Origin of the sequence: Oleomonas cavernae, from assembly GCF_003590945.1 — a bacterium.
Lineage (GTDB): Bacteria > Pseudomonadota > Alphaproteobacteria > Zavarziniales > Zavarziniaceae > Zavarzinia > Zavarzinia cavernae.
In genome coordinates this window covers 3,680,586-3,795,928 of the sequence record NZ_QYUK01000011.1, presented here as the reverse complement: position 1 = coordinate 3,795,928, position 115,343 = coordinate 3,680,586, and the positions used below count along the sequence as shown (strand labels likewise).

The 115,343-nt window shown below is 60.4% G+C and carries 97 protein-coding genes, 1 tRNA gene and 6 pseudogenes (1 of these 104 only partly in view); 54 read left to right on the top strand and 50 right to left on the bottom strand.

Annotated elements, in window-relative coordinates:
• Positions 1-537, bottom strand: partial view of a 3-hydroxyacyl-CoA dehydrogenase gene (locus tag D3874_RS22225; protein ID WP_119781067.1) — the 5' end (the start) only. The gene continues 933 nt to the left of window position 1, outside the view; the window shows 537 of its 1,470 coding nt (coding positions 1-537); the start codon lies at positions 535-537; its stop codon lies beyond the left edge, outside the window.
• A gap of 88 nt (positions 538-625) precedes the next feature.
• Here D3874_RS22225 and D3874_RS22220 point away from each other — a divergent pair, with 88 nt between their 5' ends.
• The 11 genes from D3874_RS22220 (at position 626) to D3874_RS22170 (ending at position 11,729) form a co-directional block, all read left to right on the top strand.
• A complete protein-coding gene (locus D3874_RS22220; protein WP_119781064.1) occupies positions 626-1,402 on the top strand; it encodes an enoyl-CoA hydratase-related protein in 777 nt (258 codons plus the stop codon).
• A 74-nt stretch (positions 1,403-1,476) separates the two neighbouring features.
• Positions 1,477-3,513: a phenylacetic acid degradation bifunctional protein PaaZ gene (paaZ, locus tag D3874_RS22215; RefSeq protein ID WP_119781061.1), complete on the top strand. Its 2,037-nt coding sequence runs from the start codon at positions 1,477-1,479 to the stop codon at positions 3,511-3,513.
• Position 3,514: 1 nt separating this feature from the next.
• Positions 3,515-4,495 (top strand): 1,2-phenylacetyl-CoA epoxidase subunit PaaA, encoded by a 981-nt coding sequence (gene paaA, locus D3874_RS22210; protein ID WP_119781059.1) that lies wholly within the window; start codon positions 3,515-3,517, stop codon positions 4,493-4,495.
• Complete coding sequence (gene paaB, locus D3874_RS22205) at positions 4,495-4,776, top strand: 1,2-phenylacetyl-CoA epoxidase subunit PaaB (protein ID WP_199699208.1); 282 nt, start codon at positions 4,495-4,497, stop codon at positions 4,774-4,776. The genes paaA and paaB overlap by 1 nt, the downstream gene beginning before the upstream one ends.
• A gap of 9 nt (positions 4,777-4,785) precedes the next feature.
• Entirely contained in the window at positions 4,786-5,532 is a 747-nt protein-coding gene (gene paaC, locus D3874_RS22200) for a 1,2-phenylacetyl-CoA epoxidase subunit PaaC (protein ID WP_119781053.1), read from the top strand.
• Positions 5,529-6,002 carry a 1,2-phenylacetyl-CoA epoxidase subunit PaaD gene (gene paaD, locus D3874_RS22195; RefSeq protein WP_119781051.1) on the top strand — a complete coding sequence of 158 codons (474 nt, stop codon included), beginning with the start codon at positions 5,529-5,531 and terminating at the stop codon, positions 6,000-6,002. Before paaC ends, paaD begins: the two co-directional genes overlap by 4 nt.
• A gap of 7 nt (positions 6,003-6,009) precedes the next feature.
• On the top strand, positions 6,010-7,074 hold the full coding sequence (gene paaE, locus D3874_RS22190; protein ID WP_119781048.1) for a 1,2-phenylacetyl-CoA epoxidase subunit PaaE: 1,065 nt from the start codon (positions 6,010-6,012) through the stop codon (positions 7,072-7,074).
• A gap of 22 nt (positions 7,075-7,096) precedes the next feature.
• Entirely contained in the window at positions 7,097-7,891 is a 795-nt protein-coding gene (gene paaG, locus D3874_RS22185; protein ID WP_119781045.1) for a 2-(1,2-epoxy-1,2-dihydrophenyl)acetyl-CoA isomerase PaaG, read from the top strand.
• A 2-nt stretch (positions 7,892-7,893) separates the two neighbouring features.
• On the top strand, positions 7,894-8,322 hold the full coding sequence (gene paaI, locus D3874_RS22180; RefSeq protein ID WP_233560099.1) for a hydroxyphenylacetyl-CoA thioesterase PaaI: 429 nt from the start codon (positions 7,894-7,896) through the stop codon (positions 8,320-8,322).
• Between the two features lie 8 nt (positions 8,323-8,330).
• Positions 8,331-9,536 carry a 3-oxoadipyl-CoA thiolase gene (pcaF, locus tag D3874_RS22175; RefSeq protein ID WP_119782433.1) on the top strand — a complete coding sequence of 402 codons (1,206 nt, stop codon included), beginning with the start codon at positions 8,331-8,333 and terminating at the stop codon, positions 9,534-9,536.
• A 327-nt stretch (positions 9,537-9,863) separates the two neighbouring features.
• Entirely contained in the window at positions 9,864-11,729 is a 1,866-nt protein-coding gene (locus D3874_RS22170) for a DUF1302 family protein (protein WP_119781042.1), read from the top strand.
• A gap of 575 nt (positions 11,730-12,304) precedes the next feature.
• Here the strand turns inward: D3874_RS22170 and hxsA are convergent.
• From hxsA to hxsD, 4 genes are all read right to left on the bottom strand, one after another.
• Positions 12,305-12,913 (bottom strand): His-Xaa-Ser repeat protein HxsA, encoded by a 609-nt coding sequence (gene hxsA / locus D3874_RS32190; protein ID WP_119781039.1) that lies wholly within the window; start codon positions 12,911-12,913, stop codon positions 12,305-12,307.
• Positions 12,910-14,091 carry a His-Xaa-Ser system radical SAM maturase HxsC gene (hxsC, locus tag D3874_RS22160; protein ID WP_119781037.1) on the bottom strand — a complete coding sequence of 394 codons (1,182 nt, stop codon included), beginning with the start codon at positions 14,089-14,091 and terminating at the stop codon, positions 12,910-12,912. Before hxsC ends, hxsA begins: the two co-directional genes overlap by 4 nt.
• Positions 14,088-15,524, bottom strand: coding sequence for a His-Xaa-Ser system radical SAM maturase HxsB (gene hxsB, locus D3874_RS22155; protein WP_158596164.1), 1,437 nt, complete (start codon positions 15,522-15,524; stop codon positions 14,088-14,090). Before hxsB ends, hxsC begins: the two co-directional genes overlap by 4 nt.
• 68 nt (positions 15,525-15,592) lie before the next feature.
• On the bottom strand, positions 15,593-15,967 hold the full coding sequence (gene hxsD / locus D3874_RS22150) for a His-Xaa-Ser system protein HxsD (RefSeq protein ID WP_119781031.1): 375 nt from the start codon (positions 15,965-15,967) through the stop codon (positions 15,593-15,595).
• A gap of 196 nt (positions 15,968-16,163) precedes the next feature.
• On the opposite strand from hxsD, the gene D3874_RS22145 reads away from it, so the two are divergent.
• From D3874_RS22145 to D3874_RS22135, 3 genes are read left to right on the top strand one after another with little or no spacing between them, the layout of a single operon-like run.
• Complete coding sequence (locus D3874_RS22145) at positions 16,164-16,778, top strand: hypothetical protein (protein ID WP_119781028.1); 615 nt, start codon at positions 16,164-16,166, stop codon at positions 16,776-16,778.
• Positions 16,775-17,011: a hypothetical protein gene (locus D3874_RS22140; protein WP_119781026.1), complete on the top strand. Its 237-nt coding sequence runs from the start codon at positions 16,775-16,777 to the stop codon at positions 17,009-17,011. Before D3874_RS22145 ends, D3874_RS22140 begins: the two co-directional genes overlap by 4 nt.
• Positions 17,012-17,054: 43 nt before the next feature.
• Positions 17,055-17,294 (top strand): hypothetical protein, encoded by a 240-nt coding sequence (locus tag D3874_RS22135; protein ID WP_119781023.1) that lies wholly within the window; start codon positions 17,055-17,057, stop codon positions 17,292-17,294.
• Positions 17,295-17,322: 28 nt separating this feature from the next.
• On the opposite strand, the gene D3874_RS22130 is transcribed toward D3874_RS22135, so the two are convergent.
• The gene (locus tag D3874_RS22130; RefSeq protein ID WP_199699207.1) at positions 17,323-17,934 is read right to left on the bottom strand and encodes a thermonuclease family protein; all 612 of its coding nucleotides are present in this window, start codon (positions 17,932-17,934) and stop codon (positions 17,323-17,325) included.
• Between the two features lie 811 nt (positions 17,935-18,745).
• Here D3874_RS22130 and D3874_RS22125 point away from each other — a divergent pair.
• Complete coding sequence (locus tag D3874_RS22125) at positions 18,746-20,185, top strand: hypothetical protein (RefSeq protein WP_119781017.1); 1,440 nt, start codon at positions 18,746-18,748, stop codon at positions 20,183-20,185.
• A gap of 283 nt (positions 20,186-20,468) precedes the next feature.
• On the opposite strand, the gene D3874_RS29620 is transcribed toward D3874_RS22125, so the two are convergent.
• From D3874_RS29620 to D3874_RS29605, 5 genes and pseudogenes are all read right to left on the bottom strand, one after another.
• The gene (locus D3874_RS29620) at positions 20,469-20,762 is read right to left on the bottom strand and encodes a lamin tail domain-containing protein (protein ID WP_199699206.1); all 294 of its coding nucleotides are present in this window, start codon (positions 20,760-20,762) and stop codon (positions 20,469-20,471) included.
• A gap of 180 nt (positions 20,763-20,942) precedes the next feature.
• Positions 20,943-21,516 (bottom strand): annotated as a pseudogene (locus tag D3874_RS30775) (DUF2278 family protein); the annotation flags it as partial.
• A gap of 75 nt (positions 21,517-21,591) precedes the next feature.
• Positions 21,592-22,656, bottom strand: a complete 1,065-nt coding sequence (locus D3874_RS22115) for a DUF2252 family protein (RefSeq protein WP_119781014.1) — start codon at positions 22,654-22,656, stop codon at positions 21,592-21,594.
• 488 nt (positions 22,657-23,144) lie between these two features.
• Positions 23,145-24,383, bottom strand: coding sequence for a phospholipase D-like domain-containing protein (locus D3874_RS22110; protein ID WP_199699203.1), 1,239 nt, complete (start codon positions 24,381-24,383; stop codon positions 23,145-23,147).
• On the bottom strand, positions 24,320-24,820 hold the full coding sequence (locus D3874_RS29605) for a hypothetical protein (RefSeq protein ID WP_199699202.1): 501 nt from the start codon (positions 24,818-24,820) through the stop codon (positions 24,320-24,322). The genes D3874_RS22110 and D3874_RS29605 overlap by 64 nt, the downstream gene beginning before the upstream one ends.
• 732 nt (positions 24,821-25,552) lie before the next feature.
• On the opposite strand from D3874_RS29605, the pseudogene D3874_RS32185 reads away from it, so the two are divergent.
• Positions 25,553-25,723 (top strand): annotated as a pseudogene (locus D3874_RS32185) (helix-turn-helix domain-containing protein); the annotation flags it as partial.
• Positions 25,724-25,763: 40 nt separating this feature from the next.
• Here the strand turns inward: D3874_RS32185 and D3874_RS30770 are convergent.
• Positions 25,764-26,285, bottom strand: a complete 522-nt coding sequence (locus D3874_RS30770) for a hypothetical protein (protein WP_233560098.1) — start codon at positions 26,283-26,285, stop codon at positions 25,764-25,766.
• 209 nt (positions 26,286-26,494) lie between these two features.
• On the opposite strand from D3874_RS30770, the gene D3874_RS22100 reads away from it, so the two are divergent.
• The 4 genes from D3874_RS22100 to D3874_RS22085 all read left to right on the top strand — a co-directional run bounded on the left by D3874_RS22100 (position 26,495) and on the right by D3874_RS22085 (position 30,975).
• The gene (locus D3874_RS22100) at positions 26,495-26,728 is read left to right on the top strand and encodes a hypothetical protein (RefSeq protein ID WP_147385800.1); all 234 of its coding nucleotides are present in this window, start codon (positions 26,495-26,497) and stop codon (positions 26,726-26,728) included.
• A gap of 95 nt (positions 26,729-26,823) precedes the next feature.
• Positions 26,824-28,254 (top strand): patatin-like phospholipase family protein, encoded by a 1,431-nt coding sequence (locus tag D3874_RS22095; RefSeq protein WP_147385799.1) that lies wholly within the window; start codon positions 26,824-26,826, stop codon positions 28,252-28,254.
• Positions 28,255-28,346: 92 nt separating this feature from the next.
• Complete coding sequence (locus tag D3874_RS32180) at positions 28,347-28,610, top strand: helix-turn-helix domain-containing protein (RefSeq protein WP_119781003.1); 264 nt, start codon at positions 28,347-28,349, stop codon at positions 28,608-28,610.
• Positions 28,611-28,740: 130 nt separating this feature from the next.
• On the top strand, positions 28,741-30,975 hold the full coding sequence (locus D3874_RS22085) for a hypothetical protein (protein WP_147385797.1): 2,235 nt from the start codon (positions 28,741-28,743) through the stop codon (positions 30,973-30,975).
• Between the two features lie 623 nt (positions 30,976-31,598).
• On the opposite strand, the gene D3874_RS31685 is transcribed toward D3874_RS22085, so the two are convergent.
• Both D3874_RS31685 and D3874_RS22070 read right to left on the bottom strand, forming a co-directional pair.
• On the bottom strand, positions 31,599-32,246 hold the full coding sequence (locus D3874_RS31685) for a MucR family transcriptional regulator (protein WP_119780996.1): 648 nt from the start codon (positions 32,244-32,246) through the stop codon (positions 31,599-31,601).
• Between the two features lie 121 nt (positions 32,247-32,367).
• Positions 32,368-32,676: a transposase gene (locus tag D3874_RS22070; RefSeq protein WP_158596161.1), complete on the bottom strand. Its 309-nt coding sequence runs from the start codon at positions 32,674-32,676 to the stop codon at positions 32,368-32,370.
• 361 nt (positions 32,677-33,037) lie between these two features.
• Here D3874_RS22070 and D3874_RS22065 point away from each other — a divergent pair, with 361 nt between their 5' ends.
• From D3874_RS22065 to D3874_RS22040, 6 genes and pseudogenes are all read left to right on the top strand, one after another.
• Positions 33,038-34,207: a WD40 repeat domain-containing protein gene (locus tag D3874_RS22065; RefSeq protein ID WP_147385796.1), complete on the top strand. Its 1,170-nt coding sequence runs from the start codon at positions 33,038-33,040 to the stop codon at positions 34,205-34,207.
• A gap of 18 nt (positions 34,208-34,225) precedes the next feature.
• Entirely contained in the window at positions 34,226-35,512 is a 1,287-nt protein-coding gene (locus D3874_RS28160) for an alpha/beta hydrolase family protein (RefSeq protein ID WP_147385793.1), read from the top strand.
• On the top strand, positions 35,509-36,069 hold the full coding sequence (locus D3874_RS22055) for a hypothetical protein (protein WP_147385791.1): 561 nt from the start codon (positions 35,509-35,511) through the stop codon (positions 36,067-36,069). Before D3874_RS28160 ends, D3874_RS22055 begins: the two co-directional genes overlap by 4 nt.
• Entirely contained in the window at positions 36,057-44,459 is an 8,403-nt protein-coding gene (locus D3874_RS30760) for a calcium-binding protein (protein ID WP_147385789.1), read from the top strand. The genes D3874_RS22055 and D3874_RS30760 overlap by 13 nt, the downstream gene beginning before the upstream one ends.
• Positions 44,366-44,710 (top strand): annotated as a pseudogene (locus D3874_RS32175) (calcium-binding protein); the annotation flags it as partial. The gene D3874_RS30760 and the pseudogene D3874_RS32175, both read left to right, overlap by 94 nt.
• A 254-nt stretch (positions 44,711-44,964) precedes the next feature.
• Entirely contained in the window at positions 44,965-45,225 is a 261-nt protein-coding gene (locus tag D3874_RS22040; RefSeq protein WP_119780976.1) for a hypothetical protein, read from the top strand.
• Positions 45,226-45,359: 134 nt separating this feature from the next.
• On the opposite strand, the pseudogene D3874_RS22035 reads toward D3874_RS22040, so the two are convergent.
• Both D3874_RS22035 and D3874_RS22030 read right to left on the bottom strand, forming a co-directional pair.
• Positions 45,360-45,677 (bottom strand): annotated as a pseudogene (locus D3874_RS22035) (transposase); the annotation flags it as partial.
• A gap of 73 nt (positions 45,678-45,750) precedes the next feature.
• Positions 45,751-47,016, bottom strand: coding sequence for a site-specific integrase (locus D3874_RS22030; protein ID WP_199699201.1), 1,266 nt, complete (start codon positions 47,014-47,016; stop codon positions 45,751-45,753).
• A gap of 168 nt (positions 47,017-47,184) precedes the next feature.
• On the opposite strand from D3874_RS22030, the gene D3874_RS28730 reads away from it, so the two are divergent.
• From D3874_RS28730 to D3874_RS21970, 14 genes and pseudogenes are all read left to right on the top strand, one after another.
• Positions 47,185-47,260 (top strand) — tRNA-Met (locus tag D3874_RS28730).
• 556 nt (positions 47,261-47,816) lie between these two features.
• A complete protein-coding gene (locus tag D3874_RS22025) occupies positions 47,817-48,842 on the top strand; it encodes a helix-turn-helix transcriptional regulator (RefSeq protein ID WP_119780970.1) in 1,026 nt (341 codons plus the stop codon).
• A 236-nt stretch (positions 48,843-49,078) separates the two neighbouring features.
• Complete coding sequence (locus D3874_RS22020) at positions 49,079-49,954, top strand: metal-dependent hydrolase (RefSeq protein ID WP_119780967.1); 876 nt, start codon at positions 49,079-49,081, stop codon at positions 49,952-49,954.
• Between the two features lie 11 nt (positions 49,955-49,965).
• A pseudogene (locus D3874_RS32170) lies at positions 49,966-50,837 on the top strand (SDR family NAD(P)-dependent oxidoreductase).
• Positions 50,837-51,778, top strand: coding sequence for a flavin-containing monooxygenase (locus tag D3874_RS30750; protein WP_233560096.1), 942 nt, complete (start codon positions 50,837-50,839; stop codon positions 51,776-51,778). The pseudogene D3874_RS32170 and the gene D3874_RS30750 overlap by 1 nt, the downstream one beginning before the upstream one ends.
• On the top strand, positions 51,775-52,362 hold the full coding sequence (locus D3874_RS30745; RefSeq protein ID WP_233560094.1) for an NAD(P)/FAD-dependent oxidoreductase: 588 nt from the start codon (positions 51,775-51,777) through the stop codon (positions 52,360-52,362). The genes D3874_RS30750 and D3874_RS30745 overlap by 4 nt, the downstream gene beginning before the upstream one ends.
• A 500-nt stretch (positions 52,363-52,862) precedes the next feature.
• Entirely contained in the window at positions 52,863-54,032 is a 1,170-nt protein-coding gene (locus D3874_RS22005) for a DUF1329 domain-containing protein (RefSeq protein WP_119780964.1), read from the top strand.
• Between the two features lie 27 nt (positions 54,033-54,059).
• Positions 54,060-56,294 carry a DUF1302 domain-containing protein gene (locus D3874_RS22000; protein WP_158596159.1) on the top strand — a complete coding sequence of 745 codons (2,235 nt, stop codon included), beginning with the start codon at positions 54,060-54,062 and terminating at the stop codon, positions 56,292-56,294.
• 125 nt (positions 56,295-56,419) lie between these two features.
• Complete coding sequence (locus D3874_RS21995) at positions 56,420-57,412, top strand: alpha/beta fold hydrolase (RefSeq protein WP_119780960.1); 993 nt, start codon at positions 56,420-56,422, stop codon at positions 57,410-57,412.
• A complete protein-coding gene (locus D3874_RS32165) occupies positions 57,402-57,617 on the top strand; it encodes an NAD(P)-binding protein (protein WP_119780958.1) in 216 nt (71 codons plus the stop codon). Before D3874_RS21995 ends, D3874_RS32165 begins: the two co-directional genes overlap by 11 nt.
• Positions 57,583-58,464, top strand: a complete 882-nt coding sequence (locus tag D3874_RS21985) for a metal-dependent hydrolase (protein ID WP_119780955.1) — start codon at positions 57,583-57,585, stop codon at positions 58,462-58,464. The genes D3874_RS32165 and D3874_RS21985 overlap by 35 nt, the downstream gene beginning before the upstream one ends.
• An 82-nt stretch (positions 58,465-58,546) precedes the next feature.
• Positions 58,547-60,151, top strand: a complete 1,605-nt coding sequence (locus D3874_RS21980) for an MFS transporter (RefSeq protein WP_119780952.1) — start codon at positions 58,547-58,549, stop codon at positions 60,149-60,151.
• A 274-nt stretch (positions 60,152-60,425) separates the two neighbouring features.
• Positions 60,426-61,565: an NAD(P)/FAD-dependent oxidoreductase gene (locus D3874_RS21975; protein WP_119780949.1), complete on the top strand. Its 1,140-nt coding sequence runs from the start codon at positions 60,426-60,428 to the stop codon at positions 61,563-61,565.
• A gap of 32 nt (positions 61,566-61,597) precedes the next feature.
• Positions 61,598-62,119, top strand: coding sequence for a nuclear transport factor 2 family protein (locus D3874_RS21970; RefSeq protein WP_119780946.1), 522 nt, complete (start codon positions 61,598-61,600; stop codon positions 62,117-62,119).
• Between the two features lie 350 nt (positions 62,120-62,469).
• Here the strand turns inward: D3874_RS21970 and D3874_RS21960 are convergent, their stop codons facing one another.
• Both D3874_RS21960 and D3874_RS21955 read right to left on the bottom strand, forming a co-directional pair.
• A complete protein-coding gene (locus D3874_RS21960) occupies positions 62,470-63,606 on the bottom strand; it encodes a helix-turn-helix transcriptional regulator (protein WP_119780941.1) in 1,137 nt (378 codons plus the stop codon).
• A 292-nt stretch (positions 63,607-63,898) separates the two neighbouring features.
• Positions 63,899-65,905 carry a DUF1302 domain-containing protein gene (locus D3874_RS21955; RefSeq protein ID WP_119780938.1) on the bottom strand — a complete coding sequence of 669 codons (2,007 nt, stop codon included), beginning with the start codon at positions 65,903-65,905 and terminating at the stop codon, positions 63,899-63,901.
• 837 nt (positions 65,906-66,742) lie between these two features.
• Here D3874_RS21955 and D3874_RS21950 point away from each other — a divergent pair.
• Positions 66,743-67,294 (top strand): cytochrome b, encoded by a 552-nt coding sequence (locus tag D3874_RS21950; RefSeq protein WP_119780935.1) that lies wholly within the window; start codon positions 66,743-66,745, stop codon positions 67,292-67,294.
• 253 nt (positions 67,295-67,547) lie between these two features.
• Positions 67,548-68,327, top strand: coding sequence for a hypothetical protein (locus D3874_RS21945; RefSeq protein ID WP_147385788.1), 780 nt, complete (start codon positions 67,548-67,550; stop codon positions 68,325-68,327).
• A 182-nt stretch (positions 68,328-68,509) separates the two neighbouring features.
• Here D3874_RS21945 and D3874_RS21940 read toward each other — a convergent pair whose 3' ends face one another.
• Entirely contained in the window at positions 68,510-69,151 is a 642-nt protein-coding gene (locus tag D3874_RS21940; RefSeq protein ID WP_147385786.1) for a TetR/AcrR family transcriptional regulator, read from the bottom strand.
• Between the two features lie 349 nt (positions 69,152-69,500).
• Here D3874_RS21940 and D3874_RS21935 point away from each other — a divergent pair, with 349 nt between their 5' ends.
• From D3874_RS21935 to D3874_RS21910, 7 genes are all read left to right on the top strand, one after another.
• Positions 69,501-70,595, top strand: coding sequence for a VOC family protein (locus D3874_RS21935; protein WP_119780926.1), 1,095 nt, complete (start codon positions 69,501-69,503; stop codon positions 70,593-70,595).
• A gap of 100 nt (positions 70,596-70,695) precedes the next feature.
• Complete coding sequence (locus D3874_RS21930; RefSeq protein WP_119780923.1) at positions 70,696-72,339, top strand: FAD-dependent monooxygenase; 1,644 nt, start codon at positions 70,696-70,698, stop codon at positions 72,337-72,339.
• Positions 72,332-72,778: a hypothetical protein gene (locus tag D3874_RS28155; protein ID WP_147385784.1), complete on the top strand. Its 447-nt coding sequence runs from the start codon at positions 72,332-72,334 to the stop codon at positions 72,776-72,778. Before D3874_RS21930 ends, D3874_RS28155 begins: the two co-directional genes overlap by 8 nt.
• Positions 72,779-72,860: 82 nt before the next feature.
• A complete protein-coding gene (locus D3874_RS21925; protein WP_119780920.1) occupies positions 72,861-73,814 on the top strand; it encodes a fumarylacetoacetate hydrolase family protein in 954 nt (317 codons plus the stop codon).
• A complete protein-coding gene (locus D3874_RS21920; RefSeq protein WP_119780917.1) occupies positions 73,815-75,818 on the top strand; it encodes an acyl-CoA synthetase in 2,004 nt (667 codons plus the stop codon).
• Positions 75,819-75,844: 26 nt separating this feature from the next.
• Positions 75,845-76,645: an SDR family NAD(P)-dependent oxidoreductase gene (locus D3874_RS21915; protein WP_158596157.1), complete on the top strand. Its 801-nt coding sequence runs from the start codon at positions 75,845-75,847 to the stop codon at positions 76,643-76,645.
• A 176-nt stretch (positions 76,646-76,821) separates the two neighbouring features.
• A complete protein-coding gene (locus D3874_RS21910) occupies positions 76,822-77,730 on the top strand; it encodes a LysR family transcriptional regulator (RefSeq protein ID WP_119780911.1) in 909 nt (302 codons plus the stop codon).
• Here D3874_RS21910 and D3874_RS21905 read toward each other — a convergent pair.
• The 9 genes from D3874_RS21905 to D3874_RS28725 are packed head-to-tail and all read right to left on the bottom strand — an operon-like array spanning position 77,693 to position 84,328.
• Positions 77,693-77,959, bottom strand: a complete 267-nt coding sequence (locus D3874_RS21905) for a DUF2274 domain-containing protein (protein ID WP_119780908.1) — start codon at positions 77,957-77,959, stop codon at positions 77,693-77,695. The genes D3874_RS21910 and D3874_RS21905 overlap by 38 nt on opposite strands.
• A complete protein-coding gene (locus D3874_RS31680) occupies positions 77,956-78,255 on the bottom strand; it encodes a hypothetical protein (protein ID WP_119780905.1) in 300 nt (99 codons plus the stop codon). Before D3874_RS31680 ends, D3874_RS21905 begins: the two co-directional genes overlap by 4 nt.
• Entirely contained in the window at positions 78,242-79,027 is a 786-nt protein-coding gene (locus D3874_RS21895) for a 2-keto-4-pentenoate hydratase (protein ID WP_119780902.1), read from the bottom strand. The genes D3874_RS31680 and D3874_RS21895 overlap by 14 nt, the downstream gene beginning before the upstream one ends.
• A 19-nt stretch (positions 79,028-79,046) precedes the next feature.
• Positions 79,047-79,820 carry an SDR family NAD(P)-dependent oxidoreductase gene (locus tag D3874_RS21890; RefSeq protein WP_119780899.1) on the bottom strand — a complete coding sequence of 258 codons (774 nt, stop codon included), beginning with the start codon at positions 79,818-79,820 and terminating at the stop codon, positions 79,047-79,049.
• Positions 79,821-79,838: 18 nt separating this feature from the next.
• The gene (gene mhpA / locus D3874_RS21885) at positions 79,839-81,569 is read right to left on the bottom strand and encodes a bifunctional 3-(3-hydroxy-phenyl)propionate/3-hydroxycinnamic acid hydroxylase MhpA (protein WP_119780897.1); all 1,731 of its coding nucleotides are present in this window, start codon (positions 81,567-81,569) and stop codon (positions 79,839-79,841) included.
• 11 nt (positions 81,570-81,580) lie between these two features.
• Positions 81,581-82,570, bottom strand: coding sequence for a VOC family protein (locus tag D3874_RS21880; protein ID WP_119780895.1), 990 nt, complete (start codon positions 82,568-82,570; stop codon positions 81,581-81,583).
• A complete protein-coding gene (locus D3874_RS29585; protein ID WP_199699198.1) occupies positions 82,567-82,998 on the bottom strand; it encodes an alpha/beta fold hydrolase in 432 nt (143 codons plus the stop codon). Before D3874_RS29585 ends, D3874_RS21880 begins: the two co-directional genes overlap by 4 nt.
• Positions 82,999-83,006: 8 nt before the next feature.
• Positions 83,007-84,146 carry an alpha/beta fold hydrolase gene (locus D3874_RS29580; RefSeq protein ID WP_233560280.1) on the bottom strand — a complete coding sequence of 380 codons (1,140 nt, stop codon included), beginning with the start codon at positions 84,144-84,146 and terminating at the stop codon, positions 83,007-83,009.
• Complete coding sequence (locus D3874_RS28725; protein WP_158596156.1) at positions 84,143-84,328, bottom strand: hypothetical protein; 186 nt, start codon at positions 84,326-84,328, stop codon at positions 84,143-84,145. Before D3874_RS28725 ends, D3874_RS29580 begins: the two co-directional genes overlap by 4 nt.
• Positions 84,329-84,473: 145 nt before the next feature.
• Between D3874_RS28725 and D3874_RS21865 the strand changes: the two genes are divergently transcribed.
• Positions 84,474-85,085 (top strand): TetR/AcrR family transcriptional regulator, encoded by a 612-nt coding sequence (locus D3874_RS21865; protein WP_119780892.1) that lies wholly within the window; start codon positions 84,474-84,476, stop codon positions 85,083-85,085.
• A gap of 228 nt (positions 85,086-85,313) precedes the next feature.
• Here D3874_RS21865 and D3874_RS21860 read toward each other — a convergent pair whose 3' ends face one another.
• The 4 genes from D3874_RS21860 to D3874_RS21845 all read right to left on the bottom strand — a co-directional run bounded on the left by D3874_RS21860 (position 85,314) and on the right by D3874_RS21845 (position 91,334).
• Positions 85,314-86,918 (bottom strand): MFS transporter, encoded by a 1,605-nt coding sequence (locus D3874_RS21860; RefSeq protein ID WP_119780890.1) that lies wholly within the window; start codon positions 86,916-86,918, stop codon positions 85,314-85,316.
• Positions 86,919-87,020: 102 nt separating this feature from the next.
• On the bottom strand, positions 87,021-88,778 hold the full coding sequence (locus D3874_RS21855; RefSeq protein ID WP_119780887.1) for a metal-dependent hydrolase: 1,758 nt from the start codon (positions 88,776-88,778) through the stop codon (positions 87,021-87,023).
• A 53-nt stretch (positions 88,779-88,831) separates the two neighbouring features.
• Positions 88,832-90,331, bottom strand: coding sequence for a flavin-containing monooxygenase (locus D3874_RS21850; protein WP_119780884.1), 1,500 nt, complete (start codon positions 90,329-90,331; stop codon positions 88,832-88,834).
• Entirely contained in the window at positions 90,321-91,334 is a 1,014-nt protein-coding gene (locus D3874_RS21845) for an alpha/beta fold hydrolase (protein WP_199699196.1), read from the bottom strand. Before D3874_RS21845 ends, D3874_RS21850 begins: the two co-directional genes overlap by 11 nt.
• A 234-nt stretch (positions 91,335-91,568) precedes the next feature.
• On the opposite strand from D3874_RS21845, the gene D3874_RS21840 reads away from it, so the two are divergent.
• On the top strand, positions 91,569-92,159 hold the full coding sequence (locus D3874_RS21840) for a TetR/AcrR family transcriptional regulator (protein WP_147385782.1): 591 nt from the start codon (positions 91,569-91,571) through the stop codon (positions 92,157-92,159).
• 113 nt (positions 92,160-92,272) lie between these two features.
• Here the strand turns inward: D3874_RS21840 and D3874_RS21835 are convergent, their stop codons facing one another.
• The 9 genes and pseudogenes from D3874_RS21835 to D3874_RS21795 form a co-directional block, all read right to left on the bottom strand.
• Positions 92,273-94,447, bottom strand: a complete 2,175-nt coding sequence (locus D3874_RS21835; RefSeq protein WP_158596155.1) for a DUF1302 domain-containing protein — start codon at positions 94,445-94,447, stop codon at positions 92,273-92,275.
• A gap of 87 nt (positions 94,448-94,534) precedes the next feature.
• Positions 94,535-95,914 carry a DUF1329 domain-containing protein gene (locus D3874_RS21830; RefSeq protein ID WP_147385780.1) on the bottom strand — a complete coding sequence of 460 codons (1,380 nt, stop codon included), beginning with the start codon at positions 95,912-95,914 and terminating at the stop codon, positions 94,535-94,537.
• Between the two features lie 157 nt (positions 95,915-96,071).
• Positions 96,072-96,800, bottom strand: coding sequence for a TetR/AcrR family transcriptional regulator (locus D3874_RS21825; protein WP_119780870.1), 729 nt, complete (start codon positions 96,798-96,800; stop codon positions 96,072-96,074).
• A gap of 207 nt (positions 96,801-97,007) precedes the next feature.
• Positions 97,008-97,834 (bottom strand): annotated as a pseudogene (locus tag D3874_RS30735) (SDR family NAD(P)-dependent oxidoreductase).
• A gap of 137 nt (positions 97,835-97,971) precedes the next feature.
• Complete coding sequence (locus D3874_RS21815; RefSeq protein ID WP_158596154.1) at positions 97,972-98,925, bottom strand: ketopantoate reductase family protein; 954 nt, start codon at positions 98,923-98,925, stop codon at positions 97,972-97,974.
• Between the two features lie 67 nt (positions 98,926-98,992).
• Positions 98,993-99,949: a ketopantoate reductase family protein gene (locus D3874_RS21810; protein WP_119780866.1), complete on the bottom strand. Its 957-nt coding sequence runs from the start codon at positions 99,947-99,949 to the stop codon at positions 98,993-98,995.
• A gap of 49 nt (positions 99,950-99,998) precedes the next feature.
• Positions 99,999-100,928: a DUF1302 family protein gene (locus D3874_RS21805; RefSeq protein WP_158596153.1), complete on the bottom strand. Its 930-nt coding sequence runs from the start codon at positions 100,926-100,928 to the stop codon at positions 99,999-100,001.
• 17 nt (positions 100,929-100,945) lie between these two features.
• Entirely contained in the window at positions 100,946-102,241 is a 1,296-nt protein-coding gene (locus tag D3874_RS21800) for a DUF1302 domain-containing protein (protein WP_158596152.1), read from the bottom strand.
• 112 nt (positions 102,242-102,353) lie between these two features.
• On the bottom strand, positions 102,354-103,265 hold the full coding sequence (locus D3874_RS21795; RefSeq protein ID WP_119780858.1) for an acetoacetate decarboxylase family protein: 912 nt from the start codon (positions 103,263-103,265) through the stop codon (positions 102,354-102,356).
• Positions 103,266-103,335: 70 nt separating this feature from the next.
• On the opposite strand from D3874_RS21795, the gene D3874_RS21790 reads away from it, so the two are divergent.
• Positions 103,336-104,424 carry an AraC family transcriptional regulator gene (locus D3874_RS21790; RefSeq protein WP_119780855.1) on the top strand — a complete coding sequence of 363 codons (1,089 nt, stop codon included), beginning with the start codon at positions 103,336-103,338 and terminating at the stop codon, positions 104,422-104,424.
• A gap of 48 nt (positions 104,425-104,472) precedes the next feature.
• Here the strand turns inward: D3874_RS21790 and D3874_RS21785 are convergent, their stop codons facing one another.
• Positions 104,473-105,429, bottom strand: coding sequence for a ketopantoate reductase family protein (locus tag D3874_RS21785; protein ID WP_158596151.1), 957 nt, complete (start codon positions 105,427-105,429; stop codon positions 104,473-104,475).
• A 452-nt stretch (positions 105,430-105,881) separates the two neighbouring features.
• Between D3874_RS21785 and D3874_RS21780 the strand changes: the two genes are divergently transcribed.
• Positions 105,882-106,763: an acyl-CoA thioesterase gene (locus D3874_RS21780; protein WP_119780848.1), complete on the top strand. Its 882-nt coding sequence runs from the start codon at positions 105,882-105,884 to the stop codon at positions 106,761-106,763.
• A 253-nt stretch (positions 106,764-107,016) separates the two neighbouring features.
• Positions 107,017-107,172 (top strand): hypothetical protein, encoded by a 156-nt coding sequence (locus D3874_RS28720; RefSeq protein WP_158596150.1) that lies wholly within the window; start codon positions 107,017-107,019, stop codon positions 107,170-107,172.
• A gap of 578 nt (positions 107,173-107,750) precedes the next feature.
• Here D3874_RS28720 and D3874_RS21770 read toward each other — a convergent pair.
• From D3874_RS21770 to D3874_RS21735, 8 genes are all read right to left on the bottom strand, one after another.
• A complete protein-coding gene (locus D3874_RS21770; protein ID WP_147385778.1) occupies positions 107,751-108,947 on the bottom strand; it encodes a tyrosine-type recombinase/integrase in 1,197 nt (398 codons plus the stop codon).
• A gap of 270 nt (positions 108,948-109,217) precedes the next feature.
• A complete protein-coding gene (locus D3874_RS21765; RefSeq protein WP_147385777.1) occupies positions 109,218-109,643 on the bottom strand; it encodes a hypothetical protein in 426 nt (141 codons plus the stop codon).
• Positions 109,644-109,901: 258 nt separating this feature from the next.
• Complete coding sequence (locus tag D3874_RS21760) at positions 109,902-110,339, bottom strand: hypothetical protein (RefSeq protein WP_119780836.1); 438 nt, start codon at positions 110,337-110,339, stop codon at positions 109,902-109,904.
• Positions 110,340-110,425: 86 nt separating this feature from the next.
• Complete coding sequence (locus D3874_RS21755) at positions 110,426-111,241, bottom strand: metallophosphoesterase (protein ID WP_119780833.1); 816 nt, start codon at positions 111,239-111,241, stop codon at positions 110,426-110,428.
• A 148-nt stretch (positions 111,242-111,389) separates the two neighbouring features.
• Positions 111,390-111,734, bottom strand: coding sequence for a hypothetical protein (locus D3874_RS21750; RefSeq protein WP_147385776.1), 345 nt, complete (start codon positions 111,732-111,734; stop codon positions 111,390-111,392).
• An 83-nt stretch (positions 111,735-111,817) separates the two neighbouring features.
• Positions 111,818-113,485 (bottom strand): ATP-dependent DNA helicase, encoded by a 1,668-nt coding sequence (locus D3874_RS21745; RefSeq protein ID WP_147385775.1) that lies wholly within the window; start codon positions 113,483-113,485, stop codon positions 111,818-111,820.
• A 23-nt stretch (positions 113,486-113,508) separates the two neighbouring features.
• Complete coding sequence (gene mobF / locus D3874_RS21740; RefSeq protein ID WP_147385774.1) at positions 113,509-114,138, bottom strand: MobF family relaxase; 630 nt, start codon at positions 114,136-114,138, stop codon at positions 113,509-113,511.
• 5 nt (positions 114,139-114,143) lie between these two features.
• A complete protein-coding gene (locus D3874_RS21735) occupies positions 114,144-114,545 on the bottom strand; it encodes a hypothetical protein (RefSeq protein WP_147385773.1) in 402 nt (133 codons plus the stop codon).
• Positions 114,546-115,343 lie beyond the last annotated feature (798 nt).

The following is a 115,343-nucleotide window of genomic DNA, read 5'->3' as shown; positions in this document are numbered from 1 at the left end:
CGTCACCGCGACCTTACCCCAGTCGCGGACCAGATTGGAAAGCTGATCGATGACCGCAGGATCGGTGCTGGTCCCGGCGATCACCTCGACGAGGCGCATCGCGGGGACTGGATTGAAGAAGTGCAAGCCCGCAAACCTGGCGGGCAACCGCAGGTCCTGCGCCAGCTTGGAGACCGAGAGCGAGGAGGTGTTCGTCGCGACAATGCAATGATCGGTGACGGTCATCTCGATCGCGGCGAACAGGCTTCGCTTTACCCGCGGGTCCTCAATGACTGCCTCGATGACGATGTCGGCAGAGCGCAGGGCATTGACCTCGGTCGACCACCCGATCCTGCCCTCGACTTCAGCGGATTGTTCCGCCGACAGGTGCCCCTTGGCCACCAGGCTGGCGAGGCTTTTCGCCACCATGGCGCGGCCCCGGCCGAGCGAGCCTTGGTCGATATCAAAAACGATGACCAGGTAGCCGGCTTGCGCGGCTGTTTGCGCGATGCCGGCGCCCATCGTTCCCGCACCGGCGACTCCGACCCGCTGCTTCATTTTTTCTGCCCCTTGAATTAATAGACCGGTCGTTCATATAATAAACGACAGTAGCCGGCAAGACAGGGCTTTGTGCCAGGGGTTTCCAATGTCCGAGGATTTCCTCATCCATAGCGATCCGGCACCCGGTGTGAGGCTGCTCCAATTGAACCGGCCCGATCGGCGCAATGCTCTGGCGACACCTCTCCTTGTGGCCTTGGCTGCTGCGTTGGAGGCGGCTGATGCGGCGGCGGATATCCATTGCTGTGTGATCACGGGCGGGCCAAAGGTCTTCGCGGCCGGGGCTGACATCGATGAGCTGGCAGCCAAGGATGCCGCGGGCGGTCTCGCCGACCCGCGAATTGCTGCCTGGGCCACCATTCGGTCGGTTCGAAAGCCGATCGTCGGGGCGGTCAACGGATGGTGCCTGGGGGCCGGCAACGAACTCCTCATGTGTTGCGACCTGGTCGTTGCGGCGACCGACGCTCAGTTCGGACAACCTGAAACGTCGCTGGGCATCATTCCCGGCGCTGGCGGAACCGCGACGCTTCCCCGTCTGATCGGCCGTGCCCGCGCAATGCGGATGGTCCTCCTGGGCGAGCCGATCGACGCGGCCGAGGCGCGGGCCGCAGGGCTTGTGAACGAAGTGGTCCCTGCATCGGAGGTCTTGGCTGCCGCACTTGCTTTTGCCGTGAAGATCAGCGGGCGGGCACCGCTGGCGTTGCTGCAGGCAAAGATGAGCGTCAAAGCGGCGTTGGAGTTGCCGCACGCCACGCATCACACCCTGGAGCGGCAGGCCTTTGCCCTGGTTCTGGGATCCAGCGACAAGGCTGAGGGCATCGCGGCCTTCAAGGAGAAGCGCTCGCCACGGTGGGCCGGTCGCTAGCAATCCCGCCGGCAAAAATAATAATTGACTGACCGATCGTTTGATTAATAATTGACGGCAATTGGGAGGACGAAATGAAGCTTGCTAGCTATGCCGCGGAGCACTGGATCGAGCCGCCGGGCGATGCCGCCGAAATTCGCAGCGCGATCGACGGGTCGACGGTAGCTCTTGCCAGCAGCCGCGACGTCGATTTCGCCGCCGTTTCCAAGCACGCACGCAAGGTCGGCGGCCCGACGCTGCGCAAGCTGACCTTCCATCAGCGCGCGGATCTGCTGAAACGCCTGGCCCAGTATCTGACCGAGCACAAGGCTTCGCTCTACGACCTGTCGTTCCATACGGGTGCGACGAAGCGTGACGCGCAGATCGATATCGATGGCGGTATCGCCACGCTCTTTGCCTATTCCAGTTTCGGCCGGCGCGAGCTGCCCAATGACCGCATCCTGATCGACGGGGCGCCGGTGTCCCTGTCCAAGGGGGGCAGCTTCATCGGGCGCCATGTCCTGACCAGCCTGAACGGCATCGCTGTCCATGTTAACGCCTATAATTTCCCCTGCTGGGGCATGCTGGAAAAACTCGCTCCCGCCCTGCTGGCGGGCGTGCCCTGTATCGTCAAGCCGGCCACCCAGACGGCCTATCTCACCCACGCCATGTTCCGCCTGATTGTCGCCGCTGGCATCCTGCCGGAAGGGGCGGTCCAACTGATCTGCGGCAACCTGGGCGATCTGCTGGATCATGTGACCGGCCAGGACGTGGTCTCGTTCACCGGTTCGATCGGGACCTCGCGGCTGCTGCGGGACCACCCCGCGGTGTCGGTCAATGCCACCCGCTTCGTGGCCGAGCGGGATTCGCTCAACGCCGCGGTGCTGGGCCCCGATGCCCAGCCTGGAACCCCTGAATTCGATCTCTTCGTGAAAGAGGTTGCGCGCGAGATGACCGTCAAGGCCGGCCAGAAGTGCACGGCCGTGCGGCGCATCCTGGTGCCCGATGCCCTGGTCGAGGCGACCGGCCAGGCCCTGTCGGAGAAACTGGCCCGGGTCGTCGTCGGCGATCCGCGCGCGGACGGGGTGACCATGGGGCCGCTGGTCAGCCTGCGCCAGCGCCTGGACGTGCTGGAACGGCTGGCGGAACTGGCGCCGGAGACCGAGCGTGTTTTCGGCAACCCCGAGGCGATCTCGCCGGTGGGGGCCGATGCTGCCAAGGGCGGTTACCTCGGCCCGGTGCTGTTGCGCGCCACCCGTCCTGACCAGGCGGCGGCGATCCACAGTGTGGAAGCCTTCGGGCCCGCCGCCACCATCATCGGCTATGGCGGCCTGGACCACGCGGTCGAATTGGCCCGGCGTGGCGAGGGCAGTCTGGTCGCCTCGATCTATACCTATGACGTCGAGGTCGCCGCCGAGCTGGCTTTCGGCCTCGCCCCCTACCACGGCCGCCTGCACCTGGTGGACCGGGACAGTGCGGGCGAGTCGACCGGGCATGGTTCGCCCATGCCAGGGCTGGTCCACGGCGGCCCCGGGCGTGCCGGTGGCGGCGAGGAACTGGGCGGGGTGCGCGGCCTGGGTGCCTATATGCAGCGGACCGCGCTGCAGGGATCGCCCAATCTGCTGGCCAGGCTGACCGGTGCCTGGAGCAAGGGCGCCGCGCAGGTAACCGCCAACGAGCATCCATTCCGCCGGGCCTTCGATGTCATCGACCTGGGCGAAACGCTGCAAACCGCTTCGCGCACGATCACGCTCGAGGATATCGAGCACTTCGCCGGCTTCACCGGCGACAATTTCTACGCTCACATGGACGAGGCGGCGGCCAAGGCCAATCCTTTCTTCCCCGGCCGGGTGGCCCACGGCTACCTGATCCTGTCCTTCGCTGCCGGCCTGTTCGTCGAACCGGCGCCGGGCCCGGTCCTGGCCAACTACGGCCTGGATTCGCTGCGCTTCCTCAAGCCGGTTTCGCCCGGCGACTCGATCAGCGTCCGCCTGACCGTGAAGCAGAAGGCGCCGCGCAATGCCCAGTATGGCGAGGTCCGCTGGGACGTCGAGGTGACCAACCAGAATGCCGAGACCGTGGCCACCTACGAGTTGCTGACCCTCAATGCCCTGACGGAAAAGGCGGCCTGACATGTACGCACAGATGGTCGATACCGGCGTCGAGCGGTTGCGCACCGCGCAGGAACTCGAGGGCGACGAGCGCGCCTTCCAGGAGCGGATCGATGCCGGCGTCCGGATCGAGCCCCAGGACTGGATGCCCGAGACCTATCGCAAGACCCTGGTGCGGCAGATTTCCCAGCACGCCCATTCGGAAATCGTCGGCATGCTGCCAGAAGGCAACTGGATCACGAGGGCGCCTTCCCTGCAACGCAAGGCGACCTTGTTGGCCAAGGTGCAGGATGAGGGCGGGCACGGTCTCTACCTCTATGCCGCGGCAGAAACGCTGGGCGTGTCGCGTGATGACCTGATCGAGGCGCTGCACAGCGGCAAGGCCAAGTATTCCAGCATCTTCAACTATCCCACCCTGACCTGGGCCGATATCGGCGCCATCGGCTGGCTGGTGGACGGGGCGGCGATCATTAACCAGATCCCGTTGTGCCGCTGCTCCTACGGTCCCTATGGCCGCGCCATGGTGCGCGTCTGCAAGGAGGAGAGTTTCCACCAGCGCCAGGGTTTCGACATCATGGCCAAGCTGGCCGCGGGGACGCAGGCCCAGAAGCGGATGGCGCAGGACGCGCTGAACCGCTGGTGGTGGCCGGCGGTGATGATGTTCGGGCCGCCCGACGGCGAGTCCGTCCACGGCGCGCAATCCGCCGCCTGGAAGATCAAGCTCCACGGCAATGACGACCTGCGCCAGAAATTCATCGACCAGACGGTGCCGCAGGCCGACCTGATCGGGCTGACCATTCCCGATCCGGCGCTGTCCCTGAATGCGGAAACCGGCCACCACGAGATCGGCCCGATCGACTGGGACGAGTTCTACCGGGTGGTCAAGGGTGACGGTCCCTGTAACCGTGAACGTCTGGCCACGCGGGTGGAGGCCTGGGAAAAGGGCGCCTGGGTGCGCGAGGCGGCCATGGCCCATGCCATGAAGCAGAGGAATGCAGCGTGATGACCGAGTGGCCCCTTTGGGAAGTGTTCATTCGCAGCAGCCATGGCCTGGCCCACAAGCATGTCGGCAGCCTGCGCGCCGTCGATGCCGAAATGGCGCTGGGCAATGCCCGCGACGTCTACACCCGGCGTAACGAGGGCATGAGCATCTGGGTGGTGAAGGCCGCCGACATCGTGGCCAGCCAGCCGGGCGACAAGGACGCCCTGTTCGATCCTGCCCGCTCCAAGGTCTATCGCCATCCGACCTTCTATAACCTGCCCAATGGCGTGAAGCATATGTAGGGGCAGATTATGGCACTTTTCGAATATCTGCTGCGGCTGGGCGACAATACCTTGGTTCTAGGGCAGCAGCTTGGCGCCCTGACCGGTCACGGCCCGGTGCTGGAAGAAGACATCGCCACCGCCAATATCGCGCTGGACCTGATCGGCCAGGCGCGGCTGTGGCTGTCGCTGGCGGCCGAGGTTGAAGGTGCCGGCCGTGACGAAGACACCCTGGCCTTCCTGCGCGACGAGCGGGCATTCCGCAATCTCCTGCTGGTCGAGCAGCCCAATGGCGACTTCGCCGATACCATGGCGCGCCAGTTTCTGTTTGACGCCTGGCACAACGAATTGCTGACCGCCCTGTGCGCCTCGACCGAGCCGCGGATCGCGGCGATCGCCGCCAAGTCGCTCAAGGAGGCGCGTTATCACCTCTCGCACAGTTCGGCCTGGATTGTTCGCTTAGGGGACGGCACGGCCTATAGCCGCGACCGGATACAGCGCGCCCTGGGCCGCCTTTGGTCCTTCACGGGCGAGATGTTCGAGGCCGATGCGGTCGATCTGGAACTGGCCGCAACCGGGGTCGCCTGCGATCCCCGTGGCCTGCGGGCCGCCTGGCAGGGCACGGTAGGCGCGGTTCTCGCCAAGGCGACCTTGCCCGTCCCGGCCGATGCCTGGATGCGCAGCGGCGGTCGGCGCGGCGAACACAGCGAGCACATGGGCTATCTCCTGGCCGAGATGCAGCACATCCCGCGTAGTTTCCCGGGAGCACGCTGGTGACCGCGGTGTCGACAGCGCAGGTCTGGCAATGGCTGGACGAGGTGATGGACCCGGAAATTCCGGTCGTGTCCGTCGTCGATCTTGGCATTGTCCGCGCCGTCGAAACCAGGGGCGAGACGATCAAAGTGACGATCACGCCGACCTATTCCGGCTGTCCGGCCACCGAGGTGATCGCCCGCGATGTGCGCGAGGCCCTGGTCAGCCATGGCGTCGACCAAGTGTCGGTCGAGACCAGCCTGGCCCCGGCCTGGACCACGGACTGGCTGACCCCACGCGGTCGCGAAGCCCTGCTGCACTACGGCATTGCACCGCCGAGCGCGGTGGGCTGCCCGTTGCCCCCGGCGATCGCCTGCCCGCGCTGCGGCTCGTCCAGGACAGCCTTGCTCAGCCGGTTCGGCTCGACGCCCTGCAAGGCGCTCTATCGTTGCGAGGCCTGCCTGGAACCCTTCGACCACTTCAAATGTCATTGAGAACAAGATGAGCCAGTTCCACCAACTGAAGGTCAAGGACATCCAGCGGGAAACGCGGGATGCGGTCGTTGTCACCTTCGACGTGCCGGAGGGGCTGGCCGCCGACTACCGGTTCATTCAGGGTCAGTATTTGACGCTGCGAACCACCATCGGCGGCGAGGGGGTTCGGCGCAGCTATTCGATCTGCTCCGGCGTGCAGGACAGCCAGCTGCGGGTCGCCATCAAGCGCGTGGCCGACGGCGTGTTTTCGAGCTGGGCGCAGGAAATGCTCAAGCCGGGTGCTTTTCTTGATGTGGCACCGCCCGAGGGCCGTTTCCACATGCCCCTGGAGCCGGCTGCCCGGCGGCACTATCTGGCTCTCGCGGCCGGCAGCGGCATCACGCCGATTCTGTCGATCATGAAGACCACGCTGGCTGCCGAGCCGGGCAGCCGCTTCACACTGGTCTATGGCAACCGTTCCTCTTCCAGCGTGCTGTTCGGCCAGGAACTCGGCGATCTCAAGGATCTCTACCTGGAGCGACTCAACCTGATCTACATCATGAGCCGGGAGCAGCAGGACATCGACCTGTTCAACGGCCGCATCGACGCCGACAAATGTGCCGAGCTGTTTGCCCGCTGGATCCCGGTGGGCGATGTGGACGGGGTCTTCGTCTGCGGTCCCGAGGCGATGACCCGCTCGGTATTGACCGTGTTGGAAGAACACGGCATCCCGCGCACCAGCATCAAGGCGGAACTGTTCGGGACGGACCAGCCGGTGCGCGCCCCGCGCCCCGTGCAAGCCGGCCCGGGCATTCACGCGACGGCGATCATTGACGGCCGCGCGCGGGAATTTGAAATCGACAGGGGAGGGGAGACCATCCTCGACGCGGCCCTGCGCCAGGGGGTCGAGCTGCCCTATTCGTGCAAGGGCGGGGTCTGTTCGACCTGCCGTGCCCATGTCGTCGAAGGCGAGGTCGACATGGATGTCCACTTCGGGCTGGAAGACTATGAAATCGCCAGGGGTTACATCCTGACCTGTCAGAGCTACCCGGCCGGTGACCGCGTCGTCGTCGACTTCGATCATCAACACTAAAATCCCTGGGGAGGGAACGATCATGGCGCAAGAGCAACCGGTCCTGTTGGACAGGGCAGATGGCGTGGCTACGCTGACCCTGAACCGCCCCGACAAGATCAATTCCTTCAATGTCGCGATGCACGAGGTCCTGGCCGCTCACCTCGATACGATCGAAGGCGACGCCACGATCCGCAGCGTGGTCCTGACCGGTGCGGGCCGCGGCTTTTGCGCGGGCCAGGATCTGTCCGACCGGGCGACCGCCCCGGGCGAGGCGCCGCCGGACCTGGGGGCGACCATCAGCACCTATTACAATCCCCTGCTGCGCCGGTTGCGCCGGCTGCCCCTGCCCATCATTGCCGCGGTCAATGGGATCGCGGCGGGGGCGGGGGCCAATATCGCGCTGGCGGCGGATATCGTGATCGCAGGGCGCTCGGCCAAGTTCTCGCAAGCCTTCTGCCGGGTCGGGCTGCTGCCCGATTGCGGCGGCACCTGGATCTTGCCGCGGCTGGTGGGCCAGGCCCGCGCTGCCGGCCTCGCCCTGCTGGGCGACGTGCTGCCGGCGGAAACCGCCCTGGCCTGGGGCCTGATCTGGAAAGTGGTCGACGACGACAAGTTGCTGGACGAAGCGGCAACCCTGGGCCGCCACCTGGCGAAGCAGCCCACCGCGGCCCTGGCGGCGATCAAGCAGGCCTTGCTGGTGTCCTCGACCAATACGCTCGACGAACAGTTGGATCTTGAACGCGACGAGCAGCAGCGCCTGGGCCGGACGGCGGACTATCGCGAAGGCGTCAATGCCTTCCTGAACAAGCGCCCGGCCCGGTTCCAGGGCCGCTAGCCGTGGAGCCGACGGCCCTGGCCTGGGCCTGCGCCCAGGCGATGCTGGCACAGGATGCGGCCTCGCAGTCCCTGGGCCTGGAGATCGAGGCCATGGGCCCGGGCCGGGCCGTGGTCGCGATGGTGGCGGGCGAGCGGATGGTCAACGGCCACGGCACCGTTCACGGCGGGATGATCTTCACCCTGGCCGACAGCGCCTTCGCCTTTGCCTGCAATGCCCGCAATGTCGCGACCGTAGGGCAAAGCTGCACGATTACCTACCTGACGCCGGCGCGCCTGGGCGAACGCCTCGTCGCGACGGCGACGGAAATCGCCTCGGCCGGGCGCAATGGCATTTACGACGTGTCCGTCACTGCCGGCGACGGCCGGACGGTGGCGAGTTTTCGCGGCCAGTCCGCTGCCCTGAAATCCAGTGTTCTGCCAGAAAGTTGATCGCCGCCATGACTGATGCCTTTCTCTGCGACGGTATTCGTACCCCGATCGGCCGCTATGCCGGTGCCCTGTCCGGGGTGCGGGCAGATGACCTGGCAGCCCTGCCGCTCAAGGCCCTGGTCGAACGCAATCCCCGCGTCGACTGGGACGCGGTCGACGATGTCATCCTGGGCTGCGCCAACCAGGCGGGCGAAGACAACCGCAATGTGGCGCGCATGGCCGTCCTGCTGGGCGGCCTGGGCGAGAAGGTCTCGGGCACCACGGTCAACCGATTGTGCGGTTCGGGCCTCGATGCGATTGCCATGGCCGCGCGGGCGGTGAAGGCCGGGGACGGCGAACTCTTCGTCGCCGGCGGGGTCGAGAGCATGAGCCGGGCACCCTTCGTGATGCCCAAGGCTGCCAGCGCGTTTTCCCGCGACAACGCGGTCTATGACACCACCATCGGCTGGCGCTTCGTCAACAAGCTGCTGCAACGCCAGTACGGCATCGATTCGATGCCCGAGACGGCCGAGAATGTCGCGGCCGATTACCAGGTCAACCGTGCCGATCAGGACGTCTTTGCCTTGCGGTCACAGCAGCGCGCCGTGGCCGCGATCGAATCCGGCCGTTTTGCTGCCGAGATTGTTCCCGTCACGCTGCCCGGCAAGAAGGGGGCCTCGATCGTCGTCAAGGATGACGAGCATCCCAGGCGTAATACGACCCTTGAAGGACTGGCCAAGCTGGGCACGCCGTTCCGCGACGGCGGCAGTGTAACGGCTGGTAATGCATCTGGCGTCAATGACGGGGCCGCGGCCGTGATCATCGCCTCGGCCGAGGCGATCGTAAAATATGGCCTCACCCCCCGGGCCCGGATCCTGGGCGCCGCCACGGCCGGCGTGCCGCCCCGCGTCATGGGGATCGGCCCGGCGCCCGCCTCGCAGAAATTGCTGCAGCGGCTCAAGCTTGGCATCGGCGAGATCGACGTGGTCGAGCTGAACGAGGCCTTCGCGGCCCAGGGCCTGGCCGTGCTGCGTGAACTGGGCCTGCCGGACGATGCCGACCACGTCAACCCCAATGGCGGTGCCATCGCGCTGGGCCATCCCCTGGGCATGAGCGGTGCCCGTCTCGCGCTGACCGCCGCGATCGAACTGGGCCTGCGCGATGCCCGGCGGGCCCTGTGCACCATGTGCATCGGCGTCGGTCAGGGTATCGCCATGGTGCTGGAACGGCCCTAGTCCGGCAAGCACGTATTCGCACCGGTTACTCCACTCTCCTCGACCGGTGTTCAACTGCCCGTGCAAGCGAAAATTATCTTCGCTTGCACGGGCATTTTTTTGCTTCGCCCAAAGGCACGCAAGAGTTCTCAGGACCGCTACAGGTTCTATCTATTCCCCAGCAGCATAAGACAAATTTCGGCAGCATTAACCATTCTGTTTCGTTGAAAATGCGTCCGATGTGGGCGTAACTGATCCCGAATGAAATGATGTCAGGCTGCTGATATCCAATCGATTACACTGGCATTCAGGTGTCGTGTTGTGATCGCGTTAAAATTGGGGGAAACGATGAAAAAGTTGTTCGTGGCCACGAGTGCCCTGGCGCTGATCGCGGGGCTATCACCTTGCGCGCGGGCCGAGGTCACCATCGGCGATGACTTTACCGTCGGGGGCCGCGTGAAGCAGGGGGTGGCCGTCGCCTATGACAAGAGCCAGGTTGGCGGCGGCGCCGAAATCGGACAGATGAATTATCTGGTCGAGCTCAGCACCAGCTGGCGGCCGCATGACAATGTCACGGTGACCGGGGATTTTTGGCTGCGCGGCGATTGGTATTCGGATCTGGGGGGTGATCTGACCGCACCTGGCCTTCAGGATTATGCCTCGCCCGGTTTTACCGACAGGTTTGCCTATCACCTCAACGAGCGGGGCGCTGGCCGGCCCGCCGGTCCGTTGCCCAGCCCTGCTCACGATCCATTCGGCAGCAGCGACAGCCAGAACCGATTCCTCTCCGACTTCAACGACGAGGTGATTCACGAGGCGGCCGTCAAGTTCACCGACCCGGAAAACCTGTACGCCCTGAAAGTCGGCAAGTTCGTCAGGGCATGGGGCCAGTCCGACGGTATCCGCCTGCTCGACGTGCTGCATGCACAGGATCTGCGACAGAAATTTATTCTCGGTGACCCTGATGAGAGCCGTATCGCGAGCTGGATGGTGGCAGGCGATATCGATCTCGCCAGGTTGGGCCTGGGCGACGCCTTTGAGGCGGTGGGCATCCGTGCGCCCAAGCTCGAGCTTATCTATATGCCGGAGTACCATCGCGACCGGTTCATCATCAACAACCCGACGCCCGACGATGCCACCTCGGGCGGCCTGTATGGTCTGCCGTTTCCCCTCCTGGCGGACAAGGCATCGGGTGCCGGGATCCCGTTCGTGGGGGCGCATCTGACGGATCGGGAGCCCGATCGGTTCGGCTTTGAAGAACCGACACTCGGTGCGCGCTTCAAGTTCGAGGTTTTAGGGGGCGAAGCGACGCTCAACGCACTCTATGCCTATCAGGAACTGCCAATTATCAAGTTGGCAGGGGCCACCGTCGTTGTCGGCAATGCCCTGAACGACGGCGGGAATGCAATGGTAACGGTTCCGCTCGGCAGCGAGATCACCGAGGCCGTCGTCCAGGGTGCCTACATTCCCTATCTTGGTTCCGGCAGTCCAACGGCCGAAGGAGCCCAGGCGATTTTGGGCTGCCCCGGCGGTGCCGGTCCTCTTTGCTCCGTCAATGTGCAATTCGATCTGGACTATCGCTATCGCCGCAAACTGGTCGGCGCCAGCTATACCCGCGACATGGCCGAGTTGCCGATGGGGCCGAAGGAGATCACGCCGGTGTTACGCGCCGAGTTCAGCTATGAATTCGACAAGCCCTTCAATCGATCGCGCACCGTCACGATGTTCGGCAACGAAGTGGAAGGGAGCGCTGCGCTGATCGTCGATCCGCCACGCAGCGTGACAAAGCGAGACCAGATCTCCTTCATGATCGGTGCCGACTATTTCCTGTGGCTGCCCTTCTGGGAGGGGCAGGACACGAGTGTCTTCACCAGTGTCCAGCTGTTCACCGTCATCACGCCGAACGGCGAGGATCTGCTGTTCCAGGCCCCCTATGCCGCCTATGGTGCCAAGCTTCACCCGGTCCAGAACTACGCGACCCTTCTCCTCAGCCACAATTTCGATGACGGCAAGCTCGCGGTCGAGACTTTGGGCCTGTATGACTTCCAGAATCAGGCATGGGGTGTGCGGCAGCGCGTGGACTTCAACTACTTCGGCGACAATTGGCGCCCGCGTATCGAGGTCACGCATTTCGAGGCGGACCCGGAGCAAGGCATCATCGGTCTCGGCCAGCAAATGGACAATGTCGAGTTTTCACTCGCCTTTCAATTTTGATCGCAACCCCGATGCCGAGAGGGTGACCGGCAGGTTTATCCGCCCACCCGGCCCGCCTAGCGCGGCATTTCGGAAGGGAAGCCACAAGTCATGCATTCAAGTCGCTCCGACTTTGTACCTGCAGGGACCGCTAAGAGTTGTGTGGTCCGACCATCGCGCCAAAAACACTGTGGACAAGCAAATTGATGTGGAAGATCAAAACTCAGGCGCTCCAACTGGTCACGCCTCTCAACCTGTGCCCGCTGATACCTCTCTATCGTCCGCTGTGCCGCAACAACCTCAGGTGGCGTCGGTAGGCGATTTTCGTCTTCCAGCCGGCTCAGCATTTTGAAGCGGTATCGATCGGATTCTGAATCAATGCCCATGGCGTATCTTCCGACTCCGCACGGTCGCAGGTTGCCACAAGAGAAAGCAGCGTGGTAGCCGCTAGAGTATTCTCGGGGAATTGCGCTGAGTGAAATTCTACCATACCCTGAACACCGAATTTTGGTGGTTTGTACCTCTTAGCGTATCAGCGACTTTTCTAGAAATGCCCTGAGGTAATCAGTTCATTCTCTTGTATTGCTCGTTTGCGCTCAATTGGACAGGCCGAGCCTACTCAACGTCGCGTTGTCGATGGCACCGCTGACAGCAAGTCCCTCATGCCGCTGAAAATTTCGAAGCGAAATCCGAAGCTCGGTGCCCACGATACCGTCAATCTTGCCAAAATAGTATCCCAGGCGTGTCAACTCAACCTGAACCCTCATCGTCATAATCGTAGCATCCACTTGTCCTGCCCGAGGAGTTGTATCCCGCGGTGTAGGCGTCAGCGGCGTGGGGGTACCTTTCGATGTTGGCGGTGAATAGGTTGGAGGTGGCGGTGGGGAATATGTGGGCGGAGGAAGGGGCGACGGCGTGTAGTATCCCCCTCCGCTCGATGAGTAATGCGAGCTGTGGCTGCTATGACTACTATGGCTTCGGTGGCTGCGATGGCTTGAGTGCCGGGCATAGAGCTCCGGCCCGTCTACACGGTGCGGGACCGTCAGTGACAGCGGATCCCGTCTATCTCTGTTGTCCTCCAGCGTCGGCACTGCGATGGTTCCCACAGCTGCGGCTGGGGTCCAAATGCTCGACGCCAGCGTCGCCGTCGGAACAGTCCAATTGATGATCCGCTTCAGATACTGCAACCAATCGCGTCGTTTCATCGAACGAACTCCTCGATCGACAACGGCTTGAGGCCACGGCTACGCCAAGCAGGTCCGGTTGAGGCAAAGAAACCGCAGCAATGCGCACGGGCGACGCAGTCGGAACAAGCAGCATCAAATACATTCTTCCAGTCGCTAATGCTTTGTCGCGCGAAGCGGCGTAAGCCGGCAGGGAGCAGGCAAAGTGGCAGGTTGTAGATCGAGGCACGGATCCCATGGATATCGAGGTGTTCGATCGCCTCGGTGAGTGCCGGCGCTAGGTCAATTGGGTCGATCCAGAGGAGTTCTCGGTTCATCTTTGCGTAGCCCATGGGCTCAAGCCCCATGAACGCGACATGGATCGCAAAGGGCAGGCAACGCTGGATGAAGCCAGCTATCTCGAAGAGGTGATCGGCGGTCAGCCGATGAAGTACGACCCTGATCTCGACGGCATGACCACGCTCTGCAAGATTGAGCAAGCCGCTGATGGTCTGATCGAATGCACCTCGGGCTTGGACGATGTGATCGTGGCGCCAAGGTACGGCCCCATAGAGTGGAATTCCCCAAGTTACCTGTTGCTGCGTGCCGTCGAAACTTTCACAGGCGCGCGGATCTGAGAAAGTCCGCCCGTTGGATAGTATATGAATGCCCGTGTTGGGGAGCCACTGCCTCGCAAGGGCAAGCAGTTCGGCCAACCGTTCACCGAGCAAGGTCGGCTCGCCGCCCGTTAGGCCAAGGGAGGGCAAATCCTGATCGATCAGGGGAATGATGTCGCGCAGCTCACCGATCAACCACCCGTCATCCTCCGGTCGCGGCGGCTGGCTGCACATGAGGCACGGACTGTTGCAGCGCTCGGTCACCAGCAGCGAGTTGGCATTGGCGCCGCGCCGATAGAGGACGCTGACGCGCCCATTGTCGGGCCGGACGCGAAATACATCGCCTGAATTCAGCAGGCCGTCTGCTGATAGGCGGGAAAGGGTCGGCAGGCCTGTTTCGACCTCCGGTTCACCCCTGACAACGGCCGCAGCGCCGATCGCACGAAGGGTAGTGTCGGCGACATTCTCGTGAGGCCCCACCAGGACTGCTACCCTTTGCAGCGGATACTCGAGGGCGAGGGCCTCGCGCAGGGACAAAGCCTTCAGCGGGAGGTTTGGCCAGCCGCCGGCAACCGCACCGAAACCATGCAAGGGCAAATTCATCGGGGCGCTGCCTGACCGGGCTCGATGCCCATGTATTGGGTTGCCCAACGGCGGAGAATGCCGAGCACCTCGTGGTCGCCGGAGGCGAGGTATCGGAAGAGCAGCCGGAATATGCCCATGTGGCGCCGGCAGTGATCGCTGAACGCCCGATGCCCGACTGGGTCTCCTTGCGTCGCCAATTCATGGATCGGGTCAGCACCGCAATAGGGAAGGTAGGCGCAGTCGCTGCAGCCGGGCAGGCTTTCTGCTACCCCAGAGAGGAGAAGCATCTGCATCGGCGCCGAAGCCATGAGCGCGGCGTAGGAGTCGGTGGCGCGGCAAAGGGCCAGGCTCCGGTCCCCCATCTCTGCAAGCATCCGCGCCTCGTCCGAGGGATAGACGAAGCCATCGTAGTTGTAGACCAGCGCTCCCAGGCCAGCGCCCGACGGCGAGCGCAAATCTACGTATCCTTGGGCGTAAGGCGTCATGATCTTAGCGAGGAGCATTGAAGCATAGGCCTCGCTGACCTCAATGCCGCGGCCGTTGAGTTTGATCATGTAGGCGATTGCTCGCCCATAAAATTCGAGAAACTGGTCCACCTGATAGCCGATTCGGCGCTTTGCCTTGATGGCGAAGCCGAATGGGCTCAGCGGCCGAAGGAAGATCGATCGGAAGCCGAGGGTAAGGTGGCTGTCGATGATCGCTTCGGGCGCCTTCAGGCTTTCCGTCGTCAGCGTGACCAGGGCCGATATCTTGTCGGGCCCTAAAACCGCTCTTGCTCGCTCGATGCCGTCGGTCGTTCTGGCATAGCTATCGCCTGATTTGAGGGGGCGGTTGAGATTGTGAAGCTCGGCTGGCCCATCGAGGGAGGTTGAGACCTCAAACTTGTGTTCCCGCATGAAAGCCAGCATGCCGTCGTCGGCATGATGCAGTGTTGTGGTGATCGCGAACGTAATCTCGCGCTTCTCAATGAGGTTGCGTGTGGCGATTTTCTCCGTGATCCAGCGGATCATGTCGAAATTGAGCAGCGGTTCTCCGCCCTGAAACTCGACAGTCAGATTTGGGCTGGGTGACGAGAACAACAGGTCGATCGCGCCAGCGGCCGTCTCCTGGGTCATGTCGAATCGACGATCGGCACCATCGGCTTGTCGAGAGACTTGGCAGTAAGGGCACGAGTGGTCACACCGCAATGTGACCACGAAAAGGTGCAGTGACGGTCCGCCCCGGATAAATGACTTACGGCTGCGATATCGTACCGCGGATACGGCCTGGGAGGCGGCATCGCCGACGAAGAGCATTTGCCGCGCCACCAGGGCCTCAGCAAGCTCGTTCTCCAAATCCAAGCGGCCATCAACCAGTTGACCGAGGGCATCTCGATCCGTGATCAGGAAATCGCCTGCTTCCGACGTCAGAATCACCCTGTCACTGGCGTCCGGCAGGACATCGAAGCGCAAAGGCGCCAACTGATACGGGCCCCGCGGGGAAAACGCGCTGAGGTCATCAAAGATTGGACGCCCAGATGTCACGGTGTTTGGTCCTCGTCCGACATCGCGCGCCGCGAACCCCGGGCCTCTGCCAACGCGGCCGAAATCAACACCGATCGTACCTCGGCGGAAGCATCCTCGATGCGTTGCCGGATGCCGAAGTCGATTAGGGCCTGACCCAACCGCCGCCTGACTAAAAGCAGGTCGCTGTCAGCTTGGCGCCGAGCGATCTCGACAACGACATGATTGTCATCGTCGTCCCGGATCCAGAACCAACAGTCGGCCGCTAGTGAATAGCAGGCTCGCCTTATGACGGAGAGGGAATGGACCTTGATATCAACGCGGACAAGGTCTTCCGCAGCGATGACAGAGACATCATCACCGTTGGTGTCGATGAATTCGCAACCCAACATTTGCTCGCCGCCCCTGTAGCGCCCTCACAACCACAGCATGTGCTCTAAAATCGGAGGCTGCAAGCCTCTGCTGGCGTTGGAGAGGAAGCCCGTGACAAGCCTTGTGGGCGGGCGGGACCGGTTTGTATCAACGGTCACGGCGGCAAGCTGAAAGCGTGGTATTTTGCTGTCGCTTCTTCCTCGGGGGAGGGAAACGGTGATCGACATCAAAGCGCCCCACATGGGCTTGAACGACGAGCGGGCGCCGGTCCGCGTGCAAATGTGGAATACCTGGGAGGTCTCGAAGGACGAGAACGTCGAGAAGATCGTCGGCTGGACCGCCCAGGTCGCCAAGGGCGCCCCCGGCGGCAAGCTGAAGGAACTCGTCATCTCCTGCCACGGGGCGCCGGCCTATCTGCAGTTAGGCAAAGGGGTGAGCACGAGCGACCTCGGGCTGTTCGCGAGCTGGAAGGGGTTGGTCGAGAAGATTTGGGTCAGGGCCTGCTTGGTCGGGCGCATCGTCGGCCCCGACACCGCGTCGCAGGGCGATGGCGCCTTCATCAAGGCCCTGGGCTTCACCGGCAACGGAGACACCTTCCTGCGCCGTCTGGCGAAGGAGACCGGCGCCTACGTGGTCGCGGGCACCGAGCTGCAATCGTCCAACGCCTACAGCCGGACCACGCCATGCCCCTTCGGCAAGCTCGACCAGTTCGAGGGCCTGGTGCTGTCATACCCGCCCGACGGCGGGGCGGCCAACTGGTCCAAGCGCTACCCGTCGGTTTACAATGCCGACCCCAAGGCGCTCACCGCCGTCAACCCGAACAGCGAATGATCTTCGGCTACCTCCGCCGCCGCCGGGCTTTCCGGTCCGCCGTCCAGGCAGAGGTGGCACAATTGGTCGAGGAGCATGGGCAGTTTGCCTATTCGGCGGCGCTGGCCGCGTTCCGCGAGGCGAGGGGGCGGGAAGCCTTTCGGTTCTGGGCCGCGGTGCGGGCCGCCGTCGCCAAGCGGGATGGCCGGCGGATCGGCTTGGACGCCAGCGACCGGTGGCCGTCGCGGCCATGAGCGGCAAATGCCTCAGGGCAACATCGCTGCAGGGGAATACCATATGACCTTCGTCACCTTCACCCTCTGGGACGTCAACGGCGAGGAGGAGGCCGGGCCGATCGCGGTCGAGGCTGGCGAGGTCGCCGGCTTCCATCAGCATGGGCACGACGAGCACGTTACGGTGATCCTGCTCAAGACCGCGGGGCGGGCATTCTATGTCCGGGCGCGTTTTGCCGAGGTTGCCGAGCAGCTGAGCGTTTCCGCGGCGACCCTCGCCGGCGATCGCGTCGGGAACGGGTGACGGCAGCCAGGCCGCGGCTCGATGCGCGCTACCTGTGGGCTTCGCGCCATTCCCAAGGCGGCGTGAAGCTGCCGGTCCAGATCCCGTTGCCGGCCGCCTTCGCGGCAGCCTCGGCGCCGACATAGCGTGATGAGTACCGCGTGAAGGCCATCGCCCAGCCGTCGCGGACCATCTTCTCGCTGAGGTCTTGCCCACGGGCCGTGCAAGTCGCGATCAACCGGCCGTATCGATCCCGCTCACTTCCCTCGCAAGAGACCGTAGACCAGCCGATCAGGCCATCTAGGTGGTTGGCGGCCTGCTGACTGCAACGGTAGTCGCTGCCCTTGGCGTCCTGGCAGAGCTGCCCGCTTTCGGGGGCATCGATGCCGAACATCCTGATCCGCTCGCCGTGGATCTCGATCGTGTCGCCATCGACGACGGACGCCCGCCCGACCACGGCACCAGGCGGTGTAGGCGGGCCGGGTTCGAAGACTGCCAACATGGGTGCGGGATCGACCAACACCAGGCCGGCAGCCACGCCTAAGGGGATGCCGAATGCGAATGCCGGCCACCAGCGACGAAACCACGTAGCCAGCCGCTGGCGCCGCCGGCGCCGCCGCACGCTGGCCAAAATCGAAAATGCCGATTCACGTTCCCGCATGCCGGCATGGTCGCTCGGCTTGGTTCAAAACTGGTTAACGAGCCGCGTTTCGCTCAGTGCGATTGAGTTGAAATACCCTGAACGTCAAGAACAGCACGCAACTTGGCAGCCTACTGGCTCAAGCGGTGGAACATGGCGTTCGCCGCGATGCCTTTGCCGCGTCGACAACGGCTCATCTGCCCGGGATCGAATCGAAGCGACACACAACGTCAAAGAGTTCAGGCTTGAGTATCTCGCAGTCACCTTGCTCGGGTTGGCGAACTTGATGATGTGTTGACGCCGCGTTTTTTCTCTGTCGCTGCGGGAAGGCACGAGTTACAAAAAAGAAGCTATGTTTCGAAAAGCTTGCCCTGATATCTGATCGGTTTCTGATGCTGCCAAAGCGATCTTCACCAAGGATTCGGGCGCGGGCTGTTGCGATGCTGAGCAAATCTATCGAGCTTCTGCCAAGTGTGTGAGCCGTTGTCCCCCGTCAGGTTCCCGCACGTCTTTGTGCCTTCCCGTAAGCCCCACGGGTTCAAACCAGCTTTGGAGGGCGAGAGTGCTGGTGCTCTCCAGTGCTCGAGATTTTGACCGATAGAGGGTTTCGGAGGCCTGATCTGAGCGGAAGGCAATCGGGGGCCACCTCCTTCTTTACTGTGCAGTAGTTGCATGCAAAGATAGGATGCACGGGAAGTGGGGGTGTTGCGGGGCTTTTTTCCGGAAACGCTGCGGTAGGTATGTGGTCCCCGTGTGCCCGCGAAACCAACCACCGTTGGATGAGCAGCTTGTCCGCTATTGGAATGAACCAAGGGGGCCGCTAGGCAGGACCATGAGCGACACCACCAAGATAACCGCGTGGGTCACACTGCTGGGTTTGATCATCACGACCGGTCAGGCGCTGACGACCTGGATCGATAAACGCCGCGCCGAAAGCCTGGCGCGGATCGAACAGCAGAGCAAGATTGCCACCGAATTCCTGAAGATGCTGATTGAGAAGGATACAACGCAGCCGACCCGCCTCATGCTCTGGGACGCGATCTCAGAGTTGCCGGAACACCCGCTTAGTGTGTGGGCAAAGAAAAAGCACGACGACGAAATGCTATTTTCCGCGCGGATGGCCGAGCACTGGAAGGTTTCGGAGAAGATCGCGCGCGAAAAAGGTTCGACGACTGACGAGATAGCAAAACTCCAGGCCGAACTGAGTGAGGCTGTGGAATTGAAGGACAAGGCTGTCCGGGAGGGCCGGACGGATGATGCTGGTGTGTTCCACACCAAGATTGTCGACCTTGAAACGAAGATTGCTGACCGGCGCGCTTTCCTGACTGGCCTCGCGGAGCAGGAAGCTGAGATCAACCGGGAAAAGCTTGCGGCGCTTGGTGGGTTGTCTCGGGAACTAACTCCGGCACAGGCAAGCGCGGTAGCTGCTGTCATCAATACAATCTCCGTGGAATTTGTTGCGCACCTGGAACCCTCTGCAGCGGAACGGATCAGGATGCATCTGCCCTATCTGCTTGCGGCATTCAGGGAATTCGGCGTGGACGATGTTGGGCTGGGACTCGCGATCGTCGCTGAATGTGCTCATTCGACGGTGTGGTTCAACTCGCTCACGGAGCGCGAAATCGCGGGCCGCAGCTATGAGGGCATCGCCGGAAACATCGAGCCGGGCGACGGCGTACGCTTCAGGGGCCGCGGGTATATTTTCATTACAGGGAAGGCCGCCTATCAGCGCATGGGTGAACTGCTGGGATTGGGGAACGCGTTGTTGGTTTCGCCGGACGATGCAGCAAGGCCTGAAACCGCGGCTCGAATTGCGGTAGCCCTGTTCATGGAACGGAAAGAAGAGATAGTCACTGCCCTTTCGGCTGGGAAATTCGAGGTCGTTCACCGGATCATCACCGGTGACCTTGCTCGGGTGGGGCCGGCAGGAGAAATTTACAATCGGATGGTGGCGTCTCTACCTGTCGATCCGGCGTCGTATCGAGTGTTTGTGCAGTTCGCGGGCCTGATCGAGCGAGAGAATGTGAAAGCAATGATGAAGAAGTGGGCGGACGCCGGGTGGGGCGTACAGGGCGCAGGAAGCGGCGGAGAGCGTACCGCGGCGGCTGCCGGCCTGGCGGAGGTCCGATACGGTCGAGCGACCGATGCAACTGCCGCAGCGGCCCTCGCACGACTTGTCGAAGCCCAAAAGCTATCCGAGCGACCAATGACAACCGTTTTCACGCCCATTATCAACCCTGGTGTGCTTGAGGTCTGGGTGAGTTCGAAGTAACCGGCCGGCGTGTTTTTCGGACTGTGGTCCAACGATAACGTTGTCCAATGTGGCGATACACACCGGGCGCTTACCCCTGAGCGCCAGCGTGAAATGTGCTGGATCCTACAGTGATGCGATCTAAGCGGACGCGATGATGTAATTGCTTGATTCCCCTCGGGCTACGCTTTCGCAACCAATTGAATAGGGCGAGCCAATTAGTGCCGCTATCTCGCGTAACCGCAACTCATCGCGGTTACGCGATTTTAGCCAGCATCATGATGGTCGCGACGGGAGCAGTTGATCAGTTCTGGAAGGGAATCGTCCGACCAGGCTGCCTTGCCTCCTCTTTGGTATAGGAAACACCATGTACCTTGACGCCCTGGGCGTTTAATAGCGTGATAATCCCGCCTTTGTTGGATAAAGTAACCGGTGTATCAATCTCGATTATCTTCGTTGTACCCGCGGCTATCGAACCACTGAGTGGCAAGCTATTCTTCTGCTTGTCCTTGATTGTCCAGCCGGCAAGGTCGATCGGGATATCAGCGGTATTAAGCAGAGTGACGGTTTCTCGCTCCGGCGTCTTCACGTCGTTCACATAAGCCGCAATGATGCGAATAAGTCCATCTGGCACGTCGAGCGGAGGGATGTGGTCGCGGTTGACAGGTGTGTGCGGCGCTGCGGGGAAGTCGCTATCGGCGCGGATAATGGTCGATCCGTCAGCATCACTCGAATGCCAAGCTTGCGTCTGGAACTTCAGAAATATCGCTACCCATTGCCCATCCTTAGGAAATTCCAGAATCAGCCCCCGTCCTGATAAGGGGCATTCTGGCCTGCGAAAGGTCCGGGCGGATTTCCTTGATTGAAGTGGATGTCATGAATGCCCCGACCGGGCTTGAACCCGAAATACCTGTCCGCTTTGTCGTGTTCGGGCCCCCAGGTTTCGCCGAAGGCGTAAATCATGGATTCTTCGTCTGACATCGCACGTTGCACATAGGCATCGATCTTCTCGTTGAGATCGTTGTCTGGGCCCGCCGCTGACAGCGGAAGCGGTTTCAACTCCCACGGTTGCATGAGGTTGCCGCGAATGAAGTCCAACGCTATTCCCCCGGGCGGCTGACGATCGGGTGTAACCCTTCAGGCAGCGCTGCGAGACTTTCCGTAATTGGGTGCTCGAACCGCGACCTAACGAGAAACTCGACCTCGCTGCCGTCCTGCGAGCGGACATTTACGGCAATGCGATGCAGTGTACCGTTTTCTGAAACAAGAACCTGATAGTGTGGGCTTGCACCCGATGCGAGGCGGTTGCTGATCGGGCGTCCTTTAAGCACCGCATAGCTTTTCAACGGCATGTTCGACTTCCTCCGAGCTGAGATCGAGGGCTAAGAATACAAGATCATCCTAACGTTACATTCCGCCCATGTGCGTCACGCAACGTACTCCGCCTGATCGTGCACTATTCTCTCCGCGGCGATCTTCGCGGGCGTGTGCAACCACCCATTTTTGCGGCCTGCTACGTCTTCCCTGAGCTGGCTAAGGCGGCTCGGATCATCCGCATGGCAGTTTGCGATTTCGCGTCCCATTAACTCTAGCATCTGGAGGGACAGCAATTCATCGGCGGCATCCTTCACTTCAATCTTGCGACTGTTAGGCGAGAGACGGCGGACAACGATACGGTCCGCCAAACGAAGGTGCGGGTCTGGCGCACGAAACCTGCCGGTAGCGATTTCACCGGCGCGTATGGTTTTGTCGGCGGGCGCATGACGAATTGACCATCCCGAGACTACCAGTGCCTTAGCTTCTCGTAACACGGGGCCGCCGCGCCAATCGCAACTGGCCAAAAAGCGAGGGCGCCCGAGGCTGCCTGTACCGGCGCTCCGCGGGAAGATCGTCAAAGGTCGATCCGGCTCGGGCATTGCTGCATGGAGTGCATGCTCGTAAGGCGCCGGAGCTGCCATGGGGACTAAGCGAGCAATCTTCTCCCAGAACTTGGTCCGCTCGCGTTCCGACAACAGGAGTATTCTGCGCAGCCAATCATAGTCGCGTTCCAACACCACAGGAGATGGGTTGGCGAGGCCTTCGGTGTAACCCTTGTGGATCGCATGGCAAATATCGTGTGTTGATGGGTTGCTATCTCGTCGGATAAGGAATGTGCTGCAGGCTAGACGAATGAGATCCAGAGGGTAAGGCATCACGGCAGCATCGTCGAAATCGTTGACGCCCCATATCAGCCGGCCGTCGATATCGCGCCAAGTTCCGAAATTTTCCAGATGGATGTCGCCGATCGCAAGGACCCTCGGTGCTCCCGTAAGATCTGGGCAAATTTCGAAAATAATTTCAGCCCAACGCCAATACGTGGCACGAAGAAATGAGAACGGGCTAGCCCGCATCTTTTTGTGTTTTACCTCTAGATCATCCGCAAAAAAATCATCACCGATTTCTCGCTGAAGCCAGTTTTCATAGATTTTAGTGGAAGCGTTAATGCCGTTCATCGTGTTTTCCTCGAATGCGCAAATGAAAATTTCCGCTGAACTTTGGTAGCTCTAAATCGCCGACACTAGACGGGCACGCCCACGCGAAGACCATTCCAGAAGCAATTCGATGTGGAGGATCGCCATCTTCTGCGCCATCCTCAGCAGAGAATTCAGGCGTAGTGGAATTGACGGTCACGAGGAGGCGGGTGATAAGCGGAAGGCGTTTAATTTGACTCATTATAATGCCTCACAAGCGCTGTTCGCTGTAGCGATACGCGCTTTCAAGTAATTAGCTGATGCCCCTGCTGCCCCGCCATAACCAATCTCACGGCCGTTCCCTTATAGGGTTTCATTTTGCCCATAGTCACTGGAAGGTGGGCGTTCTCTGAAGGGGTGGCAATCTTCTAACTGCAGCCCTCGCCGCTGTTCACCTTTCGCCTGGAGTCTTTGTGAAACGTGACGCGGCAAAACGCTGAGCTCAGGACTTACTTCTATCCAACGAAAGGTTAGGATCCAGAGAAGTATTTCCGGCGAGCGTATCGGCCGTTCCGGTCGTTTGGTGTAAAATAGTCGATTGTCCAGTCCCCATCCTCGGTGAGGAATCGTTGGGCGAAATCCTCCGGGGTCTTGTCTGGATTGTTGCTCAGGAAGATACTCACCGCCTGGCGGAAGGCATAGTGCGAATGCAGCCGGAAAAACTCACCCAAGTAGATGTCCGCGACGCGCTGACTGCCATTGATGACGAGCATGTTTTCGTCATTGGTCTTGGTGCTTGCATCGCTGAAGTTGGCTGAACCGGTGACGACGATCGGTTCGTCCGACAGTGGGTCAATCAGCATGAACTTGGTGTGAACCCAATGGATGTTGACGTGCTTTATGATACGTTCGATTTCGGCGAGCCATTGGTCGAAGCCGGTCAGCGGGATGTGATTGCCAATGGCGATCACGACATTCGGGCGGCGTTGCAGTTCGCGAATAGCCGCGATCTGCGCCTCCTTGTTCCTGCCGGTCCACTCCTTCTCCATCAGCGCCATTCGGAGCACGTCGTCATCCCGGGCAAAGACCGTTCGGAAGAGCGAGTTCATGCCGAAGGCGAAAGTCATGAACAAGCCTCGGCCGGCTTCGCCTGCCAGTTTTGCATACCACTCGAGAGCGCTCACATCGGTGCGCGGCGAGAACACCGGATTCATGCTGTTTGCGGCAAGGGGAAGCGGCGCCGGTGACAGGTCAACTGTCTTCAGCTTGTAGTCGGATTTGTCCGCGGCCGGTTCCGGGTCGCCTCGCAGCATCTCGAAATACTGAAGATACTTTTTTGCGACGTCGGCATCCTCGACGATGTGGACGCAATTGGCATGCCCGAAGATGCCGTTTTCCGTCAGGTTGGTGGAGCCGAAGAGCAAGGCCTTGGCCCGACCATCCTTGGTCAAGACCAGGAATTTGTTGTGCATCAACGTGCCGTTCCGGCGCGGAACACAGAGCCCCTTGATCTTTGCGGCCTTGATGGCAGCTTCATTTTTTGCCCTGGGTCCGCTGGCGTTCTCGATATCGTCGAACACGATTTCGACGTCCGCGCCGCGTCCCTTGGCGGCCCGCAGTGCCTCAAGAACCGCCGGCCACTGGAATTCGTAGAAAGCTCCCTTCAATCCCCACGAATCGTCTTCAGCGCGGGTAATGAAGGCGATTACGCCTTCGAGCAATCCGCGCGACAGCCATTCATAGGCCCCGGACCGGCGATCCCGGGCCACTTGTTCTGGAAACGGCGGGCATATTCCTGGGTGGCGACGGAGCCACGATTGAAGAAAACGCTGTGATCGACGGCCTCCACCGGTTCGGTGTGAACGGTCACGGTGACGGACTTGCCCTTGGTGAGCGTGCCTGGCTCGCCATACATCGGGACAATTTCATAGCTGTAGTCGCGGTCCGGCTTGGCAGAATAGTCCGCCCACTGAAACGATTGAAACGGGTGATGGAGGCTCGAAAATTGCTCGCCGGCGGCAGGGTGGGCCTCGACAGAGCGGAAGGTTTTCACTCCTTTCATCCAATAAACTTCTTGCTCTGTAGGGTCGGTTCGGCGAATTGCGAAACCACGCAGGCCGGCTCGTTTAGCCTGAGTAATATTGAATCCCAGCAGTACAACATGGCATCCAGCCACCGCATTTATTGTAATTCCCTCTTTGGTCACCCGCCTTCTCATTCTTGTCCCTCCTTCCAATCTGATCTGCCGTCTGTGCCGCAGCAGTTGAAATATGGAAACCATGCATCTATTTGGCAATATCATCAAGTTTGATTCGCTGAAAGATGGTGCTCGATAGAAGCCCTGAGGGCTTGGCGCGCGGATTGTAGTCGACCGAGCCTATATCCGGTTTCGGGCTTCCATCACGGCCATCGCCTAAGTGGATGATCGAAAAGGCCCAAATGGTGGCGACTCAAGAAGCGAGCATTCTGGATCTCCACCCGCTTGGTCGACTGACTTGATGAAGGGCTCGGCGCGAACGCACCGAATCCCACAATGGCGGGAACTGACGTGGTCGATATCAAAGTACCTCACATGGAGACCTTCGCGCGGGACGGTGATTTGGCGGCGTTGAGTGTTGGGGCGGGCTTGGGGGCCGGTTTTTTGTCGGCTTGGCTTGGCGTTTGAAGGCTGTCGCGGCCCCTGACAGGGGCCTGTCGGTGTGCTCAGGACACACTGAGGGCGTGGCAGCGCCTCAGGTTGTAGGCGAAGGCCGCCAGGACGAGAGCGACGCGGTTGCGCGCCATGCTGAAGTAGCGCATGCGGGCGAATGTCATTCGGCTCGGAAGTATGCCCCCATGCCGAGCATCCCATAAGCTATTGATGTGAAAACGCTTTCACGTCGTAGGCGGGGGTCCCGATCGGCGCTGACCGGGACCCCATCTCCGCAACAGTTTTCCCATAGGTATCAGTTACTTATACCGATATTGCCCCAGGGTCCCGTCATGGCGCCGATTTACACTGGCGCAGGCGCTCGACCTTTCCTTTCAGCAGATTCAGAAGTACGAGTCAGGAGCAAACCGACTGGCATACGCTCGCCTGTTGCGCATTGCTGGGATGCTGGGCGTTTCGCCCGTGGAGTTGACCCAAGACGAGGAGGGGATGAGGGGCCTCACTTTAGCTGGCGTCTATCGGCATGCCCAGGAGCTTGCCGTCGAGATTGCCAGTCTGCCACCAAAGCAGCGCAACGCCGTTCGCGCGTTCGTGCGTGCTCTGGCCAAGATCCGGTCAGAGGATGGTGGTAAATGATCAACTCCTGCCTGGCGACCCGGTTGATCGATTCCTTTAACGGTCCCCGCACGGCAATTGCCACGATGGGCTTGACGAACGAGTGACGAGTTGAGCCGCCTGTCGTTCCAGTCTTAGCCGTAGTGATGACCGGTCGGTACTGTAACATCGAGGCATGAGCGATACGGCTGTTCGGCAAAAGCGCAAACAAAACGACGACGTGCCCCACCTCGAGCACGGTTGCACGCCATGAGGCGAGCGCATCGCCGCCGAACTCCCGTATCAGGTAGGCCATCGACAGACCGTGCTGTTCCGCCTGCGCCGCGGACCTCGCCCTGCGGATGGCCTCGACGATGTCCGCCGCCGACCGGCCTTCGCTGGGTCTGGAAGGCTTTCCCCCGGGCATGGCCGGACCCTGGTAGCCGTTTATTGAAAGGTATCTGGGCGGTTTCCGTTTTTAGCACATTGAAAAGTTGTATTTGATTTGTCGTCACGTCATCATGCGAGATGGCACCCGGTGGAGGAGGGGCAGCGGATCGGGGCTCGGGCCGCCGTCGACCTGAACCGCTTCTCACGGGGCACCGACTTCTTTTCACAGACCATCAGGAAGGGCGGGTGGCTATGCCGATCGTGACGATACTATCGCCTGGAAACCGGCTCCTCTATATCGATGGCGTCTATAGCGAGAAGGCTGGGCGGATTCCCGTCGCGTTGATTCTGCCGGACGGTCCCCATGTGCTCGAAACAGTCAACAGCAAGCGACAGGTCGATTATCGCCTGGCAATCCTCGGAAACCAGGATATAGACGTCCGCCTCACCCGGGTCATCCCGCCGGAGCCCCTGCCGTGACGCGCCACCTTCTCCCTCGAGGACTACGCGTCGGCACGAGGCTAGCTTGTTGCGTCCTCCCCCTGCTGCTCGGGGTCGGTGGTTGCGCCTACCCGGTGCGCAACGAAGCTTTGCCCATTCAGGATTCTCGACCGACGTACGATTGGGCCGCGCGCGCCGCCGATAAAATGCCGGACACTCTGGTCATTGTCACGGCTTCGGGTGGAGGAACCCGCGCCACGGCTCTGGCATTGTCCGTGCTGCGGTCGATGGGAGAAATTCGCACCGCGACCGGCGACACATTCGCCGATCAGGTCGACATTGTCTCGTCTGTCTCCGGCGGCAGTGTCGCCGCCGCCTATTTCGCCATGCACGGCAGCGCCGGACTGGCGACGCTGGAGCGGGACTTCGTTCGCAAGGATGGAATGGGCGCCCTGGCCCTGAATGGCCTCAATCCCGTCTCGCTTCTTGCTCTCGCGTCGCCGGAACGGGAACGGATCGACGTATTGATCGACTATCTGAATCGGACGCTGTTCGATGGCGCGACATTCGACTATTTCCTGCAGAATCGCCAGCCGCCGTATCTGATCCTCAATGCTGCGGACATGGTCGAAGGGATCCCCTTTCCCTTCACGCAATATACGATGGATCTTCTGTGTAGTGACCTGCGGCCCATGGGAATTGCGACGGCAGTGGCGGCATCCGCCGCCTTTCCGGTCGCGCTGTCCCCCGTCACTCTGAAGAACTATTCTGTGCCGGATACGCCCCATTGCGCTGCCGTTCCCTATCCCCAATGGCTGGTCAAGGCCCAAGAAACGAAGTGGGATCAGAATCCCTCCCGCGTGGCACTGGGCAGGACGGCCGCCACCTATGCGGAGGGCGACAAGGGCTATATCCACCTGCTCGACGGCGGAATTGCTGACAACCTTGGTATCGCCGAGCCTTACAGGCTGCTGACGACGACTGATGTTTCCCCGGCCTTACTTACAAAGCTCCAGAACGGCGAATTGAAGAAGATCGTGTTCGTTGTGATCAACGCCCGTTCCTTCAAGCCGTCGGACCTGGACAATGCCCCAAATACGCCGGGCGTCATTTCCATGCTGCTGGCATCTATCAATTCGTCGATCGACCGGGCGAGCTTCGGCGCAGCGGAGCGGCTGCGCGCGTTGTTCAAGGAAAGCTGGGCCGCAGACGCCCGCAAGATGGAGGCCGCCTATCGAGAAGCGCTAGTGGCAAACAACTGGACAAAGGCGGCAATCCTGAAGAGCGCCACGGAAAATATGCAGAGGCTTGCGGAAAATGCGGAATTCCTTACGGTCGAACTGGATGCGATTCCCGATCCGTCCTGCCGCCGCAAGATGCAGAGCATCCCGACCAGTTGGACCCTAACCGCTGGGCAGATCGACGCGACACTCGCCATGGGACGCGCCTTGTTCCTGGACAACGCGAACTTGCCGAAGGTCGCCGCCATGCTGGGCGCAAACGTCACTTCCAGCGCAGCAAACCATACCGCGGACGCCTGTGCGAACTTGCCAGAACATTGGTAGATCCCACACCGTGCCAAATGCATCCCTGGGCGCGGAGCAATCGACAAAGGAAAGCGATATCTGGCTAGATCGTGACTAGCTTGGTTTGAACCATGGGATTCCCCAATCGGTCGGGAAGATTCAAGGCATGGGCTGGAGGTGGAGGCCAGCCCTGGACGCCGAAAACCTATTCGAAGCGGGTGGCCGCCGCAGTGTTCAAGGAAGGGCTGCCGTGCCATCACGCAGCGGCGCGGTTCGGGGTCGCGATCAGCACGGCGATCAACTGGGTTCGCCGCTTCCGGGAGACGGGGGATGTGGCGCCCGCGGGCAGATCGGGGGGCACCGGCCGCACACGACCCGGGGATTGCTGTGCGTGATCTGTCGTTGGAAGGGCCGCCCTTCGAGGCGAATCGAGAGGGGCGACAATCGAAGATCCTAGTGCCGTCGACGCAAAATTCATTCTCCACTGCTTGGTCATGAACAAAAAAGAGGAGGATGACGCTAAGCATGAACGCCCGATTTGAAACGGCACTTCGCCAATTGAGGGATAGCCTCTTGGGCTGCCTTAAGCTGTTGCATGAAGCCAGGGCACCGTTGCTGGTTTCTATTGTTTCCGCAGCGGCGTTGTCGCTTCCCGAGCAGGTTCATGAGATTTTTCGAATTATGGCCTTGGATGCGAAGGACCAACTCGGCCCACTGATCTTCGCAGTTGTGGCCCTCTTGAGTTTGACGTCCGGATTGGCGCTGTTGGGATTGGCCCTGATCCAATCTGACAGCCGCTTCAGATCCGCGATGGTAGCTGGGATCGCTTCGCTGCCCATTCTCGGTGCGGCCGTCGGGCTATTCCTGGCCGGTGCACGGACAATGGTCGCCGGCATGGGGCAATCCGTCGGCGCACTTGATGGGTCTTTTGGCGCATTGTTTAGTACGGCATCCGACCTTCCCTCAATCCTCAAGTCGGCCGGGCTGGCAATGGCACTACTTGGGGTAATGGTCGCGATCATTTTCCTTCAGGTCGGTCAATCGTTCCATCCCCGCTTTGGCCGGCTCGCAGCGCCAATATGCGTTCTCGGCGTTGCCTGCTGGGTTGCGTTTGCCCTCGTTCCGTATTGGCTTCCCACCCTACTGGGCACTGTGGCCGTGGTACTTTTCTTTTTGCTGCTTGCAGGTGGGTTCCTAAGCATCCTCATTCGATTGCGCGACCGTCGGAACATCCCGGCGCTTTCCGTCATCGTCATTGTTGCGGGGTGCTTCGCGTGGTGGAACGTCAGCGACAATCACATTCCGCCAAAAGTGCCACGGCCCCGGGATGCTATCGGTATCGTGCCCACCGCTGGGGCGCTCTTGGCTTGGCTTCCGGCTCGCGGAGACCTGGATCATTTTCTAAGCACAGGTCGGCCCTACCCGATATTTATCATCTCTGCTTCGGGCGGTGGCCACTACGCCGCCGATTTTACCGCCACGTTCCTTGCTCGAATGCAAGATCGCTGCCCAAGCTTCTCACAGCATATCTTCGCGATCAGTTCGGTTTCGGGTGGTTCGGTAGGAGCGGGCGTCTTTGCAGCGCTGGCGAAGTCATTCGCTACCAACGGGCGTTGGACGGAATGTGCCTTTGGCACGTTGGCGCCAGGCTCGTTCGAGCTGAAAACAAGACAGATCATCGATCGCGATTTCCTCGCACCGGTGATGGCGTCGATGCTTTTCGGTGATCTGCCGCGCGCATTTATTCCCATGTCGATTTGGCGGGGCGACAGGGCCGAGATCTTCGACACCGGACTCGAGCGAGCATGGAGCGAGGTTCTGCCGGATACCGACAATCCGCTGGCAAAGCCATACTTGGACTTTTGGCGGCCGGATGGTGTTGCGCCGGCTGTCTTGGCGAACACGACCCAGGTCGAGAATGGGATGCGCGTGGTCGTAACTCCCTTCATGTCTATCGACAGTCCGCTGCAGGCCGGCACTCTTCATCAAAGGACGCGCTACACACACTATGTGGACGGCGAATTCATCGACGACGGATGGGAGGCGTTGGGCGCAGACGAGGATATCCGATTCAGCACCGCGTTGGGCTTAAGCGCCCGCTTCCCTTGGATTATGCCGGCGGCCCGCTTCATCACCAGCAAGACGGAGTTCCGGTTGGTCGATGGCGGCTACATAGACAATTCTGGTGACGAAACAGCATTCGATCTTGTTATGGAACTTCAGCAAGTTCAGCAGTTGAGTGGGGAACTCCCGGGAGGGCGACTGCCTCCATTCGAAGTCCACTTGATCACGCTCACTTCGGAAGGTATTTTGCAGCCAGGTGCTGTCGAGGGATTTGGCGACCTGTTGTCGCCGGTGCGAGCCCTGCTGTCCTCGAGGGTCACAAGGGCTAACATGGCGACCCACCGTATCCGGATGCTTCTGAACCCGGCGCACGGAATAACCGTAGGTACGGAAGGTCATTTTTCCTCACCGTCTCCGATTGTCAGCTTAAATGCGGCGCTTCCCCTGCCGCTGACTTGGCAGTTGGCTAGAATTTCCCAGCAGATGATATCGGTGCAGATTGGTGATGCTGCGTCCTGCGTGCATGGGCCGGTGATCACGCTACCCGAATCGCCGGACGGAACGCCGCGAGCTCAAGCGGGGTTGATCCAAGGCATTAATGGCGTCGTCTTGGCTAACAGCTGCATCGCCTGTTCCATTAGCTATCGGCTTTCCGGAGACCCTGCGCCAATCGGACGGCCTTGTGCCAGCAGATAAGCCGAGACCGGTCACCTGCTGGTGATAGGATGCGCTGGGTCTCACTAGGTGTCGTGGATGGACAAAAGCTTAACGGACGGTTGGGCGGGGGCCAGGGCGTCACCGCCCGTACCGTGCGCAAACGTATCGTGCGCAAATGGCGCCATCGCTTCGCTGCCGAGGGCGAGCCGGGCGTGGCCGGTCGCTCGCCGCGGCCGCGCCACAGCCCACGGCGTCACGAGGTGGCGGACCGAGGCGACGATTGTCGCGTCTCGCCGCCAGCGCTCGTGCGCTACTAGCGTGAGCGATCGGGCGAATTGATCTACATCGACACCAAGAATCTTGTCCGTATCGATGACGTCAGCCACTACACTGGCATGGCGCGTAAATCGCGGCATTGGCTGGGACCATTTGCATGTTGCCGTCGATGACGACAGTCGTCTCGCTTGCACCGAACTGCGGTCCGACGACTGCAAGTAGAGAGCCCTCGGCTTTCTCCTAACGTGCTTCAGTGCGTTTGTCTGTAAACGCACTGAAGCGCGAGGGTAGCACATACCGAATTACACATGACCCCGATGCGGCTGCTTTCGCGACTCGCAATGAGCGGCACGAAGCGGATCCAGAACACGGGCATCTATAACTTCTTAGGTCGCCTTCTTTGCAAACCGATTTGCAGGGTAGCGGATCGGCGGCAGCGCTTTCGACTCGGCAGGGGACGAGGTCGGCTCCGCACTTCGTTTGGTCGGCGTAGGCGGCGCCTTGGCGCTTTGCCCGGCTGGCTTTTTCGATGCTTTCGACTGGGCTGGTCCAGGCTTGGCCTTCGCCGCGGGTGGGGGCGGTGCAACCTCTGCCTTGCGCCCAAGGCCGAGGGCGAGAGCCTGGTCGGAGCGGTACTTGGCGTAGGCCGGCGCGACCATCGGGTAGCTCTCTTCCAGGCCCCACTTCTGCCGATAGGCGGCTGGGGTCAAGTCATGACTGACGCGCAGGTGGCGCTTCAGCGACTTGAACTTCAAGCCATCCTCCAGGCAAACGAGGTGGTCGTCTGTGACCGACTTCCTCGGTGGCACGGCCGGTGCTCGCGCCTCGATCGTGGCCTGAGGCGCCGCACCAAGGCCGGCGAGCGTCTTGTGTACGGCAACGATCATGGCGGGCAGGTCTGCCGCCGCGATGCGATTGCCCTCGCAATAGGCCGCGGCCAGTCGCGCGGCGAGGACAGTCGACGCCGATTGGCTTTTGCCCGCCGACGCCACGTCGCTGTCGGCCGAGGGGAGAGCGATTTGGTCCGAATTCATGGTGTTCCTTGAAGCGGTTGAAGCACGTTCGTCAGGTCGTCAGATCAGCAAAGTACAATGTAAAGCCTGCCTACTCGACAGATCAAAATTGCGAACTCATTTTGATCAATAAGGCGATTTATTACAGCACAAAACTGCATTTGCGCTGTCGTCCGGGAAGCGCTGACAGGCCCAGTGTCCCGGTCAGTGCCGCCGTTTCCTGATTGCGTTGAGAGTGCCGGCCTTGAGGATTGTCCATCTCCTTGGGATCGGTTTGCAGCAATCCCTGCTCAGTGAGCAGACGAAGGGTATGGTCGGAGCGGATTGCCAGCACGTAGGGCTGACGACGATCTTCGAGCATATTCCGGAACCGATAGTCGCTGCCGTAGAGCGCTTCAGCGAGCACCCAGGCGCAGGGGATGCCGCTATCCAGACGCCTGGTCGCGAGCAAAAATTCGTCGATCTACGAAGTGTAATAATACCGTAACAATTCAACGATTGATCGTTCCTTGGACTTCTATACACTCAAAAAGTGGATTTCTTGGTACCGCCCATCAGGCAGCGCCATTCGATGGTGTTGTCTCTGACAATTTGGCAGCTATTTTTGCCAGGGACGGCGCCAAACCTCAGAGCATTGTGACATACCCGAATATAGGTTTGTAGGTCGAATGAGTTATCTCGGGAATACAAAGAAGCGGAGCCTCTCATCGCTCATAAGTACTTTAGTGGAGGCCGGTCCAAGGATCGGTTGAATTGGCCATCTGTGTGTGGGGCTTAGAGCTTTGGCGGTGGATTGCCTCGGGAGCATTGTCATGACAAGGCGTAAGTGGTGGGGCTTGGTGGCGGTATCGCTTATACTCGTGGCTGCATTGACAACGGCTCTCGTGCAATGGCAGGCCCCCACCGGACCGCAGGGTGCTGTAGGCCGCCCGCCCTTGCCAGCAGACCCGGCAGCGGCGATGCGGCTGTGGTCGCAGCCGCTGGAGAAGGTGGTCGAATCGAATAATTTCGACGCGGTGGTCGTCGGCCTCGCTTGGCGCCCCGATGGTCGGCGCATTGCCGTTGTTCATAATGGCTCCAACGCTACTGCTGTCATGGATACCGCCACCGGTACGATAGTCGCCGATATTTTCGCCAAAGGCCCCGTCAGTCATGTCATCGCCTATTCGGCGGGCGGAGACGCGGTTCTCCGCCCCCGCCAGTCCATCGACGAGTTACCTAGCCCCGACACCGATATGTTCTCCATCCGCGATGGTGACACCCTTGAGATTACCGGCGCGATCCCTGGTCCACTTCCTCCCGTCATCGAGAGCTATCGAAACAGCGCAGCGGAGCTCGCGTTAAGCGCAGATGGCCTCACTGGCCTGGCTCAACCATCTGGATATTCCCACTATTTCTCGTCGATCGACATGCAGACTTTGTCTGTCCGGTCGAAGTTTGAACTGTATGGAACGGGCGGTGAGACATCCCTTGCCCTGTCCCGAACCGGGAAAACATTGGCCATCGGTTCCTATTTCACAATCCAATTGTGCGATGTACAGGCCGCGACATGTAGCGGCAAAGTGCGGGCATTTCCGGCGACTGTTTCCGCGATCGCCCTGACCTCTGACGACCAGTATCTCGTTGCGGGCATACACAGCACAAGTAACGGCTCGGATCATACTCTTACCCGCGAGCAACTCGAAGCAGAAGAGTATCATAAGATCAAGATCTTCGATGTTCCCTCCCTGACTAAGCGGGGAGAAATAAACATCAAACTCCTCGCCGGGAATTACTTCGCGGTTCATCCAAAGTTGCCACTGCTCGCCGTCGCTGCAGTCGACCGCGTGCTCCTGATCGATATCCGCACGGCCACTGTCGTTCAAACCATCGTCGAAGGAAGCAGGTCAATGATGGCGGTCACCGTGGCGTTCTCCCTACGGGGCGATTGCCTTGCCGCAGGTTTCGCAAAGCGCATCGCCATCTATTGCATAAAAACTTGAGCGCAGGAGAGAAATCGCATGTCCGGTCTTGATACTGCCTCTCTTAGTTCCTGGGTATACTCTGAGCTCGACCCTCTTCCAGCTGGTCAAAGCTTTGTAAAGCTTTACTCCGAGACAAATATAGAAACGAACACTTTAGGTGTTCTTGTGGGCGTGAAGAATACGCAGGGAGAAATCGTAAAGACCATAATGGTATTTCGAGGATCTGAAATAACGGGCGAAAACTCGACGCTCGGCGATAAACTTACAGATGGTCACACAGACATACAGATAATGGATGGCCAAGAAGACGTGCCGGCATTTGACACGGCTACTGATATTACACGTAACGCAGATGAATGGTTACGGAATAATCAGTATTTGGTCGGAGGTTACAATAAAATTGACAAATTCACGGGACAGTCCCTTGGCGGTGGGCTGGCACAAGAAGCCGCCTTGAGGTACCGACAAGATCACCCTGGTGCTGATGTGTATGTCGAGACCTATGCTTCGATCAATGCCGATAAAACACTGAGCCAGCGCTTCCCGCCGAACGAAATAGCATGGCTGGATCAGCACTATGAGAATGTTTTCTTTTCCGCCGACCATATAACCGGTACAAATCCTATTGCCGGAGGATCCTCTATTGGAAGGCAAATCGAACTACCCTCCGTCGGAGGCGAACCAGATTACTTAGCGATTAGTCGAGAGAGTCCATCGTACTGGGAGTTATTAATTAATAATAACAATTACTGGTACATGATGGCCGATGGTAACGGATCGGGCGTAGCGGTAACCACAGCGATCGATTATGTCGGCAGCAAATATTGGCATAACCCCGAGCGTTTCGTCGAGTACTATTCTGGGCGGGAACCTGGCGAAACCCCCCATATAACATCATTAGGCTCGTTGATCGTGTATATGGCGGCATACTACCAGGATGCTAGCTTTGCTATTGGAGCCGATGGAACTCTGGTGATTTCTCGCCCCTTGCCGGCGACAACGGGGCAAATCGGCGTCACTGTAGAGGAAACCTACAACCCTGATGGAATGAACGTTATTAAGGTTTACAAGAATGGCCAACTTGTCCAACACGGCAGTATATCATGGGAATCTGGTGTCATTTTCGATCCCACGTCGCCGGTAACCATAAGTTTGGAGGGTGGCTTTGATTTCGTCTTTACTGGCAATGCCGCAACTTTAGGGGTTACTCCAGACGGAAAATTGCGTGCAACACTTGGAGCCGGGCCTGAAGGGCTGAGCCGCACCATCACCTTTAATGACGACGGTAGCTTCGGAGTGAGCCTTGGGGGGGGGATGTCTTGATCGCTCCAATTGGCAGCATGCTTTCGGTCGACAGCCAGTCAATCACAATTACGCGACCGACGGAGGCGGGCTGGAATCAGGCGTGGACCATAACAAATGGGCAAATCTCCTCGCGTGCCGAAAAGGCCGATGGTTCTTTATCGTTCGATACCGTACTCAATTCTGCCAACGGCGAGTACGACCTGACTGCCGTAAGATTTATGGGAGAAACCTTCAGCGGCTCGAACATTCCTCAATGGATGAAGGATTTCTATTCAGAAGCTGGAAGCAGCAGTGCATCGGATAGCAGCGCTGAAGTCTTGGCCGAACTTACGACCAAGTTTGAGAAGATCAATACATTTATGACCGATGGCTTGGGCGCCGATGTAGTGGCCCTGGTGGACTCAGCGGTGCGCCTGGAGGGAAACTCACTACTCTTAGGCTACTTGGTCCAGCGTCTATATCTTGGGAGCATTCCGACTAAATGGGCCGACATACAACTTTCTGGTCTCCTCCCTGAGCTCACCGCGGCGCTCTCGGTGTTGGGGCAGCGTATCACAGTAGTGTGGGCTATATAAGCAATGCCATACGGTTTGTTCATGATTTCCCAAGTATAATAACAGTAAATGTTATCGGTTATGGGGGGTTTAGTCCCCCTCTGATTCTGGACCTTAACGGACAGGGTATCAGCCTGATACCAACGCCGGAATCCACCGCATATTTTGACCTGAATGGCACAGGTAATAGGTCGCTTGTGAGTTGGGTCGGTGCTGATGACGGCATTCTGGTCCTTGATAGGGACGGTAGCGGTACGATTGACGACTCAACCGAATGGTTCGGACCTCACTTTTCGGTAACAGGCGGCCCACCAAACCAACAGCAGAACGGCTTCCAGGCATTGGCGACACTTGCGCGTGGTGGGGCGACGATCTTCAGCAGGTCTACCTCATTGACTGATCCCGATTCTGGTAATCGCTATTTTGACGAGGTAAAGGTTTGGATTGATCGCGACGGCAACGGCCAATCTGCGGCAGACGAACTCTTCAGTTTGGCTGAGCTCAATATCGAATCGATTGATCTGCGCGACGTGCGTGTTGATCAAATCATCAATGGCAACGCCGTTCTATCCACTGCCGGCTACACTCTCGTTGATGGGACGCGACACGACATTGTCGATATCGGATTGACGAGCAACAGCGGATCGTTGCAAACCTCGACGGGCATGCAGGTTGCTGCGCTCCTCTTCGCCGAGCTTGTTGCAGAGGGACTGCCGGCGGCGGCGGCGGGCAAGGCGGAAGCGGCGTCTATTCAACTGGGCACGTTGCCGACGGCCTTCACGACAGAAGTTGACGCGATTCATGAGCATATGGTCCAGCGTCGGCAGGTCATCTCCGGGTATTCCTCTGGGATTGGAGGGTACGCGCCCGACAGCAGTAAGATTACGGTATTTGGTACCGCTGGCAGTTACTCTGCTCCTGGCTTCACCAGCGCGGACAGCCGAGGCTATGTCTTTCAAAGTTCCGGTGCTCAAGATGTATTGCTTGCCCTCGAAAAAATCGCCTCAGCTGTTAGTTTGGCGCACGCGGCGGCGGCGGCAATTGCACAGGGCGCGAACGCGATCGCGGATGCACAGCATGACGCCGTTACCGCGAATTTGGTGCTAGGAGCGGAAGCGGCATCAGCGGCCTTGAGTGCGCAGCAGGCCACCACCGCCTGGGGCGACGCAATCGCTTCTTATGTGAGTAGTTACACCGCGGCGGCAGATGCCGGACGATCCATCTCCGTGGCAAATAGCTCCTTGTCATACCTTGTTCCGGTCAATCACGAGGCCACAAAGCATCTTGCCGGTGGACTCACCTACTGGTCTTCAGCCGACGCAGCCATCGCCGAAGCTTCATTCGCAGGGCTGGCGGATGGCGCGCTGGTATTTGCCAAACTTATGGAGAGTCTGAGGCCGATCTTGTCGGCCGTCGCCGAGGCTGGTAACTATGAGCGTGTCGCGATTGGGCTTCCCGGAGAAACCGTTGCTTCCACGGGCAAATTCGAGCTGCTGATCGCCGGACAGGGCAACCAAACCCTCGTGGGCGGAGCCGGTGAAGACGACTTCTATGTAGGATCCTGGTCTGACCACGTTACGATTTCGAGTTTTTCGGCTGGGGCACAGGAAGATCAGTTGGTTTTTCTCAATGGCGGTAATGAGATATCGATTGCAGAAAATAGTACAGGCGGCACGCGGATTGTCTTTGGTGATACCATCGTCGATATGGCGGCTCTGTCGCCCGATGACCTGGATCTCGTGAGCAATATAGTCGGAGTAGAAACTGCTTCGTTCGCCGATACAGCCTTCGCTGGTTTACGCAGCCTTCAGGGGGCGCCCCTCTTCTTCGACGGCCAGGTACATGTCCGCAACCTTGTGGCGTCTAACCACGGCGACACGCTGATCGGCGACAAGTACACGAATTCGCTGATTGGGGGCCTTGGCGGCGACATGATTTGGGGACATGGCGGCAGCGATCTGATTGATGGCAATGGTGGCATCGATACTGTGACCTACCAATGGAATGCCATAGGCGTCACGGTCGACCTCCTTCAGGGGACCGATAGTCTTGGTGGTGTGATCTACGATATCGAAAACCTTGTTGGCACAGTTGGAAATGACAGGCTGTACGGTGACGGCAGGAACAATATCCTGGATGGGCATGGCGGCCGGGATCAAATTGTCGGCGGTGGTGGTAACGATACATATGTGTTCCATATTGGCGATGGGCACCTGTCGATACTGAACGGGAATGTTGTCACCGCAGGTCCTAGCGGGACACTGTCACTCGGTGACGGTATCGTGCCGGATAAGCTTTGGCTCAGCCGGGACGGCGATTCACTTAAAATTCAAGTCATTGGTCAATTCGACTCGGTGACTATCGAAGGCTGGTTCGCGTCAAGTCACCATCGGCTGCAATCCGTAACGCTGGCCAATGGAATGAGACTGGATTCGCCCGCCATCGATCGGGTAATTGGCGCCCTCGACGCTTATCAAGATGCTAATCCGAATTTCGATCCAACTACCGCGACGACAATGCCATCCAGCATCTCGATTACCGGATTCTTTACCACTAGAGCCGGCGAATTGCCTTCGGCGGAGGAAGTGCCGAATATCGCTCTGAATACACAACAATACCTTGATGACGGGGCTTCATCGCGAATCTCAAATGAAATGGACTTGTCGCACACTCAAACTCTGACGGAAATTAGCGAGCTCGCCAAAGCGATAGATTTGGCTGAAAACCTAGCGCTACATGATAAACCGATCCCTTATCCTTATGGGTCAGATGGTTTTCGTGCTTATTTGTACACCGTAAATGCAGATCCGAGTCAAAAGGTTTGGCTCTCGATAAAAAAGGGATCGTTCTATGGTGTTTTGTCTGATCGCGATGCCACTACATTAATTGGTGAGATTACCACGCTCGTGCCAACAACTTTTTATCTATCGTATTCTCAGACGAATAGCGATGGGACTACCTACTATAGGTTCGTCGGCGATGAACATGCGATGGCAGACGCCATCGAGGCGCTCGGCGAGGTCGCCGATTTTGCAGACGCGTCCGCAAGCCTGGCAGGGCTGGTGGCGGATGCGGCCGACGCTCGCCAGGGTGCCCTCGAATCTGCCGTGGTAGCTAATGCCACTCACGCAATATTTGGTGGCCCGGGCGCTGATCGCGCGGCGGCCGACGCTCTTGCCTTCGGGTCAGCCCTTGCAAACACCATCGTAGGTTACAAGGCAGTTGCAGATTCTCGATCTGCCGCTGCCGCTGTGCTATCGGTCAATCAGGAGCGCCTGGACGGCATTATATTGGGGAGTCCAGCGACCAATACCTCAGAGGGTGCTAGGCTCGTTAATCCGTCTCCCCCGCCACCACCACCACCGCCCACATACGCTCTTCTCACAGAAACTGACAATCTGCAGTTCAATGCGTTGAAGGCAGCACAAGTGGCTGCCGTGCAGGTAGCCACTCGCATCGATGCGGAGTTTGTCGCAGCGCTGGACGCACTCGGCGCAATATTGGGATATAGCACAACAGGGTATGTGACAGCTTCTGACCTGGTGTCGACCGGGGAAGTTGGCGAACTGTTGATTGCTGCGGGTACTGTCAACCATCACTTGGCGAGTGGCACGGGAGACGATCTATTCGTCTTTGGCGATTGGAATAGTCCAAATAACACGCTGCTTCAGAATTTCGAAAGCGGGACAGTCGGCGATCGCTTGATCATCCTATCGACCGACCGGATTGTGAAGGTTTCTGTTGTCCAGAGCGATATCGATATCGCTTACGCGCTCTCCGGCGCTGCCGGTTCCGGCCACATTACTTTGGAAGGGCTTTCGCTTGAAAGGTTGTCGCTCTACGACAATCTTATTGGCGTAGAGACCGCCGATTTCTCCGGCAACAGCCAAGGGCTCGAGTTGAACCTTAGCTCGGTGACTCCGCGAGAGTTCGATGCCTACGTCCATGTGCGCAACCTAATCGGTACAGCCTTTGCCGATACATTGACCGGCGATCAGCAACACAATGCCCTTTCAGGAGGAAGCGGAAACGACCTGATTATAGTCAGTGCCGGCGATGATGTGCTTGATGGCGGCGCCGGGACAGATACGGTTTCATTTGCTAATAGCCCTGCCCAGGTGATGGCCAACTTGGTGACCGGTGAGGCCCGATCGGGAGGCGGTGGCATCAGCCATCTTCAAGGGATCGAGAATATTGAGGGGACCGCCTATTCGGACGATCTCACCGGTGACGGCCTCGGCAACGCTCTTGATGGCGACGCGGGTAGCGATCGGATTGCAGGCAATGACGGCAACGATTTGCTCAATGGCCAAGATGGCGATGACATTATTTCAGGGGAAGGCGGGGCGGACTCACTTTCAGGCGGTGACGGGGATGACCTATTGCTGGGCGGTGCTGGGGCTGACCTGATTTCCGGCGGCACGGGTATCGATACAGCAAGTTACAGCGACACTTCTGCAGGCATTTTGATTGACCTAATGGCAAGCAGCGGAATATTTGGTCAGGGCGGTGCGAGCGGCGATAACCTTACCGGGATCGAAAATCTTCAGGGGAGTTCGTTCAGCGACACCTTGGGCGGCGATAAGAAAAGCAATCGGCTGGAAGGCGCAGGAGGCGACGATATCCTGACAGGGGGCAGCGGAGACGATGTGTTGGAGGGAGGCGTCGGAAACGACGTCATGTATGGCGGATCCGGCGCCGACGTTCTCAACGGTGGCGCCGGGATCGACAAAGTGTCCTATGCACTGGCGATCGCCGGGGTCATAGCTGACCTGGGTACGAGCGGTGACGGTCACGGTCTGCGCGAAGCACTTGGCGACACTTTTATCGGCGTGGAGAATTTGGATGGTACCAACTACAGCGACACACTGAGCGGCGATAGCGGCGCTAACGTTCTCTTTGGTGGTGGCGGAAACGATAGCCTGTCGGGCGGCGAAGGCGACGATACTTTAGCCGGCGGTGCGGGAGTTGACTCATTCTTTGGCGGGATCGGAAGAGACACGGCATCGTACGCAGATTCTATGACGGGGGCCGTGGCTGATCTAGCACAGAATGCGGCCAATGCCGGCGAAGCACTAGGGGATAACTTCGACTCGATCGAACATCTAGTCGGCGGCGGTTTTGCTGACGACCTTCGGGGCAATGGCCTCAGTAATACTCTGTTCGGCGGCGGGGGCAATGATACTCTCCAGGGACGAGGCGGGTCGGACACCATGGATGGTGGTGACGGACACGACGTGCTGATCGGCGGGAGCGGTGCCGACTCGTTAAATGGCGGCCTTTCAGGCAGCGACACAGCGAGCTATGTGGATGCTACGAGTAGCGTTGTGGCTGATCTCCTTCAGGCGAGTCTCAATATTGGTGATGCACTTGGTGACACGTACGCCAGTGTGGAGAATCTCACCGGCAGCGGATATGCCGATGCATTGAATGGAGACGGCGCGGCGAATAAGCTATACGGCAACGATGGGAATGATGTCATTCAAGGACGCGGCGGAAACGATCGTCTCGATGGGGGCACTGGCGACGATGTTCTAATCGGTGGCCAAGGCGTAGACATTCTGATTGGCGGAACTGGAAGCGATACAGCATCCTATCTCGACACCTTGACAGTCGTACTCGCTGATCTGGGCCAGAGCAGCGCCAATCTTGGCGATGCAGTAGGGGACACCTACAACAGCGTGGAGAACCTCGCTGGTGGAATCTATGACGATACCCTCCGAGGAGATGGAAACGCCAACACACTTGACGGCGGTGCCGGTAACGATACGGTTGAGGGTGGCGACGGCAACGATGTCGTCAATGGTGGCATTGGCAGCGATATGCTGCGGGGCGGCTTCGGCGACGACACTTACATCGTGGACTCGATTAGTGACACGACGACCGAGTCCGGTGGCGGTGGCATCGACACAGTGCAGACATCGGTGACCTTTACGCTGGAAAACGGGTTTGAGAACCTGGGGATCACCAGCGCGTCCGCCGTCGACGGAACAGGCAACAGCGCGGCCAATACAATCATCGGCAGCATCGGCGTCAACCAGCTCTATGGCCTTGCGGGCGATGACAATCTCGAAGCAGGTGCCGGCAACGACACGGTCGAGGGCGGCGACGGTAACGACACTGTGAACGGCGGCGCCGGAGACGATACCCTCCGGGGTGGGTTGGGCGACGACATCTACATAGTGGACTCGGTGGGCGACACGCTGAACGAATCCGGCGGCGGCGGCATCGACACGGTTCGAACCTCGGTGACGCACACCCTGGGCAGCCCATTCGAGAACCTGGTGATTACCGGCAGCGCGGCGGTGGACGGAACCGGCAATACTCTGGTCAACAGTATCACCGGTGGAGATGGGGCAAACATCCTCAGTGGCATGAGCGGGAACGACACGCTGGTCGGGGGCGCCGGGAATGACACGCTCGATGGTGGCACAGGTGCCGATACCATGAGCGGTGGCACGGGCAATGATACCTATGTTGTCGACTCGACGGGAGACGTGGCAAACGATGCCAATGGCGAGGGGATCGACACTGTACAGAGCTCGGTTACCTTCAGTCTCGGCGGCCAGTACATCGAGAACTTGGTGCTTGCCAGCGGCGCAGCGGTCAACGGTACTGGAAATTCCTTGGCCAATATCATTACCGGCGGCGCCGGGGCTAATTTCCTAAGTGGTGGAAGCGGCGACGACACACTAGTTGGGGCCGCCGGGACCGACACGCTGGACGGTGGCGCAGGTGCCGACACCATGAGTGGCGGACTCGGTGACGATACCTTCATTGTCGACTCGACAGGTGATGTCGTGAACGAGGTCACTGGGGAGGGTCTGGATACCGTACGGACGTCAATTACCTTCAGTCTCGGCGGCCAGTACATCGAGAATCTAGTGATCATCAGCGCTGCCGTCGTCGACGCCACCGGCAATTCCCTGGACAACAGCATCACCGGCGACGCTGGCGCGAACATTCTCGATGGTGTTAGCGGCAACGACACGTTGGTGGGAGCGGGAGGCAACGACACGCTGATCGGCGGCGCTGGCGTGGACACGATGACGGGTGGTGCCGGGAACGACACCTATCATGTCGACAATGCTGCAGATACCATCGAGGAAACCAGCGGGAACGGAACGGATCTGGTTGAAACCTCGGTGACCTTTACCCTGCTGGCGGAGGTCGAGAACCTCCACATGACGGGTATCGGCAATCTGACTGCTTATGGCAACGACCTCGCGAACACGTTGACCGGCAACACGGGCAACAACCGGCTCTATGGGCAGGCTGGCGGGGACAGTCTGGACGGCGGCGATGGCATCGACACCGTCGAGGGCGACGACGGCAACGACACTTTGAACGGCGGCGCCGGTGACGACACGCTGCGAGGCGAGATCGGTGACGACGTCATGATTGGCGGGGTCGGTATCGATACGATGACGGGTGGTGCCGGGAATGACACATATGGTGTCGACAATGCGGCCGACATTGTCGAGGAGACCAGCGGGAACGGCACGGACCTAGCTGAGACGTCGGTGACCTATACCTTGGCGGATGAAGTAGAAAACCTCCGGATGACTGGGAGCAGCAACCTGCGGGGCGACGGCAACGCGCTTGCAAACGTGCTGACCGGTAACACCGGCAACAACCGGCTCTACGGTTTGGCGGGCAACGATACGCTGGATGGCGGTGCGGGGGACGACGCGCTGTATGGTGGGTTGGGCGATGACATCTACGTTGTGGATTCGGCGGGCGACACGACGAACGAAGCCAACGGTGGTGGCATCGACACGGTTCGAGCCTCGGTGACCTTCACCCTCGAACCCAGCGGCTTCGAGAACTTGGTGATAACCGGCAGTGCAGCCGTCAACGGCACCGGTAACTCGGTCGCGAATACCATCGCCGGTAATGCAGGCGACAACCAGCTCTACGGGATGTCAGGCGACGATTCTCTCGACGGTGGCGCCGGCGCGGATCTTCTCGATGGCGGTGACGGCAACGACCGGCTGATGGGCGGAACCGGATCGGATACATTGAAGGGCGGCGCTGGCAACGATGTCTATGTCGTCGACAATACGAGCGATCAGGTCGACGAGACTGGCGGTAGTGGTACTGACCAGGTCGAGACCTCGGTGACTTTCACGCTGGTGTCCGGCGTCGAGAACCTGTTGATCACAGGGACCGGTGGCCTGACCGCCAATGGTAACGAGCTTGCGAATACCATCGTCGGCAACAATGGAATCAACCGGCTTTATGGCCTGGCGGGCGATGATGTACTCGATGGCGGCCTGGGCGACGACACGGTCGAGGGGGCGACGGCAATGACACCGTGGACGGTGGTGCCGGTGACGACACCTTGCGAGGTGGCCTGGGAGATGATGTCTACATCGTCGACTCGGTCGGCGACACTGTCTATGACGTGAGTAGCGGTGGTGTTGATACTGTCCGGGCCTCGGTGACCTACACGATCACGAGCACGCTCTTCGAGAACCTGACGCTCACCGGTAGTGCAGCCATCAACGGCACTGGAAACTCCGCCGCCAACACCATCATCGGCAACAGCGGCGCAAATTTCCTTGCAGGTGGCGGCGGCGACGACACGCTGACGGGCGATGCGGGTGCCGATACAATCGATGGCGGCACGGGTGCAGATGCAATGATTGGTGGTGTCGGCAACGACATCTATGTTGTTGACAATGTCGGCGATACTCTTGATGAAACGTCAGGCGGTGGTTCCGACACCGTTCAAGTCTCGCTTGCTGCCTTTACCCTGACTTCCGGCTTTGAAAATCTCATTTTGGTGGGCACGGGGAACAGCAGTGGTACAGGCAGCAATTCTGCTAATAGCCTGATGGGTAATTCGGGGGCCAACCTCCTCAATGGCGGGGGGGGAACGATACCCTTGAAGGAGCTGCGGGCGACGACACTTTGACGGGCGGTTCTGGAGGCGACAATTTTGTATTCGCTGGAGCCTTCGGGCATGACGTTATCGAAGACTTCATCGCCGGCGCATCGGCGACCGACATTGTCATGTTCGACCACGCGGCTTTTGCCGCGGTGGCAGATGTGTTGGCTGCGGCGTCACAGGTGAATTCCGACGTTCTGATCACCCGTAGCACCTCGGAAACTGTCCTGTTGCGAAATGTTACGTTGGCGCAGCTCACGTCGGACGATTTCCTGATAGTGTGACTATTGACATATCACGCATGAGCGATGATAGCCGAAGCTTAACTGGCTACCCAACTAAACAGAGAACCGCGATATCGATCGCAGACGAGATGAGGCAATCATGACGACCGATAATGTCAGCACTTAGAGCATTTTCAGAATGAGTGTAAGTAACCTGCGGCGTTGAAGTTGTTTGCGCATTCGGTAGGTCTGAAGCGATCGAGCAGTTCGCCGATTTTGCGCCAGAGGGCTTCGACGGAGCGCGGCGGTGCCTGTCTGAGCAGGGCCTTGAGCTTGGCGAAGGCCATCTCGATCGGGTTGAGGTCGGGGGAGTACGGCGGCAGGTAGAAGCACTGGGCACCGGTGTCGGCGATGGCAGCGCGAACGTCCTGGGTCTTGTGCGCTGACAGGTTGTCTACTACGACAATGTCGCCGCGAGCGAGCGTCGGGCCGAGCACCTGGCTAACGTAAGATGTCATGCGTTGTTGCGGCTGTATTCGCTCGCGTGGACCGGAATGCATATTAGTGCATTTTTACCAGTTCACACTATGCGGCGTCGGAGCAATCGGGCGCGTCACCATCTGTAATGTCGCCGGTCTTGTTGAGCGCGTTCGCGATGATGGCGGAGATGGCATCCGATGCACGCCGCAGCGGGTCCGCATCCAGGTGGGCGTATCGCTGCGTGGTCGTCGTATTCGCATGCCCCAGCAGCTTGCCGATGATCGGCAGGCCCATCCCGGAGCCGGCCCCCACACTGGCGAAGGAGTGCCGTAGGTCGTGGAGCCTGACCCCCTCAAGGCCGGCGTGGCGCGAGATCAGCGCCCACGGCTTCTTCAGGTCGGCCTTGGGCTTCTCCGGATCGTCGCCCTCGATGACGTAAACGCCGTTGCTGCGGATGCCCTCAAGGACCGCGAGGGCCGCCGCCCCGAGCACGATGGTCTTCCGGCCGGTCTTCGAGTCCGGCAGGAACAGCAGCCCCCGCTGAAGGTCGACCTCGCTCCACTTGAGGCGCAGAATCTCTCGCAGCCGGGCACCCGTGAAAATCAGCAGGCGCAGTGCCGCTGCCGCGTGGCGGGAGATGATCGTGCGGCGCGTCTCGGGGCGCTGGCGTGCGTGTTTCGAGGCCGGCTTGGCGGGGTCAGGCGGCAGCCACTCGATCCCCACCGTCTCCGCCTCGCGAATGGCGGCGCCGAGGCGGGTGAACTCCTCGATCGTCAGGTATCGGTCCTTGCCCTGCTCGCGGTACTTCTCGATGCCGGCGGCCGGGTTGTGGCCCTCGGGGACCACTTTCATCTCCTGCAGCCAACCGAAGAAAGTAGCCAGGAGAGAGATCACCCTATTCGCCGTGACGGGGTGCTCGTCACCGATGGCCCGATGAAGCGCTGCCACGTCGGCCTTGGTCACGTCGATGGCCCGCTTCGAGCCAATGGCCGGTCGGATGTGCAGGCGCCAGTACCCCTCGTACAGCGTCACGGTGCCGGACTTGCGATTGTGGCCGGCCTCCTTCTCGTAGCGCCGGGACAACTGGTCGAGGGTCTCTGCCCGACGGGCCTCGGCCTTGTCGCCCGCTGGGTCCTGGCCCAGGCGCACGGCCGCCAGCACATCCCTGGCCGCCTTGCGAGCCTGATCCGGTGTGATCACTTCGGCCGAGCCGATGGCCATGCGCCGCTTTGCCGTGCCGCGGCCACCCGCGCCGGGGCGGTATTCGACGACCCAGGTCTTGCTGCCAGAGGGCATGACGCGTAGGCCGAACCCGCTTAGTTCGTCGTCATAGAAGATGGTCAGCTTGTCGACCTTGGGCACGCTGGTCACGGCGCGTCGTCCCAATCGCATTACTGGCATCCCATTGTCCCCCACCGGCCGTGTCGCCACCGTGTCGCCACCGCGACCGGGAAAGCGCGTGTTCGATGATGATATGCAGGGGCAGTGGTTCGGTCAAATAATCATTGTATAACAGATACTTAAGGAAATATCGGGACGGGCGGGGACGTGTCGGGCGGGTCCAGAAATCAGACTCATAACCTGAAGGTCGTCAGTTCAAATCTGGCCCCTGCCGTTGGCGATTGGTACTGCGAGCCGCATAGAAGAATGGGCTCAGTCAAGAACGCCGGATTCAACGCCACTAGCATACAGGCGATCGGAAGCCGACGCCGATGGAATCGGGCCGCCTGTGGTCATGTTTCTGCAGGTGGTCGAGAGCCGATTCGCACCGAAGCAGGGCAAAAACGACACGCCGTATAGGCGATATTGTATCCTGCAACCTTCTTCCTGATGCATGGATTCCGCTCAGAATCGGCAAGGAATCCGCTCTCTAGGCAACAAGGCCCCGAAGGTCGCTCTTAACATACTGAAATCGTTGGGAAAATTTGGAGCGGGCGAAGACATTCGAACCTTCGCCCTCAACCTTGGCAAACCTCGTTCGGGCATTGCTCCTTGGTAGGCCGAGTGGAATCAGAGAAATCTACAGTCGTTGAATTTTGTGCGGCGGCATGCTTAACTGATTGCTTGCTCGCTTCCTGGCTTGGCAGGCAAGTTCGTTGGCCGGAAATACTCACCTCGTACTGTGAAAATATTCAAGAAATTGTAGATCTCAGTTAGATGGTGGCAGCGCTATGGATTGGAAAACCTTGGCCGTGCCGGGTGTCATTCCACTGACGTGGCTATCCTATGCGCACGAGCGCGGCCTCGTTCATGACGATCTGACCAAGCGACTCGGTATAACAGAGAAGTTTGATCCAACGTCGTTTTCGACGGGGCTTGAGGCTAAGGACTTTATTCGCCTAGCTCTCGAAATCATCAACAGAACGGGCGACAACGGGGTCGGCTTTGAGATCGGATGGCGGCTTCCGCTGACGGCCTATGGTCCGTTGGGACAGGCGATGATGGCCAGCCCGACGGCGGGCGACGCTCTCGCAGTATGCCTTCGCTTTTGGCAACTGATCGCGCGCGGCTTACGGCCCGAAACGGCAGTGCAACAGGACACCTTTGTTTTTACGCTCGCTCCCTATTACCCGCTTGAGGGGCCGCTGGGCCACATCATGACCGAGTCTACGGCAGCGAGTGTCTTTCGGGCGATGGTGCTGCTTATCCCAGCGGCGGCGTCGGAAATCGAGGTCTGGGTAGACTCGCCGGAGCCGCCATATGCCGAGAATATTCGAAGACATATCCCCAAGATACGATTTGACATGCCGATCTTGGCATTTCGATTCCCTAAGTCGCTGCTCGATGTGCAGCTGCCAATGGCAAGCCCTCCAGCCTTGGCCGCCGCCATCGAGAACTGTGAGGCAGAGTTAAGTAGGATTGATACGCACGGAAAATTTACTTTAAAGGTTCAACAGAATCTGAAATTCAGGTCGAGCGGGTATTTTACACTCGAGGAAATGGCCGAGCACTTGGCACTCACGCCGAGAACATTGCGTCGGCATCTGGCCAGTGAAGGGGGCAGTTATTCGGCGCTTCTTCAGGCTGCACGCCGCCGTGATGCCTTGCAACTGCTCGACAATCCATCGCTTGAAGTAGCCGATGTTGCCGAGCGGCTTGGTTATTACGACTCTGCAAATTTCGTCCGGGCATTCCGAAAACTGACGGGTCTTTCTCCGACGGAGTATCGGCGCCGCGCAAATATCGAGGCAACCTGAAGGGCCGGTCCTCCAACACCTGCGAGCCTGCCCCAGCGTCGGTAAACTGGAACGAACAGCGCGATGCTGCTTCATGCGTTCTGGCCGTATTCGCAGGACAGCGAGAGCGCCGAATGGCCATAAAAAACCGCAGTGGCCACAAATGACAGTTACTTTGTCCCCCCCCTGCCTAACGGTGAGGCAGGTGTCCAATGTAAGGTCATTCGTATCTGCTCCCCGTTACCGGAGAAAATCGAATGTCCACCGCTGCGGCGACCCAGGTCCTGGATGATGCTTCCGTTCCTCAATTGCGCCCCCAAAGGTTACTGCCCAAGGACGTGGGAATTCCAATCCGCACGCTGGGCCAGACCTATGATGAGGCAATGCCGAAATGGTGGGTGGGAAACAATCCCTTCCTGACGGCCTTCTTCGCAACATTCTCAGCGACTCTTCCCGAGGGTGAACTGCAGTTCGTCTACAGCGTGCGCCTATTCCAGGATCGCATTACGGATCCGGTTCTGAAGGCACAGGTCCGTGCTTTTGTCGGCCAGGAAGGTCAGCACCGTAACGAACACGATGCCGCCAATGCGGAAATGAAACGCCGCGGCCTTCGACTGGACAGGATCGAAAAGAGTGTCCAGTCGATGAACAAGATGATGCGCGAGCGCCAGTCCCCGGCACAGCAGTTGGCTGGGACGGTGTGCGGCGAGCACATTACCGCCCTCATGGCAGACGTCGCCCTGCAGAAGTATCCGCGGCTGCTCGAGATGACGGCCGAGCCGGCTCGGCAACTGTGGGCGTGGCACGCTATTGAGGAAACCGAGCATAAGGCCGTCGCCTTCGATGTGTATGATCAGCTGGTCGGTGACCGGAAGCTGCTGCGGCGGACGATGGTGGTCGCAACGATTTTCTTCTTCCTGCTCAATTTCTATCACGCCTTCCGGCTGCTGCCGCTCAAGGATTGGTTCAGGCCAAAGATGTGGTGGGAGGCCTTCGGCGTGATCGGGCAACTCATTCGCCGAAGCCGCAAGGACTACATGGATTTCTACAAGCCCGACTTCCATCCCTGGCAGCATGACAACAAGGAAGCGGTGAAGGCGGCGAAGCTGAAATACCTCGGGGAAGCGGCCTGAGGCGCGCCGACATGTCAACCTTTCAGCACAAGGTGGTTGCCATCACGGGCGCCGGCTCAGGCATTGGACGGGCGACCGCGTGTTTGCTCGCTGGCCAGGGTGCGCGCCTCGCGATCAGCGATGTCAACTTGCAAGGGCTCGAGGAAACGCAGAGCCTTTGCAGTAACATCGGCGCCGAGGTCTTCGCGACTAAACTCGACGTCGCGGACCGCGCGGACGTTTACGCCTGGGCGGAGGCCACATTCAATCGCTTCGGCAAAGTGAATGTAATCATCAACAACGCAGGTGTCTCCCTTGGCGCCACTGTGGAGGATTTGGGCTACGAGGATTTCGAGTGGCTCATGAACATCAATTTCTGGGGGTTGTATACGGCACCAAAGCCTTCTTGCCATATCTGCGGCAAAGCGGTGACGGCCACCTGGTAAACATCTCGAGTCTGTTCGGCCTGGTTTCGATGCCGGCCAGTAGCGCCTATAACGCAGCGAAATTCGCCGTGCGCGGCTTTACCGAATCCGTCAGTGAAGAGTTGTTGCTCGAGCGTGCCCCGGTAAGGGTCACATGCGTTCATCCAGGCGGGATCGATACCAACATCGCCCGCGGCGGTCGCGTAGTCCCAAGCGAACGGTTCGGGCTGGTGAGTGCCGAACAGGCCGGCAGGGATTTCAAGAAGCTGGCACGCACAACGCCCGAGCAGGCGGCAGCGCGGATCGTGGACGCGATGCGGCGGCGCAAGCGTCGTCTGCTGATCGGAGCCGACGCGAAAATTATCGACCTGGTGCAGCGGATTGCACCCGCAGGCTATCAGTCTGTTGCTGTACGTTTCGCGACAATCGGCCTCTCCGCGTCGCAGAAAAAGCGCAATTCTCCCGAGGTCATTTCGTAATGACAAAAGAAACAATAGACGTCATCGTCATCGGGGCAGGGCTTTCCGGGATCGGTGCCGCCGCGCATCTACAAAAGCGGTGTCCGAGCCTCAGCTACACTGTCGTTGAAATGCGCGATGCTCTTGGCGGTACATGGGATCTGTTCCGCTACCCGGGAATCCGTTCCGATTCCGACATGTATACGCTCGGCTACAACTTCAAACCCTGGACGCATCCCGATTCGATCGCTGACGGTAGTACCATTCGTGATTACATTCGCGAAACCGCGCGGGAATACGGGATCGATCGACACATCCGCTACAATCACAGAGTCGAAAGCCTCGACTGGGATAGCCGCAAAGCACGCTGGACCCTGCGCGCTCGCAAAACCGGTACGGGTGAGGTGGTCGCGATCGAAAGTCGCTTCGTCATCTGCTGTGCCGGCTATTATCGCTACGATCAGGGCTTCACCCCGGAGTTCCCGGGTCGCGAGTCTTTCCGTGGGCAGGTCATCCACCCGCAGGCGTGGCCGGAAAATCTCGAATACAGCGGCAAGCGCGTCGTCGTTATTGGCAGCGGTGCGACCGCGGTCACGCTGGTTCCGTCACTGGCGGAAAAGGCTGGCCATGTCACCATGCTTCAGCGGTCACCGAGCTATGTGGCTTCCATGCCGAAGGCCGGTACAATAGCCAACCGGCTGCGAAAATACCTGCCGGAAAAGGCGGTCTACGCCTTGACCCGTGTGGCGCATATCGGGTTGGCAATGGCATTCTACAGCTACACCCGGGCCCGTCCGGAGGCAGCCCGGCGGTTCCTGCTGAAGCAAGTGCAAAAGCAGGTTGGCACTGACTTCGACATGAAACACTTCACCCCCGATATAACCCGTGGGACGAACGGCTTTGCGCTGTGCCGGACGGGGATTTGTTCTCCGTCTTGCGGGATGGTCGGGCCTCGGTTGTGACAGATCACATCGAGCGATTCACCGAAGATGGCATCCTGCTCCAGTCGGGGGAGACGCTCGAGGCCGACATCATCGTAACCGCAACCGGCTTGCAGATGCAGGTCCTGGGAGGCACCAAAATCTCCCTCGATGGAACCTCGGTGAATCTGTCGAAGAAGCTCTACTACAAGGGCGCGATGGTTGAGGATGTGCCTAATTTCGCTACGGTTTTTGGCTACACGAACTCGTCCTGGACCCTGAAGGCTGACCTGATCGCCGAATATTTCTGCCGGGTCATCAATCACATGGAGCAGCACGGCTACGCCCAATGCACGCCGCGAAATTATGACGGAAGGCTGGAGACGCAACCGATTCTTGATCTGAAGTCCGGCTACGTTCAGCGCGCATTGGCGCAGCTGCCCAGTCAAGGCAACAAGGCGCCATGGAAAATGTACCAGAATTACCTGCGCGACCGGAAAGTCCTGAAGAAGGGCACAGTCGACGACAAGGTCCTGATTTTCAACAATCCCATTTCTCATACCTATAACTACCCGGAGAGCCAAGACCTCGCGGCCTTAGTCCGCGCGGCCGGCGCGCAACACTGAACACCCGCTTGAGGACAGCGGACAAACCATCTTTGCCTCAGGGCCCAATGTGGGGATCACTGGAGGAAATGGAACGGTAGGGGGACAGTTGTGGGGCCGAGTTTATTGATCTTGCATGGAGACCTGCAGGTTGACATGTAATCTGTAAGATTACTTCAAGCCTTGATCGCGGTGATTCGGCGGCTTCTCTCACGCACACAGATGCGAGAAGGCGGCCCCCTATTCGACGCGGACGACGAAGAGGCCAAATCAACGTCCAGCTGGGCATTGAAAAACAAATCGGGGAAATTGATGAGAAATTTGGTGCTGATCGTCGCCACTCTTCTGGCAGCCGTGCAGGCGCCTTTTGCTCAAGCAAAGGTCTCACAGGATCAGGTTCAACGCCTGGACCGTGACCTGACCCCATTGGCGGGATTAGGGCCGGCAATGCTGAGGGCTCGATTCCGGCCTGGGACGGCGGACTGCGGGCGCCGCCCTCGACCTTCGCGCCAGGCAAGCAAATGACCAACCCATATCCGGACGACAAACCGAAGTTCACCATTACTGGCCAGAATGCCGAGCAGTACAGGGACAAGCTGACTGGCGGCCAACTCGCCATGCTCAAGCTCTACCCGACCTACAAGCTGCCAGTCTACCAGACCCGGCGCTCGTGCGCGCTGCCCGAGCGGGTCTACGAGGCCAACAAGAAGAATGCCGCCACGGCGACTATGACCGAGGACAACAACGGCCTGAACGATGCCCTGCTGGGCAACCCGTTTCCGATTCCGCAGTCGGGCGTCGAGGTGATTTGGAACCACCGGCTTCACTACCGCGGTTTCAAGTTCCGACGCTATTTCGCCGGCGCGTTGGTGAGCCGCGACGGCAGCTATGACCTCGTGCGGGGACGCGACTTCGGCATCATCCACTATTCAGGTCCGGGGTTGAGCGAGCAGGGCGATGTGACCGAACTGAAGCAGCTCAAGAACATCTTCGTCTCGTATCTGAATTTCATCACTTTCCCGGCAAAATCGGCGGGCACGATCGTGCTGGTGCTCGATACGATCAATGCCAAGGAATTGCCGCGCCAGGCCTGGATCTACAATCCCGGCACCAGGCGCGTCATCAAGGCGCCCGACATCGCCTACGACAACCCGGCGCCGCAGACCGACGGCCTGGCCCCGGCCGATACCTTCGACATGTATAACGGCGCGACCGACCGCTACACCTTCGACCTGAAGCCGATGCGCGAGATCTACATGGGTTACAATGCCTATGAGCTGATTTCGCCGGCGCACAAGTACAAGGAGCTGTTGACCCCGAACCACCTCAACCAGGATTTCAATCGCTATGAACTGCACCGAGCCTTCGTTGTCGACGCCAAGCTGAAGGAGGGCACGCGTCACATCTATGGCCGTCGCACATTCTTCGTCGACGAGGACGGCTTTAACATCTCGCTGGTCGATGCTTATGACACGCGTGGCTCGCTCTGGCGCCTACAGGACGGGCCGGTGCTCAACTACTATGAAATCCCCTTCTGTTCCTCGGCCCTTGAGATGGCCCACGACCTCCAATCGGGCAAGTACTTGGTCTTTGGCTTGAAAGGCGAAGAAAAACCCTTCGAAGGCCAGCCTATGGGTATCGAAAAGTCCATGTTCACGCCAGACGCCATTCGGCGCATGGGCGCGCAGTAGATGTCGAAACAGATTGGATCCGCGAGCATGACCACGCGATCGTTTCGCCCTACCCCGCGCCTTGCCTCGTGCAGCGCTGCCGCCCTTTTCGCCGCCTTGCTGTGCGGGTCGATCGCCTCCGCCTATGATTTCGAGTGGGGAGATGAGGTAACCGGTTCGATCATCACCACGCTGTCGGTCGGTGTCCAGGTACGGATGGCCGATCGGGATCCGCGGAACGTAGGGCTCGAAAACGGCGGCAGAGCCGTTCCAGCCGACTCAGACGACGGCAATCTGAACTTCGACAAATATGATGTGATTTCTCAGACAACATCGGCAAGCTCCGAATTCCGACTGAAATGGCGAAACTACTTTGCGTCGGTCAGCGGCACCGCCTTTTTCGATTCGATTGCGGCCAACAATGACCTGGCGGTGAACGGCCCACCCGAGCGCCCTTATCGAGGCGAGTATTCACCGGAGGCGAAGGACTACGCCGAATGGGATGCCGAGTTCCGAGAGTATTATGTGGGGGGCAATTTTGATGTCTTCGGCCGCAATTTGGCCGTTAAGGTGGGCAGCCAGATCCTGAATTGGGGTGAAGCATTCTTCACCCTCAACGGGATCTCGGTGATCAACTCGATCGATGTTGTGAAGATCCTGACGCCCGGCACGGAACTGAAGGATGCGCTTTTGCCGGTGCCGATGGCAAAATTCGACTATGAGATCGCGGACGGGCTGTCAGTCGAAGCCTTCGTCACCTTCGGATTCGAACCTGTCCGCTTGCCCGCCTGCGGCGCCTTCCTGAGTTTCAGCGACAATGCCTGCCGTGGGGCGGTCGGGACATCGGTATTCACCGACTACGGCGACGAAAGGGCCTACACTGTGGGCCGCGATAACGCCGCAGATTACGATACCCCGCCGCCCCCCTATGGCACTGGCCCGCAAGCCCGCTCGATCGGTTTGCCGCTGATCCAGGAAGACGACCCTGACACTGTGGATTGGGGTGTCTCGCTACGCTACTATTGGGCGGAATTGAACAATACAGAGTTCCAATTTTACTACGCCAAGTATCGAAGCCGGCTTCCGTCGGTCTACGCCAAAGGTCCCGAGTCCTATGCGGAGGGCACCGGCAAGTTCGATCTGGTCCGCGGAGTACCAGGCCTGTTAGGGAGCCTAGTGAATGAGCTCGAGCCCGAAGCGCAGCAACAGATCGTCGAGGCCCTGGGCGCTCTCGCGCCGACAGTCGACCTGACCGGCGACCTGCTTGCCGATCTTCTCAATCCAGCGCTCTCGCCGGTTCTGGATCGCTTGATCCAGCCGAATTTGGGCACGCTTCCGCGTAGTCCGGTATTCGAGAATCTCGATGGCAGCAGCTACCACATTTACTATCCCGATAGCCTTGACATGCTTGGCTTAGCTTTCAGCACAACCGAAAATTACACAGGCATCGCAATCAATGGCGAGATCTCTTACAAGCGCAACGTACCGGTTCTCCTCGGGATAGATTTTGTCGCAGCGGCCGTGAATCAAGTGGGCGGAGTGCCGATCGATCAAGCCGCTTTCGATCCAGACCTGCCGCTCACGCCGCTGGGCATCCCTGTATACACGACGAAAAATATCGGCGCTGCTCCCTATGTAGAGAAGCCCGGCCAGCCGTTTGACGAGCAATTCATTCCCGGTCGGATCATTGTTGCCGACGAGCGGCACGATGTATGGCAGGCAGCACTTCGCTTTACCAAAATTTTCGGCGGCACTGACTTGCTTACGACTCTGACAGGGGCAACCCAGGTCATTGGCCTGGTGGAATTCGGCGCACTCCATGTTGATCTAAATGAAGGCACCGACTATGCCGCCACTGGTCAGTACGGTTCATCGGGTCTCTACAGCCGTCCATTCAATTTGGGTGGTGTAACGCTCGTCGAGTCACTGGCAGCTGACTCTCTAGGTCCGCCGTTCGCTCCGACGGGCAAGACCCCCACCAAATGGTCGGGCGGGGTGCAGGGTATCTTTATGTTCGACTATCCAGATCTGATCGAGGGCGTAAGGCTCACCCCCTCCATCGCATTCTCGACTGGCCTTTTCGGCATTACGCCGGCGCCATTGCCGGGATTCACCAAGAGCATGACGTCGATCTTGCTCGGCTTGAAAGCGGACTTTTCCCAGCAGTTTTCCATCACCGCTACTTACTTTAAATCCTTCGGTGCTGGTGGCGGCATGAGCGGCTCGCGCAATGCATTGATTGATCGTGACTTCATCGGCGTTGCCGCGACCTATCAGTTTTGATCCCGCAAAATGCCCCTGGTTCGTGCATGAGGATGAATGAGGTGGACCCAACAGCAACTCTAGCTTGCCGGCCAAAGGTGCCGGCGCTGCCCGAATAATTCGGCCGCTCAGAAGGAGGAAGAGCAATGGCGAGTGGTCTTGTTTGGCTTTCCGTCGTGGCCGTTGTGGTTGTCGCCGTCTGGGGAGCGCTTTTCCTCGTAACATTACTGGTTGTTTGGCGTGTGAGGCGGACTATGCCCCCGTCTGGGAATTTCATTGAAATCGCAGGCCACACTATCCACTACACCGACGAAGGGCGTGGGCCGACACTGTTGCTCATTCACGGACTCGGCGGGCAGATTGGCAATTTTGCCTATCTGGTGGATCGCCTGAAGGCAAAGTACCGCGTCGTCGCGCTGGACCGGCCTGGAAACGGCTACTCAACAAAGCCGGCGAGCGCCTCGTCCGGCATTGCATCCCAAGCCCAGATCATCGCCCAGTTCATCGAAAAGCTGGATCTAGACCGGCCTCTGGTCGTCGGTCATTCCCTGGGTGGCGCGGTCGCTCTCGCTCTTGTCGTGAATCATGCCGAACTCGTTTCTGGTGCAGCCCTTTTGGCGCCGCTGTCACAGCAAGTGGCGGGGCCGCCCGATGCTTTCAAAGCAATGGCCATCCGCTCCTCCTGGCGGCGGCGCCTCATGGCCTGGACGGTGGCCGTCCCTGGCTCAATCCTAAACGGCGCTCGTATCGGGAATATGATCTTTGCCCCTGAGGCGATCCCAGCGGACTTCGTCAGCAGGACCCGTGGGCTGCTCTCGCTGCGGCCAGCCGCATTCTATGGCGCGTCGAGCGACCTGGTTGCCGCCCCGGATGATCTGCCTGATCTTGTAACACAGTACGGCTCCATCACGCTGCCCATCGGTATCCTATTTGGGGCGGGCGATAGGATTCTGGATGCACTCGTACACGGCAAGCACCTCGCCGCCACTATCCCCGGCGCCATCTTCGAAATGGTGGAGGGGGCGGGCCACATGATTCCAGTCACGCTACCAAAGCAGGCGTCGGATTTCATCAAGCGCATCTCCGACATGGCTCTGTCGGCGAACCGTCTCCGGGAGATTCAAAGCCATGTCGTGTGAGCACTTCGACGTCCTTGTCGTTGGCGCCGGCCTCTCGGGCGTCGGCACCGCTGATCGGCTGCAGACCGAGTGCCCGAACAAAAGTCACAAGATTCTGGACGGCCGGCCTTCCCTCGGCGGGACCGGGACCTCTTCCACTGGATCAGCCCGCCCCATGCAGGGGGAGAAGAATGAAGGAGAATGCAATGGCATCCCAACCCCATAAGAATGAAATCGTGACTCGCGAAAACCTCGATTTCGGAATCAATGAATCGTTGCCGAAGTACTGGTGGGGCGGAAACCCTTACCGGACCCGCCTTATGGACGCGATCCAATGCACGTTCCCTGATGGCGAGCGATATTTTATCAAAAGCGTTGTCGCGTTCAGACAGAAGATATCGGATCCCACACTCTTGGCCGATGTCCGCGGATTTTCGCGGCAAGAAGGTCAGCACGGCATCGCCCATCAGCAATACAACGCTCTGGTCGAAGCGCGAGGGATACCGCTCACAGAAATCATCAAGCCCGCAATTGATCGGCTCAACCGCTATTCCGCCCGGCTGTCCCCAGAATTCAATGTTGCGATCACTGCATCGGCCGAGCATTTCACGGCGATGATGGCTGAATGCTTCTTCGCTAAGAAATCAACAATGGCGAATGTCGAGCCGCACATGAAGGCCATGTTCGCCTGGCACGCAATTGAAGAGATGGAGCATCGTGCGGTCGCCTTCGATGTAATGAAAAAGATTGCAAAGGTCGGCTACTTTAAACGTGTCTGGGCACTGATCTATCTCCAAGGGGGGATGAACGAGGTTATGTTCAAGATCCCGCACGCCATGCTCAAGGCGGATGGATTCACCCGCCTGCAGCGCTGGGGGATGCAGATCAGGAACGTTCCCTGGCTTCTCAAGATGTTTGCACCGCTTCATGGGAAGACGTTGTCCTATTTCATACCGGGTTTTCATCCGCTCAAGAATCCCACAATGCACAATTATCCGGACTGGAAGGCCGCTTACGAGCAAACTGGAGACCCGCACGAAGCGGCCCGAGCGTTGGTCGCGGCAGCCTATTAGCAAGCTGTGCCGGCGCGGGTGTCCCGAAGGGTTTCTGCGCGTCTGACGTTTTTCAATCCTTGATCGTATGAAGTGACCAGATATGTCGCATAATGTGCCTTCTGACACTGATGTGGCCGTTGCTAACCGCAACGGCCACATCACGCCGGAGAAGTGGTTGCTATTAGGTGCCATTTTCCTGGCCGCAGTGGTGATGCCTTTGAGTGCTATTGCACCCGTGGTCGCCCTACCGGCTATCGGCGCGGAGTTGGGCGGCAGCGCATTTGCCATCAACTGGATCGTCAACGGCGCATTTCTTGCCTTCGGCAGTGCCGTCATGGCGGCCGGGGCGCTCGCTGACAGGTTCGGTCGCAAGCGCCTCTTCACGCTGGGACTGGGAGCCTATTCGATACTCTCTCTTATAGTTGCTGTGTCCCCCTCTATTCTTGTGCTCGACATTGTCCGAACGGTGCAGTCCGCCGCGGCCGCCCTGGCCATGATTGCGGGTTTCGCTGCGCTGGCGCAGGAATTCGAGGGCCCCGCCCGCACAAGGGCGTTCAGCATTCTGGGTACGGGCTTTGGCGTCGGGATCGCTTTCGGGCCGATCGTCGGTGGCGCTTTGGTCGGCAGTCTTGGCTGGCGCGCGATCTTTGTTATGTCTGCCGTGCTGAGCTTGATTGTATTGCTGGTGAGCGCCCCTAGGCTGCGGGAATCCCGCGACCCTGATGCGAGGCAATTCGACATCTGGGGTGCCGTCACGTTCACCGTGACTTTAGTCCTACTGACCCTGGCGATCATGCAAGGGCCGCAGGTTGGCTGGGACAGCAAGCCTGTCTTGGCGCTCTTCGCAGGGTGCATCGCGATGCTGGGGGTTTTCCTGGCGGTTGAGCGGGCCCATGAAAGGCCCATGCTCGACATCACACTGTTTACCTATCCCCGCTTTCTTGCGGTTCTGTCGCTACCGGTCGCCGTCGCCTACTCCTTCATAGTTGTCCTGTTCGTCCTCCCGGCTCGGCTCAGCGGGATCGAGGGCATGTCGGCCACCGAGATCGGACTGCTGATGGTGCCGCTCAGCGCTCCGATCACCATCGTGCCATTCCTGGGCGCCGTGCTCACGAAATGGATTCAGCCCGGATTGCTGTCCGGCGTGGGACTGATCGTCGGTGCAGGGGGCCTGGTGCTGCTAGCCCTCATCGAACCGGGTGCAGGTGGCCTCGCCTTTGTTTTTCCTCTTCTGCTGATCGGCGTTGGGGCAGCCATTCCCTGGGGCCTGATGGACGACCTGGCCGTCAGCGTCGTGCCCAAAGAGCGCGCCGGTATGGCGGTGGGCATTTTTGCCACTGCCCGAGTGGCAGGCGAGAGCGTCGCCATTGTCATCGCCGGCGCCATCCTGCTGGGCCTCACACAGCGGGGCCTGCATCAAGCCCTGCCAGCAACCTTCTCGCCCGACATGGTCGTTACCATCGCGAACGGCATAGTGAATGGCAAAATTACGGAGGCCGTACTGACGACGCCGGCGTTGAGCAGCAGCGAACTGACCCAGCTCTATGGCGACGCATTTTCGGCAACGACGCTGGTACTCGCGGCAATCACGTTGGTGGCCGCGCTCGTTTCCATAGGTTTCGTCCGCCGCCACGAAGTGAAGGAAAGCGTGATCATCACTGGCACGGAGAGTGAATTGGCCTTCTGCGAGGTCGAGCGCTCGTAGGGAATGTCGTCGAGAGGATCGCAGGCGGTATCCTGCTTCGGCGTTATCTCCAGAGACGCGCGCCTCAATCGACCAGCGCCTTCGTGCGAACTCACTTCGCGAAGGGCAGCCTAAATATCCACGATCTGCTGGGCAAAAGCTACGCGTTGCTGAGATTCAAGCCGGTTGATTGTAATGCGATGGAAGCCGCGCCGGCTCTGCAACACTGCGCTGACCACCGACCGGAAAGTCTCTCGTATGCATTCCTACGAGCCAACCATGGGGAAACCAACGCATGATCGCCACGTCCAAGGCAGCAATCCAAGACGATGTCGTGATTTACGGCGGCGGCATGGCCGGTGCCCTGCTCGCCAAGGCATTGGCCCCTGAATTCCGCGTTACGCTCGTCGATCCCAATGAGTACTTCGAGGTGCCAATGTCGGTGCCGCGCAGCCTAGTAAAACCGGGTTTCGCCGATGCCGCCATCATTCCCTTCGCCGCGGCGCTGCCAGGGGTCGCCCATGTTCGTGGTGCCCTGGTGGAAATGCATCCCGAAGGCGGGCTTGTGCAGCTGAAGAATGGCAAGGAGGAACTGCTCAAGGGGCGCGTGTCGGTACTGGCCACCGGGAGCAAGTTCTCAAACGCTCTGATGCGGGCAATCGATGGCGCCTCGGTCCGCGAACGCAAGGAATTCTATGTGCAATATCATCGGCGCATCGTCGCATCACAGAACATCCTGATTGTCGGCGGCGGCCCGATCGGCGTCGAGGTGGCCGGAGAAATCATCGAGAACCATCCGGCCAAGAAGATCATCATCCTCGAAGCCGGCCCGCGTGTGCTGGCCGGCACTTCAGAAGCAGCCGCCGCACAGGCCGCCAAAGTACTTAAGGCGAGTGGGGTTACAGTCCTGACGGACGAACGGCTCGAGTGCGCGGACAGCACCGTGGCGGAGGTTCTCTCCGGCGCCGGCGAAGCGTTGACAAGCCGCGGGCAGAGCATCCCCTACGACCTCCTGATCTGGTGTGTCGGCGGAAAACCCAATACGGCCTATATGGCGCAGCACTATGCCTCGACTCTCAACCAGGCCGGGCGCATTCGCGTCTCCCCGGATCTGCGCGTGGTTGGGTCCGACACGGTGTTCGCCCTCGGCGACATCACCGATCTTGACGAGAACAAGATGGCTTGGCACATCGGTGGGCAGATCAGGACCGCCGCTCACAATATCCGAGCAATCCTGACCCGTGCTGGCCGGCCGTCGAGGCTGAAGGCGCACAAACCTCAGACCGGCAATCCCATGATGGCAGTGACCTTGGGAAGCCGGAACGGCGTCCTGCACTTGCCCGTAATCGGGGTGGTTCGCTCTCCCTTCGTCGCCCGCGTGGCCAAATCCAGTCACATGCTCGTGCCGAAATTCCGCAAAGCGCTCGGCGTCTGAGCAATCATCTACATCACAAGAGGGAAGCGTCAATGAGTGTAACTCAATTGCCGGCGACCGAAAGGCGGCGGATCCTCGAAGGGTTTTACACCGCATATGCCAATCGAGATGTCGACGGCATGATGCAGTGGGTCACAGACGACATCGTCGAAGACATCTCGGGCATCGGCTTTGTGAGAGGCGCAGCTGAAGAGCGCGCATTCCTGAGCGGACTGTTTTCCTCTTTTCCCGACCTGGACACACGGCTCGTACAAATCGTGATCGACGATCATGGCGCGAGCGTCGAGTGGTCTCGCCGGGGTACTTTCGAGGGTACGCCGTTCCAAGGCCTCCGCGCAAACGGTCGTGCCTTTCAGCTTCGCGGCGGTGCCTTCTTCGAGTTTTCCGACGGCAGGATCCGACGCATCACTGGCTACTACGATACCGCAGCTTTCGCACGCGACATCGGTCTCTTGCCAAAGGACAACAGCTTGTCCGAGGGGACCCTCAAGCGCCTATTTAACCTGCGCACGATTTTTCGTCGCTCTCTCAAAAGACTGCGCCGGGCGGGTTGAGTATCGGCGTGAGCAGGGGCCTCCGCAATTCTCGTTGGTCAATCGCACCCGTCACCGGAGGCGTCGACCGGCATCGGCCAAGAGATGGCGCGGGAGCCCGCTGCCGCTGGGGGCAGTTTGGTGCTGGTGGCACGGGATGGCGAGCGCCTTGAGCAACAGGCCCAGGATCCGGCTCAGCGCCTGTCAGTCGAGGAGCGCGTCCACTACGCCGAGAATCTCATCGATCCACTGGTGAACAGTAAGACCGTATATCCGCTGGGCCGAGATGGCTCGTCCTACACTGCGGCTTCGAGGGTTGCAAGGAAGTCCCCGATAGCGCCCTGGGCCTGGCTTGCCGAACAATGGAATGGCTATCGCTGACGAGGGTTGCTTTTGGCCTTTCGCGAACCATCCAGGGCATGGAATCTGACCGAGCCCAGGATGAGCGAGGTAAGCTCAGCCTGCCGCTTCGTCCCCGTTTTGGCGAAGACCATCCTGAGTTGAGTTCGCAGGGTTTCGCGCGACACTTTCAGTGTGCCGGAAAGCTCTTCCAACGTTGCCCCTTCCGCGACCGATTGCGCCACTCGCGCTTCGGCGGGGGTCAGGTCGAAGAGGCCTTGCAGCAGCGATGCGGGAGGCGCGCCCGGTGTGCCGACCGTCGTAATCACGACAAGCGCACCTGTATCGCCAAAGACCTCGTTCGCATCACGACGCGTGGGCAGGACGTGAAGGACCATAGGCGACTCTCCGTCGCCGCGAATTGGGATGGAGCGGGTTTCTGTGGCCATCCCACTGGCCAGGCCAGCCATCGCGGTTTCAAACAGCTTGGCGGCTGCTTCGTTGGCGATGCTGATGCGTTCGGTTGTTCGGTAAGTGGTTATCCGCTTGCCCAGGCTTTCAAATCGCGAATTGGCAAACTTGATCCGGCCATCCAGCGTGATGGCCGCCGCAGGCAAGCCCATTGCCTCGAGCATCCGTGTTGCGGATTCAGCCTTGATCAGAGGGAGGCGCGCCGAGACCATGGCGCTGCGTGCCAAGTGAGGGCGCAGGGTATCGAGTATTTCCAGCTCCGCCGATGTCATCGGCGGCCGTGCGCGGTCGCCAACGAGCTGAAAGATCGCGATTTCGCCATCTTGAAGCTGGATCGTGGTGCCGACCGTCCAGTGAATACCGCGTGGGACGAGGAAATCTCGATAGATCGGGTCGCCCTCCAACTCCGCGGCGGTGAAGAGGTCGCGGTCACCCAGAAAACCGGGAAACTGCTTCGCGATTGCACGGGTTACCCAGCGGTTGTTGCGGCACCATCCGTCTCCGACAAATTCAGCAGCCAGAGGCGTAACAGAATCAGACGCGATCCAGCGCACCAATCCTTTTGAGACGATATAGAGCACGCAACCTTGCACACCGCAGGCAGCAACGAGCCGATTCAACACCTGCGTCCAGCGCTGCGGCAGCCAGGCAGCGGCATAGATTTGGTCAACCAGATCGTGGAGGTTCTGCACTTTCATTGGCAGCCTGAGAAGCCTTCCGAGGCCTCGTCCTTTCCGGCAAATTCGTCCAACATCAAGTGCGCCGTCCGGTAGGGCCTTGCGCGCAATCGGGGTACCCGTCGCCTAACCGCTTTCGGTGAACAGCGCCGGCTTTGGAACAAATGGCGAGTTCCACGCGCTGCCGATAGACAATGAGCCGCGAGAAATTCACCTCAACGTAATCGCGCTCGTGCGACTGACCCATGCTGCGCTCGGACAAATGATCCCTCGCCGCCAGCCCTACGGGCGATGCGCGCTCCTGAGCCCATAATCAAAAGACGTAGGACAAGCTAACGCCAATGAAGTCGCGGTCGATGGTGGGGTTCATGGAGCCACCGCCACCGCCACCTCCACCCCAACTCTTGAAGTAGGAGATCTGGGCCGAGTAAGAGCCCAGGTAATCGGCCTTCAAAGCCAGGGAGACCGCATTCACGCCTTTTGTGAAACCGGGATTGGGTGACGGTGTTGTGCCGAAAACACCGGTCTGGAAGGCAACGGTCGGCGACAGGTTGATAGGGATCCCAAACGCATTTGGGTAATCGAGGATGAAAAGGGTGGTAAATCCGCCTGACCACCTGGTCGGTGGCTTCCAAGTCGACTGCAATCGAGGGTCCCCTTGGGCGGGAAGGTCGAGGGCAGGCACCACTTCACCCAGGCCCAGGAGGTTCAGGGGGCGAGTCTTGAACCCGCTGAACCCGTTTTGGCCATAGGAGGCGTAGTCGTGGGGCCCGTCCGGATCGATATCGACATAGATCACAGCCGTCTCAACCAGGGCGATGATTGAATTGGCGCCCAGGGCTGAGACGATCCAATTGGTGGTCGGCAGTATCTTGGTGATGCGTAGGTTGGCATTCCACAGGTCGTGCCGCTCGTCCAGGTTCAGGTTGAGTGGCAACGGCGCGTCAGGGTCGAACGGTACGCCGTTTTCGACATAGGGCGCGATGCCGAACGCTTGGTTGGCCAACAGCGGGTTGCCGCCCGCGTTGTTGTAGGTGGAAAAGGTCAGCGTCGGCTCCGAGATCCAGACCGGCGCATCGTGCTTCATCGAGATTTCGCCGTTAATGGCTATGCCCAGCGCGTCGAGGGTTGTGTTGAAGCTGAGTCCGAAAAGCTCGATGTCGTCCGGGTAGTAGATGGTGAGCTCGCCGTGGTCGAGATTATCCAGAACGACTGACCGCGGCAGCGTACCAAAGGCTGGTGAGAACGGATTGATCGGCAGGCCCAAGATCTTGCCAGTCCCTGGATTCTTGTAATCGCTGAAGGCGTTGATCGAGGGCAGACGGCTCCGATAGCTGATGTAGTAGAAACCGAACTCAGTGTTGTTCAGGGCGGGCGAGAAGTAACGCAAGGCGATGCCCCAATCATGCCCTTCGGGGTCATCCTCGGTGGTCACGTCGGCTGAGATGCCGTCGTAGTTCGCCGCATTGTCCTGGGGATTGTTTCGACCCTTATAGTAGGAGCGAGTGTCCAGGAAGTCGGTGCCCACCCCGACGCCTCGCGTGCCATCGCAGAACGTGTCGCTCGACGACATATAGGCACCGCAAGCCTCCAGCTTGAATGGCTCGAAATCGAAGGTGTAAAAGCCCTCGACTGATAGACCTCCACCCAAATCCAGGGACGCCGAGACCATGGGGATGGGAATCAGCGCGTCGCGCAGTTCAGCGCCGGGCACCCGGATGCGTGCCACATCAATGGGATTGATCACCGAGATGGCGTTGATTGTAAACAGTGCCTCGCCCCAGTTCAATACCTGGGAGCCCAGGCGTATATTGAGCGAATGGTCGAAGACCTTGAACTTGCCCGATAAAAAATAGTCTTGCAGGTAGGCATCGTAACGCGCACGACGTTGTCCTGTAATCGTATAAGAGCCACGAGAGTCCCGCTCCGAGGGGCCATTCGCAGCGAGATCGTTGTTGTCAGCGATATAATCGTAGAAGGCCGTACCCCGCACATAGAGTCCAAAGTTTTTCCACTTGAGGCTGACCTCGCTAGTAACGTTGCCAATCAGCGTCGTGAGGTCGTATTTGTCGAAATTGAGATTGCCGTCGTCATTGCCGGAGGTCGGCATCGAGCCGCCGTTGCTGATGCCGACATTGCGTGGATCACGGTCCGCCATGCGGATCTGCGTGCTCACGGATAGCGAGGTGATGATGCTGCCCGAGACGTCTCCCCATTCGACGTCGATTGCCTGGGCTGGCCTCGTGCCGATACCGGAGGCGGCACCGAGGTAGATTCCTGCAAGAATGGCGGCACGGAAGAATAGGGGAAAACGCCGCATGGGTCAGGCCTCTCGCGTCAATCTTAGGTATTCGTTGGAGAACGCCCTATAGGACCTGGGCACAGTATCTAACCTGTAGGGAATCCCATGGGGATAGTGCCCCGTAGAGCGGGGTTGCGCCGCGCATTGAGCAATCCGTCGTATCAAGCCGATGCCAGCGCGCGTGGTCGTGACAAGTTCCTTCCGACAGGAGACTTTAAGCGGTGTCGATCGTGTTCAGTGCGAGCCGGCCAGAACCGCCCCCCAAGTCGCTTTTGTCTTCACACCCAATTGCTCCTCCGTCTTTTGCGGTCGCGGAACTGTTTCAGGTACTGTGGCTGGAGACCGGAGCACCCCCGTTCGCCAGTTGATCGGCGGTCTGGCCCAATTGTCTCGTTGAGCTCGAAGGGAGCCAAGTGGCAGCCAGGCCACGCCAGCAGTTGCCTGCCAATGCCACCGGTGATGTCACTAATTACTGCGGCCCGCCCCTCGAGTTTCGCTCCGCGTGCCCCTTGATCTTCCTGCGTTGGGGCGAGCGTGTGCTTAGCCTACAAGGCATCAACTACGATTTGTTGCGGGGCGTTGCCATCGAAGGGCGATGATTGGTGCCAATCTGCGTAGGCCTATCATGGAAGAAAGATAGCCTTCCGGCGTGACGGCCTCACCCTTCGACCAAGTCACTTGGAACTCTCATGTTTCGGCATCGCCTGCAGGGAAACTGCCCAGTCAATGTTTTGCACCTGCATGCCTTGTTGCCTCCAGCAGCTATACGACCGGGAAAAAATCTACATACGTTGAATTGCCCGGCGCATAGTGCTATATAATTCCACGATTGAAGAATTTAGAGTCAAGGAAAATATGCGTTACCCACCCCAGAATCTGTCGTATCGCCCTTGGGCCAAACGCCTGCATTGGATTATCGCGGCGCTTGTCCTCACCATGCTGCTGGCTGGTCAACGCTTCCAGCTGGACTTGCCCGAGCCGGAGCACCTTTTTTCGCTGGCTGCTCATTCCGCGCTAGGCATCAGCCTGCTGGCCCTGATGGTGATCCGGGCGGGGTATCGCTTACGCAATGCGCCCCCGCCGCTTCCGGACAGCCTTCCAGCATGGCAGCGCAAGCTGTCGGCGCTAGTCCATCTCGTTTTGTATCTGCTGCTGTTTAGCGTCCCCTTGCTGGGCCTGGTGGCGGCGTCTGCGTCCCCACTGCCGGTTCAGCCCGCCTACCTATTTGACCTGACCGACCTGCTTGGTGCCGCCAATGAACAGCGGTTCGTTGAATTGCGCCAATACCACGAACTGGCCACGTGGGCGCTCGCCGGCTTGGTTGCCTTCCACATCACCGCGGCGCTCATCCATCAATTCGTCTGGAAGGACCGCGTGCTCCATAGGATGTGGCCGGCACGTCGGTGAGGTTATCGTGAATTTCCACGGCTTTTCAGGCGGCAGAGGTAACCTTATAGATTGCGGCTGGCCTGTAGCCAAGGAATCGAGGAGACCTGGGCATCCCTGCAAGATGGCCGGACGGGATGGCGGTGTTGAGGCCGGGGCGCAGGTTGCTCCTACATAGTAGTTTGACAAAGATGCATCCGAAAAGATCCTCCAGCCAACTGACGCAAATAGTCATTGAAGGCTGCAGGCCAACACAAGACGACAGGGGTAATCGATGAAAATTCCTCATGGTTTCAACACGATGTGTGCTTTGGTGTGGCTCCGCGCTGATCTGACCAGAGAGGATGGTTTGGCCTATTGGAGAGGCCCTCACGGGCAACTGGTCACCAAGCTCCCGTCGGTTCATGAATACCTCCAGCATCATTTTTCTCCGACCGATCATGGATTCTGGCCGGTGCCGAAAGGACTGGGGGGAATCATTCCGACGGACTGGCACATCGATGGGCTGACAGAAGTGCGCCTCACAAGCCTCGCGGCCGGTCTCGCCGACCGGCTCTTCCGAATGAAGTCGATCTTCCATGACGAGTTCAACGTCTTCGATCGCGTTCTTCCCAATAATTCCCGTCCCGGCGGGGGCCGCTGGTGGACCGGCCCCTATCAACCCGAGATCGGCTTCAGGGCAATTGTCCTGATTCGTGCGCGTTACGAGTTGCGGGGCGCACCGTTTCGACGCTTCGTCGACGGTGTGATGGCTCCCGCCCTGCTGGCGGCCGGTGCGCAGGAATTGCGTACCCATGTTTTCCAGCCCGGGGGTAGGTTTACACAGTGGACCCCTGACGTGCTCCATGATCAGCCGGCCAATCGCACCTATGCCGGTGCGTTGATCATCGGGACCAAGGATCGAGCGGCATTTGACAAATTGCTGGGCTCAGCTTCGGTGCAATCGACGCTTCCGGCGCAACTGCGGCATTGCGTGGCTATGCATGCCTATGCGGTAGAAAATACCTACCCGGTTATCCTGGGTGGGCAGCGCCAGCCTGTAACATGGAATTGATCTTCCTCTTTTGAAGATCCTCCCACCTTGCCAGCGACCATATGCTCTCGCGAAGCCAGGCGCGCCGAGGTCAGCCCGTTGGGCACCTCGGCGCTTCGATGAAGCAAGAGGCTTCTCGTTGAGAGAGGGTACTGTGAATCTGTCACTCGCAACGGGAAGGCGTAATCATTTCCACAATGTCTTTATTTGGCTTGTAGCCCTTCAAACAACACAGCGACGGCGCCCTCCACATACGCCTTGAGTTTCCTCTTGTCTTTCAAGAGCGGTGCCATGCGCGGGGACATCATGCCGGGGTCGACCATCATGCGGGCCACCCCAATGATCATGGCGTGCAGGCTCTCGAACGGCACCGGACGGATGAGTTTTTGTTCAAGCGCTGCCTTGAATGCCTCGTCGACTTGCGCCTGGTAGGGCGCGACGAAAGTGGAGTAAAGCCAATCACGCCTCTCGGCATCACCCGGCTCCTTGAACAGGACACCAGCCCGATCACGGTCGGCAATTGCAAGCAACAACGCCGCAGTGATGTTTTGCCTTAGGGCATCCACTACCCCAAGTTCCTTCTGCGGCGATTTCAAGACTTGCAGCAGCTGTTCTGCCAGCGGTGTCAACTCAGCTACCACTGCGGCCCGCCAAAGCTGGTCCTTGGTTCCGAAATAGTGCCGGAACAAGGTGAAATCGACACCGCTATCGGCGGCCAACTTCCTGAGGGAGGCGGCCTCGAAGCCCTCCTTCGCGAACATGTTGAATGCCTGGCGAAGCAATTCTTCGGGGACAACCTCTCGGCTCTTTGCCGGACGGCCCCGCTTTCGGGGAATCGCTGTCATAAAAAAATCCACGAGTGTTGAATTGTTGAGGGCGTTGTGCCTATATAATTCAACAGTCGCGGAATTATAGCCAGAAATCCATGCATCCTTTGCCTCAAACCTCGATAAATTCGCGCAGGCGTATAACGGCCAGACTCTACCACGATGGCGCAGGCACGAGCCATCCCGCCGGTAGGGTGGAAGGGCGCGGCCAAGCCCGCCCGCGGTGTCAAGGCGCGCGCGCTGTGGGCGCCACCCGCTGTTTCGTCGTATGCACCAAGTCGGTCACCGGCCCTACCCACGTCCGTGCGGTCGCGTTGGTCGTCGCTGACACCGGCCCGCTGACGACGCCTGCATTCACGAGGGCTTTATGAAGACCGTCGCAAAACCGGGTGACCTTCCTTTGGTGCGGCCCGAGCCGATCATGAAGGCGACTGGACTCGCGTGGCTGCACTTCGAGAAGCCGAATCTCGCCCGCCAGGCAGCGTTTCTCCGATCGTTCGGTTTTCGCGTCGATGTCGACGGAGGCAACGTCCTGTTCGCGCGGGGCGCCGGGTCGGATGGCTTTTGCTACAAAGCCACGCTGGCGAAGAGAGCGCGCTTTGTGGGTGCGGCCTTTACGGCGGCGAACCGGCACGACTTGGAAGCATTGTCGCTGGTGACTGGCCGCCCGATCGAGACCGCGGAGGATCCGGGCGGTGGCGAGCGGATCCGGCTCGTCGACCCAAATGGCTTTACGGTCGACGTCGTGTATGGACGCCAGCCATCAAGGCCTGCGCCGACCCGCGATGCGCCCTACGCGCCCAATACGCCGTTCAATATCAGCCGTATCAATCAGCCGCTTCGTCCCCCGCTGCAGGCGGCGCAGGTCATCCGGCTGGGACACTATGTGCTAGGGACGCCGAAGTTTGCGGAAACAGCGCAATGGTATATGCGGCACCTCGGCCTCATCCCCAGCGATGTCGGCTGCATTGACACGGGTGAACCGCTGGTCGCTTTCATGCGGTTAGATCTCGGAGAGAATCCGGCTGATCACCATTCGCTCGTCGTCGCCACCGGACCGCTGCCACATTATGACCACAGCGCCTACGAAGTAATCGATATCGACGCCATCGGCCAGGGCCAGCAGGTCCTCAAGCGCGATGGCTATCGCCACGTCTGGGGCATCGGTCGTCACCGCCTCGGCAGCCAGCTATTCGATTACTGGAAAGACCCGGACGGGCATATGCTGGAACACTATGCCGACGGTGACCTCTTCACCGCCGACTACCCGACAAACTATTCCGCATTCGACCCGGGAACCGTCTGGACCTGGGGTGACGACCTCCCGAAGAACTTCGGTGTCGAGAAGTCACCGAAAGTGGTGATCGCCATGCTACGTCAACTCGCCACCGGGCAGCTCAGCAGACAAAAGCTTAGCTCGATGTTACGTGCGATCAGCGCGAAACCTCGGCCGTGGCTATAGATCCCTGGTGTTACGGTTCGATGCCCATTCAGTCCCGATCGCGGGCTGCCCTCCGCTGCAGGAGGTCTGCCGTGACGATGATCGGAAGGAAATAGCCGGTATGATACAGGTTCCCATAGTCATCGTGGGTGGTGGGCCCATCGGCATGACGCTCGCGCTTGCCCTCGCGCAGCAGGGCGTTCGCTCGGTTCTATTCAATGCCCGAGAAGAAACGACAACGCATCCGCGCCTCGACGTCGTCAATGTCCGCTCGATGGAAATCTACCGTCGGCTGGGCATCGACAACGCGATCAGAACGGCCGGCAATCCTATCGGCCAGCATCAGAACGTGATGGTCTCCCGATCGTATGTTGGGGATCCCATTTGGACGTTCGGTGACGAACTCAAGCTGATGGGCAGCACACTGCGAAACCGCGAAATCATCGCGGAGCGGCATAAGGACGGCACTTATCCGCTTGAGCCTATGCATCGTGTGGCCCAGATGCGCCTTGAGCCTGTGCTGAAGTCCTTGCTCGATGCCAACCCACTGTGTGAGGTGCTGTTCGGCTGGGAAGTCCATGACATCGAGGAGAATGCCAACGGCGTTGTGGTCCATGCCGAACATGTCCGAACGGGAAAGCAGCGGACCGTCTTTGGCGAGTATGCGGTGGGCTGCGATGGACCGGACTCCGGTACGCGCAAGCGGCTAGGTATTGAGTACCTCGGCTTGCGTGACCTGGTGGGTGACGCCTTCATCGTTCACTTTAGAAGCAAGGGGCTACAAGCGAAGTTCGAGAACGGTGTCCCGCCCTGGCATGTCTGGTCGGCAAATCCGCGCATGCGCGCCATGGTCGTCTGCCCTAACGGTGGCGAGGATTACGTCATGCACAAGGGCGTTCCGGCCGCTCCCGGGGAAGACCTGAGCGGTTTCGTGCAAAAATTCCTCAACGCCCCCGATGTGGATCTGGAAATTGTCCAGAAAGGCATCTGGAAACCACAGTTCCTCGTGGCCGAAACCTACGGCCGCGGACGCATATGGATCGCCGGCGATGCGGCACATCAGTATATCCCGACAGGCGGGATGGGCATGAACACCGGCATCGCCGAGGCCTATAATCTGGCCTGGAAGCTCGTTGCCGTACTGCGCGGCTGGGGCGGCAAGCATCTCGTCGAGAGTTATGACGCGGAGCGGCAACCCGTTGCCCTCTCTACCCGTGAGCACGCTCGGCGCTGCGCCGGCGTCGCCAGCGCTCTCCTCCATGGTGTTAACGATGGCGACAGCATGCGGGTGCCAGTTGAGGTCCGCGCTGACCGAATGGAGCGTCTCTATTTCGCATGGGGCGCCGAGTTCGGCTACTGCTACGCCAACAAGGAGGCGGGCAATTCGCCGATTATCGATGCCGGCGATGATCCTCTGCCGTTTTACCACGACCTGGAGTACCGGCCGACGACGCGCGCCGGCTCGCGGTTGCCTAGCCTATTCAGGGAGGACGGTTCGGCGGTGTTCGATCTGCTCGATCGGGAGGGCTTTACGCTTCTCGATCTGTCCGGGTGCCCGGCCGCCGAGAATTCGCTGACACAAGCCGCCGAGGCCAAGAAGGTCCCTCTGAAGGTGCAGGCGATATCCGAGGACTACGCCCGGGATGTCTATGCCGCCGACTACGTCCTCGTGCGTCCTGATGAATATGTCGCCTGGCGTGGAAACAAGCTTCCCAAGAACCCTGAGGCCCTTATCGAGCGCGTGCGGGGTAATGCACATGCCTGATCCCATTGCCCGCGCTCACCGGTCCAGCCTTCGCGACCGCCTCCATTTCAAAGCGATCCTAATGGGTGTGGCGACGGCCATTCGGGTCAACCGCTGGCTCAACCCGAGACTGCGAAAACACTTGCTTGCCGGGGACTGTGTGGTCCAGATCCGCACTCTCGATGGAGAGGTCTCGCGATATTTTGAATTCCGGCGAGGCCGGTTTCGGTCATCGGCGCGTCCTCATCCAAGGCCCGACTTCGAACAGATTTGGCTCGATGCGGCCTCCGCCGCCTATGCATTGCCGCATCCTGATCGAACCGAACTGATGCGCGCGAACGAGAATGGGATCGTGGAGTTCCATGGAGAACCCCTGGCGTTGTTCTTCTTCGGTGAAACGATGACCCATGTGCGGCTCGATTTCGAGAACCGCCTGCGGCGCAAGTCGTATGCCCGCTGAGGGAGATGCGCCCCCACATGCCGAGTGACCGGGGCATCCAAAGCCACAACGCATTCCCGCACACACCGTCGAGAGATCCCACATGTCTATCAACGTCATCCGCTTCGAACATCAGGGCCGCATCCGGTGGGGCGTGGTTCAGAATACTCGTGTGGTTCCGGTCCCTGGGGACTATGTAACCACTGGTGACTTTGTCCTGGCGCATGATGCGGCTTCGCTCAAGCGCATCAATGGCGACCCTCTCGATATCGCCGAGGTGCGCATTCTTTCCCCGGTTACGCAGAACCAGCAATTTGTTTGCCAGGGCGCGAACTATCGCCAGCACATGATCGAATCCGGCATGGACCCCGACGTGAAGAGCTACAACATGATCTTCACGAAGGCTTCCAACTGCATCGTGGCTGCGGACAGTGAGGTGGTCCGGCCGAAAGGTGTCCGGTTTTTGGACTACGAGGTGGAACTGGGGCTGATCATAAAGACCCCGATCACTGCTGCCACCCTGGTTGTGGGAGCGACTCTGCATCGCTACATCGCCGGCCTGGTCATTGTTAACGACTATTCCGCGCGCGATATCCAGATTCCACAGATGCAATTCTACAAAGGTAAAAGCTTCCGTACCTTTGGTCCTGTCGGCCCCTATCTTTGCTTGCTCGAGCCCGGTGATTTCTCGCGCATCGACGATCTGCAGTTGACACTGAAGGTCAACGGCGAAGTCCGGCAGAACGACAACACCAGCAATCTGGTCTATGGACCCGCCGAGACGCTGACCGAGTTGTCCAGCGTGCATGATTTTGCGCCTGGCGATTTGCTGGCAACCGGTACGCCGTCGGGCTGCGCCCTGGCCATTCCTTCGCCGGCGAAGCAGCGGATCGGCGCTGTGCTACCCGAAAGGGTGAAGTGGAGCATCTTCTTCAAGACCCAAGCCAAGCGCTCCCAGTATCTCAAGCACGGCGATTTGGTCGAGGCGTCTATCCACAGCACGGACGGTGCGATCGACTTGGGCGTGCAGCGCAATAAGATCGTCCAGGAGGCATAAGTGAAAGGAATTGCCAGCCAAGGGGACGTCGAACGCATCGAGAACCGCGGTTTTCCATCGGACTTGCCGCGGAGCACCTATGAGATGATCAAGCGTGGTGCGTCGATCAACCCGAATGCGCCGGCACTGTCATTCTTCCTACGTACCGAAGACCACCTCCAGCCTGAGACGTGGAATTACAGGCAGCTCCTGCAGCGCATCACGCAGGCGGCGAATGCCTTCCATGCTCTCGGCGCGGGAAAGGACACGGTCATCGCCTTCATGCTGCCCAATCTTCCCGAAACCCATTTCGTTATCTGGGGAGGCCAGGCGGCCGGCATTGTCGCCGCCATCAATCCCCTGCTTGAGCCCGTCGCGATCGCCGAACTGCTCAGCGCGATGAACGCCTCCATCCTGGTAACTTTGGCCCCGTTCCCGGGCACTGACCTGTGGGCCAAGATTCAGCCCATCCTGCCCCAACTGCCCGACCTGAAGCATGTTGTGCTCGCCGATCTTTCCGATCGTGTTCGTGGGCTGAAACGTGTTCCGGCTCGGTTGCTTGGCCGGCGCGAAGTATGGCGCATGCATGGCCGTGCCGGCATTCGAGGGGCCGTTCCTTCCCATGTGCAGGTTCATCGCCTTACGCGATTGCTCAACCGGCAGTCCGCGGACCGTCTGGTCAGTGGGCGGGTGATTGCGCCGGAGGACTATTCCTCCTTCTTCTGTACTGGCGGAACCACAGGGATTCCTAAGATCGCAATGCGGCGCCACCGCAATGAGGTCAGCAATGCGTGGAGCGCCAGCCAGTTCCTGGGTGAGGGCATGGATGGGGCCAAGAATGTGCTCTGCGGTCTGCCCCTGTTCCATGTCAACGGCGTGCTCCTGACCGGCCTCTTGCCATTCTCAAAGGGCGCGCACGTTTTGCTGGCGACACCGCAAGGTTACCGCGGGCCTGGGCTTGTTTCGCGATTCTGGGAAATCATCGAGTACCATCGCATCAACTTCTTCAGCGGCGTCCCAACGCTATATGCCGCGCTACTGCAGATCCCCATTGGTGAGCGCAATGTGAAATCGCTCGAATATGGGCTATGTGGCGCCGCGCCGATGCCAAGCGAAGTCTTTCGCGAGTTTCAGGACGTCACCGGCCTCAAGATCCTGGAAGGTTACGGTCTCACCGAGGCGACCTGTGTCAGCAGCTGTAATCCACCATTGGGCGAGCGCCGGCTTGGATCAATCGGGTTGCGCGTTCCTGGACAGAAGATGAAGGCGGTGATTCTCGACCAGGACGGGTCGTACCTGCGTGATTGCGTCGTCGCTGAGGCGGGCGTCCTCGTTATCGCCGGCCCGAACGTGTTCGCCGGCTACCGCCTGGCAGAGCAAAACAAGGGCCTTTGGATTGAAGCGGGCGAGGGTGAACGCTGGCTCAATACCGGGGACTTGGGCCACCGGGACGCAGACGGGTATTTCTGGCTCACGGGTCGGCGCAAAGAACTCATCATTCGGGGCGGTCACAACATCGATCCTGCCGTCATTGAGGATCCGTTGACTCGGCATCCCGCCGTGCAACTCGCCGCCGCCATTGGTCGCCCGGATGCTCACGCCGGCGAGCTTCCTGTCGCTTATGTCCAACTGCGCCCTGGCCACGCAGCGTCAGGTGCACAACTCGTCGAGTTTTTACAGGGGCAGATCGCCGAGCGAGCCGCCTTGCCGAAATCGGTGCATGTCATCGGTGAAATGCCCTTGACGGCGGTGGGGAAGATCTTCAAGCCGGCGCTGAAGCAGCTGGAAATTGAAGATGCCTTGCACGAGGCACTGGTCGCCGCGGGTGTAGCTGTAACACGGCTGCAAGCGGTCGCTGACGCACGAGGAACTCGTATTGAAGCTACCCTCGACACACCAGCAGACAAGGACAAGGCTTTGGCGGTTCTCGGCCGCTATGCCTTTCCCGTATCCATCCTTCCGGGACCAGGGACATCCCGTACGGATGCTACAAGCACCACAACTACCAACCAGGCAGCAAATTGACGGCAGAGCCAACTGAGGAGATGAACATGGCGAAGGCAGTGACGAAGTTTCCGTGGCGCACGGCGTTGGTTACCGGTGCTTCCGCAGGCATTGGCAAGGCAATGGCGCACCAGCTTGCGGCATCCGGTGTTGACCTGATTGTGGTTGCGCGTGATCGGGAGCGGCTCAATCAAGAGGCGGCTCTGTTGAAGGGACGCCACAATGTTCGGGTGGACGTATTGGCGGCGGATCTTCTGGACCCCGCCCAGCTGCTGCTTGTGGAAGAACGAGTTCGCAGCAGTACGAATCCCGTGGATCTGCTGGTGAACAATGCCGCCTTCGGGACCAATGGCGACTTCTACAATCTCCCTATCGATGGTGAGCAGCGAGAGATCACTGTCAACGTCATCGCGCCTGTCCGCCTTGCGCACGCCGCTCTCGGGCAGATGCTGCCCCGGAAGCTTGGGACGATCCTGAATATTTCATCCATGTCGGCTTTGCTGCCTGGTCCCCGGATGGCGACCTACGCCGCGACTAAGTCTTACATCACCAGCTTCACGGAGTCGTTGCATGTGGAGCTGCGCGGCACTGGGGTTTCAGTGACTGCCTCACATCCGGGGTTCACTCGCACCGAGTTCCAGGAGCGAGCGGGTATGCAGGGAAAGGTGGACGAAGTGCCAAATTCAATGTGGATGTCCGCCGAAGATGTCGCAGCCGAGTCGTTGCGGGCTGCGGCACGAGGCTCGGTGTTCTACGTAACCGGCCGCAGCAACAGCTTTTTCGCAACCGTGCTCGGCATCTTGCCCAGGGGCATGAGGCGATCGCTGTCCAAACAGATGAGGCAATGACGACGTCGCCCGGCTCTACAAGGGATGTCAAAAGGCCCGAAGCGGTCACCAAACAATGCAGAAGGCAGACCACAGTCCCAAAGAGTGGCGTTGTGGGGCTCCAGGCATGAACTCATCGAGGCGACTGTTGGGGTGGGCGGTGGTCTACATGTGATGGGCTTAGAGTCGAGTAAAATATGAAGGCGGCTGATTTCAGACAGCTTACATATTTTCTAGCGGCAGCCGATTGCAGGAGCTTTCGGCGCGCTGCTCAGTCTCTTCGGGTGCAGCAATCTGCCGTGAGCAAGCGCGTCCGTGATCTCGAGCACCGCGTCGGTGTAGCGCTGTTTATTTGGGCTCCCAGCGGTGTTGAGTTAACGGGTGCCGGAAAGTATTTTGCCGAGCAAGTCCGGAAAATGCTGACACAGCTGGATACATCGATTGCCTTTGCAAGAGCCATGGGGAGTGGCGAATTAGGTGTGATTCACATAGGCCTATCTTCATCCTTGGCCTCGGAGTTTCTTGCCAACCTCATCCGGACTCATGCGTCGCGGGAGCCGGGTGTCCGTCTGAACTATGTCGAGGCCTCCCCAGGTGGGCACTTTGCAGCCATCCAGCGGCGTGAACTCGATATCGCCTTTGTAATTGGTAGGCCCACAATTTCGGGCTGCGAGATTGCCTACCTTTGGGACGAGCGGTTTTTTGTTGCTTTGCCGTGCGGTCATGAGCTGGAGGAGGCAAAAGAGATCACATGGTCAGACCTCCGTGGTCGGAACTTCATCGTAAGCGCGATGGATCCGGCTCCGGAGATCCACGACTATCTGATCCGGCATCTCTCCGACCTCGGTTGCCGTCTGAGTGTCGAGTGCTGTGGCGTTCACCGCGACAACTTGATGCAATTGGTGGCCTTGGGACAGGGATTGACGCTAACCAGCGAGGCAACCACGGCCATCCAATTTGCTGGTGTAATCTACCGTCCTCTTGTGGCATCACCGTTGCCGTTCAGCGCTGTTTGGTCTACCTCGAACGAGAACCCTGCGCTGAGGCCATTTCTCGATCTGGCACAGGCTATCGCGGAAGAGAAGCTAGATCCGAAGACACTGTGAGGAGCAGCGTGGACTTCGGCTTCTTTGCCTTGGCGAATCCTCTGTCCGTCGCGATGAAGCGCTGAAGCATTCGGACGATCAGCGTCAACGGATCGGTGACCGCCTGGCCGATCTGATGCGGGGGAGTTTCCACATAGGCGACGAGGTCACGGTGGAGCGATGCTGGCAGTTCCACGGTTGCTCTAACAACTTTGTCATCTTCGAACGGGCCCAACTTGAGTTTGGTCATGGTGCGCCTCCATGCCGATCAATGATGAGGTCGCGGGTGCCGATCACCCGCACGGGAAAACCAGTCCGGATGGTTAGGGGCGGCGGGATCGAGAGTTCGCGACTGACGATCCGCTGCCCCGCGTCGTCGACGGTAACCCCGTGTGCGTGCACGGCGTCGATCAGTCGTCTCAGGCCCGGAATCTTGCCATCATTATCGATGCAGGCCTGACGGGGCGGCGGAATGTCCCTGGCGCGAAACGCAAATGTTCCCAGCAGCAGGAAGTAATCCGCAAAGGCGCGGTCACGCCCGTTCACCGAGCCGGAAACCGCAGGTACCGAGGCCGCCGATTGCGGCGGTGATCCGATTGCCCGGCACGATGGGCACCATTGGCCCGAGCGCGCCGGTCAGGACGATGTCGCCGGCGCGCAAGGGCGTGCCCGCCGCCGACAAGGTGCGGGCGAGCCAGGCGGCGGCGTTCAGCGGATGGCCCAGGCAGGCTACGCCGGCGCCGAGCGACGCGACATTTCCGTCGACTTCCAACGCCATGCCGCAAGTCCGCAGATCAAGGCCGGCGAGCAGCTTTGGCTCCGTCCCGAGAACGAAGAAGGCAGAGGAGCCGTTGTCCGCCACCGTGTCTGCGAAGGTGATCTTCCAATCGGCGATGCGGCTGTCCACGATCTCGATCGCAGGCAAGGCATAGGCAACGGCATTGATTACGTCGGTGATCGTCGCCTTGAGGTTGTCGAAATCGCGGGCCAGCACCAAGGCGACCTCGGCCTCCGCCTTCGGCTGGATCACGGCAGCGGGATCGAGTGTGCCGCCGTCGGGAATGGCCATATCATCGAACAGCACGCCAAAGTCGGGCTGGTCGACGCCGAGCTGCGCCTGTACCGCCTTGGCTGTCAGGCCGATCTTGCGGCCGACGATGCGGCGCCCGCTCTCCTGCCAGAAGCGCGTGTTGATGGATTGCACCCGATAGGCGCCGGAGGCATCGGTGGGGGACAGGCTGTCGCGCAAGGGTGGCACGGCGCTGGTGACATAGGCATCACGCAGGCGCTGCGCCACGTTTTCGAAATCGCTGCTCATCGATATGCCCTGTTCGTGGTCAGATGCCGCCGAGGCTGGCGCCGCCGTCGAGCACCAGGGCCTGGCCGGTCATAAAGCGCGAAGCGTCGGAGGCGAGATAGACAGCCGCCCCCGTGATGTCCTCCGTCTCGCCGAGGCGGCGCATGGGGCAGCGCTGCTCGACCATCTCGGCGATCATCGGGTTCTCCCACAGCTTGCGGGAGAAGTCGGTGCGGACCACGCCGGGGGCGATGCAGTTGACGCGGATGCCCGAAGGGCCGAGTTCGGTCGCCAACGTCCGGGCGAGATGCAAATCTGCCGCCTTCGAGACACCGTAGGCGCCAAGGATGGTGGAAGGCACGATGCCGCCGACCGACGAGATGATGATGATCGATCCCTTCTTCCGCTCCTTCATGCCGGGCGCGACAAGGGCGGCCAGCCACAAGGGCGAGAGCAGGTTGTGCTCCAGGATCCGGCGGAACTGGTCGTCACCGATACCTGTGATCGGGCCGAGATAGCCGTTGACCGCCGCATTGCAGACGAGGATGTCGATCGGCCCTGCCTTTGCTTCGGCCTCGGACACCAGGCGTTCCATATCCGGCTTCAGGCCGACGTCGCCGGCGATGCCGATCGCCTTGCCGGGGTAGCCGGCGGCGTTGATCGCGGCCGCGGCCGCCTCGGTGCCGGCGGGGTCGCGGCCGGACACGATGGCGAGCGCCCCCTGGGCCGCAAAGGCTGCGGCGATGGCGTGGCCGATACCTCTGGTCGAACCGGTCACCAGCGCGACCTGCCCGGTCAGATCAAACATGCTCATGGCTCACCTCCCTGCTTGTTACGCGTACTGCCGTTCGGCCTTTTGGGGTTGAAGCGCCAATTGCCTGATCAGGTCGTCGACCGCGCGGCTGCACTGGCTGGGACTGACGACGCCGAAGGCGAAGCGGTCAGGCCGCAGAATGGCGACGCCCTCGTGCTTGAAGCCGGCCTTGCGGAACCAGTCGACCATATGGCCGCCCAGGTCCTCGACCTCCGACAATGCGGGGTCCACGGAACGGGCGACCTCCTTCATGCCCTGGGGCCGGCCGGCATAAGGATAGAGCGTGACAAAGCGCGTGCCGAGCCGGGCCAGGTTGTCCCGCTGGGCCGCCGACAGGCCCTCGCGCGGATCGCATTTGAACCCGACGAGGGCGAAGCCTTCGCCCAGGACATCGTCCAGGAGCATGCGTCGTCCGTCGATCAGCCGAACTTCCGGCTGGGGGGCGAGTGCGCCTTCGGGGCGGCTGCGGCCCCGGCGCGGCAGGCCCAGGTACTGGCCCCGGGCATAGGCCGGTTGGGGCTTGAAGCCGCCTTCTTCGGCCCATCGGCGGAAGGCCGGGACGGTCTGGACGATGTGCAGCACCGCGTCCCGCAGCAGGGTGCCGATGGGGTTGGTCATCGAGACCGTGTCCTTCATGAACACGGAAACGTCGATCATCGCCTTGGCGTGGCCATGCCGTTCGCGGCCGTAGCTGTCGAGCACCTCGTCGCCGTAGAGGCCGTCCAGCACGCCGCTCAGTTTCCAGCCGAGGTTGTAGGCGTCGCGGATGCCGGAAGAGGCGCCCTGGCCCATGAACTGCGGCGTCATATGGGCGGCATCGCCGGCCAGCAGCACGCGGCCGCGGCGCCATTCCTTCACGATCAGGGCGTTGAACGTATAGACCAGCTTGCGCTTGATCTCGAAATCGTCCGGGTCGACGTAGTCGGCGAGCAACTGCCGAACGGTCTCGGGCTTTTCCATCCATTCCTTGGTCATGCCGGGCATCAGCATGAATTCGAAGCGATGGAAACCATCCGGTTGCACGCAGCTCACCACCGGCAGGCGCGGATTGACCACGAAGTTGAAATAAGGGAGATGGCGCAGGCCGTCGCGGCCCGGCCTGCGCTTCAGGTCTACGACCAGCCAGGGCTCGGGGAAGTTCCTGCCCGTCATCTCGATGCCGAGCCTGGTGCGCACCGGGCTGCGGCCGCCGTCGGCGCCGACGAGATATTTCGCCCGAAGCCGCTGCGCGTCCGCATCGACATCCAGGTTGACCCTGGCGCCCGTGGCATCGCCGAAGCGGACTTCCCGCGTCGCCTGGTGGGTGACGATGACGCCCCCCTCGTCCTGGGTGAAGTCGATCAGTTCACGCCCGCGCCGCACCTCGACGTTGGGATAGCGGGCGAGCAGGTCGGTAAGCTGGGTTTCCAGATACGGCTGGTAGAAGAAATTCACCACCGGCCAACCGAAGACCCGCTTCAGCGGCCGGTATTGGCCGAGCACACTGCCATCCTTGCGCACGAACTGCACCGGGGTCTCCGGCATCATCTTCGTTGCAACCTCCTGGGCGACGCCGATCGACTGGAAGATGCGCATGCATTCGTCGTCGGTATAGACGGCGCGGGCGTTGCCGTAGAAGACCGGTTCCTTCTCCAGCACGATCACCCTGTGCCCGCGCCTGCCGAGGATATGGGCGAGGGTCAGGCCGGTCGGGCCGAGGCCCGAGATGACAACATCCGCCGCGAAAGCCTGGGTGTTCTTCTGATTCATGGCCGGGCCTGTCACAAGGGGCTGTATTCGGTGGCGAACAGGGACCTGATGCCCCGCCGGAAGTTGCCCAGGTTGAGAAGGAATTTGTCGAGCGGCGTGTTCTTCTCCGGCTTGTGGCCCCAGACACTGATGGCGTTGTAGTAGCCCTGTTTCCAGCCCGCTTCCTCGACGCGGAGCGCATTCCAGCCCAGTTCCAGTTCAAAACCGGAGGGGGTCAGGACATAGAAGGACACTTCCCGGTCGTTGGGATGCTGGCCGATCTCGTGGGCCATCCCGTAGCCGAGGTCGGTCAGCCGTTCGAACGTGCCGGAGAGGTCTTCCAGCGTCTCCACCAGGAGGTTCATGTGCTGGATCCGGGTGCGGATCGGATCGAGGCGCAGGCCCCGTGTCGCTGCCACCGCGATCGAGTGATGGCGCTCGTTCAAGCGCAGGAAGGTAATGTCCAGCGTTATGCCGGACATCTCTTGCGAGATACGGTCGCTGAGACGGGCGTCGAAGATCTCCTGCCAGAAGCGGAGCAGCTTCTCCGGCTGCTTCGAGGTGATGGCGAAATGGCCCATGCCCGACGGGCCGGTGACGAAGCCGCTGGGCAGCATATTCAGGGGCTCGTCCGTGGTCACGGCCCGTGTGAACAGTTCGATCGCCATGCCCTTCGGCCCCTTCACGCGGATGAAGGATTTCACGCCCCGAAAGGCCGCGTCCTCCGCGCTGCTGGCCTCGATCTCGATGTTCCGGTCCGCGAGGCGCCGGCGGATGATGTCCAACGTCGCCTCGTCCCGCACCTGCCAGCCGGAAACGGTGACGTCCTCCGCATTGCCGCGTCGGACCATGAAGCGCCTCGCATGGGCATCGATGCGGAAAGCGAGGGCGTTGCCGTCCGCCGCCGTCTCGTGTAGGCCGAGGCCCTGTTTCAGGAAGCGCCGCCAGTCGTCCAGCCGGTTGGACTCGACGATGACATAGCCCATGGCCACCGCACCGAAGATATCGGTGGCATCACTCATCGCCGCGCCCCCGCCGGGGTCTGCTGGTTGAGGAAGGCGGCAGTCGCGGCATTGAATTCTTCGGGCCGCTCCCACTGCACCCAATGGCCGGTATTGGCGAAGAGATAGAGATCGGTGTTGGGCTTGCGTGCCTGCAAGGCGGGGCCGCCGCTCGGTCGGTTCACCTTGTCCGCAGTGCCCCAGAGCACCAGGGTCGGGATGGTGCTTTTCGCCAGCCGGCGATCGCGGGTGAAATCCATGCGGATGGCGGCGGCAAGGCCCGACGGCCGGCGCAGGGGCGGGGCGGCCACGACCTCGGGATCGATGCTGGCCTCGTAGCGCTGTCGGATCACCTCCTCCGGCACCTGCGATCCGTCGTAGACCAGATATTCGCGGATAAAGGTCCGCAGCTTCTCGATGCTGGGGCCCGAGCCGCTGTAATAGTCCAACAACTTATTCAGCCCGGGGGTGGGCAGGGCGCGGGTGGTGCCGATGCCGCCGGGCCCATCAGCACCAGGGCGGAGACCCGGCTCGGCCGGTCGAGGCCGAGGCGCAGCGCGCAGGCGCCACCCAGCGAATTGCCAATGAAATGCGCCTTTTCGATCTTCAGGGCATCGAGCAGGGCGAGCATGGCATCGGCCAGATCGCCGAAGGGATCCCGGCGATTCACGCCCTTGGTCGACTGGCCGTAGCCCAGCATGTCCGGCACGATCACCCGGAAATGCGCCGATAGCGGCCCGATGTTGCGGCCGTAGTTGGACAGGCCCGAAGCGCCCGGCCCGCCGCCGTGCAGCATGACCACCGGATAACCCTCACCGGCCTCGCTGACGAAGATTCGGCGGTTGCCGAAGGTTACATGCCGCGAGACGACGTCTGGTGTCTGGTCGGTCATTGCCCTCTCCTCCTGTTTGTCATTGTTGAAGCGGCGCCAGCCAGCGCCGGACCGCACTCCAGGTGCGGGGCGGTCCTGTTCCCGGTATTGCTTGAGGCGCTCGATCTGGCTCTCGACGGCAGCGGCGACCTGTTCCCGCAACGCCCAGACGGTGTCCTTGTCGTCCTGCCGGCCCTTCGCCGCTTCGGTCGGGATGCGCGGGCCGAAGCCGAAGTAGTAGCGCTGGGGCCGGGGGATCAGTGTCGGCCCGAGGCCCAGCACGGCTGGGGGCAGGAAATCGCCGCCGCGCGTGTACTTCATCAGGCCGCTTCGTTCCAGCAGGCCTTGGCGCCAGCCGGGCCTGGTCATGTCGTTGGCATCGAAGAGGATGCGGTAGCTCTCGTCCGGGCCGACCACGCCGAAGGGGATGATGTCGTAGCCATGTTCGATGGCGAGGCGGGCAAAGCCCGTGCGCTGCTTCCAGATCAGCTTGTAGGCCTCACCCTTGCGGCGCATGACCTCTCGTGCGCCGCCCGGAAAAACCAGTATGTGCTGGCCGGCCTGCATCAGGGCCGAACAGACCTCGGGCGAGCCCAGCACCATGCCGTGCCGCACGAGAAGCTCGCCCCAGTAGGGCACCTTGAAATGCCCGCGGTCGCCCAGCCCGCGCAGGATCACGCCGTATTGCGTGTAGAGATGCTCGATCATCAGGGGCGCGTCGGTCAGGCCGAACAGGGTGTGATTGCCGACGAAAAGCGCGGGGCGGGTGAGGTCCAGTTCCCGCAGGCCCAGGAATTCGGGCCTGAACCAGGCCCGGCAGGCGCCATGAAGCGCCGCATGCGGGGGGCGGGCGGCGGCTGATAGGCAAGGGCCGCTTCGATGTCGGCGCTATCGTCCACCTGGGTCATGTCAGTTTCCTCGTGACGTTGAATTCTCTTTAAATGAACATTTCTGTTCAATCAATGGAAATTTTGTCCGAAAGTTCGGCTTGACGACTAGGTGGCAAATTGCCCATATTTGAACATATTTGTCCGTTTTGCAGAGGTGTGTCGGTTGAGAGTCAGCGCAGCGCAGAAGCGCATCCGGAAAGCCGCGCTGGAGCTTTTCGCCGAGAAGGGCACCGCGTCCGTGACCGTGAGCGAACTGGCAGCGGTGTCTGGTGTCGTCCGAGGGACGATCTACAAGAACGTGCCCTCACCCGAAAAACTATTCGAGTCGATTGCCGCGCAACTGGCTGAGGAGATGGACCAGCAGATTGTCGCGAGCTACCGGGGCGTCGACGATCCGGCGCTCCGCCTCGCCATTGGTATGAGGCTCTATATTCGCCGCGCACACGAGGAGCCGAATTGGGGCCGTTTCCTCGTGCAATTCGCGAACACCAACAAGTCGCTACGGGAAATCTGGAGCGGGCCCCCGATCAGGGACCTGACCTTCGGCATCGAGAGTGGCCGATACGATATAGGGGTGGAGCAAATACCGGGCGCGCTTAGTGTCATTGCTGGTTCGACGCTGGCGGCTATTGTCCTCGTCTTGGATGGTCTGCGTACCTGGCGCGACGCGGGTACCGATGTCGCTGCCATGGTATTGCGCGCCCTAGGTATCGAGAAGGACGAGGCGCTAGTGCTTGCTACGCGCCTCCTGCCTGATCTCGCCGACCTCGGTTGACCTGCAGCAGGTGCAACTGGTTAGCAGGGCATATGGCGGGTTCGGAGAACCACCTCAGATTACCCTTATCAACTCTGCTTGCTTGATGGCATTTTGTTATTCGGCGTGGAACATTGACCCCTGGGGTCAACTTTGCCTGCCGATTGACACCAAGGTCTGCAAGTAAGCGCCAACACTGAGGTCATAGAGTGAAGCCGGCATCGGCTGCTTTCTCCCAGGGCAAGCGAATTACAGGCTTTCTGCCTCGCACAAGGCCAGCTTGCTCTCAGTCACCGGCGGGGGCTCCATTCCTTTCACCTCGTGGCGTCGGACGAAGCCAATCGCAGCCAGCGCCGCGGCAAAGGTGATGAGGGCAAGCACCAGCATCGCGGCGGAGAAGGCGTTGCCATAGAGTCGGGTCAGCACGCTGCCGTCCAGCGCCGGCGCGGCCAGCGCAGCCTCGGCGATCCTGCCGCCAACCATGCCGTTGGCAGCGGCGACGACCGCCTCGGGCGACAAGGCTCCCGGCGCTGCGTCCCGCAAACCAGCCTGGGTGAAGCCCAGCAGAATGGCGCCGGTGACGGCAATGGCAATGCTCTCCCCCGCGACCCGGGCGGTGGCAAAGATGCCAACCGCCATGCCCGCCCGTTCCGTGGGCACGACGCTGACGGCGAGATCGTCCATCAGGCCCCAGGGAATTGCCGCGCCTACGCCGATCATCAGCAGGGGAAGCACAAAAGCCAGTGCCCCCGCCCCTGGTTCGACGAGGGCCAGGAGCACGAGGCCGCCCGCCCCGATGATCAGGCCCATGCCCGAAAGCAGGCCCGGCGGCACCCATTTCGTCAGCAAGGCACCCAGGAAGGGGATGATGGTGATGGGACCGCTGAGGGGGAGCATCAGCAGGCCAACCTCCGCCGCCAACATGCCTTCGACTCCTACAAGCCGGGCGGGAAGGACGAACAGCACGACAATAAAGGAATAGGCGACGGCGACCGGCAGCGACAGCACCGCGAGGAAGCGGGGATAGGTGAACAGGGTTACGTCCAGCATGGGCCGGACCTGTGCCCGTTCGACCGCCAGGAAGACCGCCAGCATGACACCGAAGCCGGCGAAGAGTGCGAGCACGGGCAGGCTGTCCCAGCCGCTCTGCGGTCCCTGCATGATGCCCAAGGTGAGCAGAGCCAGGGTCAGGGTGAAGGTGACGACACCCCAGGCATCGAAGCGCCTGGCGTCTGGATCACGCGACTCCCGCAGCCTGGGGGCGCTGACCAGCAGCACGCCCAGGCTGAGCACCGCGGCCATCACGAAGATTGCGCGCCAGCCCAGGCTGCCGACCAGGGCGCCGCCGATGATCGGCCCGAAAGCGATGCCGATGCCAAAGCCGGTGCCCAGAATGCTGAAGGCCCTGGTGCGCGCAGCCCCCTCGAATTCCTGCGCCAGGGCGGCGAAGCCTGCGATCATGGCCAGGGCGGCCGCCGCCGCCTGCAACGTGCGGGCGACATCGAGTACCAGGATGGTGGGCGAGGCGGCAACCACCAGCGAGAGCAGCGAATAGGTGCAGAGCCCCAGGGTGAACAGGCGCTTGCGTCCGAACAGGTCGGCCAGCGCACCTGCCGCCATCACGGCGCTGCCGAAGGCCAGGAAGGCGCCGTTGACGATCCAGTTGATGGCGAACGCGCCGCCGCCCAGCTCAGCCCCGATGGCCGGCAGGGCGACCACGGGCGCGATGGCGCTCAATGGCATCATCACCGCGGCCAGGAAGATGGCGCCCAGTACCAGCCATTTTTCCGGCGCGATGCGATTGTCGTCGATCGCCGCGGCCGCACCGGCCGGGTTGGGGAGATCCTGCGGCATGCGCCTTACTCACCTGACAAGCGGTTGGAAACGGGTTGGCAGCGCGGCCAGGCCGGACAGGCGCATCGAACTCTTCGACGCGCCTGCGCCGGAGGCCGTAGCCTAGAGCGACGCTGCGACCAGGGCCTCGGCCGCCTCGTGTGGATTCCCACTGCGCTGATAGGCGGCCAGCCACTTGGGATAGTTGTGCATCGGAGGGCTCTTGAGCGGATGGAATCCCGGCTTGAAGTAGGAAAGCACCTTGCGGTTGAGGGGCCCGAACATCTTGATGAGCCAGGGGATATTGCTGATCTGCATGCCCCAGCGCTGCAGACGGGTAAAGCCATCCGCCTTCAGCATCTCATGGGGAATGCGGAACATTACTTCGTACATGTCCAATTGCCCATAGAGTAATGCCGCGATGCGCTTGAAGTAGCCGACCTTGGCGACCTTCTTCATGACATCGAAGGCCACCGCACGATGTTCCATCTCTTCGATCGCGTGCCAGGCGAGCATCGCCCGCATGCGAGGGTCGACATCGGCCATGACCCATTTCTTGGCAAAGAAGCACTCGGCCATCATCGCCGTGAAATGCTCGGCCGACGCGGTAATCGCCACGTTGAACTCTGGCGAAAAGTGTTCGGAGCGGTACCTGAGCCGTTTCATGATTCGCTGCATGATCTTGCCGAGGGGAATCCCCTGGTTTTCCATCAGGGCGTTATACTTCTCGTGGGCGATGCCATGCTGCCCCTCTTGCCGCGAGAAGGACCGGACATCCGCCAGAAGAGCCTCATCGGTAATCTTTTGCCTGAACGCGACCACGCTCTTGATGAAGTAGCGCTCGCCTTCCGGGAAGGTGGCCTGGGTCGCGTCGAACAGGCGGGTCCGGTAGGGACTTCCGCCCCACCAGAACCTCGGCATCGTTTCGTCCACGCCGAAATCGAGGTTGTCGCGCGCGACGATTTCATTCTTGTAGGATTTGGGCACCATCGTTTCTCTCCTTCGTTTCTGCGTTCTAGTAGGACGCGGCGACCAGGGCCTGTGCCGCCATGTGTGGATTCCCGGTCTGCTCATAGGCCGCCAGCCAATGCGGGTAGTTGTGCATCGGGGACTTTTGAGCGGGTGGAACCCGGGCTTGAAATAGGAAAGCGCTTTGCGGTTGAGTGGCCCGAACAGGCGGAGGAGCCAGGGGATGTTCCTGATCTGCATCCTCCAGCGCTGCAGGCGGGTAAAGCCATCTGCCTTCAGCATCGCGTGCGGCATCCGGACCATGACCTCGTACATCCCACCCTGCAGATAGATGAGTGCCCAGACGCGCTTGAAGTAGCCGACCTTGGCAATCTTCTTCATGACGTCAAAGGCGACGGCGCGATGCTCCATCTCCTCGATCGCGTGCCAGGCGAGCATGGCCTTCATGTGCGGCTCGACCTCCGCCATCGTTGCCTTCTTGGCAAAGAAGCATTCGGCCATCATCGCCGTGAAGTGTTCTGCCGCCGCTGTGATCGCCACGTTGAACTCGGGTGACAGCCGCGCCGAAAAGCGGTTGAAGCGATCGATGGCCGGCTGGATGATCTTGGTGAGCGGCACGCCGCGCCCCTCGACCAGGGCATTGTACTGCTGGTGGGCGATGCCGTGCTGTCCCTCCTGCCGCGAGAAGGCGCGGACATCGGCCAGGAGGACCGGGTCCGATACCTTCTGCCGGAAGGCGACCACGCTCTTGATGAAATAGCGCTCGCCGTCGGGGAAGGTGCACTGGACCGCATCGAACAGGCGGGTCCTGTAAGGGTTTCCGCCCCACCAGTATTTCGGCAGCGATTCATCGATGCCAAAATCCAGATTGTCGCGGGTGACGATCTCGTTCTTGTGGGTTTCATACGCCATCGTTCATCTCCTTCGCGCGGAGGTGCATCACCAAGTCAGGCCATTGCGCCGGTTCACGCGGCTCGGGCATTCTGCGCGCCCACGCTGCGTTCCACCTTGACCGGCTTGCGGGAAAACCTGATCGCCTTGTCCCTGATGCCCTGATATCTCATCGTGATCAGGTCGAGGATGAAGTTCTGCCGCAGGTACCAGGGAGCCTTCGATCCTTGCTTGGGCATGTAGGCGGTGGCACGCGTGACGTAGCCGGACTTCAAGTCCAACAGCGGGCGGGGCTCGACGGTGTTGTCGTCACATTCCGCCACGCATTTCTGGTAGCCGTTGCGACCCATGTGCTTGAGCAGGCGGCACACGAAGAGCGACGCCAGATCGGCACGAAGGGTCCACGAGGCATTGGTATAGCCCAGGCACATGGCCATGTTGGGAATGCCGCTCAGCATCAGGCCCTTGTAGACAAAGGTCTTGCCGAGATCGATTGCGGTACCGTCGACCTTGAGCTGGATCCCGCCGCAGGGGATCAGCTTCAAACCGGTGGCGCTGACGACGATATCGGCCTGGATAATCTTGCCCGAGGTCAGCCGGATGCCGTCTTCGACGAACGTGTCGATGTGATCGGTGACGACGGATGCCTGACCCTGCTTGATCGCCTCGAACAGATCCCCGTCGGGAACCAGGCAGACCCGCTGGCTCCACGGTGAATAGCTCGGCTCGAAGTGGGTCTTGACGTCGAAATCCTTGGGCAGATTGGCCATAACCTGGCGCATGATGCCGCGCTTCGCGAAGTTGGGTGCGCGCCGTGCCAGCTGATAGAAGGCAATGCCGAACAGTACGTTGCGCCAGCGCAGCAGATTGTGTGCGAACTTCTCCGGCAGCGCGTTGCGCAGACGGTCCGCCATCCGGTCCTGCGATGGCATCGACGTCACATAGGTCGGGGAGCGCTGAAGCATCGTCACGTGCTTCGCCCTGGGCGCCATTGCGGGGATCAGCGTCACCGCCGTGGCGCCGCTGCCGATGACCACCACGTTCTTGCCAGTATAGTCGAGGTCTTTGGGCCACTCCTGCGGATGGATCAGGGAACCCTTGAATGTTTCGGCGCCTGCATAGGCAGGCATGTTGCCGCCAGCGTAGCTGTAGTAGCCGCTGCACAGGTAAAGGAAGCTGCAGGTGTAGCTGAGCTTGCCCTCCGGCCCTTCCACCTCGACCAGCCACAGGGACTCTTCGGTGGACCAGGCTGCCGACTTGACCCGCTGGCTGAAGCGGATATGGCGGTCGATTCCGCATTCCTCGGCCGTATCACGGATATACTTCAGGATCGAAGGGCCGTCGGCGATCGCCTTGGCCTCCTTCCACGGCCGGAAGGGATAGCCCAGCGTATACATGTCCGAGTCCGAGCGGATGCCCGGATAACGGAAGAGATCCCAGGTCCCGCCCAGCGAGGGCCGGCCTTCCAGTATCTTGTAACTCTTGCCTGGACACTCGGTTTGGAGCCGGTAGGCCGCGCCGACGCCCGAGAGCCCGGCGCCGACGATGAGGACGTCAAAGTGCTCACGCGACATGTTTTTGGTTCTCCATTTTGGGCGCGTTGCGGGTGACGCGATCTGTCGAGAGGGCCACCTCGGCCAGGTGCTTGATGAAGCCGGCCGAGCGCTCAGGTGCCGTCACCGGGATCATGTGGCCGGCGCCCGCCACCATCTCGAAGACCGCACCAGGGATGATGGCCGCAGTAGCCTTGCCATGGACGAGAGCGTCGAGGATCCGGTCATTCGAGCCGTACAGGATACCGACAGGCACCGACAGGGTACCGTAGCGTGCTACCAGGCCGGGCAAGTCGTCCGGCGCGGCCACCAGGTCGCTCGAGGTGGCATAGAAGGCGGACGGCCGCAGCGAGAGCAATCCGCGAGTCTTGCCGACGAAATCTGCGGGGATCGCATCGGGGGCGAATACCATGCTGCCAATGCGCTTGCCGTTCAGGATGGAACTGGGGATGGCCAGGGTCCAGGCAACCAGCCTGCGCAGCCAGGGGGAGCGGATGATGAGCCCTTTGAATGCCTCCGGCGGCTCCGTCTCGTGCTGGGTCAGCGGGGCGAGGAGAGCCGCGCCGGCGATGAGCTTCGAATGGTTCAACGCGATGGCCAGCGCAACGGCACCGCCCAGCGAATGGCCTACGATCACCGGCTGGTCCAGGTCCAGTGCCGCAATAAATCTGGCGATGATTCGAGCTTGCTCGACGATGCCGGAAGGGGCGCCCGCCGGCTTCGTCGAGTAGCCGTTTCCAGGACGGTCGAGGGCGACAACGCGGTATCCGGCCTTCAGGTAGTCCGTCAGATAGGCGAAATTGCCGGTCTGCCCGCCGAGCCCGTGAATGAGCAGGAGCGTCGGCCCCTGACCCTCGTCAGTGTAATGTATGGCATGGCCATCGATCTCGATGAACTTCCCCGGCGGGGGCATGGTTTTTTTCACATGCCTTGAGATCAGGAAGGTTATGAGGAACAAAACTCCCCACACGGCAAGGGCCATGGAGGCCACCGCGACAGAAAGCCAGATCAGACCATTTGCCACTGTTCTTCCTCCATCGCTGAACACGCGAATTTGTGAGGTCTATGGCGGTGCCGGCACATCTTCGATCCGGGGACGACTCATGAGTCATCAGCCCGCGCGGCAGATCGCCGCCGGTCCTTGTCCGTGACACGGGACAAGCCATCCTCTAGATTGACAGCCGGGAACCGCCTCCCGACCCTTGCTCTCAACCCACCTTGCGATTAGCTTACATCGATGTCAACTGAATCTTCTCGTGTGGTCGACCGCCGCAGAAAAGCTACGTCGGTGCGTGCCGAGGCGCTTGAAATCGGGCGGCGCCTTCTGCTGGCCGGTGGCCCGAGCGCCGTGACCTTGAAATCCGTCGGCGCCGAGATGGGCATGACCCATGCCAATCTCATTCACCATTTCGGTTCTGCTGTCGCCTTCCAGGCCCAGATCCAATACGCGATCGTAAAGGAGCTCGTCAGCTCCGTGACCGGAATGCTCGAGCGCTTCGCCGCCGGCACCGCGGGAATCGGCGAAATCGTGGACGAGGTTTTCGACGCCTATACCAACGGCGGGTTGGGCGCGTTGATCACCTGGTGGGCGATCACGAAACCCGAGGAACGCGATCCGGAACTCGAGCAGGCCATGGTCAACCTGGTCGCGGTGCTGGAGCAGGCGGTCGGCGGGACGGCGGCGGGCAAGCGTGCGCGAGCCATGGTGTGGTTGGTCTGTATGGTTGCCCTGGGCAACAGCCTGGTCGGGCCGACCCTTAACGAGAATATTGGGGCCGACCCCAAGGACATGCGGGACACCACGGTCTGGCTTCTGGAGCAATTGCAGAAGCGGGGGCCGGTGCGCTGATGTGTCGCGAGGCCGCCGCCACCTGAAACGTTCTTAGGGCTTCGCCCGGACTGCCAAGTGGGGAGGCCGCTGCCCGCGCCGCCGGGAACGGCGGACACGGGCAACCGGCGGCGTCAGAACTGATAGGTCGCGTTGATGCCGATGAAGTCGCGGTCGATCAGGGTATTGCGCGAACCGCCCAGGCCACCGCCGGCGCCGAAGGAGTTGAAGTAGGTGGCTGAGATGGAAAACCGCTGTGAAAAATCCGCCCTGAGGCCCAGCAGTATCGATGTCAGGCCGCTGGTGAAGCCCGGTAGCGGCGCCGGGGTAATGCCGTAGAGGCCGGTCGAGAAAGCGATCGAGGGCGTCAGCCTTACACCGTCGATCAGGTCGGGATAGTCGAACAGGAAAATGCCCTGCACACCGCCCGACCATTTGGTCGGCGCTTTCCACGTCGGCCCAAACGGCGGGCCCAGAGAGTCCACCGCCATCGATTCGAGCAGTGTCACGCCGCCCACGTTGAAAGGCCGGCTGTAAAACCCGGTCGTGCCCAGTTGTCCGGTGGCGGCATAATCGGTGCCGTCGTTCAGATCGACATAGAGGGCGCCGAACTCCACCAGCCCGGTGATCTGGGTCGCGCCGGTCAGTCTTGTAATCCAATCAGTGCCGCCGAAGATTGTGGTGAAGCGCAACGCGGCCTGCCACACATCGTGACGCTCGTCGCCCGCGATGACCCGATTGGGCGTGAACTGCTCGTCGAACGGCTGGCTGGGTTTTTCCACGTAGGCAGCCGCGCCGATATTGTTGATGTTGACGACGGGAATGCCAAGGGGGGTAAGTGGCAGCCCCGCGTTGGCGGTTGCCTGGTCGAAGGGGGCCCCGCCGATCTGGTTCAACGCGGCGATGAGGAAGTCCGCCGCAAGGGCAATCGGGACCTGGCGCTTGTACGAAATCTCCCCATTGATCGCGATGCCGGTGTAGTTCTCGGTGGCGCTGAAGGCGAGGCCGAACATTTCCAGATCGTTTGGGTAATAGCCGTGAATGCTGCTGCCATCCAAGTTTTGGAGCACGGGGCTGCGCGGCAACGTACCCAGATTTGGCTCGATAAGCGCGTCGGTAAGCGGCCCGAGGGCCGGGTTGAGGAGGTCGGCAAGCAGATCGCCGGTGAGGTCGACCGCGGGCGCCAGGGCACTCAGCGCGCCGATGATCTGTTGCTGTGCGCCAGGCCCGAGCTCGTTGACCAGGCTTCCCATGACACCTGGTATGCCGCGCACAAGATCGAACTGCCCGGTTCCTTCAGCGTAGGATTCGGGGCTTTTGAAGTAGATGGAGGGCAGCCGGCTGCGATACTTGGCGTAGTAGAACTGGAATTCCGTATTGTTCAGTTCGGCCCAGTAGTAGCGCAGGGAGACCCCCCAGTCGGTGGTTGCCGGGTCGTCTTCGAAGGTCAGCGGTATCCCGAACGAAACGGCCTGCGGTCCCGTGCCGTAGGGTGGCGGCGGGTTGTCGTAGTCGGCGGCATTGTCGCGACCCGCGACATAGGACCTGGTGTCGCCGTAGTCGGTGAACAGCGAGGTGCCGACCACCCCACGACAGCCATTGTCGCTGAAACTCAGGAAGGCACCGCAGGCGGGCAGGCGAACGGGCTCGAAGCCAAAGGTGACGAAGGCTTCGGCCGACAGGCCGTCTGCAATCTCATAGTCCAATTTTACCATCGGCACCGGCAGAAGCGCATCCTTGAGCTCGGTGCCAGGGGTGAGGATCTTCTCGACATCGATGGCATTGATCACCGAGATGCCATTGAGCGTGAAGAATGCCTCGCCCCAATTCAGGATCTGGCTGCCCACCTTGACCGCCAGATTACGGTCGAACACGGTGAAATTCCCGCCGGCGTAGTACTCGCGGAATTCGGCGTCCCACATCGCCTCATCTTTGGCTTCGGGGGAATATTCGCCCCGATAGGGCCGTTCCGGCGGGCCGTTCACCGCCAGGTCGTTGTTGGCGGCGATCGAATCGAAGAAGGCCGTGCCGCTGACCGTTGCGAAGTAGTTTCGCCACTTCAGCCGAAGTTCGGAGCTGATCGATGTCGTCTGCGAGGTGATGTCGTACTTGTCGAAATTCAGGTTGCCGTCGTCGACGTCAGCCGATGGCGATGCACCGCCGTTGAAGGTGCCGATTGTGCGCGGATCCCGGTCGGACAGTCGCATCTGGACGCCGACCGACAGCGACGTGATGATCGAGCCGGTGACTTCGTCGCCCCACTCGAAGTCGTAGGCGGACGCGATTGTTCCGCTCAGCAGGGCGGCCAACAGAGCTGCACCGCTGCACGATGCAAGGCGCCGGCCAGGGTGGAACGAGCGTATCGTCGTGTTGCTGGATTCCGATCGCCTGGTCATCTATTGCGATCCCAGCCGCCGGATGGCATCGGGCGTGAACATGGAATTGTCGATGCCCGAGGGCTTGCTCTCGCTCGGCTTCTCCTCGGCCTTCAAGCCGAACACCAGGTATTTTCCCGACTGCAGGTCGTGGCCGAGCTCCAGGGCCGAGGAGCATAGGGGGACGTCGTAGTAATTGATGATCGGCCCGTCCTGGAGGCGCCACAGCGAGCCGCGGGTGTCGTAGGCGTCGACCAGGGCGATGTTGAAGCCGTCCTCGTCGACATAGAAAGTGCGACGGCCATAGACATGGCGCGTGCCCTCCTTCAGCTTGGCATCGACGACGAAAGCACGATGCAGCTCGTAACGGTTTAAGTCCTGGTTCAGGTGGTTCGGAGTCATCAGCTCCTTGTACTTGTGCTTGTCCGAGATCAATTCATAGGAGTTGTAACCCATGTAGATCTCGCGCATCGGCTTCAGATCGAAGGTGTAGCGGTCGGTCGCGCCGTTATACATGTCGAAGGTATCGATCGGGGCCAGGCCGTCGGTCTGCGGCGCCGGGTTGTCATAGGCGATATCCGGCGCCTTGAGGACGCGGCGCGTCCCCGGGTTGTAGATCCAGGCCTGGCGCGGCAATTCCTTGGCGTTGATCGTGTCGAGCACCAGCACGATGGTGCCCGCCGACCGTGGGGGCGAGGTGATGAAGTTGAGGTAGGAGACGAAGATATTCTTGATCTGCTTGAGCTCGGTGACATCGCCCTGCTCGCTGAGGCCAGGCCCGGAGTAGTGAACAATGCCGAAGTCCCTGCCCCGCACCAGCTCGTAGCTCCCGTCGCGTCCCACCAGGGCGGCCGCGAAATAGCGTCGGAACTTGAAGCCGCGGTAGTGCAGCCGGTGGTTCCAGATCACCTCGACGCCGGTCTTCGGGATCGGGAAGGGACTGCCCAGCAGGGCATCGTTCAGGCCGTTGTTGTCCTCGGTCATGGTCGCCGTGACGGCATTCTTCTTGTTGGCCTCGTAGACCCGCTCGGGCAGCGCGCAGGAGCGGCGTGTCTGATAGACCGGCAGCTTGTAGCTCGGGAAGAGCTTGAGCATGGCCTGTTGGCCCGCCGTCAGTCTGTCCTTGTACTGTTCGGCATTGGCCCCGGTGATGGTGAACTTCGGCTTGTCGTCCGGGTAGGGGTTGGTCATGTGCTTGCCCGGCACGTAACTCGCCGGCGGCGCAGTCAGGCCGCCGTCCCAGGCCGGGATCGAGCCGTCTGCGTTGCCCGCGCGGATGCCGCCCAGGGGCGTCAGGTCCTTGTCCAGCCGGTCGGCCTCGGCCTGCGAAACCTTTGCCTGTGCCCCACCCGCGACAGCCAAGGCCAACAGCCCGGCAAACGCCGCTGCTAACGTCCTCATTCGCTCCCTCCCTTGACTTTTTTATTGTCGAATTGGACTCGGAACTATGGTGTTACGCTTAACTGTCTCCCCCGGTACCTCAGGCGATTCTCGCCAGCTATTGTCAAAGTGATTGGCGCTGTGGTGCCCGATAAGCGCGAAATAGATATCTGATAAATTACTTCGTCGTCGTGTCGGCCTGCCGGCCCGCCCCGCGGTTGTGGTGCTTGGCGAGAAGGCTGTGCGGCACGACGTCGGAGGCGGTCGTTCGCGGCCGCGGCCGGTCTTTCACAGGGGATGCATAAGGTTCCTCGCCGTCGAGCAGGACCCGAGCAATTAGCGCGGAAATCTCCTGATCGAACCGGTCGTGGCCGGTTTCCGGCTGTCGGCTGAGGGCGGCCCTGATGAGGATCCAGAAGATTGTCGACGCGAGTACGAAATCGATCGGCCCGTTTCCGGCAAGCCCCCGGTCATCCGCGTCCCGGCCTCGAATCGCCGCGAATTTGCCGAACAGTTTTGATGGCAGCGCCTTGACCGCTGGAATTTCGGCGGCGAGTTGGATGTGCTTCGCCACAACATGGATCTCCCGCTCGTGCCGTTCAGCCACATCGAAAAGTGCTGTGACGAGACTTCCGATTGCCTCCTGCGGGCCGCTGCCATCGCCCCCCGACGGTATCTCGTCAATCTCGCTCGCGATGGCATCCACCCATGATGCGATCACGGCAGTCAGGATGGCTTCCTTGTTGGGAAAAAACTGATAGAGCGACCCGATGCTGACGCCCGCGCGCCGGGCGATGTCGTTTGTGGTGAACGCTATGTGGTCGTCCTTGCGTAGAATCATCGACGCCGCTTCAACGATCGCGATCGTTGTCGCCTTGGAGCGCTGCTGAACCGGCTTCTTGCGCATGCGATGGGCTGCCGCTTTTCCATCGCCATTCAAAACGCAAGGCGATCGTGGCGCGCCTATAGGATTTGCCCTGGTCACTCGGCTGGCAGCCATGGAGGTAACCTTCTCTGTTTTGTTTGAAACAGGCGATAAGACACCTCTCGGCGCGAGAGCTGAATGCCCGCGCCGTACAACCCAACAGATTACTAGCGTTCGATTTTCAGTCCGTCAGGGACTTGGTATTCTCTTGCCCGCAGCTAATTGTGCGAGGTTCCAATAGGTCGTCGGGAAAAGACGCTCGATAAACGAGATAATCTTTGCGTCCCGGCCCACGAGAACGCGCGCCCGTCTGCGCTCGATCCCGCTGACGATGATTTCGCCGGCCTTGGCGGGCGGCATCGTCAACAGTTTCCGGCTCATTTGGATCTGCTCTGCCACCTCGGCATTGGTAGCATCCCGGGGCACACGCGAATTCTCGGCGATCGACGTGGCAACACCGCCCGGATGAACCACCGTCACGCCAACAGGGCTCCCGCGCAGTTCGTTGCGCAGCGATTCCGAAAAGCCGCGAACGGCGAATTTGCTGGCGACGTAGGACGTGGCACCGGGTGGTGCCACGAGCCCAAACAGACTCGATATATTGACGAGGCGCGCCTCGTCGCGCTGCATCAACAATGGCAGGAACGCGCGGGTCATGCGCACGACCCCCAGAAGTTGATCGAGAACAGCCAGTCAAAATCGGCTTCCGATACGCGATCGAAGGTCCCCGAGACGGAGACGCCGGCATTGTTAACCAAAACATCTACGGCGGGATGCTGTGCGAGCACTTGTGCGGGGGCCGCGGCGACGGCGATCGGATCGGCGACATCCAGCCTATGCGTGGAAACCCGAACGCCCGATCCGCCCAGCAGTTCGACCGTTTGCCGCAACTGCCCTTCGTTGATGTCGAACAAGGCGAGGTGGCAGCCACGCTGGGCCAGCGATTGCGCGATTGCCCGGCCGATGCCGCTGGCCGCACCTGTAACGACTGCCGTCCGCCCTTTGAGTTCCAGCACGCCCGCCCCCGGATGTTTCTTTTTCAGATCGCATCGTGGGTATAGCTTACATCAGTGTCAACTATATTTTCTTATCGGCTCACTTTTGGGGCTTTGTTGCGATGCAAGCAGGCAAATTGGTGGGAATCGGAAGATGTCTACGAAGGCTGCGGCAGGGCGCGGCGCAGCGCCACCAGCGCGTCGGCCGGCAGGCTGTGCTTGATGCTCAGATCAATGTATCCGTCGATCACCACCTGTGTTTGCGCCCCGAGCTTCGAGAAGTGGTAGCGCAGGAAGGTTTCGAGATTGAACGGCACAAGGCAGGGCGCTACCGGCAACAGCAGGCGCCAAGCCAGAGGCGTCAGCAGCGGCTTCAGGAAAAGCGTCGACGCCCCGGTCTCGGCCGCGACGGCCGCGACCGCCTCCCGCGCGGCGGCAAGGCCGTGCGCCAGTGCGGGGGTGCCCGACAACCCGGAAAGGCGCCACTGGTTGGCTTCGAGTGTCGGGATCAGCGCCTGGCCCATGGCGATGTTCACGGCGACCGCGCGATCAAGGTCCCGCACGCGCCTCGCGCGCAAACCGCCCCGGCGGAGCGCGGCAATCGCTGGCGCGACACGTGCACTAGGCCCCGCCAGCATCGTCGGCCTTAGAGGCGGCAGGAAATACGCCATGCCGTTTGGCCCGTCGCAACCAGGCAGCGGCGACTGGAAGCTGATGAACGGCACTGAGCCATGCACGATCTGGGCGGGCGGCACGATCCCATGCACGAATTGCCCGTCAGCCATCGTCGGCTGCAGGGTGATCACGGTCGCCATGCCGACGGCGGCAAGCACCTGGCCGGCGAGTTCGCCGCGCAAGGCATCCGAAGAGAGCGTGATCCAGACTTGATCCCAGGTGCCGGCCGCAACGGCCTCTGGCGAGGTGACGATGCCGAAGCCCTGCAATCGCTCGGTGGCGTGGCCACCGCGGCGGAGTCTGTGCAGTGTCAGGCCCGCACGCAATTCTCCGGCGTATTTCCTCTTTGCAAAGAAGCTGACGTCGTGCCCCGCCTTAGAGAGGTGGAGGGCATAGACCTGGCCGACGGCGCCAGCCCCGATGATCAGGATTTTCATGTCGAGACACTCCGCACTGGCGCATTGATGGGCGGCATAGCCCTCCACTCCGCAACGGGAAGGCGGTTTACGAATATTCCGGCAGGGTACGGCGAAGGGCGGCCAGCCCGGCTGTCGGCAAGCCATGCTTGTTGCCAAGGTCGACATAGCTGTCGATCAGCATCCGTGTCTGCGCGCCGACTTTGCTGAAGTGATATCGCAAAGCCGCTTCGACATCGAACGGCAGGGTGCGGCGAGACAATGGGATCAGCAGGCGCCACACCATCGACGTCGCGGCCAGTTTCAGGGGCAGCGGTACCGGCAAGCCTGTTTCGGCCGCGACAGCATCCATGGCCTCACGCACAGCGACGCGGCCCCGCTTCATGGCCGGGCTGCCCGCCAGCCCGGCATAGTCCCACCCGTTGGATTCAAGCACGGCAACCATGGTTTGGAGCAGGGCCAGGCCAACCGCCGTTGCGCGCCCGATGTCCCTCACGCGTTTGGCCCGCAGCCCCCCTTGGCGCAACGCGGCGACCGCCGGTTCGGCGCGGGCGTCGGGGCCGGCCATCAGCGTCGATCGCAAGGGGTCGAGGAAATAGGCCATCCCTTCGGGATCGTCGTTGCCGGGCAAGGGGGACTGGAAACTCAAGAAGGAAATCGCGCCCATCACGATCTGCTCCGGGGGCACGATCTTGCGCACGTGCTGGTCGTTGTTGATGTCGGGTTGCAGGATGATCACGGTCGCCCCGCCGGCTGCCGCCAGCACCTGGCCCGCGAGTTCGCCCCGCAGCGCATCCCCTGAGATGGCAATCCAGACCTGGTCCCAGGTGCGGGCGGCGACCTCTGCCGGCGAGGTGACAATGCCAAATCCTTCCAGCCGCTCGGTGACGTGGCCACGGCGGGTCAGCCGATGCAGGGTAAGGCCGGCGCCCAATTCGTTGGTGTATTTTTCCTTTACGAAGAAGCTGATGTCATGCCCGGCCTTCGACAAATAGAGCGCGTAGACCTGACCGACGGCACCGGCCCCGATGATCAAGATCTTCATGAGATACTCCCTTGCATTTTACGGGGCTCGGCGCGCATGGCTTGCGGCATCAGAACTGATAGATCGCAGCGAGACCGATGAAGTCCCGGTCGATGAAAGGGTTGCGCGAACCCGACGGCCCGCCGCCGGCACCGAACGACTTGAAGTAGCTCGCAGTGATTGAGAACTGCTGGCTGAAATCGGCCCTCAAGCCAACCAGGATGGACGTCATCCCCTTGGTAAAGCCCGGCAGCGGTGCCGGCGTGATGCCGAACAGGCCGGTGGAGAAGGCGAAGGTGGGCGTCAGTCTCACGCCGTCGATCAGGTCGGGGTAGTCGAGAATGAACAGCCCCTGAACACCGCCCGACCATTTGGTGGGCAGACGCCCCGTCGCGCCGAAGGGCGGGCCCAATACCGTGGGATCGATGGGGGGCGAGAGACTGATGCCAGCCAGGTTGATTGGACGGCTCATGAAGCCCGAAAAGCCGTTCTGCCCGAATGATGCATAGGGCATATTATCATCCAGATCGACGTGGATGCCGCCGAATTCAATCAGGGCCGTGACGGAGTTGGCGCCCGTCAGGGACGTAACTATATTGGTTCCACCAAATATCTTGGTGAACCGTAGTGCCGCCTGCCAGACATCGTGGCGCTTGTCGGCGCGGAGTTCCCGTCCTGGAATGAACTGATCGTCGAAAGTGTAGCCGCCCGGGGCGTCCAAATATGGCGCCAAGCCAAAATTGTTCAGCATCAACGGCCCTATGGGAAGCTTGGCCCCCGCTGTTCCCTGATCAAGCGGGACACCCCCCGCCCAATTCAGCGCCATGGCCAGGAAGATCGGCGCCGAGATGATAATTGGCACATTATGCTTGTACGAGACCTCGCCATTGATGGCGATGCCCGTGTAGTTCTCCGTGGTGTTGAATGCCATACCCAGCATCTGGATATCGTCCGGATAGTAGCCATAGAAATCACTGTTATCCAGATTTTCGAGTACCACGCTGCGCGGCAGCGTACCTACCGGGGGCTGATGAGGCTGGAGATCACCGGGGTCAACGCCGGACTGAGGAGGTCGGTTAATAGGTTGCCCGTCGACTCCAAGGAAGGGGCCAGGGCCTCCAGTGTCTGCATCACCTGTTGCTGGCCTTCCAGGCCCAGCTGCGCCAAGACGGAGCCCAGCAGGCCCTGCGATGCCTGGAGGAAACTTGCCTGTCCGGTACCTTCGGCAAAATGCTCTGGCGATCGGAAATAGACGGACGGCAGGCGGCTGCGATACTTCATGTAGTAGAATTGGAATTCCGTATTGTTCAGGTCCGGCGAGAAGTAGCGCAGCGATACGCCCCAGTCATTGGTCGACGGCTCGTCCAGCTGGTGGATGGGGATGCCGACCGAGATCGCCTGCGGGCCGGTGCCGTAAGGCGGCGCAGGGTTGTTGTAATCGCCGGCATTATCACGCCCCACCGTGTACGCGCGGGTGTCGCCATAGTCGGTGAAGATCGTGGTGCCGGTCACGCCATCGCAGAAATTGTCACTGAAACTCATGAATGAACCGCAAGCCGGCAGCCGTGTGGGCTCGAAGCCGAAAGTGACGAAAGCTTCGGCGGCCAGGCCCTCGGCGAGGTCGTAGTCAACCTTGACCATCGGTACCGGGATCAGCGCATCCTTGAATTCCGCTCCGGGGGTGAGGATCTTGCTGACCTCGAGGCTGTTGATCACCGAGATGCCGTTCAGGGTAAACAGTGCCTCGCCCCAGTTGACGATCTGGCTACCTACCTTGACCACGAGGTTGCGATCGAAAGCCTCAAAATTGCCGCCCACATAGTATTCGCGGAATTCGGCATCCCATTCGGCCCTGTCCTTGCCTTCCGGCGAATAGCGGCCGCGATAGGGCCGCGTGACAGGCCCATTTTCGGCCAGATCATTGTTGGCGGCGATCGAATCGAAAAAGGCCGTGCCGGTCACCGTCGCGAAATAGCTTCGCCATTTCAGCCGCAGTTCGGAGCCGATTGACGTAATCTGCGAGGTGACGTCATACTTGTTGAAATTCAGCGTACTGTCGTCGGCGTCGGCTGTGGTAGCGCTGCCCCCGTTATAGTAGGCAACCAAGCGCGGATCCTGGTCTGCCATGCGAACTTGGACTCCGACCGACAGCGTCGTGATGATCGAGCCGGTCAGTTCGTCGCCCACCTCGAAATCATAAGCCATGGCTGACGCGCCGAGCGCCAGCGCGGCAAGGGACACTGCGCCGGTACGCAGAATGAAAAGGCGCAACCCGCGGCCACGCACTTGCACAACAGACCCATTCGCTTTCATTCGCGTCCCCATCAGCGCCCTTGGCGGGCGCCTCGCCATCGTTGGCTTGTCCGCGGTTTCCCGCCATCAGGCGCGACAGATTAATGGGCGCCGGCCGCGATGAATGGAACCACTAGGTTTCCGCGCCTGCGGCGACAGGAAGGGGCGCGTCCAGAACTACATATTCGGCCGGTCCCCGCAGTTTTCCGGCCTTGGCCAGCGCCACCTCGCGGTAGACCCCGCGGGTGTCGCGCCAGTCTCCAATGCTGCGACGCTCGGAGGGAAAATTGGATATCAGGGCGTAGTTCGGCACGTGCTGAGCGAACAGTGCCTCCTCCGAAAGGCCCAGCGCCCTGATCTCGTCTGCAATCTCATGATCGCCCAGCGTCAGCGTCGCCGATGAGGCACCTTCCACCAGACCACGGCTGGCCCAATACTGGTAGGGGATGGTGTAGAGGCGGTTCGAGTCCGGATCGATCGTATAGCAGGAGAAGTCCTGCCGTTGATCGGCATAGCCAGGCGGCTTCTGAATATCGAGGGAGAAGATGCTCTTGCCGGCCTTGTGTGCTTTGCCGGATACCTGCTGCTCATCGCCAACCACCGATATCTCGGCGAGAAATTTTGGGAAGCCGAGGATATCCCACCCCACGCGGCGCGCCTGGTCCCCCGAGACGCCGATGTGAACGATGAAATAGCCCATGCCGGGCAAGCTCTCCGTGAAGAACGTGGACACCGGTGCGATATCAACCAGTGGCGACTTGTGAACAAAGAGCAGAACCACGACTTCCTGATACCGATCGATATTCTTCCCGCGGTAGTCCATGAACTGGAGGGCCGCCAGTGCCCTGTCCGGGCTAACCCTGCAGAGCTTGAGATCCTGCACGGGGATCAGCTTGCGCGCGGCGTCGACGTCGACGGTGAAGACCGCCGAGAGGGCTTCCGCTTCATAGGTCTTGAGCGGCATCTCTACGTCGCTCCCGTCGCTGATACGGCACAGCGTCGTATTTGCGTCAGCCTCGGCGAAGAAATTCTCGTCGTAAGGCATTTTCACACTCCCTCGTCTTTATGATAGCGTCAGTTGGAGCGGCCCCGCTCGGCTTGGAATAGTCTGCACGATGAATGCAAATGACCATGATGCGGCCCGCCAAACTCGTGGTTCTCACGCGCCATTTCGCCGTCCGCCCATTTTGCGGCAGACCCCGGTCATTCCGGTCTACCTCGCCGATGTCATTGTTCGCATTGCCGAAGAGCGCGGTATTCCAGCCAACGCATGTCTCGCCGGTACCGGCCTTGCGCCAAGCCACCTCGGCACCAACGACAGACTGCTCTCCCTGGATCAGGCACAGCGAATTTTCGAGAATGTCTGGTACGCCGCGGATGATCCCACGCTTGGACTGACCTATGGGGAGCGCCTGCGGCCGGTCCATCTGGGGGTAATGGGCATGGCATTGCTGGCCGCCCCTACGCTGCGTGCGGCGCTCGACTGCCTCGTGCGGTATCACCGGCTGCTGGGGCCGGCTTGGTCTATTTCCTGGACACAACAGGGGGCCGAGGCCGTTGTCGTGATGCGGCGAGTCGTTCCGCTGGGCGATACCGGCCGGCTTCACACCGATGCCTGGATGATCGCCTTCGCCCGTCTTCTCGCCAGCCTGCGCGAAAAACCCATCTCATCGGGGCGCATCGAACTCGATTCCGGTGCACTTCCCGTCGCTGACTACGCTTGGCGCTTTGCGGGCTTGTCTGGCTTCGAGGTCTGCTTCGATCGGCCGGCACAACAGCTATGTTTTCCTGCGGACATTTTGGACGAGCCGCTGTCCGGTAATTCACCGGCCGCATTCCGCGAGTCCGTCGCGCGTTGCGAGGAATTCCTGACCAAGCGTGATATCGGCGAAGACTTGCTCAGCATGGTGATGCGACATTTGCGGGCTTCGGTTCGGGCACCGACGCTGGAGCAGCTTTCCGCCGCCTGTGGCATGAGCACGAGAACATTGGAGCGCCGCCTGTCAGAGTTCGGCCTCACCTATCGGGATGCGCTGGACCACGCGCGGCGTGATCGGGCATTGGCGCTCGTGGGCGAAACCACGCTGGCCTTTGTCGACATAGCAGAGATGCTGGGGTATTCCGATGTTTCGAGCTTCAGTAAATCCTTCAAACGCTGGACAGGTTACACGCCGTCGGTTCATCGCGGCGGAGCTACCAGCTAGGCCAAGATATGCCATGGGGGAACCTCCTCATTCCCATCGGATCGCCAGTCAGGAATGCTCCGGCAGGGCGCGGCGCAGGGCAGCCAGCCCAGCGGTTGGCAGGGCATGCTTTTTGCCCAGGGCGACATAACTGTCGATCAGCATCCGCGTCTGTGTGCCGACTTTGCTGAAGTGATATCGCAAAGCTGCTTCGATATTGAATGGCAAGGCGTGGATTGAAGCCGCGACTATCAAGCGCCATGCCAGCGAGGTCGCCATGATCTTCAAAGAAGGGGTTACTGGTAAGCCGGTTTCAGTCGCGACGGCATCCATCGCCTCGCGCACAGCGACGAGTCCGTTCAGCAATGCCGGGCTCCCGGGCAGTCCCGTGTAATCCCATCGGTTGGATTCGAGCACGGCGACCATCGTTTGGGCCAATGCCAGGCCAACAGCTGTTTCGCGTGCAACATCCCGCACCTGTTTTGCGCGCAGGCCTGCCCGGCGCAAGGCAGCAATCACGGGTTTGGTGCGGGCAGCGGGCCCCGATATTAGCGTCGATCTTAGCGGTGAGAGGAAATACGCCATCCCTTCCGGGCCGTCGCTGTCCGGTAGTGGGGATCGGAAGCTGAAAAAGGGGATCACACCGATAACGATCTGCTCCGGGGGCACGATCTTGCGCACGTGCTGGTCGTTGTTGATGTCGGGCTGCAGGATGATCACGGTTGCCCCGCCGACAGCCTCGAGCACCTGGCCGGCGAGCTCGCTCCGCAGGGCATCCCCCGGAATGGCAATCCAGACCTGATCCCAAGTGCGGGCGGCGACCTCTGCCGGCGAGGTGACAATGCCAAACCCCTCTAGCCGCTCGGTGACATGCCCACTGCGGGTCAGCCGATGCAGGCTGAGACCGGCCCCTAATTCGTTGGAATACTTTTCCTTTACGAAAAAGCTGATGTCGTTACCGGCTTTCGACAAATAGAGCGCATAGACCTGACCGACGGCACCCGCCCCGATGATCAGGATCTGCATGGCTGTCGTCCGTCCATTATTTAAACAGGCACGGGAAAAGAGCTTGCTCCAACGAATGCTCTTTTTTGGGATTGTGGGTTGTGTTGACATTGATGTCAACTAAATATTGGGTTGCCTCCCGGCAGGGTCGGGTTACGCCGCCCGGTGGCTTTCATGTTTTTCCATCCCAGCCAACCCTGCTGTGCCATCTGGCGCGGATGGCATTTCCGATTGCCGCTTGACAGGGCTGGATGCGCGGATAGTTTACATTAATGTAAGCAGAATATTGAGGGCAGACGTGATGCCGGATCGCCTTAACGATCGACCTCGATCTACAGGATCGAGCGACCGTCCCCGAAGGAATCGTGTCCGTGGCTGCCGTGCTTGAGACTGCGGACCAGCACTCCAATCTTTCGGGCGCCAATTCGGATGAGAGGGAGGCCGTTGTTGGTTCAGGTGGCAGGGGGTTGAGCATGGACGGCGAGTACAGAGCGACACCCGAGCAACTGGTCGAGCGAATGGTGCATCTGCTCGACATCGAAGAAATCGATACCGACCTGTATCGCGGTGACCGCGCCATCCATCCCAATATGCAAGGCCGGGTGTTCGGTGGGCAGGTCATCGCCCAGGCTCTGGTTTCGGCCACCCGCTCGGTTGAGGAGGGCCGGGTCGCCCATTCGCTCCATGCCTATTTCATGCGCGCAGGCGACCCCGCGCATCCCATCCTCTATCAGGTGACGCGGGATTATGACGGGCGCAGCTTTGCCACTCGCCGGGTGGTGGCCCTTCAGCGCGGCAAACCGATCCTGAATCTGGCGGCATCATTCCATGTCCCGGAGGACGGGATAGCGCACCAGACGGCAATGCCCGAGGTACCACCGCCCGAAGAGCTGTTGCCGGAGGTAGACTATTGGACGAAACATGGCGACGGCCTGAGGCCCGGGATGAAGGAAATCATGACACGGCGATGGCCGGTCGAGTTCCGCATGGTGCATCCGGCCAAACCCGGCCCTACGCTTCCGCGATTGCACGGTTGGTTTCGCGCGGCTGCGCCGCTGGCTGACGACCCGGCCCTGCACCGGGCCGTGCTAGCCTTCGCCTCGGATATGATCCTGCTGCACACCTCCACCTTGCCGCATGGAGGGATCTGGATGACTCAGCCGATACAGACGGCGAGCCTGGATCATGCCTTATGGCTACATGAGGATTTCCGCGCCGACAAGTGGCTGCTCTACGCGACCGACAGCCCCTGGGCCGGCCATGCCCGCGGCTTCAACCGCGGCCAGATCTTCGCCCGCGACGGCCGCCTGGTGGCCAGCGTCGCCCAGGAAGGCCTGATGAGGACGCATAAATAGCGCACGCATATTCTGAGCCCCCTCAAACAATTCACGGTTCATCACAACAAACGACAGAAAGTTCGGTAGTTGGTGGTCAATCTTGATGCTTGCACTTGCTGTCGAAGGCAAGCATGCATGCTTATACAGAGCGAGCCGGATCAATCGATCGAATAGGTGCCTCTAGTTACTCTGATCCCCACAACGATCCCTGTGACGGCTGGGTTGCGGTGGTAGGGGCGGCGACCGCCGCCTCGTAACACCGGAGGATCTCATGGCCACCAACTTAATCGACCGCCAGCTCATCATCCTGGGCGCGGCCGCTGCCCGAAGCGACCTCGCCGTCCTGCCCTTGCCTGATAGCTTGAGGCTCAATGCCGGCGCCGTGGCGCCGGTACTCAAGAGCCTGACCGCCAAGAAGCTTGTCTAGGAATACCCTGCTGAGCGGGGCCAGGAGGCTCGGCAGGAGCATGATGGCCAGCGTTCCACCCTTAAGATCACCAACGCAGGTCTGCAGGCGATTGGTATCGAGCCACCTCAGACCTTGGAGAGCGCCGAACCACCTGCCCCTCCGGCGACGAACCCGGCGGCGATCCGCGTGGGGACTAAGCTGGATCCCGAAGGCGCCACCATCACGGAGATCAACGCCGCTACTGCCTGGCTCATTCGGTTCGCGGCTTCGTCAGCGGCGCGCTGAAGAAGAAGCTCGCCCCCACCGCCACCTCGGAAATTGAGGGGGGGATCGCGACCGGGTCTATCGCATCGCGCCGGTTGGCGGTGACGCGGCATGAACCGCGTTGGCACAGACGATGTCGAGGCCGCGATTGGCCACCCGTCGCCGAACCGTCGAGGTACAGAGCCTGGCGAGAGGGGTTCACATCTAGAGGAAGGCAAGCTGGTAGCGATCATCCAATGCTGATGATGCTGGTCGACGATTTGCGCGGCGGCGCTTTCCGGGAGCTTTGGCTCATGAATGTGCAGCGCGGCGAAGGGAGCACCTTTGGTCAGTCAGGGCGGCATTTTCTTCCTTGATTTGGCTTTGCGTTCTTGCGGCACGGGCAAGTTCAAGACATGTCGACGCCGGACACTTTCGACACCGTGCGCATAGGCTAGCACGGACTCCACATCTCGCCAGCCACCTTGCTCCATAATCGATTTCAAGTCGGCGCCGGCGCTCAGCATGTTTGTCGCCAAGGCATGCCGAAACCAGTGCTGCGTTACTTTTGCCAACAAACGGGCGTCTGCCTTTTTTGCTTCGGCGGCGGCCGCATCACCCGCCCGCCTGAGCAAGACCGCCTCCCTGATCAAGCCGTGAACCGCGCGTCTTCGCATGGCGCGGAACGCCGTTTTATTTGACCCGGAAATCCGCCCCGCGCGGGTGCGGTCGCTATAGGGGCGATTTTGGTGATCCAGGAAAAGTGGCCCCTCTCGATCGAACAAATTTCCGCGATAATCAAGGTACTCCTTGATCGCTTTGACAGCGCGCGGATGCAAAGAAGCGACGACAGAATCATCATTCTTTGTTTCAAGGAATACGATCTGTTCCCTTCCTGGCGTTAGCGAAAGGTCACACAAACGGCAGCCAAACAAGATGCTGGACACCCGGGCGCCTGTTGACCATTCCACCCACAATTGGGCCGCCAAATGTGGCGCAGCGTGCGAGATGAGAAACGCGATGAGATCGGGTCGGAAATCCACGACCCGGCGCCGGGCAACTTCCTTGCGCCTGCGCGGAAGCCGGGGCCTTTTGATCTCAGGCATCTGCTTCAGCCAGCCGCTGCTTGGGTGCGCGCACCACCGTAAAAACGGCAACAGGCAATTCAGCCAGCGCCGCTTCGTGGCCGCCGAGTTGCCGGCGTTTGTAGCGTCAACGAACATTGACCATTCCTCATCCGAGATCCGCTCGAAGGTGCGTCGACCAAGCGCCTCATTGACTTGCTTGATGACGTTGATTTCGCGCCATCCAAGGGGCTTGTCTCGCTCCATCCTCAAGTATCGATCGGCCGCTTCCGCGACTTCGCAGGAGGGCTTGATTCCGTGGACGATCGCGTCTCGCATCTGCCGTTCGAGCTTAAACCGAACTGCTTCCGCATCCGCCCGCAGAGCGCTGATGGCTGGAAGGCCCGTACTCTGTCGAATGCGCTGGGTCCGGTCGCCGATTCTGAGGGTTCCTGTAATGTGCCAGTGCCCATCGCGCTCGACCACGTGGATACCTTCCGCCGCTTTTCCGTGTCCGCGCGGACGATCTCGCTTCGCAGGCTTTGGTATTCCGCTTGAGACCACCTGGGTGTCCTTCCGACATAATGATGGAACTGCAGGCGTACGGCACTGCGCGCATCCTCCGAGAGGCGGCTTTGCAGCCACCTCTTCGATTTCCCAAGCAGTGTTGCCACCTCGTCCATCGAGAGATCGGTTGACACGGCAAGGGCCATCTATCGCTGGGCAGGCAATGGCTCGCGCTCAGCTTTTATCCACTCAGAAGGGTGGCTCGCCGTCGCCTTCACCGGGCAGCGCCGTCGGGTACGTCTGGTTGGGAAATGCCACGATAGGCATCTCACGCTGCTGCGCGACGGCGGCGGTTGGCGGCACCTGCGGTGTGCCGGCGGGCTTGCTCCGGGGCTGCCTCTTCTTGCTGATGACGGCCTCCGAGGCCGGAGCAGGCGGGCGACCGCGCGGCATGTAGCGGCGAAAAGTAGCTTCGCTTCCCGAGAGGCCAGCACCCGCAAAGACCGCGGCGATCTCGCCCAGCCCGTGGCCGTTGGCCGCTCGGAGCTCGTCCTCAAGGCTGACCATCGCCTCTTTGAGCGTGAATGACCTGACAGGCGGCGATTGCGCCAATTCGAGCAGGGCAACTCGAATCTGATCCAGCTGTTCTTGCGAAATGAGTCTACGATCGGCCATCAACGTCTCTCCTTTCAGCCCGCGTTGGGCTGTAAGAGCCAGATGGAGGCAGAATTATGCGCCGCCACTCGAAGACCGATCGATCGTCGCTGAATCACAGTTTTATATTTTTGCACGCCCAGCCAGGCCCGCCCTTGCGGCGACACGTTCCGCCCTCATACAGCAGCGCCGATCTCCGCCCCAGCCACGGAAACACCGTTTGGCCCTAGCTTGTCACGGCGGGGCAAATTGAGGCCTCGCCGTGTTACAAGTTTTCCTTTACGCAATATGGAGAAACGGGCTGATGGTCGGCTGATAGGCGGGCTCCAGGCGGAGTTGGCAGTAAGTTTTGTGAATCAGGTCGCCGCTGATCTTCTCCTGTTTTCCGGTATCGATGAGCCGATCGATGGCGTCGGCGTAGATTCCGATATGCGGACAATGGTGAATGAGCTTCCTGAAGCGGTCCCTGACGGCACCGTTGGAAATGGCAGCCTCATGGCCGATGACGCATCCGACCTCATGCAGCAATTGGAACCGGTCGGCGGGGATCACCTCGCTGCCGCGGGGATGCCAGCGGAGTGCTTGGACCGTATAATCCTCTCGGCCCAGCCTTATCGGTGGGCCGTTGAAGGGTAGCAGGGCTTCGATGTAACCCTTTAAAGTTATGATAAACTCCGGGTCGTTGTAGAGGCTGGTGGGGAACAGGTTCTTCGACATGCTATAAGCCTTTCGGGCAAGCGAAAGCGCGCGCCGGCAGCGCCCTCGCTGTGTGTTGAGAAAAAATGTGGAATGGTGACAGTGAATCAGCCGGCGCGAGCGGCGCTGCGCCAGCGTGCCGGCTGGTCGCTGTCGTGAATCACCGTCAGCCGCACGCGGTCGCCGTCGATCTCGGCCAGGCCAATTCGACCGGTAAAGGCCGAGCCCAAGTCAAGGCCGAGGCGATGGGGCGTCAGCGCCGGCGCGTCGTCCCATTCCGGCGTATGTCCGTGAATCACGAACAGGCCGTCCGGGTTGGCCTCGGCGAAGAGAAACGGGTCACGCACCCAAAATGGCGAGTTACGTTCGTCATGGTGATTGCGCGGAATCTGGCGCCAGGGCCAGGCCAGCGATTGGGTGAGCGGGACAAAGGGATTGAGCCCGGCGTGAATGAAAAGCAGGCCGTCTTCCAGGTGGTGATGCCCGAGGGTATCGATGAAACGCCGCTCCGGCTCGCTGAACGCGGCCCAGGCTTCCCGGGCGGTGGCCGTCAGCGGCAGGCCGAGCTCATTCATGACCGAGCTGCCGCCGTTGGCGAGCCAGAGGTGCATATCGCGTGGATCGCCGCTGTCGCAGGCGGCGGCCATCACGCCTTCGTGATTGCCCGCGAGCGCCGTGATCTTCACCCCGGCTATCCCAGCGATGACCTGGGCCATGACGCCACGGCTGTGAGGCCCGCGGTCGATATAGTCGCCCAGCATGACCAGGTGATCGGGACCGCCGTCCGCCGCGCGACGCGCGACTTCGAGGAAGGCGCTGCGCAGGGCGCGCGAGAGGCCATGGACATCGCCGATGGCGAAGGCGCGGACCGTGCTTGGGACCGGCATGGGCTGCCAGTCATTACGCATTATGCTGATGGACATCGCTGCTCCGTGATTCAGGTCTGGAATCGCGGACGCCGACAGGTCGGTGAATCACTATTGATCCTTGGTCCCTGAGCCGGGCGCCGCGTTCAGCGTTGGCGCCCGGCTCAGGGACCGTGGACTTTCAGGATGGGTATGTCAGAGCAAATCAGCGCTCATAGTCATCGCGCGCTCTGGGTTTCGGCACGCGGACGATCTCAGGGGGACTTGCCTTGGCAGCGCGGATCCGCGCCATCACAACGGAATGCACATGATCGGTCAAAAATTGAACGCGGTCGATCAGCAAAAGCAGGGCGCTCGCAATCTGCATCCTGAGTTTCCTCTCGCGAGATTCTTGCACCACAGGAAGCATGGCCATGGCGGCTGCCGCTGGCGCGCTTGCCTCCGCTCCGCGACGCCTCTGCAGGCGGTCCCATGCGATGAGCGCACTTGCCTTGTGGTCAGGTCGGCTCAAGTCAATGGCCATGCGCTCAATGACGTCACTGTCAGGCAAGATTCGTCCACTGCTTGTCCGACTAGGTTCGTCGTTCACGACCCAGTAACAGCAGTCGCGATGCCGCGACCCAGCCACGTAGGTCAAATTGGCGCTCCACCCGTTGGTACCGTCCCGGCCACCACAATTGTATTTTTGACGGTCACGCCTTGCGCCGCATGCGTTGTGCTGGCGTAGCCATGTCTGATCTTCAATCCACCGCTCTCGGGATCGCGAAGTTCCTCGCTGGTTACACTAACGATCCTTCCATCGACCAAGAGCTTTATCTCGACCACTCCGTCTTGGGTCGTGCTAATTTCCTGAATTGTTCCGCCGCTTCCATTGATCAGACCTTTCTTCCTTACGCGTTTGCCGATCCGAACCTGATCGCCACGTGCGATCGGAAGGTCGAAGAGATTCCCCTGGCGGTCCGCGGCCAGGATGATTGCGTCCTCGCCGACAATCTGGCCTGAATCTCGAAGTTTTTTACGAATACGGTCGGTGATGGCGCGGAGCTCGGCGTGCGTTCGTGCCAGGATCAACACCTCTTCGTCGGCGGCCTGGAAGGATGCCCACAGGTCAACGGCACTATCGGCCGCCTGTTCTTCACTTTTGACCGAACGCCAGGTGCCTTGAGCACGAGCAAAATTAATTGCTTCGAACGCCGCGTCAGGATCTGCTGCGCGCCAGCGCAGCGTTTGTTCGCGGTCACTCGCGGATCGCTGCCGACGAACGGTGGACAGTGTGGCATAAGACTCATGGGGTAGCCTCTCCAATGCCAAAGAGAGTGCTGGACCCGCTTCGACCGGCTGTAACTGATGGCGATCCCCGATTAGTATTACCTTTGCGCCAAAGCTCTCCACCTCGGTCAACAGGCTCGCCATGGAGCGGGCGCCGACCATCCCGGCTTCGTCCACGATCACTACGGAAGTTGGCGGGAGCCATCGCTTGTTTCCCCTCAGGTCGTTCAAAAGTTCAGGAAGGACCGAGTAATCGGATCCCACTGCTTCCCCAAGACCTTTGGTCGCCACCCAACTGGGCGCGGTAACGAGCGTCTGATACCCGGCCGCCTTGTATGCCTCGACCACCATCCCAATGGTCCGCGACTTCCCCGTCCCAGCAGCGCCTTCGATCACAGTAAGATCCCTGCCGGATGTCGCGGCCCGGAAAGCCAGCACTTGCTCGTGGTCACAGTCCGCGTAAAAGAGCGCTTGCTCTAGTTGTGACGGATGGAGTGCGTGCGCTGAACGCGCTGCGATTTTTGGTGCGATGTCGACGATCCGCCGCTCTGCTCGCAAGACAGCTTGCGTGGTGCAAATCGCTTCTCTGCTTGTATCGAAGCCGAGGTCGATAAATCTCTCGCTGATCACCTGGCGCTGAATCTCCACGAGGGATGATTTATCGATATTGAATCCCACGAGGTGTTCAGTGATCTTTCGTCTCGCATCGCGTACCCGCGGGCACGAGTCTTTCGCTGTGATCTCTTCGGCAACCATCGTCCAATCCGGAAGCGGATGCTCTGCTACACGTCGGCCTACGGCGCTCTGAACGATGATGTCCGCATCATATCCCAGCGCGGTGACCTCATCCTTCCACGCCTGTCGGCGCAAAATATCAGTAGGCTCGCCCTTCGCCTGTCGCGAACGGCGCTGCTGTTGATCGCGATCATCCGCCGATGCGCTCGCATCGAGTTCCCGGCTCCGTTTTGAAAATGCCTTGACCAACTCTGCCGGAATCCCGGCGAGTTCGAATAGCCCTTCGGTTTTCCGCACGATCTCTACGGCAAGGCGCCGTCTTAGTTCTCGAGCCAGTGCCATGTGGTAGACGGCGGCCGCTTCCTTGGCGTGCTGGTACAGGCGAGTGCCGTCCAGCGCTCGCCAGCATTCATCATCCCAACGGAGACGTTGGCGATAACGACGTGCGTGTGCAGATGGGGATCACCGATCGATTGACCGGCGGGAGGCCGCGCGTCGTGTTGCGGAAACGCTGCCGCAACAATCGATGCCTGTACCGATTCACCTCGCCCGTTATGCCCTCGCCGGGACGATGCTGATCGATTGATGACCAGTTCCATGGCCTCGTGCACGGCAGTGGCCTGCGCTGCGGCGATCTCATTTCGTATCGACGGTGGTGCGATCGCGTCTAGAACGGCGACCGACTTCGGGGCCGCGCAGACGAGATCATAGCCAATATTCCTGTCCGCTCTGAGTTCCCCGAGGGCCTCGCCAGAATCCGGACGGAAGCCTTGGAGGATGCTCTCGAAGTGGCTCGCTTCGACTAAATCTCCCGATCGGATCCCAAGGCTATCCGCCGTGGGCCCGAAGGCGATCCAATAACCTGGTGGCTCCTGTCCGGCACCGTAATATTGGTACGAAGATTCCAGATAGTAGCCTGCGCTGGCCGGCTTATGAAGCTTGATAACCATCCGGATCACCTGGGCCTTAGCTGCTTCAGAATCTCGGATAGTTCATCTACCTTGCGCCCGAGACGATTGATCACATTGGCGAGCAGATCACCGCTCGGCGATGGCGCTGCCTGGAGTGCTGCGGCGATCGCGCTGAGCTGTGCCATGAAGTAACGATCGGCGTCGATCTGGTGCGCGACGAAGCTCCGAACTTGATCGGCCACCGGTGCGAGGCATTGCTGGACAATAGCCGCAACTTCGGCCGGGATGTTGTCGACCATGTGCTTGCGCGCCTGCAGCGCGCGGCGCATGGCCAACACTTCCTGCAGGCAACTGTCTATCGCATCCGCCCCACTCAAATGCGGGAACATCTCGCGCAACAGCGCTAGCGATGCAGGTGATATCCGTGTGGAAGTGTCCTTGGTCATCAGCGGGCTCCCGGTTCCCTGGTGCGGCCAACGGCTGGTCGCTACAACGAATGAGAACCAGTTCTCCCTTTATTGTCACGCACGAGACCTGCTTGAATTGTGAATCACCTTTTAGGGCGCTGTTGCGCGAGCTGGAAAGTGAATCACAATAACGCGGTGGGCACAGAGACTTGACATTCTCAAATTTTCTACAGCGTCCCCGCCCTTACAGAAGGTCATTTGGGTGCGAGATCCCTAATTCATCCATTAGGTGCGCCGCGGCGGCCCAGAGCAGTGCCGCCTCCTCTACAGTACCCCCACCACCACTTAGTCCCATGAGGTTGCCAAGATTGATCGCATGCGCGAGCAGGCAAAAATCCGACTGTCGATCGGCCCGGCCAGAGCAAAGTCGCACGCCGATGAGTTGATGAATCGAGTCTCGATCTATTTCCCCTGGGCGCAATGCCTTCAGGGCACGCGCTAATTCGGGCCCGGAAAGATCGGCATATGCATTTTCATGAACCAGGTGGGCGTGGCTGAATTGCTGCAGTGAAAACCCCGCCAGATCTCAAATGGTTCGTCAGGCAGTGTCATTCCAATCTCCCTTCAATCAGGATCGCGCGGCGACGTGCGTCTTGCTGAATCCAAAACCACACCAGCGGGGAACATAAGCATGTCCCCACGCGGTCCGGGCTCGGCATGCGCATATGTATATGGGTTCATCGGGCGTGGAGCGGGCGCCGATTCATCGATTGCACATGATAAATCCGCTAGCCGCGCGGCGAGCGGCCCAATACTGGTGGCAGAGCACGAACGTAT

Coding starts and splice junctions, on each gene's coding strand:
- D3874_RS22065 (WP_147385796.1), top strand. CDS start 33,038: ATGACAAGGCGTAAGTGGTGGGGCTTGGTGGCGGTATCGCTTATACTC.
- D3874_RS22005 (WP_119780964.1), top strand. CDS start 52,863: ATGACCAACCCATATCCGGACGACAAACCGAAGTTCACCATTACTGGC.
- D3874_RS30750 (WP_233560096.1), top strand. CDS start 50,837: ATGACAAAAGAAACAATAGACGTCATCGTCATCGGGGCAGGGCTTTCC.
- D3874_RS21970 (WP_119780946.1), top strand. CDS start 61,598: ATGAGTGTAACTCAATTGCCGGCGACCGAAAGGCGGCGGATCCTCGAA.
- paaG (WP_119781045.1), top strand. CDS start 7,097: ATGGCGCAAGAGCAACCGGTCCTGTTGGACAGGGCAGATGGCGTGGCT.
- D3874_RS21850 (WP_119780884.1), bottom strand. CDS start 90,331: ATGTCGCGTGAGCACTTTGACGTCCTCATCGTCGGCGCCGGGCTCTCG.
- D3874_RS21765 (WP_147385777.1), bottom strand. CDS start 109,643: ATGGCCGATCGTAGACTCATTTCGCAAGAACAGCTGGATCAGATTCGA.
- D3874_RS21755 (WP_119780833.1), bottom strand. CDS start 111,241: ATGTCCATCAGCATAATGCGTAATGACTGGCAGCCCATGCCGGTCCCA.
- D3874_RS21940 (WP_147385786.1), bottom strand. CDS start 69,151: ATGACAGCGATTCCCCGAAAGCGGGGCCGTCCGGCAAAGAGCCGAGAG.
- D3874_RS32180 (WP_119781003.1), top strand. CDS start 28,347: ATGGGATTCCCCAATCGGTCGGGAAGATTCAAGGCATGGGCTGGAGGT.
- D3874_RS21760 (WP_119780836.1), bottom strand. CDS start 110,339: ATGTCGAAGAACCTGTTCCCCACCAGCCTCTACAACGACCCGGAGTTT.
- mhpA (WP_119780897.1), bottom strand. CDS start 81,569: ATGAATCAGAAGAACACCCAGGCTTTCGCGGCGGATGTTGTCATCTCG.
- D3874_RS21830 (WP_147385780.1), bottom strand. CDS start 95,914: ATGAGGACGTTAGCAGCGGCGTTTGCCGGGCTGTTGGCCTTGGCTGTC.
- D3874_RS28725 (WP_158596156.1), bottom strand. CDS start 84,328: ATGACCCAGGTGGACGATAGCGCCGACATCGAAGCGGCCCTTGCCTAT.
- D3874_RS21950 (WP_119780935.1), top strand. CDS start 66,743: ATGCGTTACCCACCCCAGAATCTGTCGTATCGCCCTTGGGCCAAACGC.
- D3874_RS28155 (WP_147385784.1), top strand. CDS start 72,332: ATGCCTGATCCCATTGCCCGCGCTCACCGGTCCAGCCTTCGCGACCGC.
- D3874_RS21735 (WP_147385773.1), bottom strand. CDS start 114,545: ATGACCAAGGACACTTCCACACGGATATCACCTGCATCGCTAGCGCTG.
- D3874_RS21985 (WP_119780955.1), top strand. CDS start 57,583: ATGAAGGAGAATGCAATGGCATCCCAACCCCATAAGAATGAAATCGTG.
- D3874_RS21915 (WP_158596157.1), top strand. CDS start 75,845: ATGGCGAAGGCAGTGACGAAGTTTCCGTGGCGCACGGCGTTGGTTACC.
- hxsA (WP_119781039.1), bottom strand. CDS start 12,913: ATGAAACGACGCGATTGGTTGCAGTATCTGAAGCGGATCATCAATTGG.
- D3874_RS21925 (WP_119780920.1), top strand. CDS start 72,861: ATGTCTATCAACGTCATCCGCTTCGAACATCAGGGCCGCATCCGGTGG.
- D3874_RS28160 (WP_147385793.1), top strand. CDS start 34,226: ATGTCCGGTCTTGATACTGCCTCTCTTAGTTCCTGGGTATACTCTGAG.
- paaC (WP_119781053.1), top strand. CDS start 4,786: ATGGCACTTTTCGAATATCTGCTGCGGCTGGGCGACAATACCTTGGTT.
- D3874_RS22025 (WP_119780970.1), top strand. CDS start 47,817: ATGGATTGGAAAACCTTGGCCGTGCCGGGTGTCATTCCACTGACGTGG.
- D3874_RS22115 (WP_119781014.1), bottom strand. CDS start 22,656: ATGAACGGCATTAACGCTTCCACTAAAATCTATGAAAACTGGCTTCAG.
- D3874_RS21880 (WP_119780895.1), bottom strand. CDS start 82,570: ATGAGTGATGCCACCGATATCTTCGGTGCGGTGGCCATGGGCTATGTC.
- hxsC (WP_119781037.1), bottom strand. CDS start 14,091: ATGAATTTGCCCTTGCATGGTTTCGGTGCGGTTGCCGGCGGCTGGCCA.
- D3874_RS22000 (WP_158596159.1), top strand. CDS start 54,060: ATGACCACGCGATCGTTTCGCCCTACCCCGCGCCTTGCCTCGTGCAGC.
- D3874_RS21980 (WP_119780952.1), top strand. CDS start 58,547: ATGTCGCATAATGTGCCTTCTGACACTGATGTGGCCGTTGCTAACCGC.
- D3874_RS21995 (WP_119780960.1), top strand. CDS start 56,420: ATGGCGAGTGGTCTTGTTTGGCTTTCCGTCGTGGCCGTTGTGGTTGTC.
- D3874_RS22020 (WP_119780967.1), top strand. CDS start 49,079: ATGTCCACCGCTGCGGCGACCCAGGTCCTGGATGATGCTTCCGTTCCT.
- D3874_RS21780 (WP_119780848.1), top strand. CDS start 105,882: ATGGACGGCGAGTACAGAGCGACACCCGAGCAACTGGTCGAGCGAATG.
- D3874_RS21890 (WP_119780899.1), bottom strand. CDS start 79,820: ATGAGCATGTTTGATCTGACCGGGCAGGTCGCGCTGGTGACCGGTTCG.
- D3874_RS21855 (WP_119780887.1), bottom strand. CDS start 88,778: ATGGCGTATGAAACCCACAAGAACGAGATCGTCACCCGCGACAATCTG.
- D3874_RS21895 (WP_119780902.1), bottom strand. CDS start 79,027: ATGAGCAGCGATTTCGAAAACGTGGCGCAGCGCCTGCGTGATGCCTAT.
- D3874_RS21935 (WP_119780926.1), top strand. CDS start 69,501: ATGAAGACCGTCGCAAAACCGGGTGACCTTCCTTTGGTGCGGCCCGAG.
- D3874_RS21975 (WP_119780949.1), top strand. CDS start 60,426: ATGATCGCCACGTCCAAGGCAGCAATCCAAGACGATGTCGTGATTTAC.
- mobF (WP_147385774.1), bottom strand. CDS start 114,138: ATGGTTATCAAGCTTCATAAGCCGGCCAGCGCAGGCTACTATCTGGAA.
- hxsD (WP_119781031.1), bottom strand. CDS start 15,967: ATGTTGGGTTGCGAATTCATCGACACCAACGGTGATGATGTCTCTGTC.
- D3874_RS28720 (WP_158596150.1), top strand. CDS start 107,017: ATGGCCACCAACTTAATCGACCGCCAGCTCATCATCCTGGGCGCGGCC.
- D3874_RS21905 (WP_119780908.1), bottom strand. CDS start 77,959: ATGACCAAACTCAAGTTGGGCCCGTTCGAAGATGACAAAGTTGTTAGA.
- D3874_RS21825 (WP_119780870.1), bottom strand. CDS start 96,800: ATGCGCAAGAAGCCGGTTCAGCAGCGCTCCAAGGCGACAACGATCGCG.
- paaB (WP_199699208.1), top strand. CDS start 4,495: ATGACCGAGTGGCCCCTTTGGGAAGTGTTCATTCGCAGCAGCCATGGC.
- paaE (WP_119781048.1), top strand. CDS start 6,010: ATGAGCCAGTTCCACCAACTGAAGGTCAAGGACATCCAGCGGGAAACG.
- D3874_RS31685 (WP_119780996.1), bottom strand. CDS start 32,246: ATGAATTCGGACCAAATCGCTCTCCCCTCGGCCGACAGCGACGTGGCG.
- D3874_RS21945 (WP_147385788.1), top strand. CDS start 67,548: ATGAAAATTCCTCATGGTTTCAACACGATGTGTGCTTTGGTGTGGCTC.
- D3874_RS22125 (WP_119781017.1), top strand. CDS start 18,746: ATGAGCGACACCACCAAGATAACCGCGTGGGTCACACTGCTGGGTTTG.
- D3874_RS22130 (WP_199699207.1), bottom strand. CDS start 17,934: ATGCGGGAACGTGAATCGGCATTTTCGATTTTGGCCAGCGTGCGGCGG.
- D3874_RS22085 (WP_147385797.1), top strand. CDS start 28,741: ATGAACGCCCGATTTGAAACGGCACTTCGCCAATTGAGGGATAGCCTC.
- D3874_RS21930 (WP_119780923.1), top strand. CDS start 70,696: ATGATACAGGTTCCCATAGTCATCGTGGGTGGTGGGCCCATCGGCATG.
- D3874_RS21800 (WP_158596152.1), bottom strand. CDS start 102,241: ATGAAAGCGAATGGGTCTGTTGTGCAAGTGCGTGGCCGCGGGTTGCGC.
- D3874_RS21960 (WP_119780941.1), bottom strand. CDS start 63,606: ATGAAAGTGCAGAACCTCCACGATCTGGTTGACCAAATCTATGCCGCT.
- D3874_RS21810 (WP_119780866.1), bottom strand. CDS start 99,949: ATGAAGATCTTGATCATCGGGGCCGGTGCCGTCGGTCAGGTCTACGCG.
- D3874_RS32165 (WP_119780958.1), top strand. CDS start 57,402: ATGTCGTGTGAGCACTTCGACGTCCTTGTCGTTGGCGCCGGCCTCTCG.
- D3874_RS22170 (WP_119781042.1), top strand. CDS start 9,864: ATGAAAAAGTTGTTCGTGGCCACGAGTGCCCTGGCGCTGATCGCGGGG.
- D3874_RS22135 (WP_119781023.1), top strand. CDS start 17,055: ATGACCTTCGTCACCTTCACCCTCTGGGACGTCAACGGCGAGGAGGAG.
- D3874_RS22140 (WP_119781026.1), top strand. CDS start 16,775: ATGATCTTCGGCTACCTCCGCCGCCGCCGGGCTTTCCGGTCCGCCGTC.
- pcaF (WP_119782433.1), top strand. CDS start 8,331: ATGACTGATGCCTTTCTCTGCGACGGTATTCGTACCCCGATCGGCCGC.
- D3874_RS21860 (WP_119780890.1), bottom strand. CDS start 86,918: ATGCCGCAGGATCTCCCCAACCCGGCCGGTGCGGCCGCGGCGATCGAC.
- D3874_RS21790 (WP_119780855.1), top strand. CDS start 103,336: ATGAATGCAAATGACCATGATGCGGCCCGCCAAACTCGTGGTTCTCAC.
- D3874_RS22220 (WP_119781064.1), top strand. CDS start 626: ATGTCCGAGGATTTCCTCATCCATAGCGATCCGGCACCCGGTGTGAGG.
- D3874_RS30770 (WP_233560098.1), bottom strand. CDS start 26,285: ATGCCCGGGGGAAAGCCTTCCAGACCCAGCGAAGGCCGGTCGGCGGCG.
- D3874_RS21910 (WP_119780911.1), top strand. CDS start 76,822: ATGAAGGCGGCTGATTTCAGACAGCTTACATATTTTCTAGCGGCAGCC.
- D3874_RS21785 (WP_158596151.1), bottom strand. CDS start 105,429: ATGCAGATCCTGATCATCGGGGCGGGTGCCGTCGGTCAGGTCTATGCG.
- D3874_RS21815 (WP_158596154.1), bottom strand. CDS start 98,925: ATGAAAATCCTGATCATCGGGGCTGGCGCCGTCGGCCAGGTCTATGCC.
- D3874_RS21955 (WP_119780938.1), bottom strand. CDS start 65,905: ATGCGGCGTTTTCCCCTATTCTTCCGTGCCGCCATTCTTGCAGGAATC.
- paaA (WP_119781059.1), top strand. CDS start 3,515: ATGTACGCACAGATGGTCGATACCGGCGTCGAGCGGTTGCGCACCGCG.
- D3874_RS21795 (WP_119780858.1), bottom strand. CDS start 103,265: ATGCCTTACGACGAGAATTTCTTCGCCGAGGCTGACGCAAATACGACG.
- paaZ (WP_119781061.1), top strand. CDS start 1,477: ATGAAGCTTGCTAGCTATGCCGCGGAGCACTGGATCGAGCCGCCGGGC.